The organism is Loktanella sp. DSM 29012 (assembly GCF_900110705.1).
Lineage (GTDB): Bacteria > Pseudomonadota > Alphaproteobacteria > Rhodobacterales > Rhodobacteraceae > Loktanella > Loktanella gaetbuli.
Map to the genome: position 1 here is coordinate 57672 of NZ_FOEJ01000005.1, position 113177 is coordinate 170848.

Annotated in this window: 109 protein-coding genes, 2 tRNA genes and 1 pseudogene (2 of these 112 cut by a window edge); 49 read left to right on the plus strand and 63 right to left on the minus strand. The window is 62.2% G+C overall.

The window, feature by feature from the left end; translation table 11 throughout:
* The 4 genes in view from phnD to phnE (BMX27_RS12005) are tightly spaced (at most 59 nt apart) and all read left to right on the plus strand, a layout consistent with a single transcriptional unit that may run on beyond the window.
* Positions 1 to 513: the 3' portion of a phosphate/phosphite/phosphonate ABC transporter substrate-binding protein gene (phnD, locus tag BMX27_RS11990; RefSeq protein ID WP_090160072.1), read on the plus strand. Its footprint begins 471 nt before the window's first position; only the last 513 of its 984 coding nucleotides appear in the window; its start codon lies beyond the left edge, outside the window; it ends in the stop codon at positions 511 to 513.
* Positions 514 to 572: 59 nt separating this feature from the next.
* Entirely contained in the window at positions 573 to 1346 is a 774-nt protein-coding gene (gene phnC / locus BMX27_RS11995; protein WP_090160073.1) for a phosphonate ABC transporter ATP-binding protein, read from the plus strand.
* A complete protein-coding gene (gene phnE / locus BMX27_RS12000; protein WP_090160074.1) occupies positions 1343 to 2134 on the plus strand; it encodes a phosphonate ABC transporter, permease protein PhnE in 792 nt (263 codons plus the stop codon). Before phnC ends, phnE (BMX27_RS12000) begins: the two co-directional genes overlap by 4 nt.
* Complete coding sequence (gene phnE / locus BMX27_RS12005) at positions 2131 to 2928, plus strand: phosphonate ABC transporter, permease protein PhnE (RefSeq protein WP_090160075.1); 798 nt, start codon at positions 2131 to 2133, stop codon at positions 2926 to 2928. Before phnE (BMX27_RS12000) ends, phnE (BMX27_RS12005) begins: the two co-directional genes overlap by 4 nt.
* 40 nt (positions 2929 to 2968) lie before the next feature.
* Here the strand turns inward: phnE (BMX27_RS12005) and BMX27_RS12010 are convergent, their stop codons facing one another.
* The 17 genes from BMX27_RS12010 to BMX27_RS12090 form a co-directional block, all read right to left on the minus strand.
* On the minus strand, positions 2969 to 3514 hold the full coding sequence (locus tag BMX27_RS12010) for a YaeQ family protein (RefSeq protein WP_090160428.1): 546 nt from the start codon (positions 3512 to 3514) through the stop codon (positions 2969 to 2971).
* A gap of 62 nt (positions 3515 to 3576) precedes the next feature.
* Positions 3577 to 5040 carry a PhnE/PtxC family ABC transporter permease gene (locus BMX27_RS12015; RefSeq protein ID WP_090160076.1) on the minus strand — a complete coding sequence of 488 codons (1464 nt, stop codon included), beginning with the start codon at positions 5038 to 5040 and terminating at the stop codon, positions 3577 to 3579.
* Positions 5037 to 5696, minus strand: coding sequence for an ATP-binding cassette domain-containing protein (locus tag BMX27_RS12020; protein WP_090160077.1), 660 nt, complete (start codon positions 5694 to 5696; stop codon positions 5037 to 5039). Before BMX27_RS12020 ends, BMX27_RS12015 begins: the two co-directional genes overlap by 4 nt.
* Positions 5696 to 6544, minus strand: a complete 849-nt coding sequence (locus BMX27_RS12025) for a putative selenate ABC transporter substrate-binding protein (protein ID WP_090160078.1) — start codon at positions 6542 to 6544, stop codon at positions 5696 to 5698. Before BMX27_RS12025 ends, BMX27_RS12020 begins: the two co-directional genes overlap by 1 nt.
* Positions 6545 to 6634: 90 nt before the next feature.
* Positions 6635 to 8368: a SulP family inorganic anion transporter gene (locus BMX27_RS12030; protein WP_090160079.1), complete on the minus strand. Its 1734-nt coding sequence runs from the start codon at positions 8366 to 8368 to the stop codon at positions 6635 to 6637.
* Positions 8369 to 8489: 121 nt separating this feature from the next.
* On the minus strand, positions 8490 to 10169 hold the full coding sequence (locus tag BMX27_RS12035) for a bifunctional protein tyrosine phosphatase family protein/NAD(P)/FAD-dependent oxidoreductase (protein WP_090160080.1): 1680 nt from the start codon (positions 10167 to 10169) through the stop codon (positions 8490 to 8492).
* An 18-nt stretch (positions 10170 to 10187) separates the two neighbouring features.
* Positions 10188 to 11093 carry an MBL fold metallo-hydrolase gene (locus tag BMX27_RS12040; protein WP_090160081.1) on the minus strand — a complete coding sequence of 302 codons (906 nt, stop codon included), beginning with the start codon at positions 11091 to 11093 and terminating at the stop codon, positions 10188 to 10190.
* Positions 11094 to 11121: 28 nt separating this feature from the next.
* Positions 11122 to 12006 (minus strand): MBL fold metallo-hydrolase, encoded by an 885-nt coding sequence (locus BMX27_RS12045; RefSeq protein ID WP_090160430.1) that lies wholly within the window; start codon positions 12004 to 12006, stop codon positions 11122 to 11124.
* Between the two features lie 68 nt (positions 12007 to 12074).
* Positions 12075 to 12506 (minus strand): DUF6691 family protein, encoded by a 432-nt coding sequence (locus BMX27_RS12050; RefSeq protein ID WP_090160082.1) that lies wholly within the window; start codon positions 12504 to 12506, stop codon positions 12075 to 12077.
* A 3-nt stretch (positions 12507 to 12509) separates the two neighbouring features.
* Positions 12510 to 12941: a YeeE/YedE family protein gene (locus tag BMX27_RS12055; protein WP_090160083.1), complete on the minus strand. Its 432-nt coding sequence runs from the start codon at positions 12939 to 12941 to the stop codon at positions 12510 to 12512.
* Position 12942: 1 nt separating this feature from the next.
* Complete coding sequence (locus tag BMX27_RS12060; protein WP_090160084.1) at positions 12943 to 13158, minus strand: YgaP family membrane protein; 216 nt, start codon at positions 13156 to 13158, stop codon at positions 12943 to 12945.
* Between the two features lie 105 nt (positions 13159 to 13263).
* Positions 13264 to 13926, minus strand: coding sequence for a Crp/Fnr family transcriptional regulator (locus BMX27_RS12065; RefSeq protein WP_090160085.1), 663 nt, complete (start codon positions 13924 to 13926; stop codon positions 13264 to 13266).
* A 134-nt stretch (positions 13927 to 14060) separates the two neighbouring features.
* The gene (locus BMX27_RS16885; RefSeq protein WP_090160432.1) at positions 14061 to 14234 is read right to left on the minus strand and encodes a hypothetical protein; all 174 of its coding nucleotides are present in this window, start codon (positions 14232 to 14234) and stop codon (positions 14061 to 14063) included.
* A gap of 2 nt (positions 14235 to 14236) precedes the next feature.
* Positions 14237 to 15355, minus strand: coding sequence for a YeeE/YedE thiosulfate transporter family protein (locus BMX27_RS12075; RefSeq protein WP_090160086.1), 1119 nt, complete (start codon positions 15353 to 15355; stop codon positions 14237 to 14239).
* Between the two features lie 4 nt (positions 15356 to 15359).
* Positions 15360 to 16313: a sulfurtransferase gene (locus tag BMX27_RS12080; RefSeq protein ID WP_090160087.1), complete on the minus strand. Its 954-nt coding sequence runs from the start codon at positions 16311 to 16313 to the stop codon at positions 15360 to 15362.
* Positions 16314 to 16529: 216 nt separating this feature from the next.
* Positions 16530 to 17168 (minus strand): NrsF family protein, encoded by a 639-nt coding sequence (locus BMX27_RS12085; RefSeq protein WP_090160088.1) that lies wholly within the window; start codon positions 17166 to 17168, stop codon positions 16530 to 16532.
* Positions 17165 to 17755 carry a sigma-70 family RNA polymerase sigma factor gene (locus BMX27_RS12090; protein ID WP_256212491.1) on the minus strand — a complete coding sequence of 197 codons (591 nt, stop codon included), beginning with the start codon at positions 17753 to 17755 and terminating at the stop codon, positions 17165 to 17167. The genes BMX27_RS12085 and BMX27_RS12090 overlap by 4 nt, the downstream gene beginning before the upstream one ends.
* Before the next feature lie 181 nt (positions 17756 to 17936).
* On the opposite strand from BMX27_RS12090, the gene BMX27_RS12095 reads away from it, so the two are divergent.
* The 7 genes from BMX27_RS12095 (at position 17937) to BMX27_RS12125 (ending at position 23044) form a co-directional block, all read left to right on the plus strand.
* Positions 17937 to 18230: a BufA1 family periplasmic bufferin-type metallophore gene (locus BMX27_RS12095; RefSeq protein WP_056033902.1), complete on the plus strand. Its 294-nt coding sequence runs from the start codon at positions 17937 to 17939 to the stop codon at positions 18228 to 18230.
* Positions 18231 to 18305: 75 nt separating this feature from the next.
* Positions 18306 to 19151, plus strand: a complete 846-nt coding sequence (locus BMX27_RS12100) for an MNIO family bufferin maturase (protein ID WP_090160089.1) — start codon at positions 18306 to 18308, stop codon at positions 19149 to 19151.
* A complete protein-coding gene (locus BMX27_RS12105) occupies positions 19135 to 19875 on the plus strand; it encodes an HvfC/BufC N-terminal domain-containing protein (RefSeq protein ID WP_177172715.1) in 741 nt (246 codons plus the stop codon). Before BMX27_RS12100 ends, BMX27_RS12105 begins: the two co-directional genes overlap by 17 nt.
* Positions 19876 to 19887: 12 nt before the next feature.
* Complete coding sequence (locus tag BMX27_RS12110) at positions 19888 to 20364, plus strand: DoxX family protein (RefSeq protein ID WP_090160091.1); 477 nt, start codon at positions 19888 to 19890, stop codon at positions 20362 to 20364.
* 67 nt (positions 20365 to 20431) lie between these two features.
* Positions 20432 to 21808, plus strand: coding sequence for an NAD-dependent succinate-semialdehyde dehydrogenase (locus tag BMX27_RS12115; RefSeq protein WP_090160092.1), 1377 nt, complete (start codon positions 20432 to 20434; stop codon positions 21806 to 21808).
* The gene (locus BMX27_RS12120) at positions 21805 to 22419 is read left to right on the plus strand and encodes a glutathione S-transferase family protein (protein ID WP_090160093.1); all 615 of its coding nucleotides are present in this window, start codon (positions 21805 to 21807) and stop codon (positions 22417 to 22419) included. The genes BMX27_RS12115 and BMX27_RS12120 overlap by 4 nt, the downstream gene beginning before the upstream one ends.
* Before the next feature lie 22 nt (positions 22420 to 22441).
* Positions 22442 to 23044, plus strand: a complete 603-nt coding sequence (locus BMX27_RS12125; RefSeq protein WP_218144659.1) for an SDR family oxidoreductase — start codon at positions 22442 to 22444, stop codon at positions 23042 to 23044.
* Positions 23045 to 23122: 78 nt separating this feature from the next.
* Here the strand turns inward: BMX27_RS12125 and BMX27_RS12130 are convergent, their stop codons facing one another.
* From BMX27_RS12130 to BMX27_RS12150, 5 genes are read right to left on the minus strand one after another with little or no spacing between them, the layout of a single operon-like run.
* Complete coding sequence (locus BMX27_RS12130; RefSeq protein WP_090160094.1) at positions 23123 to 23587, minus strand: nuclear transport factor 2 family protein; 465 nt, start codon at positions 23585 to 23587, stop codon at positions 23123 to 23125.
* Between the two features lie 7 nt (positions 23588 to 23594).
* Entirely contained in the window at positions 23595 to 24062 is a 468-nt protein-coding gene (gene cynS / locus BMX27_RS12135) for a cyanase (protein ID WP_253279580.1), read from the minus strand.
* An 18-nt stretch (positions 24063 to 24080) separates the two neighbouring features.
* Positions 24081 to 24986, minus strand: coding sequence for an ABC transporter ATP-binding protein (locus tag BMX27_RS12140; protein WP_090160095.1), 906 nt, complete (start codon positions 24984 to 24986; stop codon positions 24081 to 24083).
* A gap of 11 nt (positions 24987 to 24997) precedes the next feature.
* Positions 24998 to 25831, minus strand: a complete 834-nt coding sequence (ntrB, locus tag BMX27_RS12145; RefSeq protein WP_090160096.1) for a nitrate ABC transporter permease — start codon at positions 25829 to 25831, stop codon at positions 24998 to 25000.
* 3 nt (positions 25832 to 25834) lie between these two features.
* A complete protein-coding gene (locus tag BMX27_RS12150) occupies positions 25835 to 27217 on the minus strand; it encodes a CmpA/NrtA family ABC transporter substrate-binding protein (protein WP_090160097.1) in 1383 nt (460 codons plus the stop codon).
* A 199-nt stretch (positions 27218 to 27416) separates the two neighbouring features.
* Here BMX27_RS12150 and BMX27_RS12155 point away from each other — a divergent pair, with 199 nt between their 5' ends.
* Both BMX27_RS12155 and BMX27_RS12160 read left to right on the plus strand, forming a co-directional pair.
* Positions 27417 to 29273, plus strand: a complete 1857-nt coding sequence (locus tag BMX27_RS12155; RefSeq protein WP_090160098.1) for a sigma-54 interaction domain-containing protein — start codon at positions 27417 to 27419, stop codon at positions 29271 to 29273.
* Positions 29274 to 29425: 152 nt separating this feature from the next.
* The gene (locus tag BMX27_RS12160; RefSeq protein ID WP_143056819.1) at positions 29426 to 30919 is read left to right on the plus strand and encodes a fused MFS/spermidine synthase; all 1494 of its coding nucleotides are present in this window, start codon (positions 29426 to 29428) and stop codon (positions 30917 to 30919) included.
* A 96-nt stretch (positions 30920 to 31015) separates the two neighbouring features.
* Here the strand turns inward: BMX27_RS12160 and proB are convergent, their stop codons facing one another.
* Positions 31016 to 32176, minus strand: a complete 1161-nt coding sequence (gene proB, locus BMX27_RS12165; RefSeq protein WP_090160099.1) for a glutamate 5-kinase — start codon at positions 32174 to 32176, stop codon at positions 31016 to 31018.
* A 273-nt stretch (positions 32177 to 32449) separates the two neighbouring features.
* Between proB and proC the strand changes: the two genes are divergently transcribed.
* Both proC and BMX27_RS12175 read left to right on the plus strand, forming a co-directional pair.
* On the plus strand, positions 32450 to 33229 hold the full coding sequence (proC, locus tag BMX27_RS12170; protein ID WP_090160100.1) for a pyrroline-5-carboxylate reductase: 780 nt from the start codon (positions 32450 to 32452) through the stop codon (positions 33227 to 33229).
* A 36-nt stretch (positions 33230 to 33265) separates the two neighbouring features.
* Positions 33266 to 34546: a glutamate-5-semialdehyde dehydrogenase gene (locus BMX27_RS12175; RefSeq protein ID WP_090160101.1), complete on the plus strand. Its 1281-nt coding sequence runs from the start codon at positions 33266 to 33268 to the stop codon at positions 34544 to 34546.
* Positions 34547 to 34712: 166 nt separating this feature from the next.
* Here BMX27_RS12175 and BMX27_RS12180 read toward each other — a convergent pair whose 3' ends face one another.
* From BMX27_RS12180 to BMX27_RS12220, 9 genes are all read right to left on the minus strand, one after another.
* Complete coding sequence (locus tag BMX27_RS12180) at positions 34713 to 35765, minus strand: sugar phosphate isomerase/epimerase family protein (RefSeq protein WP_090160102.1); 1053 nt, start codon at positions 35763 to 35765, stop codon at positions 34713 to 34715.
* Positions 35762 to 37372 carry a glycoside hydrolase family 43 protein gene (locus BMX27_RS12185; protein WP_090160103.1) on the minus strand — a complete coding sequence of 537 codons (1611 nt, stop codon included), beginning with the start codon at positions 37370 to 37372 and terminating at the stop codon, positions 35762 to 35764. Before BMX27_RS12185 ends, BMX27_RS12180 begins: the two co-directional genes overlap by 4 nt.
* On the minus strand, positions 37369 to 38508 hold the full coding sequence (locus BMX27_RS12190) for a Gfo/Idh/MocA family protein (RefSeq protein ID WP_090160104.1): 1140 nt from the start codon (positions 38506 to 38508) through the stop codon (positions 37369 to 37371). Before BMX27_RS12190 ends, BMX27_RS12185 begins: the two co-directional genes overlap by 4 nt.
* Positions 38509 to 38519: 11 nt before the next feature.
* Positions 38520 to 39263 (minus strand): sugar phosphate isomerase/epimerase family protein, encoded by a 744-nt coding sequence (locus BMX27_RS12195; RefSeq protein ID WP_090160105.1) that lies wholly within the window; start codon positions 39261 to 39263, stop codon positions 38520 to 38522.
* Between the two features lie 11 nt (positions 39264 to 39274).
* Positions 39275 to 41656, minus strand: coding sequence for a glycoside hydrolase family 2 protein (locus BMX27_RS12200; protein ID WP_090160106.1), 2382 nt, complete (start codon positions 41654 to 41656; stop codon positions 39275 to 39277).
* Positions 41656 to 42744 (minus strand): ABC transporter ATP-binding protein, encoded by a 1089-nt coding sequence (locus BMX27_RS12205; RefSeq protein WP_090160107.1) that lies wholly within the window; start codon positions 42742 to 42744, stop codon positions 41656 to 41658. The genes BMX27_RS12200 and BMX27_RS12205 overlap by 1 nt, the downstream gene beginning before the upstream one ends.
* 4 nt (positions 42745 to 42748) lie before the next feature.
* Positions 42749 to 43693, minus strand: coding sequence for a carbohydrate ABC transporter permease (locus BMX27_RS12210; protein ID WP_090160108.1), 945 nt, complete (start codon positions 43691 to 43693; stop codon positions 42749 to 42751).
* A complete protein-coding gene (locus BMX27_RS12215) occupies positions 43686 to 44615 on the minus strand; it encodes a carbohydrate ABC transporter permease (protein ID WP_090160109.1) in 930 nt (309 codons plus the stop codon). Before BMX27_RS12215 ends, BMX27_RS12210 begins: the two co-directional genes overlap by 8 nt.
* A 91-nt stretch (positions 44616 to 44706) precedes the next feature.
* A complete protein-coding gene (locus tag BMX27_RS12220) occupies positions 44707 to 45936 on the minus strand; it encodes an ABC transporter substrate-binding protein (protein WP_090160110.1) in 1230 nt (409 codons plus the stop codon).
* Between the two features lie 171 nt (positions 45937 to 46107).
* On the opposite strand from BMX27_RS12220, the gene BMX27_RS12225 reads away from it, so the two are divergent.
* Together BMX27_RS12225 and BMX27_RS12230 are read left to right on the plus strand one after the other, a co-directional pair.
* The gene (locus tag BMX27_RS12225; protein ID WP_090160111.1) at positions 46108 to 47136 is read left to right on the plus strand and encodes a LacI family transcriptional regulator; all 1029 of its coding nucleotides are present in this window, start codon (positions 46108 to 46110) and stop codon (positions 47134 to 47136) included.
* Between the two features lie 308 nt (positions 47137 to 47444).
* Positions 47445 to 48110 carry a L,D-transpeptidase gene (locus BMX27_RS12230; RefSeq protein WP_090160440.1) on the plus strand — a complete coding sequence of 222 codons (666 nt, stop codon included), beginning with the start codon at positions 47445 to 47447 and terminating at the stop codon, positions 48108 to 48110.
* Here the strand turns inward: BMX27_RS12230 and BMX27_RS12235 are convergent.
* Positions 48107 to 48430, minus strand: a complete 324-nt coding sequence (locus BMX27_RS12235; RefSeq protein ID WP_090160112.1) for a hypothetical protein — start codon at positions 48428 to 48430, stop codon at positions 48107 to 48109. The two genes, BMX27_RS12230 and BMX27_RS12235, sit on opposite strands and share 4 nt — an antisense overlap.
* 698 nt (positions 48431 to 49128) lie before the next feature.
* On the opposite strand from BMX27_RS12235, the gene BMX27_RS12240 reads away from it, so the two are divergent.
* The 5 genes from BMX27_RS12240 to BMX27_RS12260 all read left to right on the plus strand — a co-directional run bounded on the left by BMX27_RS12240 (position 49129) and on the right by BMX27_RS12260 (position 55461).
* Positions 49129 to 49545, plus strand: coding sequence for a CopG family transcriptional regulator (locus BMX27_RS12240; protein WP_090160442.1), 417 nt, complete (start codon positions 49129 to 49131; stop codon positions 49543 to 49545).
* 20 nt (positions 49546 to 49565) lie between these two features.
* On the plus strand, positions 49566 to 50669 hold the full coding sequence (locus BMX27_RS12245; protein WP_090160113.1) for an extracellular catalytic domain type 1 short-chain-length polyhydroxyalkanoate depolymerase: 1104 nt from the start codon (positions 49566 to 49568) through the stop codon (positions 50667 to 50669).
* Positions 50670 to 50679: 10 nt separating this feature from the next.
* Entirely contained in the window at positions 50680 to 51789 is a 1110-nt protein-coding gene (locus BMX27_RS12250; protein WP_256212492.1) for a C45 family autoproteolytic acyltransferase/hydolase, read from the plus strand.
* Positions 51790 to 52128: 339 nt separating this feature from the next.
* The gene (locus BMX27_RS12255) at positions 52129 to 54237 is read left to right on the plus strand and encodes a S9 family peptidase (protein WP_090160115.1); all 2109 of its coding nucleotides are present in this window, start codon (positions 52129 to 52131) and stop codon (positions 54235 to 54237) included.
* 96 nt (positions 54238 to 54333) lie between these two features.
* Positions 54334 to 55461 (plus strand): iron-containing alcohol dehydrogenase, encoded by a 1128-nt coding sequence (locus tag BMX27_RS12260; RefSeq protein WP_090160116.1) that lies wholly within the window; start codon positions 54334 to 54336, stop codon positions 55459 to 55461.
* Positions 55462 to 55608: 147 nt separating this feature from the next.
* Here the strand turns inward: BMX27_RS12260 and BMX27_RS12265 are convergent, their stop codons facing one another.
* The 3 genes from BMX27_RS12265 to BMX27_RS12275 form a co-directional block, all read right to left on the minus strand.
* A complete protein-coding gene (locus tag BMX27_RS12265) occupies positions 55609 to 58092 on the minus strand; it encodes an excinuclease ABC subunit UvrA (protein ID WP_090160117.1) in 2484 nt (827 codons plus the stop codon).
* A 458-nt stretch (positions 58093 to 58550) separates the two neighbouring features.
* Positions 58551 to 59360, minus strand: coding sequence for an SDR family oxidoreductase (locus tag BMX27_RS12270; protein ID WP_090160118.1), 810 nt, complete (start codon positions 59358 to 59360; stop codon positions 58551 to 58553).
* 12 nt (positions 59361 to 59372) lie between these two features.
* On the minus strand, positions 59373 to 59918 hold the full coding sequence (locus BMX27_RS12275) for a Rossmann-fold NAD(P)-binding domain-containing protein (RefSeq protein ID WP_090160119.1): 546 nt from the start codon (positions 59916 to 59918) through the stop codon (positions 59373 to 59375).
* A gap of 160 nt (positions 59919 to 60078) precedes the next feature.
* On the opposite strand from BMX27_RS12275, the gene BMX27_RS12280 reads away from it, so the two are divergent.
* From BMX27_RS12280 to BMX27_RS17130, 7 genes are all read left to right on the plus strand, one after another.
* Positions 60079 to 60963, plus strand: coding sequence for an AraC family transcriptional regulator (locus BMX27_RS12280; protein WP_090160120.1), 885 nt, complete (start codon positions 60079 to 60081; stop codon positions 60961 to 60963).
* Positions 60964 to 61340: 377 nt separating this feature from the next.
* Complete coding sequence (locus BMX27_RS12285; RefSeq protein WP_090160121.1) at positions 61341 to 61832, plus strand: Lrp/AsnC family transcriptional regulator; 492 nt, start codon at positions 61341 to 61343, stop codon at positions 61830 to 61832.
* A gap of 161 nt (positions 61833 to 61993) precedes the next feature.
* Positions 61994 to 63133 (plus strand): glycine cleavage T C-terminal barrel domain-containing protein, encoded by a 1140-nt coding sequence (locus tag BMX27_RS12290; protein WP_090160122.1) that lies wholly within the window; start codon positions 61994 to 61996, stop codon positions 63131 to 63133.
* A gap of 29 nt (positions 63134 to 63162) precedes the next feature.
* Positions 63163 to 63633: an OsmC family protein gene (locus BMX27_RS12295; protein ID WP_090160123.1), complete on the plus strand. Its 471-nt coding sequence runs from the start codon at positions 63163 to 63165 to the stop codon at positions 63631 to 63633.
* Positions 63634 to 63637: 4 nt separating this feature from the next.
* Complete coding sequence (locus BMX27_RS12300; protein WP_090160124.1) at positions 63638 to 64438, plus strand: enoyl-CoA hydratase; 801 nt, start codon at positions 63638 to 63640, stop codon at positions 64436 to 64438.
* 1 nt (position 64439) lies between these two features.
* Positions 64440 to 66131: an acyl-CoA synthetase gene (locus tag BMX27_RS12305; protein ID WP_090160125.1), complete on the plus strand. Its 1692-nt coding sequence runs from the start codon at positions 64440 to 64442 to the stop codon at positions 66129 to 66131.
* Between the two features lie 67 nt (positions 66132 to 66198).
* Positions 66199 to 66417 (plus strand): selenium-binding protein SBP56-related protein, encoded by a 219-nt coding sequence (locus BMX27_RS17130; RefSeq protein ID WP_371260133.1) that lies wholly within the window; start codon positions 66199 to 66201, stop codon positions 66415 to 66417.
* A gap of 653 nt (positions 66418 to 67070) precedes the next feature.
* Here BMX27_RS17130 and BMX27_RS12315 read toward each other — a convergent pair.
* Positions 67071 to 67160 (minus strand) — tRNA-Ser (locus BMX27_RS12315).
* Between the two features lie 223 nt (positions 67161 to 67383).
* On the opposite strand from BMX27_RS12315, the gene BMX27_RS12320 reads away from it, so the two are divergent.
* From BMX27_RS12320 to BMX27_RS12350, 7 genes are all read left to right on the plus strand, one after another.
* Positions 67384 to 68217, plus strand: coding sequence for an SPOR domain-containing protein (locus BMX27_RS12320; RefSeq protein ID WP_256212493.1), 834 nt, complete (start codon positions 67384 to 67386; stop codon positions 68215 to 68217).
* A gap of 18 nt (positions 68218 to 68235) precedes the next feature.
* On the plus strand, positions 68236 to 69435 hold the full coding sequence (locus tag BMX27_RS12325) for a D-alanyl-D-alanine carboxypeptidase family protein (RefSeq protein ID WP_090160126.1): 1200 nt from the start codon (positions 68236 to 68238) through the stop codon (positions 69433 to 69435).
* The gene (gene tmk, locus BMX27_RS12330) at positions 69432 to 70055 is read left to right on the plus strand and encodes a dTMP kinase (RefSeq protein ID WP_090160127.1); all 624 of its coding nucleotides are present in this window, start codon (positions 69432 to 69434) and stop codon (positions 70053 to 70055) included. The genes BMX27_RS12325 and tmk overlap by 4 nt, the downstream gene beginning before the upstream one ends.
* On the plus strand, positions 70052 to 71173 hold the full coding sequence (locus tag BMX27_RS12335; protein WP_090160128.1) for a DNA polymerase III subunit delta': 1122 nt from the start codon (positions 70052 to 70054) through the stop codon (positions 71171 to 71173). The genes tmk and BMX27_RS12335 overlap by 4 nt, the downstream gene beginning before the upstream one ends.
* Before the next feature lie 12 nt (positions 71174 to 71185).
* Positions 71186 to 71965 carry a TatD family hydrolase gene (locus BMX27_RS12340; protein WP_090160129.1) on the plus strand — a complete coding sequence of 260 codons (780 nt, stop codon included), beginning with the start codon at positions 71186 to 71188 and terminating at the stop codon, positions 71963 to 71965.
* The gene (locus tag BMX27_RS12345; RefSeq protein ID WP_090160130.1) at positions 71962 to 72753 is read left to right on the plus strand and encodes an MBL fold metallo-hydrolase; all 792 of its coding nucleotides are present in this window, start codon (positions 71962 to 71964) and stop codon (positions 72751 to 72753) included. The genes BMX27_RS12340 and BMX27_RS12345 overlap by 4 nt, the downstream gene beginning before the upstream one ends.
* A 74-nt stretch (positions 72754 to 72827) precedes the next feature.
* Positions 72828 to 73757 carry an AEC family transporter gene (locus tag BMX27_RS12350; RefSeq protein ID WP_090160131.1) on the plus strand — a complete coding sequence of 310 codons (930 nt, stop codon included), beginning with the start codon at positions 72828 to 72830 and terminating at the stop codon, positions 73755 to 73757.
* 71 nt (positions 73758 to 73828) lie between these two features.
* Here the strand turns inward: BMX27_RS12350 and BMX27_RS12355 are convergent, their stop codons facing one another.
* The 7 genes from BMX27_RS12355 to BMX27_RS12385 form a co-directional block, all read right to left on the minus strand.
* The gene (locus BMX27_RS12355; protein ID WP_218144660.1) at positions 73829 to 75055 is read right to left on the minus strand and encodes an ABC transporter permease; all 1227 of its coding nucleotides are present in this window, start codon (positions 75053 to 75055) and stop codon (positions 73829 to 73831) included.
* A 2-nt stretch (positions 75056 to 75057) separates the two neighbouring features.
* Positions 75058 to 76749 carry an ABC transporter permease gene (locus tag BMX27_RS12360; RefSeq protein WP_090160132.1) on the minus strand — a complete coding sequence of 564 codons (1692 nt, stop codon included), beginning with the start codon at positions 76747 to 76749 and terminating at the stop codon, positions 75058 to 75060.
* A 2-nt stretch (positions 76750 to 76751) separates the two neighbouring features.
* Positions 76752 to 77039: a DUF1330 domain-containing protein gene (locus BMX27_RS12365; protein WP_090160133.1), complete on the minus strand. Its 288-nt coding sequence runs from the start codon at positions 77037 to 77039 to the stop codon at positions 76752 to 76754.
* 102 nt (positions 77040 to 77141) lie between these two features.
* Entirely contained in the window at positions 77142 to 78260 is a 1119-nt protein-coding gene (locus tag BMX27_RS12370; RefSeq protein WP_090160134.1) for an extracellular solute-binding protein, read from the minus strand.
* Positions 78261 to 78334: 74 nt separating this feature from the next.
* Positions 78335 to 79435 (minus strand): ABC transporter ATP-binding protein, encoded by a 1101-nt coding sequence (locus BMX27_RS12375; protein ID WP_090160448.1) that lies wholly within the window; start codon positions 79433 to 79435, stop codon positions 78335 to 78337.
* 195 nt (positions 79436 to 79630) lie between these two features.
* Positions 79631 to 79717 (minus strand) — tRNA-Leu (locus BMX27_RS12380).
* 56 nt (positions 79718 to 79773) lie between these two features.
* Entirely contained in the window at positions 79774 to 80262 is a 489-nt protein-coding gene (locus BMX27_RS12385; RefSeq protein WP_090160135.1) for a DUF2306 domain-containing protein, read from the minus strand.
* A 96-nt stretch (positions 80263 to 80358) separates the two neighbouring features.
* Here BMX27_RS12385 and BMX27_RS12390 point away from each other — a divergent pair, with 96 nt between their 5' ends.
* A complete protein-coding gene (locus BMX27_RS12390; protein WP_090160136.1) occupies positions 80359 to 81132 on the plus strand; it encodes a LytTR family DNA-binding domain-containing protein in 774 nt (257 codons plus the stop codon).
* Positions 81133 to 81828: a lipoyl(octanoyl) transferase LipB gene (lipB, locus tag BMX27_RS12395; RefSeq protein WP_090160137.1), complete on the plus strand. Its 696-nt coding sequence runs from the start codon at positions 81133 to 81135 to the stop codon at positions 81826 to 81828.
* A 31-nt stretch (positions 81829 to 81859) separates the two neighbouring features.
* Here the strand turns inward: lipB and BMX27_RS12400 are convergent, their stop codons facing one another.
* Both BMX27_RS12400 and BMX27_RS12405 read right to left on the minus strand, forming a co-directional pair.
* Positions 81860 to 82168, minus strand: coding sequence for a P-II family nitrogen regulator (locus tag BMX27_RS12400; RefSeq protein ID WP_056034000.1), 309 nt, complete (start codon positions 82166 to 82168; stop codon positions 81860 to 81862).
* 1 nt (position 82169) lies between these two features.
* Positions 82170 to 83147 (minus strand): sodium-dependent bicarbonate transport family permease, encoded by a 978-nt coding sequence (locus BMX27_RS12405; RefSeq protein ID WP_090160138.1) that lies wholly within the window; start codon positions 83145 to 83147, stop codon positions 82170 to 82172.
* A gap of 230 nt (positions 83148 to 83377) precedes the next feature.
* Between BMX27_RS12405 and ctaD the strand changes: the two genes are divergently transcribed.
* On the plus strand, positions 83378 to 85051 hold the full coding sequence (gene ctaD, locus BMX27_RS12410) for a cytochrome c oxidase subunit I (RefSeq protein WP_090160139.1): 1674 nt from the start codon (positions 83378 to 83380) through the stop codon (positions 85049 to 85051).
* Between the two features lie 537 nt (positions 85052 to 85588).
* Positions 85589 to 86077 carry a DUF2244 domain-containing protein gene (locus BMX27_RS12420; protein ID WP_090160140.1) on the plus strand — a complete coding sequence of 163 codons (489 nt, stop codon included), beginning with the start codon at positions 85589 to 85591 and terminating at the stop codon, positions 86075 to 86077.
* Between the two features lie 75 nt (positions 86078 to 86152).
* Here the strand turns inward: BMX27_RS12420 and BMX27_RS12425 are convergent, their stop codons facing one another.
* Entirely contained in the window at positions 86153 to 86617 is a 465-nt protein-coding gene (locus BMX27_RS12425) for a GatB/YqeY domain-containing protein (protein WP_090160141.1), read from the minus strand.
* A 147-nt stretch (positions 86618 to 86764) separates the two neighbouring features.
* Between BMX27_RS12425 and carA the strand changes: the two genes are divergently transcribed.
* From carA to BMX27_RS17035, 3 genes are read left to right on the plus strand one after another with little or no spacing between them, the layout of a single operon-like run.
* Entirely contained in the window at positions 86765 to 87919 is a 1155-nt protein-coding gene (gene carA, locus BMX27_RS12430; RefSeq protein ID WP_090160142.1) for a glutamine-hydrolyzing carbamoyl-phosphate synthase small subunit, read from the plus strand.
* A gap of 60 nt (positions 87920 to 87979) precedes the next feature.
* Positions 87980 to 89371, plus strand: a complete 1392-nt coding sequence (locus tag BMX27_RS12435; RefSeq protein ID WP_256212497.1) for a glycosyltransferase — start codon at positions 87980 to 87982, stop codon at positions 89369 to 89371.
* A 54-nt stretch (positions 89372 to 89425) separates the two neighbouring features.
* The gene (locus BMX27_RS17035; protein ID WP_256212499.1) at positions 89426 to 89875 is read left to right on the plus strand and encodes a hypothetical protein; all 450 of its coding nucleotides are present in this window, start codon (positions 89426 to 89428) and stop codon (positions 89873 to 89875) included.
* Here BMX27_RS17035 and BMX27_RS12440 read toward each other — a convergent pair.
* Positions 89829 to 90482 carry a GntR family transcriptional regulator gene (locus tag BMX27_RS12440; RefSeq protein ID WP_090160143.1) on the minus strand — a complete coding sequence of 218 codons (654 nt, stop codon included), beginning with the start codon at positions 90480 to 90482 and terminating at the stop codon, positions 89829 to 89831. The genes BMX27_RS17035 and BMX27_RS12440 overlap by 47 nt on opposite strands.
* Before the next feature lie 112 nt (positions 90483 to 90594).
* Here BMX27_RS12440 and BMX27_RS12445 point away from each other — a divergent pair, with 112 nt between their 5' ends.
* Positions 90595 to 91788, plus strand: a complete 1194-nt coding sequence (locus BMX27_RS12445) for a UbiH/UbiF family hydroxylase (protein ID WP_090160144.1) — start codon at positions 90595 to 90597, stop codon at positions 91786 to 91788.
* On the opposite strand, the gene BMX27_RS12450 is transcribed toward BMX27_RS12445, so the two are convergent.
* The 3 genes from BMX27_RS12450 to BMX27_RS12460 are packed head-to-tail and all read right to left on the minus strand — an operon-like array spanning position 91785 to position 93875.
* Complete coding sequence (locus tag BMX27_RS12450; protein WP_090160145.1) at positions 91785 to 92921, minus strand: aminotransferase class V-fold PLP-dependent enzyme; 1137 nt, start codon at positions 92919 to 92921, stop codon at positions 91785 to 91787. The genes BMX27_RS12445 and BMX27_RS12450 overlap by 4 nt on opposite strands.
* A 49-nt stretch (positions 92922 to 92970) precedes the next feature.
* A complete protein-coding gene (locus tag BMX27_RS12455) occupies positions 92971 to 93423 on the minus strand; it encodes an Lrp/AsnC family transcriptional regulator (RefSeq protein WP_256212503.1) in 453 nt (150 codons plus the stop codon).
* Positions 93420 to 93875 (minus strand): Lrp/AsnC family transcriptional regulator, encoded by a 456-nt coding sequence (locus BMX27_RS12460; protein ID WP_090160449.1) that lies wholly within the window; start codon positions 93873 to 93875, stop codon positions 93420 to 93422. Before BMX27_RS12460 ends, BMX27_RS12455 begins: the two co-directional genes overlap by 4 nt.
* 132 nt (positions 93876 to 94007) lie before the next feature.
* Between BMX27_RS12460 and ilvC the strand changes: the two genes are divergently transcribed.
* Positions 94008 to 95030, plus strand: a complete 1023-nt coding sequence (gene ilvC, locus BMX27_RS12465) for a ketol-acid reductoisomerase (protein WP_090160146.1) — start codon at positions 94008 to 94010, stop codon at positions 95028 to 95030.
* 112 nt (positions 95031 to 95142) lie between these two features.
* Here ilvC and BMX27_RS12470 read toward each other — a convergent pair whose 3' ends face one another.
* On the minus strand, positions 95143 to 95337 hold the full coding sequence (locus tag BMX27_RS12470) for a hypothetical protein (RefSeq protein ID WP_090160147.1): 195 nt from the start codon (positions 95335 to 95337) through the stop codon (positions 95143 to 95145).
* 48 nt (positions 95338 to 95385) lie between these two features.
* Between BMX27_RS12470 and BMX27_RS12475 the strand changes: the two genes are divergently transcribed.
* A complete protein-coding gene (locus BMX27_RS12475) occupies positions 95386 to 96315 on the plus strand; it encodes a DMT family transporter (RefSeq protein ID WP_090160148.1) in 930 nt (309 codons plus the stop codon).
* Here the strand turns inward: BMX27_RS12475 and glmM are convergent.
* The 8 genes from glmM to BMX27_RS12515 form a co-directional block, all read right to left on the minus strand.
* Positions 96312 to 97658: a phosphoglucosamine mutase gene (glmM, locus tag BMX27_RS12480; RefSeq protein WP_090160149.1), complete on the minus strand. Its 1347-nt coding sequence runs from the start codon at positions 97656 to 97658 to the stop codon at positions 96312 to 96314. The genes BMX27_RS12475 and glmM overlap by 4 nt on opposite strands.
* Positions 97648 to 98655, minus strand: coding sequence for a dihydropteroate synthase (gene folP / locus BMX27_RS12485; protein ID WP_090160150.1), 1008 nt, complete (start codon positions 98653 to 98655; stop codon positions 97648 to 97650). The genes glmM and folP overlap by 11 nt, the downstream gene beginning before the upstream one ends.
* A complete protein-coding gene (locus BMX27_RS12490; RefSeq protein WP_090160451.1) occupies positions 98652 to 99554 on the minus strand; it encodes a dihydroneopterin aldolase in 903 nt (300 codons plus the stop codon). Before BMX27_RS12490 ends, folP begins: the two co-directional genes overlap by 4 nt.
* A gap of 64 nt (positions 99555 to 99618) precedes the next feature.
* Positions 99619 to 100290 carry a cell wall hydrolase gene (locus tag BMX27_RS12495; RefSeq protein ID WP_177172717.1) on the minus strand — a complete coding sequence of 224 codons (672 nt, stop codon included), beginning with the start codon at positions 100288 to 100290 and terminating at the stop codon, positions 99619 to 99621.
* Positions 100291 to 100438: 148 nt separating this feature from the next.
* Positions 100439 to 103009 carry a pyruvate, phosphate dikinase gene (locus BMX27_RS12500; protein ID WP_256212505.1) on the minus strand — a complete coding sequence of 857 codons (2571 nt, stop codon included), beginning with the start codon at positions 103007 to 103009 and terminating at the stop codon, positions 100439 to 100441.
* 88 nt (positions 103010 to 103097) lie between these two features.
* A complete protein-coding gene (gene glyS, locus BMX27_RS12505; RefSeq protein ID WP_090160151.1) occupies positions 103098 to 105146 on the minus strand; it encodes a glycine--tRNA ligase subunit beta in 2049 nt (682 codons plus the stop codon).
* Entirely contained in the window at positions 105146 to 105643 is a 498-nt protein-coding gene (locus BMX27_RS12510; protein WP_371260134.1) for a DUF6446 family protein, read from the minus strand. Before BMX27_RS12510 ends, glyS begins: the two co-directional genes overlap by 1 nt.
* 26 nt (positions 105644 to 105669) lie before the next feature.
* Positions 105670 to 106590 carry a glycine--tRNA ligase subunit alpha gene (locus BMX27_RS12515; RefSeq protein ID WP_090160152.1) on the minus strand — a complete coding sequence of 307 codons (921 nt, stop codon included), beginning with the start codon at positions 106588 to 106590 and terminating at the stop codon, positions 105670 to 105672.
* Positions 106591 to 106801: 211 nt separating this feature from the next.
* Here BMX27_RS12515 and BMX27_RS12520 point away from each other — a divergent pair, with 211 nt between their 5' ends.
* Entirely contained in the window at positions 106802 to 108505 is a 1704-nt protein-coding gene (locus BMX27_RS12520) for a trypsin-like peptidase domain-containing protein (protein WP_256212506.1), read from the plus strand.
* Here BMX27_RS12520 and BMX27_RS12525 read toward each other — a convergent pair whose 3' ends face one another.
* A complete protein-coding gene (locus BMX27_RS12525; RefSeq protein WP_090160154.1) occupies positions 108506 to 109954 on the minus strand; it encodes a TrkH family potassium uptake protein in 1449 nt (482 codons plus the stop codon).
* Positions 109955 to 110328: 374 nt separating this feature from the next.
* Here BMX27_RS12525 and BMX27_RS17040 point away from each other — a divergent pair.
* Both BMX27_RS17040 and BMX27_RS17045 read left to right on the plus strand, forming a co-directional pair.
* A pseudogene (locus BMX27_RS17040) lies at positions 110329 to 110412 on the plus strand (glyoxalase superfamily protein); the annotation flags it as partial.
* Positions 110413 to 110510: 98 nt separating this feature from the next.
* Entirely contained in the window at positions 110511 to 110840 is a 330-nt protein-coding gene (locus BMX27_RS17045; protein WP_371260144.1) for a glyoxalase superfamily protein, read from the plus strand.
* A 294-nt stretch (positions 110841 to 111134) separates the two neighbouring features.
* Here the strand turns inward: BMX27_RS17045 and folE2 are convergent, their stop codons facing one another.
* Both folE2 and metZ read right to left on the minus strand, forming a co-directional pair.
* Positions 111135 to 112259, minus strand: coding sequence for a GTP cyclohydrolase FolE2 (folE2, locus tag BMX27_RS12535; protein WP_090160156.1), 1125 nt, complete (start codon positions 112257 to 112259; stop codon positions 111135 to 111137).
* Between the two features lie 54 nt (positions 112260 to 112313).
* Positions 112314 to 113177: the 3' portion of an O-succinylhomoserine sulfhydrylase gene (metZ, locus tag BMX27_RS12540; RefSeq protein ID WP_090160157.1), read on the minus strand. The gene runs 318 nt beyond the window's last position; the window shows 864 of its 1182 coding nt (coding positions 319-1182); its start codon lies off the right edge, out of view; its stop codon occupies positions 112314 to 112316.

Genomic DNA, 113177 nt, shown 5'->3' on the forward strand with positions numbered 1-113177 from the left:
TCCGACATCCAGACCGTGGCTGACCTGGCCGGCAAGCGCGTGGCGCATACCTCGCCCACGTCCAACTCTGGCAACCAGGCACCGCGCGCACTGTTCCCCGGTCTGGGTGTCGTGCCCGATCAGGATTACGAGGTGATCTACTCCGGCTCGCACGACCAATCCATGCTGGGCGTGGTTGCAGGCGACTATGACGCGGCCCCCGTCGCATCCGAAGTCGTCGACCGCATGGCCGAACGCGGTCTGTACGATCCCGCCGAGGTCCGCATGATCTGGGAAAGCGACCCCTTCCCCACGACGTCGTTCACGCTGGCGCATGATCTGGACCCGGCACTGGCCGAAACGATCAAGCAGGCGTTTTTCAGCTTTGAATTCGAAGGCACCGCCCTGGGCGACGAATTCGACGGGGTGAGCAAGTTCATCCCGATCACCTATCAGGACCAATGGGCCGTGATCCGTGAAATTCAGGCGTCCAACGGTGTGGAATACACGCCGCAGGGTCTGGCTGCCGAATAACCCCCCTGCCCGACTGCCCCGGCCAGCCGGCCGGGGCAGCACCGCGACTGAGAGGCCATATGCTGGAAATCAACAACCTTGTGAAAAGGTACGGGAAAGGTGCGCCTGTCCTGAAAGACCTGAACCTGTCGGTGCAGGGCGAACAATTGATGTCGATCATCGGATCGTCAGGTGCGGGCAAGAGCACGCTGCTGCGCTGTATCAACAGGCTGGTGGAACCCACCTCGGGGACGATCACGCTGAACGGCACCGAGATGACGACATTGGGGGCCAAGGACCTGCGCCGCGCCCGCCGCCGCGTCGGCATGGTGTTCCAGAGCTTCAATCTGGTTGACCGGCTGACTGTCATGGAAAACGTCCAGTCCGGGCGGCTGGGCTATATTTCGACCTGGGCTGCCATCACCCGCCGCTATCCGGCCGCCGATATCGAACGCGCGTTCGAGCTGATGGAACGCGTGGGCATTGCGCAATACGCAAACAAGCGGGCAGACGAATTGTCGGGCGGCGAACGCCAGCGCGTCGGCGTGGTGCGGGCGCTGATGCAACGCCCCGAAATCCTGCTGGCCGATGAACCGACGGCCTCTCTCGACCCAAAGACATCGGAACAGATCATGTCGCTGTTGCGCGATCTGGCTAATGAATTGAACCTGCCTGTCATCATCAACATCCACAACGTGACCGAGGCCAAGGAATTCAGCGACCGTATCGTCGGCATGCGCTACGGGCGGATCATCTTTGACGACAAACCTGCAGCACTGGACGCCGCACAGATGGACGAAATCTATGCTGGCACACCGTCACAGGATCGTCAGGACATGGGTGCGGTCGCATGACCACGCCCACCACATGGCGCAAACCGCCCTTCATCGCTTCACCTGTCCTGCGCTGGGCGTTCTACATCGCCGTGGCGATCTATCTGGTGGGAACCATCGGCACATTGCCGATCGACTGGGAACGCGCATCCGAAGGTCTGACCAGGGCGGGCCGGATCTTTAGCGGGGCCTTTCCGCCCAGTTTCGCCCGGTCCGACTTGATGATCACCGGGTTCATGGAAAGCCTCAAGATCGCCATTCTGGCCACTGTGCTTGGCCTACTCTTGTCGGTGCCGCTGGCGTTCATGGCGGCACGCAACATCGCGCCCAAACCTGTCTATTTCGTGGGGCGCGGCTTGTTCATCCTCGCGCGCAGCTTTCACCCGGTCATCGTGGCCATCATCTTTGTCAAGGCGGTGGGCTTTGGCCCGCTGGCGGGTGCGCTGACTCTGACCATCTATTCCATCGGCTTTGTCGCAAAACTGCTGGCCGAACGGATCGAGGAAATCGATTTCGGACAGGTCGAGGCGTTGCGGTCCGTGGGCGCCCCCTATCTGGTCACCATGGTCTATGCCATCGTTCCGCAGATCATGCCGCGGCTCGTGGGGCTGGGCATCTATCAGCTGGACAGCAACCTGCGTGCCTCTGCCGTGGTTGGGATCGTGGGGGCTGGTGGCATCGGATCGACGCTGGCCAATGCATTCGGACGCTACGACTACGATTTCGCCCTTGCGATCACGATGGTCATCGTCGGTGCGATCCTGATTTCCGAGGCCGTCAGCGGCAAGATCAGAAAGAACATGACATGACGCAGGACATGACAATGGACTGGGCGCGCTATACGCCCGCACAGCGCATGAAACGCTATGGTGCCTTTTTCGGCGTGGCACTGCTGGTCACATGGGCGCTGGGCAGCATTGATGTGATCTGGGAATGGGTCTGGGATGCGCCGGTCCAGCTGGCGGACCTGTTCACCCGCATGGTGCCGCCTGACCCCACCAATCTGGAAACCATCCTCTGGGCCACATGGGAGACGATCAACATCGCCACCATCGCCACGATGATCGCGGTCGTGCTGTCTTTGCCTGTCGCATTGATTTCAGCGCAGAACACCACGCCCAATGTCGTGTGCCTGTGGATCGGACGGTTCATTCTGGTGTCGTCCCGGTCGGTCAACACGATCATCTGGGCGCTGTTGTTCGTCGCCATCTTTGGCCCCGGCATCATCGCCGGCATCATCGCGATCATGTTCCGGTCCATCGGGTTTCTGGGCAAGCTGCTGGGCGAGGCGATCGAAGAAATCGACCATGCCCCGGTCGAAGCGCTTCAGGCCTGCGGCGCATCGCGGTTCCGCGTGGTTCTCTACGGGATCGTGCCGCAGGTCATGCCCGCGTTCTTTGCGATCAGCATCCTGCGCTGGGACATCAACCTTCGCGAATCCACCGTTCTGGGACTGGTGGGTGCCGGCGGCATCGGGATCATCCTGCAAGGCGCAATCGACACCTTTCAGTGGCAAGAGGTCTCGATGGTGCTGCTGACGATCCTCGCACTGGTCATCGTAGGCGAGGTCATCGCCTCTGCTCTGCGCAAGAAGCTGCTCTGATCCTCCCAGGGGCCGGCCTCCTCCGCCGGCCCCAAAAGGATCATGCCGCTGACTTCCAGTCTTGCGGTGTGACGTAGACGACAGCGTCGTCGATGCTGACCATCACGTCCCCGTCCTGCACATTCACCTGCAACCGCATGGCACGACTGGCCAGCGCGGCCAGTGCTGTGGTGTCGGCCTCTGCCAGGTTTACGACCGTCAGGTTGTCGAACCGCGTGGTGCTGTTCTGGATCTTGTCCCACCACACCTCTGCCGGGCGACCACCATAGGTATAGATCACGACCTTGCCCGCCTTGGCGCAAGACTGGCGCACGACCTTGTCGCTGGGCAGGCCGAGGGCCACCCACAGATCCAACACACCGCTCAGGCTTTTTTGCCAGATGTCGGGTTCATCGTCAGCCGACAGACCCTTGGTCATTTCCAGCTGTTCATGGGCGTTCAGCGCAAAGGCCAGAAGCCGGACCATCATCCTCTCGTCCGTCTCGGACGGGTGTTTGGCAATCGTCAGCTTGTGGGTTTCGTAATAGTGCCGGTCCATGTCGGAGACCGACAGCTCGACTTTGTAGATGGTTGCGTTCTGCGCCATGATGGACCCCATAGGTTCATGTTGCGGCACGCCTATAGCGTCTGCGGCACGGGCGAAAGCGATTAGACGCGCCGCCCCTCGATCCGCAGGGCCGGACCGTCGCGCATTGCACGGCGCAGGCGGCGCGACAGCGTGTCGATCAGCAAGGTCAGCAGGACCGACACCGCCAGCAGCGCCAGCACCCGGTCCATGCGCAGGGTCTGCACGTTGGTCTGGATATAGAACCCCAGCGTGCAGATCCCCAGCAGCCCCATGATCGCACTGTCCCGCAGGATGATTTCCCATCGGTACAGACACAGCGCCCAGAATGACGCCGACAGACGCGGCAGCAGGTCCCAGGCCCACAGGACAAGCCCGCGCGGCGCGTCGGCCCGTTGCGGCAGGCCCTGCGCCTCGCGGCCCAGCAGATGTGCGATGATGGCCCCGTTGTGCAGCCCCAGCGCCAAGGCGGCAGGCAGCATCGACGGCCCCAGGATCTGCAGCAGGACAAAGGCCAGCATGTAATCCGGGATCGACCGCAGCACGACCAGCACCGCGTGCCCCGCATAGGACCCCGCCCGCCCCACGACCCCCGGCACGATCACCGGAAAGGCCGCAGCCGCCAGCAGGGCAGCCCCTGCGAGGGCGATCTGCGACAACACCAGCGTGGCGATAGCCCCCGGCCACGCCTGCGCGACGAACACCGTATCCAGCCAAGGCCCCCAGTCGGCACCCGTGCGCAGCGGTGCAGGCACGATGCCGGTCAGGAACCGCACCAATGCCCCGCTGCCCATGGGCGGCGCGTCCACCGTCATCAACGCGGCAACCGAGGCGATCAGAAACAGCGGCACCAGCCGCCAGACCATCCAGATGCGTAGCGGCAGGATCAAGGCCAGAAACAGCGCCAGAACGGCGACCGCCTCGCCGTACTGGGCCTGTTTGAATGCCGTTTCCAGCCGGAACCCCAGCGTCGGCAACCCGATGAACCCCAGCACCGCCGAGGACCGCAGCCCGCATTCCATCCGGTAGAGCGTATAGGTCCGCATCTGAGGCAGGACCTGCGGCAGGCGCACCCACAGCAGGCGCGTCAAAACGGGCAAGACCTGCGGCACGGGCACCTTGCCCGGCGCATCGTCGAGGTATTCCGAAAACACCTTGGCAAAGATGCCCGCGTAAGGAATGCCGATGGCCAGCACACCAGTCAGCGGCGATAGCCCCGTGACGCTGAACAGCAGCAGCGCCCAGAACAACTCGTGCACGGCGCGCAGGCTGATGCACAGGCCTCTGACAGGACGCAGCCGGTAGAATGGTGCAAGCAACAGACCCGACACCGCCCCCAATGCGACACCGCAGAATGCGAATGCCACGGTCAACACCGTGGCCCAGGCCAGTCCCGCGGGGTCACTGAAATCGGGTGACAGCAGACCACGCCCGATGGCGGCCAGCGTCAGCCAGGGATCGGTGCGCACAGACCCCAGATCAGCCAGCAGCAACGCAAGGACCGTTGCGGCAGCAAACCCCGCAAGGACATGCCGCCGCCGGATCATCGGTAAAGCGCCAGAAGTTCGGTTTCCGACAGATCAGCCGCCGCGGCGTCGATCACGACGGCCCCCTGTCGCAGGCCGATGATCCGCGTGGCCACCCGCAGCGCCTGATCGACGTCATGCAAGGTCAGGATCATCGTGGCAAACTCTGTCGTCAGCCGTTCCAGCAGTGCGGCCCCCTGTGCGGGGTCCAGCGCCGTGACAGGTTCATCACCCAGCACCACGTCACCGCCACGCAGCAACGCCCGCCCCAGCGCCACGCGCTGCCGCTGTCCGCCCGACAACTGCGACACCGGGCGTCGGCCCAGACCCGACAGGCCCACGATATCCAGCACATGTTCGACCCGCGCCCGTTCCGCGCGCGCAGGCCAGATCAGGGTGCGCAAATTCCGGGGCGTGCCGAAGTCATCCAGCACACCCATCCAGATATTGTGAAAAACACTTAGACTGCCCACGAGGCCGTGGTCCTGCGGCACCAGCGCCGCACGTCCGGCGATCCGGTCGTGCAAGGCGGCCAGCAAGGTGCTCTTGCCCACACCGCTGCGGCCCAGCAGGGCTATCCGTTCGCCCGCTGCGACCTGCAACGTGACGCCGGTCAGCACCGGCCGCCCACCCCAGCTCAGGCTCTGGTCCGTGAGGGCGACCAGCGGTGCGGTCATCAGTCGATCAGGTCCAGCGCGCGCGCGGTATCCGCGATAGGCTGGTACAACGCATCGTCCGCCCCGATGAACCGGGTGCGCGGGAATGACGCCAGCAGTTCGGGATCATCCATGCCGATCAATGCCGCTTGCACCCGGTCCGCAAATCCATCCCCAAAGCGGGCGTCCACATCGCCGCGGATCGTCCAGTTGTAATCGGGATAGGGCGGTGTTTCCCAGATGATCGTGGTCTGGGCAGCCTCGGGCGCAGCTTCAGCCACGGCCGTGTCGTAGACCGAATAGTTCAACGCGCCGACCTCATAGGCACCCGACGCAACCAGCCGCAGCGTCTGACCGTGGTCACCGGAATAGCCCACGCTGTCGAACAGATCGGCGGGGGCCTGACCGGTTTCCTCGCGGATCCAGTATTCCGGCATCAACCGCCCCGAGGTCGAGGTTTCCGCCCCAAAGGTGAAACTGCGACCCGCGATGTCCGGGAAATCATCAGTCTGGGTCAGGCCGGTGTCCGTATTGGCAATGAAATAGCTGACGAATGTCTCGTCCTCGTCGCCCTGAGCGATCGCGCGCGAATTCGGCACGACAATGCGGGCCTGCACGCCTGAAAGGCCACCGAACCAGCCCAGCTGGATCTGGTCGTTGGCAAAGGCCGTCACGGCGGCGGCATAGCTCTTGACCGGGACGTATTGCACATCGACGTCCAGCGTGTCCGACAGATAGTCGGCCACGACGCTGAACCGTTCCACCAGCCGCGATTCGTCATCGTCGGGAATGGCGGAAAAAAACAGTGTCTCGGCGGTGGCTGCGGGGGCCAGCATCATCGCCAGCAAAACGGTTGTGATCTGACGCATCGGGGACACTCCTGTTGGATTCACCTTGCGTCTAGCCAAACTGGGCAGCCGTGAAAACGGCAAACGCAGAATAATCCCCGGGCTGTGGGTTCAGCTGGTCGGTGCCGTCTGCCCGCTGGTGTCGGTGACGGATCGCCAGGCGTCATATTGCGACAGGAATACCTGGCCATTGAGCACGTCCAGCAGGTGCGACTGCCGCAGCCGGTCCAGAACCGGACCCTTGACCTCTGACAGATGCAGCCCGACCCCCATGTCCGACAGCCGCAGGTTGATCGCCTCCAGACTTTCGAGTGCTGAAAAATCAACCTCGTTCACCGCCGAGAACATCAAGATCACATGTTCGATCTCGCATCCCTCGGTCACGCGGGACTGCACCAGTTCCTCGAGGAACCGCGCGTTGATGAAATACAGGCTTTCGTCGACGCGCAGGGTGACGACCTTTGGATTTGTCTCGACCGTATGGCGATGGATGTTGCGGAAATGCTGGGTGCCCGGCACCAGGCCGACCTCTGCCACATGCGGACGCGAGGTCTTGTACAGATGCAACAACACCGAGATCACGACGCCAGAGGCCACACCGATCTCGACCCCCATCAACAAGGTCAGCAGGATCGTCACCGTCACGGCCACGAAATCGGACGCGGAATAATCCCAGGTCTTTTTCAGAATCGAGAAATCCACAAGGCTGAGGACCGCCACGATGATGGTCGCGGCCAGCGTGGCGTTCGGCAGAAAATAGACCAGCGGCGTCAAGGCCATGGCGGCAATCGCCAGACCAACGGCCGTATAGGCCCCGGCCGCAGGCGTCGCTGCCCCGGCGTCATAATTCACCACGGACCGCGAAAAACCACCTGTCACGGGATAACCGCCGGTAAAGGCCGCACCGATGTTGGCAGCACCCAGTCCGATCAATTCCTGATCGGGGTCGATGCGCTGCCGCTTTTTCGCCGCCAGTGTCTGTGCCACCGAAACGGATTCCACAAAACCGATGACCGAAATCAGGATCGCGGGGATCAGCAGCGCCTGTATCAGATCCGGCGACAGCCCCGGCATCGTCAGCGGTGGCAGGCTTTGCGGGACACTGCCCACGATCTTGACGCCGCGTTCATCCAGACCGAACAGCCAGACCGACAGGGTCGTGACCACGACCGCGGCCACCGGCCCTGCCTTGGTCGCGAAATCCGCGACGGTCGGTGTGGCACCCAGCCTGCGCAACAGAGGTTTCAGCCCCTTGCGCACCCAGAACAGGAAACCCGTCGCCAGCACGCCGAGGACCACCGTGATCCAATTGGTCTGGCCCAGATTTTCCCACAGCTGCATCAGGATTTCCGGCAGGGTATGGCCCTGCGCGCTGATCCCGAGGATATGCTTGAACTGGCTGGCGGCGATCAGGATGCCAGAGGCGGTGATGAACCCCGCGATCACCGGGTGGCTGAGGAAATTGGCCAGAAAGCCCAGGCGCAGCACACCCAGCAACATCAGGAACCCGCCCGACAGGAACGCCAGTGTCAGCGCGGCAACCGCATAGCCTGCGGTCCCCTGCTCTGCCACCTGACCGATGGCACTGGCGGTCAGCAGCGACACCACCGCGACCGGACCGACGGCAAGCGCGCGGCTGGTGCCAAAGATGGCATAAAGGATGATCGGCGCAATGGACGCGTAGATGCCCGCCTCCGGCGGGAGTCCGGCCAGCAGGGCATAGGCCAGTGATTGCGGGATCAGCATGATCGTCACGATGACCGCGGCCACCATATCGTTGGAAAATGCCCCGCGATCATAGGTGCGACCCCAGTCGAGGATGGGCAGGTATCGGCGCAAGTTCATCGGTCAATCAATCAGCTTAGGGTATCGAAAACCGGCCCTGCCCGCCACCTTGGCCAGCAGGACCAGAAAAATGCGCGGTGCGCGCGCGCGTGTGTTGCGCCCCGCACAGCGCATGGATGCGCTATTTTGCGGCAGCTTTCAGTGGTTCGGGCTTTGCCATCCATTCCTTGCCGCGCAGCATCGCCTGCCAGTAGATCGGCGGCAGCATCCGTTCCTTGAGGAACCAGGCCGCGCGTGTGGGTTTGGTCCCGTCCAGCAGGACAGACGGAAAGCTGGGTTTGAGAACGCCCCCATAGCCAAATTCGGCCAGCACGATCTTGCCGCGTTCGACCGTCAATGGGCAGGATCCGTAGCCGTCGTATTGCGCGACAGCAGACCGCCCATCCAGATCGGCCACGATATTTTCGGCAACCGTCGGGGCCTGTTTGCGCGCTGCTGCCGCCGTCTTGGCATTGGGGGCATTCATCACATCGCCCAGCGCCCAGATGTTGTCGTGGTGCTTGTGTCGCAGCGTGGCCTGATCCACGTCCACCCAGCCTGCTGCATCCGCCAAAGGTGAGACGCGGATGAAATCCGGGGCCACCTGCGGCGGACAGACATGGATCATGTCGAAATCGACAGTCACCTCTGTGGCGTCCGTGTCAGGCTTTGCCACGCGGAACGTCGCGGTTTTGGCCGGTCCATCGATCGCGATCAGATTGTGAAAGAAATTCAGCGTCGCATCGTATTTGTCGACGTATTTCATCAGCGCCGGCACGTAATCCTTGACCCCGAACAGCACGCCGCCCGCGTTCATGAACTGGATGTCGATATTGCCCAGCACGCCGTTGCGGAACCACGCGTCGCCCGACAGATACATCGCCTTTTGCGGGGCGCCTGCACATTTGATCGGCATCGGCGGTTGGGTAAAGATGGCGCGCCCCTGTTTCAGCTCCTGCACCAACTGCCAGGTGTAGGGGGCCAGATCGTAGCGATAGTTTGACGTGACACCGTTGCGCCCCAGCGTATCCTTCAGACCCGCGACCTGATCCCAATCCAGTTTCAGCCCCGGGCACACCACCAGGCGGTCGTATTTCACGACACGGCAACCCTCCAGGATGACGGCGTTTTTGTCCGGCTCAAAGGCTGCGACAGCGGATTTGATCCAGGTGACACCTCGCGGGATCAGCGATCCCATGGTCTTGGCCGTCTGCTGTGCGTCGAAGACGCCGGCACCGACCATGGTCCAGCCGGGCTGGTAGTAATGCACATCCGCCGGGTCGATCACGGCGATCTGCAAATCGGGTTTGCGCGACTTGAGGCTTGCCGCCACAGAAATACCGCCCGCACCCGCCCCCACGATCACCACGTCATAGCTGGCATCGCCCGTATCGGTCGGCGTCCTGCCACCGTTCGCGATCCGGCGGGCCACACCGTTCATGTCATAGCCCGCCGCCTTGGTCGCTGCCAGAATGTCGGTCATGGGTCGCATGCCCGCCGCGTAAAAGGACCACAGGGTCGCGGACCGGGTGCCGGACCGGCAATAGGCCAGCACGGGCCGCGGCAGATCCGCCAACGCCGCATTGAATTTCGCCACATCCGCATCGCTGATCTGGCCCGCCGTGACCGGCACATAGCGGGCAACGATGCCTGCGTCGCGCGCGGCCTGTTCGATTTCGGCAAACCCCGGTTGATCGGATCCTTCGCCATCGGGGCGGTTGCAGATGATCGACCTGAATCCCGCAGCCCTGATCTGGGCGATATCGGCGGGGACGATTTGCGGACTGGCCGATACCGTGCTATCTAGCATGTTGATTTCCATGATGGTTTCTCCTCCCACTCAGAACTTGTTGACAGGCATTTTCAGATAGCTGTGTCCGTCCGGTTCCGGGTCGGGCATGCGCCCGTCGCGCAGATTGACCTGAAGTGCGGCGAGCATCCGGTTGGGCAGCGCCAGCGTGGCATCGCGCCCCTCGCGCAGCGCCACGAAATCCGCCTTGGACACGCCCCCGCCAAGGTGGATGTTCTGCGTCTTTTGTTCGCCGACCGTGCTTTCCCAGCTGGGTAGGTCACGGGTCTTGGTGCCGTAGTCGTGGCCGACAAAGATGCGGTGGTCATCCGGGCGGTCGAGGATGCGCATGATGCTGTCATAGAGTTCGGATGCCGAACCGCCGGGGAAATCGGCCCGCGATGATCCCGCATCCGGTTGCATCAGCGTGTCATGGGCAAAGACCGCATCGCCCACGACATAGGTGATCGACCCCAGCGTATGACCCGGTGACAGCATCACACTGACCTCCAGATCACCGATCCGGAATGTGTCGCCCTCGGCAAACAGGTGATCGAAATGCGGATCGATCGGAAATGCGTCAGGCAGGTTGTAGTAGTCCCGCCACAGAACCGCGATGTCGCGGACCTTTTCACCGATGGCCGTCTGCACACCCGTCTTGTCCTTGAGCCAGGCCGCCGCGATGAAATGGTCGGCATGCGGATGCGTGTCCAGGATCCATTCCAGCGTCAGCCCGTGGTCCGCGATATAGTCCAGCGCCCACTGGGCATGATCGAACCGCGTACCAAAGGATTTCGGATCGAACTGCTGCACCACATCGATCAGCGCGCATTTGCCCGTCGCGTCATCGATGCAGATATACTGACAACTGCCGGTGTCCGGCTCGTGGAAACCGACCACAGTCGGGCTGCCGGGTCCACGCGATGCAGAGGTCTTGCTGTAGATGTCGGTCGGCATTGGTCGGACTCCTTGTAGATCGAATGGTTCAAAGGCCGTTGATCGGCACCTTGAGCATGGGGTTGCCGTCGCTGTCGGTCGGGACCGCACCTGCGCGCATGTTCACCTGCAACGACGGGATGATCAGACGTGGCATGTCGAGCTGTGCATCGCGTTCCGTGCGGAACGTGATGAAATCCGCCTTGGTCCGGCCACGCCCGACGTGAATGTTGTGTTCCTTTTCCTCGCCCACGGTCGTTTCCCACTGGATGTCGCGCCCGTTGGGACCGTAGTCGTGGCACATGAACAGGCGCATGGCGTCAGGCAGGGCCAGCACCTTCATGATGCTGTCATACAGGTCCTCTGCACTGCCGCCGGGAAAATCACAGCGGGCAGATCCGCCGTCGGGCATGAACAACGTATCCCCGACAAAGGCCGCATTACCGATAACATGGACCATACAGGCGGGCGTATGGCCGGGCGTGTAGATGGAAAAGCCCTGCATGTTGCCGATCTGGTAGGTATCGCCATCGTCGAACAGGGCGTCGAACTGGCTACCATCGCGCTGGAATTCGGTGCCTTCGTTGAACACCTTGCCAAAGGTATCCTGCACGACCATGATTTTTGATCCGATGCCGATCTTGCCACCCAGGCGTTCCTGAATGTAGGGCGCGGCCGACAGGTGGTCGGCATGAACATGGGTTTCGATGATCCATTCCAGACGGCATCCCATCTGCTGCACCCGCGCGATCATCGCGTCGGCATGATCATAGGTGATGCGGCCGGCGGCATAGTCGATGTCCATCACGCTATCGATGATCGCACAGGCATCCGAGGTCGGATCCTTGACGATATAGCTGATGGTGTTGGTCGCGGGATCAAAGAAAGCCTCGACGACCGGGGTGATGTCCATGTTGACGGGATATTGTGTCATCTTCTTCTCCAATATGGTCCTGCCTTGCTCGGGTTGCGGCAGGGCGGTTCCGGGGCGCGGCCTGGGTGTCAGGACGCGGCCCGTGCAGTTTGCATCGGGGCCAACAGGCGGCGCAGATAGAAACCGGCCGTCACGGCCAGCAGGAACAACGCGACTTCCCATCGGCCTGTGCCCAGCGCGGGGATCGCAGCACCGGGGCAGAACCCGGCGATGCCCCAGCCAATGCCGAACAAGGCCGAACCGCCGACCAGATTCCTGTCGATCGCAGTGCCCGTCGGGATCCGGAAACGGGCCTCGAACAACGGGGCGTCCCGCCGCCAGACCAGCCGGTACCCCACGAATGTCACGATCAGCGCGCCGCCCATGACAAAGGCAAGACTGGGGTCCCAGGTGCCAGCCAGATCAAAGAAATTCAGAACCTTGGCCGGGTCCATCATCCCGGAGAGGGAAATGCCGATGCCAAAGACCAGGCCGGTGATCAACGCATAGAATAGTTTCATGGCTCAGGCTCCAAAAACATGACGGATGATGAAAACGGTGATCGCGGCGGTCACCATGAAGGTCGGCACCGCCACCAGCGACCGGACCGACAGGCGGGACAGGCCGCAGACCCCGTGACCGGATGTGCACCCCGACCCCAGACTTGCGCCCAGACCAACGATCACACCACCGATCACGATCATCGTGGGGCTGACGGGCACGTTCAAGACAGGCATCTGACCTGTCACGAAAAACAGGGTTACAGGGGCCAGGACCATGCCTGCGATCAACGCCAGCCGCCACGACAGTTCCGCCCGGCTGGTGATGAAAACCGCACCGGACATGATGCCAGTCGCGCCAAAGATGCGCCCCAGGCCCAGCATCAGCAGCACAGCGCCGAGACCGATGGCGAGGCCGCCGCCAAAGGATGTAAATGGTGTGAATGCCGTTTCCATCTCAGCAGTCCTTGCAGGTCTTGAGGCCCAGCAGCGTGTAGACCGGGCACATTTTCAGGGTGGCGGTCGCCAGCATGATCAGGCCGATCAGCGCCGCGCCGTATTTGAACAAAGCCGCGTCAAACAACGCCATGCCGCTGAAAAACGCGAGGAACAGCAAAACCACGCCCAGCGCCGCGCGCAGGGTCCGGTCCAGTTTGCCAACATTGGTCGTCATGTGATGTCTCCACAGAATCAGGTCTGTGACTTCACTACGCCTGCGGCGGCAATCCTTCAGTGATATTGTCACCCAACCCGAAAAACAGCATTCGGCGCGGGTGCGTCAGCCCTGCGCGATGGCGCGCAGGCCTGCGCGGTCCTTCAGCGTGACGTGGCCACGGGTCTGACTGATCAATCCCCGCTTGGCGAAATCCTGCAACACGCGCGATATGACTTCGCGCGCGGTGCCCAACTCGCTGGCCAACTGCTGATGCGTGGTGGCGATGTCCTGATCGTCGCGGGCCAGACCCAACAGACGTTCCGCCAACCGCACGTCGATCCGGCCAAAGGCCACGTCGTCCACGACGCGCAGCAGATCGATCAGGCGACGCGAATATGCCGCAAAGACGAAGGACCGGAACGCGGGTTCCTCGGACACCAGTTGATCGAACGACGCGCGTGGCAGAATGATCGCCGTCACGTCCGTCTCGGCGATGCCTTCGGCGTTATAGGCCTCTTCCGCCAGCATGCAGGCGGTGGTCAGAACGCAGCTTTCGCCGGCTTCGACCCGGTACAGCACAATATCGCGGCCATTTTCAGAGGTTTGCGATACGCGGATCGTCCCATCCACCAGAAACATCAGGCTGTCGGGAATGTTGCTGGGACCGAACACGGATTTACCGGCGGCATAGCGTACGGTCTGGGCGCTGCGCTGCAGCCTGTCACGCACATCACGCGGCAGTGCTGCGGTGCCCTGAAACCGTGCTGTCCAATCCTCGACCTTCATCGCGCGCTCGCGATGGCTGGCGCGGATGTGGCATCGAATGCGGGTGTGAACGGCATGACAGGGTGTTCCTCGGGTGGTGGATACCTGCCATGACGCCGCCCGCCGGGCAAGTCACCTTGCCGGGATCTGTCCCGCTAGTCCGCGGTCGGCAGTGCGGCGCAATGCGCACCCGCCCCTGCGAGGCCGGACCCCAAGGCCAGCGCAGGTGGTGCCTGAAACGGATCAAGGGGCGCGCTGTTGGCGAGGTCCACGCCCAGCAGCCCGAGCAAAAGCGCGAAGACGGTCACGACCGTCAGTCTGCGTGTCATCATCATCCGTCCAATCCCAATGCCTTGCGGATGCGGATCCCCTGGAATGCCCCGGCAAAGGCTGCCACGAACCAGACCCAGCCGTGCAGGCTGCCCGTCGAAATCCCCGAAAAGAACGCGCCGACGTTGCAACCAAAGGCAAGGCGCGACGAATAGCCCAGCAGGAACCCGGCAATGATCGTGCCGATCCAGGCCCGCAGCGGCAGTTGCGGCAGACGGGCGGACAGTCCTGACCGCCATGCGGCGATGATGAACGCGCCACCGATGATGCCGATATTCGTCAGTGACGTGACATCGGTCAGCAGGCTTTCCGCGATGCGGGCCTGGTTCGTGGGCAGCGTCCAGAACGCAGACCCCGAAATATCCATGCCCAGCGCCGTGGCACCCTTGGCCGCCCACAGCCCCAGACCGTAGACGACGCCCCAGGGCTGGCCGGCAACCACGAGGTTCGCCAATGCCAGTGCCGCCAGCAGACCCGCCGCGATCCACAATCTGCGCGGCAGGCTGCGGGCACCCGGTGCTGCCAAGTACAGCGCCAGTCCTGCGACCGCCGCCAGCCCTGCCAGCGTCAGCACCAGACCGGACGTGCCGGACAACACGACGACCGGAGCAGTGCCCAGATTGGTCCACCACAGCAGATGATAGGCCCCGGCAAAGGACCCTATGGCAAAGAACGGCAGCGCCAGCGCGCTGACCGGGTTGCCGCTGCCCGCGTTGACCAATGTGCCGGACCCGCAGCCCAGCACGATCTGCATGCAGGCCCCGAACACAAAGGCGCCGCCGATCATGGCATAACCCACCGGCGCATGTGCGCCGATCAGTTCGGTGCCGTTATTGGTGATCAGCGGGATTGCCACCAATGCGACCAGCGCAATCGACAACAATTGCGCAATCAGACCCGCAGGTTCGCGACGCAGGATCATGGCGCGCCACGGTCCTGCGAAACCGAACCTGAACCCCTCGAGGATCAGGCCGAACCCCAGACCCACCGCCAGCAACAGTCCGTAACGGACCCCCGCTGTGGCAGACAGGGCAAGGATCGCGACCAGCGCGCCGAGGATGAGGCCCGTGCGCGTCAGGGTCGACGACTGGGCGGGCGCGATTGCGGCAGCACTGGTCATCGGATCAGAACACGCTCTTGATCTGGTTCCACATCCGGCGGACCGGACCCGGCACATTTGCCATCTCGTAGCCGGCGTTCGACCAGCCGACCATCGATTCAGGGTAAAGCTTTACGTTTTCCAGACCGGCCAGCTCGCTCATCGCGAACCAGTTCGTTGCCGCCCAATGGCCCGTGTTGCAGAAACTGATGATCGGCGCGCCGTCGTCCAGGTTCCCCTCGCTTGCCAATGCGCGGGCCGCATCGGCATCGACGATCACGGGGCCGTTGCTGAACCAGTTGGAATGGGTGAAATATTCGGATTGCGGCAGCGTGCCGGGCTTGGCCGCAGCCGGGTGGGCCTGCTCGCCCGCCCAGAAGGATTCGGGGCGTGCGTCAACCAAGGTCGCCTCTGCCTCGCCATTGACGATGGACAGCACCTCTTCGCGGGTCGCAAGCCACTCGTCGGAATAGGATACCTCGATCATGCTTGGCTCTGGCGTGACCTCGCCTTCATCCAGCGACAGCCCGGCTTCGGTCCAGGCGTTCATGCCGCCGTTCAGGATCGCCAACTGGCTGACGCCGCTGGATTTCAGCGTCCAATACACACGCGCCGCCGCGCCAAAGTCGGTCACATCGCTGCCCTGATGCACGATCAGCGTGGGGCGGTCGCGGGTAACGCCCAGGTCGCGCAGCACTTCTTGCAGGCGCTCCTCGGGCACAACCTCACCGGGGCTTTCTGCGCTGCCACGGAACAACGCGTAGGGCGCGCTGACCGCACCGGGGATATGCCCCGCTGCGTGAACGCTGTTGCCGTCGGCATCGGGCGACCGGATGTCGATCACCAGCGGACTGACCTCAGGCTGCACTTCGGCAAATTCGGCCGGTGTCAGCAACGGGCCGAAATCATTGGCCTGGGCGAATGCGGGCAGCGGCAAGGCCAGCGCCCCCGCAAGTGTGATAGCTGTAAAGCGTGTCATGGCATGTCCTCTGACAACAAAGTTCAGCCCACGAGATACACTGCAAAACAAGGGTTTCAAGGCCGCGGGACTGCCCGACATGTGTCCGCCGAAAACAGAACACAGACGCGATCGCGGTTGCACGGTCCGTGCGTTTGGGCCTGTGACAGCAGCAGAAACCTTGTTCCAACGACGCGCCACATTCGGAACAGGCGTTCTTTTGTGGATTGTCTCAGGTCACCACCGCAGGAAAAAATACCCCAGAATGCCGCCGCAGCCTGCCACGGCCAAGACCGCAAGACTGTACCAACTGGCGTAGAACAGTGGTGAATTCTCGATGCAATAGACCGAATAGACCGTCGCCGCCGCGGCACCCGCACCCAGCCCCGCAACGGCACCGCACAGTGCAGGGTGTTCCGGCGCACCGCGCCGCAGCGCTGCCAACAGGCCGATGAGGATGGGCACAGACAAGACCGGGATCGATATCAGGCAGGTCACGATGGATTTGCCACGCAGCGCCATGGGCCAGGCATCGCCCGGTGTCGTGACCAGCGTCATGGCCACCAGCAGGATAAGCGCCAGAGGAATACCCCAGATCAGCCGCGTAGCACCGCTGCGCCCCGCCGGGCGCGCCGTGGCATGCAGCCAGAACAACGCCAGACAGGCCAGCACCAACGGCAGGACCGTTTTCGCAAATAGCGCAAGGTCGCTGACGATCCCAATCAGGTCCGACCGCACGCCCCAGAACGCGACAAACAGTGCAGATGTGCCTACCAGCCCCGCCAGAAGGCCCGTCGCGATCTGCCTTGTCAGATAACCGCGCGGCAACGGTGTCAGTTCTGACCCCAGCGATTTGATCAGGTCATCGGTATTCATTCACGCGCCTTTCCGGATTGTTCCGTCTGGTCGGCAACCGCGAGGGCTGACAGTTTCGCCATGGCCCGGTGCAATGCAACCCGTACCGCGCCGGGCGTCATGCCCAACGTGCGGCCCACCTCTTCGGCGGTGCGACCCTCCAGCCTGATCTGCCGCACGATCAAGGCCGACGTAGCGTCAAGCTTACCCAGCAGACGATCCAGATCAGCCGCAGCCGTGGGGTCATGGCTGGCCTCATCGACGATATCAAGCTCGGTGCCGTCATAGGATACGGTCGGACGACGCATCGACAGCCGCATCGCGTCCACCGTCTTGTAGCGTGCGATTGCATAGGCCCAGGGGCCGACCGGTTCGCCGTCGCGCCAGGTGTGACGTTTTTCGTGAATGGCGATCAGCACGTTTTGCAAAATGTCCTCGCAATCCTCTTTTGGGCGGCCGCAGCGTGCGGCGATGATGCCCCGCAGAACCGGGGCGATGTCGTTCAGAAACTGGACATAGGACGCACGACCGCCTGCATTGGCGTCGCGCAACAAGCTGGCCCAGCGGTCTTCTCTTGTGCGTCCCATATCATCCAGTTCGTCGGTCATGGGGCAGACGTTACACCCATGTCCGCGAAAAAGTCCGCAGTGTTCGATCACTGGCCGCGCCGTCGCCAAGTGTTTCATCCGGTCACGACGACGCGAGGGCTGTAACGCATCCGGGCCCGGCCGCGAATTGCCCTGCATCGGACGCCACAACGGTGCCGACAGATTGATGGGAGAACACCAGATGACGACCAAGACAACGACCCTCGCCCTTGCCCTCATCGGCGCTTGCGTTTCCGTGACCGGCGCATCCGCACAGGATATGGAAAAATGCTTTGGCATTTCGCTGGCCGGTGAAAACGGCTGCGCCGCTGGTCCCGGCACGACCTGCGCCGGCACCTCGACCATCGACTACCAGGGCAATGCCTGGGCGCTGGTGCCTGCCGGCACCTGCGAGGACATGGTCATCGACGCTGCCGCTGACGGCGAAAAGCGTATGGGTTCGCTCGAGGCATTGGAGCGCGACCTGCCCGCATGACCCTATGGGGCAGCGCGCGGCGGTCCCTGCCGCACGCTGCCCTGCCACCTGCACCCAACCCCGAAGGATTTCGTCGTGACACAACTGCCAGAAACAACAGGCATCGGTTTCAAACGCACCCATTTCGACGCCCTGCGCCAGACGCCGAACCGGTTGGGTTTCATCGAGGTGCATGCCGAAAACTACATGGGTGATGGCGGCCCGCCCCACGCGCAGCTGACCGCGCTGCGTGAAGAATACGCGCTGTCCGTGCACGGTGTCGGCCTTTCCATCGGCGGGGCAGAGCCGCTGGACCGCGAACACCTGAACCGCCTGAAACAGCTGTGCAACCGCTACGCGCCCGACAGTTTTTCCGAACATCTGGCATGGTCCAGTCATGGTGGCGCGTTTTTGAATGACCTCTTGCCCCTGCCCTATGACGCAACAACGCTGACTGTCGTTTGCGACCACATCGATCAGGTTCAGGACACGCTGGGCCGCCGAATGCTGCTGGAAAATCCGTCGACCTATGTGACCTTCGAGACCTCGACCCTGGCCGAGACCGATTTCCTGACGCAGATCACGGCCCGCACCGGATGCGGGTTGTTGCTGGACATCAACAATGTCTTTGTCAGTTGCACCAATCACCGCACCGATCCGCGTGCCTATCTGGCCGACTTCCCACTGCATGCGGTGGGCGAAATCCACTTGGGCGGACACGACGCCGAGGACCTGCCCTCTGGCCCCTTGCTGATCGACGCGCATGGATCACCCGTCGCGGACCCTGTCTGGACCCTCTATGCCGAGACAATCATGCGGATCGGGCCACGGGCCACGCTGATCGAATGGGACACGGATGTGCCTGCCCTGTCGGTGCTGCTGGACGAGGCGGACCGGGCGGACGCAATTCTGGAGGGCGCTCGCCATGCACGCGCATCGTGACACGCAGGCGGCATTTCGCAACGGGTTGAAAACGGGGGCGGTGCCGCCGGGCGTGACCGCTGTGGGCGATGTCGCGCGCCGGTTTTCGGTCTATCGCAACACGGTCGCGCATTCGCTGACGGACGCGCTGTGCCAGCGGTTTCCGACCGTGCTCCGCCTCGTGGGGGATGCGTTTTTCAAGGCGACCGCCGGTGTCTTTGTCGCCGACAACCCGCCCCGGTCTGCCATCCTGCATGACTATGGCGCGGCGTTTCCCGAATTTCTGTCCGGTTTTCCGCCAGCGGCGACACTGCCCTACCTGCCCGACATTGCCCGGATCGAGGTGCTGCGCGGACAGGCCTATCACGCAGCCGACGCCCTGCCGATGACCGCGCAATCTGTTAGCGACGCCTTTGCCGCGGGACCAGAGGAACGCGGCCTGACGCTGCACCCTTCGGTGCGTGTCATCACGTCGGACCACCCGGTCGTGGCGATCTGGGCGATGAACCAGCCCGGTGCGCGCCCCCGGCCCGTCACGCCCGAACCGCAGGCGGCCCTGATTTTCCGGCTGGGGGAAAACATCCCTGTGGTCAGCATCACGGCAGATACCGCACGCATCGTCACGCGGCTTTTGGCGGGTGAACGGCTGGGGACAGCCTGCTCCGACGTCCCGCCACAGATCGCAAGCGTGGCGATCGAACTTCTGATCCAACACGAGCTGATTATCCAAGTGACCCAAACCTGACGGGAGAATCCCATGACAGACCTGACAGCCACAAGCACCACCGCCCCCGCGACCGGCCCCATGCGAAAGGCTATTCAGGCCGGCAACGCCTTGGTCGGACGCCTGCCGTGGGCCGTGCCTGCGCTGCTAGCCCGGTTGATCCCCGCATGGGTTTTCTGGGCCTCGGCCCGGACCAAGGTCGATGGCTTTGTCATTGCCGACAGCACATGGTGGCTGTTCGAGAACGAATACGCCTTGCCGCTGATCCCCGCTGCACTGGCCGCCGTTCTAGCCACGGTGGCCGAACACGTCTTTGCCGTGCTGCTGGCACTGGGATTGGCGACGCGCCTGTCGGCAGCGGCGCTGCTGATCATGACGGTGGTCATTCAGGTTTTCGTCTATCCCGGTGCATGGGTCACGCATGGCCTGTGGGCCGTCTGCTTTGTGGTCCTGATCGCGCGCGGACCGGGGGCCCTGTCGCTGGACCGGGCGTTAAAGCTGGATTGCTGACGCGGCGGCGTACGGAACTGATCCGGCTTGCGGGCGGTTGGTCGCATGAACACCGCAAGGAGACATCATGTCCACGATCACCACCACCAACCCCGCAACCGGCGAGACGATCAAGACCTACCCGCTGATGTCCGAACAAGAGGCCACCGCCAAGATTGAGGCGGCCCATGCTGCGTTTCTGGATTGGCGCAGCCTCTCCCACGCAGAACGCGCACCCTATCTGACCGCCATCGCGCAGGAACTGCGCGACAACGCGGACGAGCTGGCCGCCCTGATGACCCGCGAAACCGGCAAACTGCTCAAGGACGGGCACCGCGAAGTAGAAATCTGCGCCGCGATCTTTGACTACACAGCCGAACATGGCCCGGATCTGTTGGCCGACGAGGAACGCACCCACGGCACCAACGGCGCGCGCGGCGTCGTTACCTATCAGCCCGTCGGCGTGATCTATTCGATCCAGCCCTGGAACTTCCCGCTGTACCAGCCCGTGCGCGTGCTGGCGGCCAACCTGATGACAGGCAATGCCTGCGTCCTGAAACATGCCGAAATCTGCACCGGGTCAGGTTTGCGCCTGCGCGAATTGTGCATCGCCGCCGGCCTGCCCGAGGATCTGTTTCAGGTCATCGTAATCGATCACGACACCAGCGATACGCTGATTGAGAACTCGCTTGTGCGCGGTGTCACGCTGACAGGCAGTGACGGTGCAGGTCGCCACGTCGGTGCCGTTGCGGCCAAGGCGCTGAAGAAAACGGTGCTGGAGCTGGGATCGAACGACGCCTACCTCGTGCTCGAGGATGCGGATATCGAGACGGCGGTCAAATACTCTGTCATGGGACGTCTGTATAACAACGGCGAAACCTGTGTCGCGGCCAAGCGGTTTGTCGTGACCGATGCGGTCTATGACGCATTCGTGCAGGCCTATGTCGCCCAGATGGAGGGGATCACGATGGGTGATCCGACCGATGACGACAGCCAACTGGGACCGCTGTCCAGTCAGGAACAGTTCGACACGGTCAAGACCCAGGTCGACGAGAGTGTCGCCAAAGGGGCCAAGGTCCTCTGCGGCGGCAACCCGCCCGACAGCAAGGGGGCCTATTATCCCGCGACGGTGCTGGCCGATGTATCGCCCGGCATGCCCGCCTATGACGACGAAATCTTTGGCCCGGTCGCCGCGATCATCCGTGCCAAGGATGACGCGGATGCGATGCGGATCGCCAACGACAGCCGTTACGGGCTGGGCGGCGGTATCTTTAGCCGCGACGAAGACCGCGCGCTGAAACTGGCACGCGACCATTTTGATACGGGCATGGTCCGGATCAATTCCTTCGGTGCCGCTGATCCCAACATGCCCTTTGGCGGGGTCAAGGATTCCGGCTACGGGCGCGAACATGGCGGATTCGGGATGAAAGAGTTCGTCAACGTCAAGGCGATCTTCTTGCCATGATCACGCTGCACGCCCTGCAATATTCGCGTGCGCTGCGCGTATTATGGTTGCTGGCCGATCTGGGCCAGCCGTGCAACCGGGTCGACTATGACCGGACGGCGGATTTTCATGCGCCAGACAGTCTGTCCAGGGTTCACCCCCTGGGCAAGTCACCGGTGATCGAGGACGGTGGCGAGGTCATCGCGGAATCTGCGACGATCCTGCGCTATCTCGCCGCCAAATTCGACGACACCACACACAGCCCGCCGCCCGGCAGCGCTGCCTATTGGCGCCAGGAGGCACTGCTCGACTATGTGGAATCCTCTTTTGCAGAGGTTGCAGCGGGCGGGATCATGCCTGCATTCCGTGGCGACCCCGTGCCGCAGGACGCCAGCGACGCCATCGACCGTCATCTTGCCTATCTCGCGCAGGCATTGGGTGACGGGCCATTGCTGTTCGGTGACCGTGCGATGCTGGCCGATATCCAGTTTTCCTACATCATCGCCATGCTGGACCGGGTCGGCCTGCTGAAAAACCATCCCCGGATCGCGGCCTATTGGGACGTATTGCAACAACAACCAGGCTACATCGCAGCCGTCGACGCGGCAGGGCCCATGGCCCCGCCCGCATAACCCAGACCTAAGGATCACATCCATGCCATTGAACATTCTCATCGCCGGCGCGACCGGCAAAACCGGCCTGATACTGACGCAAGACCTGTTGGATCAGGGCCACAACGTGACCGCGCTGGTGCGCGAAAGTTCCGACACTTCGTCCCTGCCGCAGGGCGCATCGTTGCGCCACGGCGACCTGACCGACCTGCAACCCGGTGTGTGCGACGGTGCGGATGTCGTCGTCTTTGCAGCCGGATCGGGTGGTGCCACGGGACCGGACATGACCGACAAGGTCGACCGCGACGGCGCAATGCGCCTGATTGATCTCGCCAAGGCGGCGAATGTCGACCGCTTTGTCATGCTCAGTTCCATCGGTGCGGACCAATCCGACCCGTCAGGCGATCTGGCGCATTACCTCAAGGCCAAGCACGACGCTGATGAACATCTCAAGGCATCGGGGCTGACATACGCCATTCTGCGGCCGGTCGCGCTGACCGATGACGGACGCAGCGATGACGTGATCCTGGGCGATGACGTCGATCCGCGCGCGCAGGCCAGCCGCGCCGATGTGGCGGCAGTCCTCGCGCAGGCCGCAACCACCGCGACCCACGACGGTCAGACCCTGAACATGCAATCCGCCTGACGGGGCCAGCCCCAGCCCCCGCCGCGTTGGTCGCGGTGGGGGTGCCGGGACACCCTGCCCCGGCCCATCGTGACCTGCCTATAGCCCCAGTTCGGACAGGCCGCCGTGATCCGGCGGTCTTGGTCCCTGAGGCCAATGAAATAGCCGATCCGCCTGCGTGATCGCCACTTCATTGATGGATGCGTGGCGGGCCGACATGTAGCCGCCCAAGTCAAACTCCCAGTTTTCATTGCCATGCGCCCGGAACCATTGCCCGTCCGCATCGTGATATTCGTAGCAAAAACGCACGGCGATCCTGTTGTCGCCGTGCGCCCAGATTTCCTTGATCAGCCGGTATTCTGTTTCGACCGACCATTTCCGCACCAGAAAGTCGCGCACCGCGTCACGGCCCTGCAGAAATTCGGACCGGTTGCGCCATGTCGTATCCGGCGTATAGGCCAGTGCCACTCTTTCCGGATCGCGGGTATTCCACGCGTCCTCGGCCATGCGCACCTTTTGGATCGCGTCAGCCCGGGAAAAGGGTGGCACCGGCATGCGGGTCATCGTCGCATTACCAGGCGTTATAGCCGAGGTATTTGCCCGACATCTCGACCTTGACCCGGTCCCCCTTCGGGTTTTCGACGCGCGTCACGGTCATGTCGAAATCGATTGCCGACATGATCCCGTCGCCGAATTTTTCCTGGATCAACGCCTTGAGCGTGGGGCCGTAGACGCCCACGATTTCATAGAAACGATAGATGCAGGGATCGGTCGGCACGGCCTGTTCCCAGATTTTCGTGGGGCTTTCGGCCAGAACGCTTTCTGCCTCTTGCGGCAGGCCCATGACGCTGACCATCAGCTTGGCCTTTTCCGGCGGAAAGGCGTTCATCCCCATCGCGGCCGAATGGGTCCAGACTGGTGACATGCCGATTTTTTCGGCGATCCCTTCCCAGGTCATGCCGGCCTGTTTCTTGGCCGACAGGATCATGGCTGTGACGTCTTCCTTGGTCATCATCTCGGTCATTTGGAGGTCTTTCATGCTTTTGCTCCTGTGGTGTTAGCTGTTGACCGCCTTGAGGGCGGGCCGCGTGTCGGCGGGATCGTCGTTGGTCTGGGTAGTGTCGATCCGGACGGTTTCGGGCGCGTTGGGCTGTCCGGGTGTGGCAGGCTGGCCCGCCAGTTCCTTGGACCGTTTGCCCAGAAACTGCACCAGATGGTTGCGGATCGCGTAATAGTTCGGATGTTCGACGATTTCGGTCCGACTGCGCGGGCGCGGGATCGTGATTTCGACGCTTTCCGCAACGCGGGCATGGGGTCCGTTCGTCATCAACAGAATACGGTCGGCCAACAGGATCGCCTCGTCGATATCATGGGTGATCATGAAAACGGTCTGCTCCATCTGGCCCCAGATCTTGAGCAGCTCGTCCTGGATCGTCCCGCGTGTCAGCGCATCCAGCGCGCCAAAAGGTTCGTCCAGCAACAACAGCTTGGGGTGATTGGCAAAGGCCCGTGCGATGGACACCCGTTGACGCATCCCGCCCGACAGCTGACTGGGTTTGCGGTGGATCACATCGCCTTCCAGACCGACCATCGCCAGAAACTTTGTCGCGTGTTCGTCGATCTGCGCCTTGGTCCATTCCGGATGGCGCGCCCTGACGCCAAAGGTGACGTTTTTCAGCGTCGTCAACCACGGCAGCAGCGAATAGTTCTGAAAGACGACACCCCGGTCCAGACTGGGTCCCTTGACCTCTTGGCCGTCCATGATGACGCTGCCGCTGGTCGGGTCTGCCAGTCCCGCCAGAATGTTCATGATCGTGGATTTGCCACAGCCCGAATGGCCGAGGATCACCACGAACTCGCCTTTTTCGACACCAAAGGTGGCGTTTTCGAAAACAGTCAGCTGCCCTCCCGATCCGTCGGGAAATCGTTGGGTCAGCTGTTCGATGCTCAGATACGGCTTCATTGGGATTTCCTTTATTCGGCGTAGGTGACACGGCGTTGCAGCAGGCCGAACATGGCATCCAGCAACATGCCCACGACACCGATCATGAGGATGGAAAACACGACCGAGGTCAGGTCGAGGTTGTTCCATTCGTTCCAGACGTAGTAGCCAATCCCGGTGCCACCCACGAGCATCTCGGCTGCGACGATGACCAGCCAGGCGATACCGATCGAGATCCGCATACCGGTGACGATGGTGGGTGCGGCCGCAGGCAGGATGACGCTGAACGCCGTCCTGATCGGACCCAGTTCATGCGTGCGGGCCACGTTGATCCAGTCTTCGCGCACCGCCGCCACGCCAAAGGCGGTGTTGATCAACATGGGCCAGATCGAGCAGATAAAGATCACAAAAATGGCCGATGCTTCGCTGTCACCGATGATGAACAGCGCAAGCGGCATCCATGCCAGTGGCGAAATCGGCCGCAACACCTGAATGAACGGATTGAATGCCTTGTAGGCGACCTGGCTCATCCCGATCAGGAATCCAAAGGGAATGGCGATGAGTGCGGCAAGGAAATATCCCGTCAGAACGCGGTAGATCGAGTAGCCGATCTGGATGCCGATCCCCTTGTCGTTGGGGCCTGCGTCATAGAACGGATCGCTCAGTTGTTCCCAGGCCTTGGCGATCACCTGGCTGGGCGGCGGCACACCGGCCTTGGGCGCGCCGCCTCCGGTCAGCAATTCGTATTCGGTCAGTTCGCCCGCCGCCTGCTGGGCCGGGATGGCGGCCTCCCAGATCAGGAGGCCGACGACAAGCATGATGACCGACAGCAGGGCAGCGCGTAGGTTGAGGGACAGTTGATACATCCCTTAGCCCTTCTTGATGGCGAAGCTGTCGACATAGGCCTCGGGTGTGGCCGGATCAAAGGTCTTGCCCATGATCATGTGCGATTTGTAGGTGACGTCAGGGGCGTCGTACCCGAGGTCTTCCATCACCTTCTTGCAATCGGCAGCGAGGTACACCTGCTCAGCAACGCCGCGGTAATCTACATCGCCTTCGATATAGCCCCAGCGTTTCATCTGGGTCAGGATCCAGACCCCCATCGAATGCCAGGGGAACGGGTCGAAATCGATGCGGTCCGGCACGCGCTGCACATTGCCCAGGCCGTCGGCGTAGGTTCCGGTCAGCACCTGCTCGATCACCGTGACCGGTTGATTGAGATAGTTGGTCGGCGCGATGGCGGCAGAGATTTCCTTGCGGTTTTCGGGGTTTGACGCGTATTGCGTCGCATCGATGATCGACTTGAGCAGGGCACCGTAGGTGTTGGGCAGTTCCGTTGCAAAGGACAGCGGTGCTGCAAAGGCGCAGCAGGGATGACCTTCCCAGATCTCCTTGGTCAGCAGGTGGATGAAACCGATGCCTTCGTAGACGGCCCGCTGATTGAACGGATCGGGCGACAGATAGCCGTCCAGATTGCCCGCACGCAGGTTGGCGACCATTTCGGGCGGCGGCACGACGCGGATCTGGATGTCCACATCCGGGTCCAGACCGAATTCCGCCACGTAGTAGCGCAGCAGGAAATTGTGCATGGAATATTCAAACGGCACGCCAAAGGTGAAACCTTTCCACTGGGTCGGATCACGCTTGTCCAGGTGTTCGTTCGACAACACGATCGCCTGTCCGTTGATGTTTTCCACCGCAGGCATGATGTAGGGTTCTGCAACAGATCCCGCGCCCAGCGTCATCGCCAGCGGCATCGGCGTCAGCATGTGCGATGCGTCGTATTCGCCGTTCAGTGACTTGTCCCGCGCCACGGCCCAGCCTGCGGTCTTGATGACCTGCGCATTCAAGCCATAGCGTTCATAAAATCCCAGTGGCTGCGCCATGATGATCGGGGTTGCGCAGGTGATCGGCACGAAACCGATGTTCAGATCGGTTTTTTCAGGCGGCCCGAGGTTGTCGAGGATCGCAGCCTTTGCTTCGTTCAGGGGAAAGACAGACGCCAGTGCCGCCGCCATTGTCGAGCCGCCCATCATCCCCATGAACGACCTGCGCCCGATGTCGCTTTGCCCGAAAACAGACCGGACGATCGCGCTTTCGACCGCGCGTTCCAGCATCCCCTCCGAGGTGGACAGGTCGATGCTGTCCGCGACCTCTGGTGCTGCGGCCTTGCAGGTGTGGCACCCGCATTCCGCAGCATGGCGAAGATCGGTTTTCGACGAAAATGGATTTCCCAGAGACTTGATAGACATTATGCGCTCCTGCTGGTGATTTCCCTCATGGTGACAGCGGAAACAGACCAGTTGAAGCGACGCACAAAATTTAGGATCACTGATTTTTACGTTTACTCGCAATATGTTAACGAAATTCATCTGCGGGAATACTTACGAGATTTCGTAAATTACGAAATTTCGTATTGCGTTTGATCGCGTTTGTCCCTCGCATGACCGGATGCAGACCACAGACAGCCTACACGATTCCCTGCTGGCCGGTGCCTTTGGCCCGACGCTTGTGATCGACCTCGCGCAGGACCGTATCCTAGCGGCAACCCCCGAAGCGGTCGCGCTGCTAGGTGACCCCGCGCTGGTGGGGACGCATTTTGCGCGTTTCATCGCGTCCGGTCTGGATACATTTGTCGTCTTTATCGCCGAGGTTCAGCACCGCCAGACGGCATGGACGCGCCGTGTGTCCTTGCAAAACGCGGGTGGTGATCCACTGCTGTGCGAGGTGACCGGGCGGGCCCTGCGCCACGACGGCAGGGACATGCTGTTGTTGCATGCACTGGATCTGGGCGCGCTTGACCGACACGCAGCCGAGGTCGCCGCAGGAAATTTCTACCAGGGCGGCCTGATGGAATGGCAGCGCGCCCAAAGTTTCTTTGCGGATCTGGAACGTGAAAATCAGTTGATCCTGAATGCCGCAGGCGAAGGCATCTATGGCGTCAATGCCGATGGCAAGACGACATTCGTGAACCGCGCGGCGCAGGAAATGCTGGGGTGGACCACCGATGACCTGCTGGGACACGATATCCATGCGAAAATCCACCATCACCACCTGAACGGTGACCGCTATCCCTCTCATGAATGTCCGATCTACCAGTCGTTCCGGTTCGAAGAGGTCAACCGGATCGAGGACGAGGTGTTCTGGCGCAAGGACGGCAAGCCGATCCGCGTCGAATATGTCTCGACCCCGATCTATGACGGCCCGCAGCTGGTCGGGGCGGTCGTGATATTTCGCGACATCACGGAACGCTGGGAAAACGAACGCAAACTGCGTGAAGCAATGGAACAGGTCGCGGCCCTGCGCGACCAGCTGGAAGAGGAAAACGCCTACCTGCAAGAGGCGATCAGCATCGAACGCGCACACCACGACATCATCGGGCGTTCGGATGCTATTCGGCGGATCATCACGCAAATCGAACTTGTGGCACCGACCGACACGACAGTGTTCATCCGTGGCGAAAGCGGCGTGGGCAAATCGCTGGTGGCCTCGGCCATTCACAAGGCCAGCCCGCGCAAACGGCGGCCCATGATCCATTTCAAGGCCGGGGCAATCACCCCCGAAAAAGTGGAAAGCGAATTGTTCGGCCAGATGCGCGGGGCATTTGAAGGCGCGCTCAAGGATCGCCCCGGCAAACTGGAACTGGCCCATGGCGGCACATTGTTCATCGAGGAAATCGCCGACATTCCCGTCGAACTGCAGGGGCATCTGCTGGATGCCTTGCAAAACCGGCAGGTTGTCCGTCTGGGCGATGATCGCACCCGCAGTCTGGACCTGCGCGTCATCGCATCGACCAACCGCGACGTGGACCGCGAGGTGCAGGCAGGCCGCCTGCGGCAGGACCTGCTTCTGCACCTTGGGGTTTTTCCCATCCTGTGCCCGCCGCTGCGGGATCGGCCAGAGGACATACCGATCCTGACGGCGCACCTGCTGCGGCTGGTCTGCAAAAGACTGGGCCGCAAGGTGCCGGTCGTCACCGAAGGCGCCATGCGCAAGCTCCAACACTATCACTGGCCCGGAAATGTCCGTGAACTGGCCAATGTGATCGAACGCGGTGCCATCGTGTCGCAGGCGGACAAGCTGCAAATCGAAATCCAGAGTCAGATCGCCCCCGGCGCCTTGCCGAAATCCACCCTGCTGACCGAGGCAGAAGTCGAACACCTGCGCCGGGCCAACATCATCGCCTGCATGAAAGAGGCCGGCGGCCGGGTGTCGGGCGCACAGGGTGCGGCGGCCTTGCTGGGGATCAAGCCAACGACACTGTATTCACGGCTGAAAAAACTGGGCCTGAAAGAGGATGACTGGTAGCGGTTGGCAAAATGTCGGGGCGGTCTGTCCGCCGGTCCGGAAATGCCCCCGCATGACGATGCCACGCCTGACCGACGACATACGGGACGAAATCGTGGCAGCAGATACGCAAGCCCGTGAATTCCGGGCAAAGCCTGCTATCTGAGCACTTGATGCGGGGCGATCGTGCCGGTCCCCACGCCAAGATCGCCAAGGAGACCGCCATCCGCTTTTCAGTCACCATCGCCCTCATCCTGGTCCTGTCCGCGCTGGGACTGACCTACGAGATCGCGGCAGGCCGCGTTCTGGCCCCATATTTCGGTACATCCCTGCTAACCTGGACAACCGTGATCGCGACGGTTCTGGGCGGGTTTTCGTTGGGCAGCGCCCTTGGCGGGATCGTGGCGGAACGGCCGCGCGACGTGGCGTTGCGCAATGTGCGCGGCGCACTGGTCGCGACCGCCGTACTGATGGCGGCATCGCCGACGCTGCTCTCGATGGTCTATTCCTGGGGCGCGCGCGGCACGGGGGGCATGTTTTTCAGCGTGCTGATCGTGTTCTTTCCGGCCTCGGTTCTGGTGACACTGCCGTCCCCGCTGCTTGCAAAGCTCGCGATGGAGGCGCGGCCGGGCCGCGAAGGATCGTCATTGGGTTTCGTGCTGGCTGCGGGGTCCGTCGGGGCCATTTTCGGCGCCATCCTCGCCGGTTTCGTGACCTTGCCCCTTATTGGCTCGACGGCGACCTTTGCAGCCTGCGGGGTGATCGCCCTGCTCTGCCTGCCGTGGGTGCGCGGCGGCGCTGCCGGTGACACCGGGGTCACACTCGCTGCTGCGGGTTTCGTGGGCTTTGCCGGTCTCGCTGGTTCCTCGGTCTGCCAGTACGAATCCGGCCTGTCCTGCCTGACCGTCGTCCAGCGCGGGGGCGAGGTTCAGCTGGTGTCCGATGGCACCATGCAAGCCGCAGAACAACGCGCGTCGGCCCAAGGGTCGGATGGCACCGTCGGCCTTGCGCTGGATTATGCCCAATGGATCTGGGATCGGATGGACCGCGATCTGGGACCCGATCCGTCCGTGCTGTTTGTCGGTGGCGGTGGCTATACGCTGCCGACCAAACTGCTTGCCACGCGACCGCAATCGCATGCGACGGCCGTCGAGATTGATCCATTGGTCACCGATGTCGTGCGCCGGCACATGCCACGCGCCTCCGAAATGATCGCGCAGACCGGATATGACGCGTCACAAGGCGGTGCCGACGGTCGGCTGGGCATCGTTCATGCAGACGGACGCATCTATCTGAACGAAACGGATCAGCGTTTCGATGCCGTCGTGATGGATGCGTTTTCGTCCGGTTCGGTCCCCGCGCATCTGGTCACGCGCGAGGCGTTTGCCCGCCTGCGCACAATCGTCGACGGCCCGGTTTACGTCAATTTGCTGGACCGGCCCGATGGCCCGCTCGCGCGCGGCGTCTACGCGATCCTCAAAGAACTCTACCCTCAGGTCGAAGCCGTGCAGGGCGAGGTTTATGACTCGGGCCGCGCCAACATCCTGTTCGCAGCATCGCTGCGACCGATGGCACCGCTGGACAGCCTGCCGGACGGCTATGGCGCGACACGCATTTCTGACGCACGCGCCTTTACCGATGATCGCGGCTGGGTCGGGCACCGGTGATACGCAACTGTAGGTAACGGTCTCAAAATACGCCCGCGCCCACATCATTGGGGGCAGCCCGGACTGCCGGGTCTGCCCCCCATAACGGCACCAGCCCTAGGCTGGAACGACAATCTTGGGGTCTTCTGCCGGTGCGTCCAGCGGCAGGTGATTTTCGGCAAGAACCAACAGGTTCTCGATCCCGATCACGTCACTTTGCGTCTTGTAGCCAATCAGATCCTCGACGGCCATGTCGCTGTGTCGGGCCATGAGCATCGTCTCTTCCGAGGAAAAGTTGGTCAGCCCGCGCGCGACCTCTGCCCCGCGTTCGTCATAGACGTGCAGCACATCGCCCTTGGTGAAATCACCCTGAATGGACAGGATGTCATGGCGCGATACCCCGCAATCGCCCGCAGCCACGGCTGCCGCGACATTATCCGGCACCACCAGCGTTCCCGACACCTGCAACCGGTTGCTGAGCCAGACCATCAGCGGCGATGCCGCCTTGCCGGTGACGCGGCAGCGGGTGAAACGCCTCTCGTTCGCCAGAACAGAGGAAATCGGGCGTTCGATGATCCCCTCGGCGATGATCGTCTCAACCCCTGCGTTCTGAGCCATGTTCGCGGCCTGCATCTTGGTCAGCATACCACCACTGCCCAGCGCGCTGATCGCGGTCGTTGACTCCAGATGTTCGCTGACATCGTCGATTTCGGCGATGAACTGCGCGCCGGGTTCCGCCGGATTACGGTCATACAGGCCGTCCACGCTGGTCAGGATCACCAGCAGATCGGCGTCGACCATCTGGGCCACCTTGGCCGACAACCGGTCGTTGTCGCCCACGCGCAGGTCGCGGGTAGCCACGGAATCGTTTTCATTGATGATCGGCAGGATGTCGTTTTCGAACAAGCGCAGCATCGTGTTCTTGATGTTCAGGAACCGGCGGCGTTCTTCCATGTCGCCGACGGAAACAAGCATCTGCGCGACGTCCATGTTATGTTCTGACGCGATCTGCCGGTAGGCGTTCATCAGCAGCGGCTGGCCACATGCAGCGGCCGCCTGCTTGTCCAGAATACCCGCATCCTCGGGCCGTTTGCCAACCATATTGAGGCCCAGCGCCACCGAACCCGACGATGTCAGAATGACGTCATGGCCCTCTTTCTTGAGCCGCGCCAGATCGCTGAGCAGGCCGTTGATAAACGCGTAGCGCAGCGTCAGATTTTCGTCATTGGCCAGCAGGCTTGATCCGATCTTGACGACGATTTTCTTGTTCTTCGGCATGGGTGCCTCCGGTAATTTCCTGTTTTGACTGGCAAAATAGCGATCGGTTTGCGTCGCGTGACGCAGCCCTGTAGCACTGCCAACTCAATGATTCGCCGACGTGTAACACAGACTGGCCCCCCTAGCGCAAACAGGTTGCCGGGCGGGCCGGCAGGTTGGCAGGCCAGCGCCACAAGCGCGGCAAGCGTCGATTTACCGGCGCAGCAAGGGCCGCGATGCTGCATTGCAGCGCCAGCGGACCTCGGCCTGGAGGCAAGCTTGAAGGAGACGAAGATGAACATACTTTTGATCGGCTGCGGCAAGATGGGCGGCGCCATGCTGCGCCAATGGGTGCGCCACGGTGAACATAGCTTTACGGTCGCCGATCCGGCTGCAGACGACCTGCCGTCCGGCGTGCGCCATGTGTCAAAAGCGACAGATCTGCCGTCACAAGCCTTTGATGTCGTCATGATCGCGATCAAGCCGCAGGCCATCGCTGACGTCCTGCCGGATTACGCGCATGCGCTGAAGGAGGATGGTACTTTCGTGTCCATCGCGGCGGGCACCAGCGTCGCATCGCTGGAAAACGTCGTGGGCGACGCGGCCATCGTGCGCGTCATGCCGAATATGGCGGCACTGGTCGGGATGGGCGTGTCGGGGCTGTATGCCAACGCCCGGTGCACAGCCGACCAGACCCGCCAGATCGTGGCGCTGATTGACCAGACCGGGACCTGTATTCCCGTCGACAGCGAAGACAGGATCGACCGGCTGACCGCCGTCAGCGGCAGCGGGCCGGGCTATGTGTTCGAATTGTTGCGCAGCTATGTCGCCGCCGCCGAAGAGCTTGGCTTTGACCACGATACCGCGCGCACGCTGGTCTTTGACACACTCTCGGGCACGGTCGAGGCCGCGCGTCAGTCGGACCAGACGCTCGAGGCACTGCGCAATTCTGTCACTAGCAAGAACGGCACCACGCAAGCCGGCCTGTCCGCACTCATGCGCGAAGGCCAACTGGACGCCCTTTTCCAGGACACCCTGCAATCAGCCTACGCACGCGCCGTTGAACTGAAGTAAATTGAAGCGGTCAGATGACCGCAGAAAGGATGCAAGATGAACACCATGCACCCCGATCCGAAAACCACCGACATCACCGCCGTCATCGATGACCTTGGCCGCCGGGCCAAGGCAGCTGCCCGTGACCTGTCGATGGCCAGCACACAAGACCGCAACCGCGCCCTGACCGAGGCAGCCGCAGCCCTGCGCGCCGCAACGGACGATATTCTGGCCGCGAATGTCAAGGACCTCGACAGCATCAAGGGCAGCGACAAGGACGCGGCATTCGTCGACCGGCTGACCCTGACCGACGACCGCGTCGCGGCAATGGCCGACGCGCTGGACGCAATTGCAGCGCAGGACGATCCCCTTGGCCGGACGCTGGCCACCTTTGACCGCCCGAATGGGCTGAAAATCGACCGCGTCAGCGTACCCATCGGCGTCATCGCGATGATCTATGAATCGCGCCCCAACGTCGGGTCCGACGCCGGTGCGCTTTGCATCAAGTCAGGTAATGCCGTCATTCTGCGCGGCGGATCCGAAAGCCTGCATTCCTCGCGCGTGATCGTTGATTGTCTGGCACGCGGACTAGCGGCGGCAGGTCTGCCGCAGGACGCCGTGCAGCTGGTCGACACACGCGACCGCGCCGCGGTCAAGGCGCTGCTGCACAGCATCGACACAGTCGATCTTGCGATTCCGCGTGGCGGCAGGGGCCTCGTGTCGCTGGTCCAGCGCGAGGCGCGGGTGCCGACCCTGCTGCATCTGGACGGCAACAACCACACCTATGTCCATGCAAGTGCCGACCTCGAAAAGGCAATTGGCCTTGTCCGGAACGCCAAGATGCGCCGCACCGGCATTTGCGGTGCCACGGAATGCGTGGTCGTCGATGCAGCGATCGCGGAGACCTTTTTGCCCAAGCTGGCCGCCGCGATGCAGGACTGTGAACTGCGCGGCGATGATGCCGCACGGCGCATCCTGCCTGACATCACCCCCGCAAGTGATGACGACTGGCACACCGAATACCTCAGCAACATCATGTCCGTCAGGGTTGTCGATGACGCGGCAGTGGGGATCGCTTTTGTACAGGGACATTCATCTGGGCATACGGATGCCATCGTGGCCGAGGACAAGGCGACAGCGCGACGTTTCATGGCGGCAGTCGATTCCGCCGTGGTGATGCACAATGCCTCGACCCAGTTTTCCGATGGCGGTGAATTCGGCATGGGTGCAGAAATCGGGATCGCAACGGGCAAGATGCACGCCCGCGGCCCCGTTGGCGCAGAACAGCTGACCAGCTTCAAATACTTTGTCTATGGCGACGGTCAGCAGAGGGACTAGGATCCTCTGCCGCTGGTAGCGGTGGCTGCCTTTGGTTGCCACCGCCGGTGATGCGCGCCTGTCGCGTCTTGCGTCGGGCGATGCCGCAGGAACACCGGTCGCAGATCGATCCGGACTTGCGACCGGTGACAACGCAGGCTTGGTCGGGGCGAGGACAGGACCGGTGTTATAAGCCCAGCATCTTTCGGTTCATCGCATCGTCCGTGCCGCCAACGGCAAAATCGTCAAAGGCATGCGGCGTGACCCGAATGATATGATCGCGCACGAATTGCGCCCCTTCGCGTGCACCATCCTCTGGATGTTTCAGCGCACATTCCCATTCTACCACGGCCCAGCCGTCGAAATCATTGGCCGCCATCTTGGAAAACACGGCCCCGAAATCGACCTGACCGTCGCCCAGTGACCGGAACCGACCAGCGCGGTCCACCCACGACTGATAACCGCCATAGACACCCTGCCGCCCGGTCGGATTGAATTCTGCGTCCTTGACGTGAAACATGCCGATCACGTCGCGATAGATGTCGATGTTGTCCAGATAATCGAGGCACTGGAGAACATAATGCGATGGATCGTAAAGCATCTTGGCCCGTGTGTGGTTGTTCACCCGTTCCAGAAACATCTCGAACGTCACGCCGTCATGCAGATCCTCGCCCGGATGGATTTCATAGCACAGATCGACGCCGCAGCTGTCGGCATGATCCAGAATGGGCCGCCATCGCGCGGCGAGTTCATCGAACGCCGCTTCGACCAGCCCAGCCGGGCGCTGTGGCCACGGATAGACATAGGGCCAGGCCAGCGCGCCGGAAAAGGTCGCCTGCGCCGTCAGACCCAGTTTGGCAGAGGCATCCAAAGCCTTTTTTACCTGATCCACCGCCCAGGCCTGCCGTGCCTTGGGGTCGCCATGAACGGACGGTGCTGCAAAACCGTCAAACGCCAGATCGTAGGCGGGGTGAACGGCGACCAATTGCCCCTGAAGGTGGGTGGACAGTTCCGTGACCGTGATACCGTTGTCGGCGGCCTGACCTTTCCATTCGTCGCAGTAGGTCTGGCTTGTCGCGGCCTTGTCCAGATCAATCAGGCGGGTGTCCCAACTGGGGACCTGCACACCGTCATAGCCGACCTCCTTGGCCCACTTGGTGATGCTGTCCCAGCTGTTGAAGGGGGCTTCGTCACCCGCGAATTGCGCCAGAAACAGCGCCGGTCCCTTGATCGTTTTCAACGGTCTTCTCCCTTGGTGCGGTCAAATTCTTGGGGCGTGTAGGCGAACCGGGTGTACCGCGCCTCGGCCCCCATGCCGGTGATGTCATAGGCCATCATGCCGACGAAGGCCCCGGTGAACGACGCATGTTCCCCTTGCGCGCCCTCATCCGAGATATGCGAGGCATCGCGCGGTGGGCCCAGCGGCTGCGCACCGTTGCCGGTATCAAAGTAAAACTGCTGATGCGCGCCTGTGACCTGTACCGACAGCGTAACCGGGCCGTCTGGGATCGGGATGGGGGTGATCGGATGGTCTAGCGCGCCCGTAGGCCAGTCGCCGTTGCAAGAAATCAGGGTCAGACACCGCTGGCCGTCCTCATAGGTGATGAACGCACCGTGGAATTTGTGCCGGTTGTAGTAGGTGATCAGGCCCGCGCCCTGCTGATAGGACTGCGGCGCGAAATCAAGTGTGGTTTCGACGGTGTAGGCCGGGTCCTCTTGCCTGCGCGCGACGAGGGATTGTTCAAACCAGCTTCCGATACTTTCGCGGCCCGTCAGGACCAGTGCACCGTCGTCGACGCGGAACAGGCGGTCCGGTTCTGGCGTGCGCAGCCATTGGAATTCGGAGGGCAGGTTATCGAAGCGGTCGTGGATGACCGCGTCCCGAGGTTTTTGCGTGACGTCAATGTCGACGGTTTCCGGCGGCAGCAGACCACCGTGTTCCAGATACAGCCAGTCGTCGCGCCAGACGCAGCGGGCAATGCCCGTTTCGCGGCCCGTGGCGCAGAACGGCTTGCCATCGTGCATGACGGGGCGGCCCATCAGATAGGTGTGCCACCCCGTGCCGTCGGGTGCCTCGACATACTGGCCGTGGCCTGCCCGCTGGATCGGATGATCCGGCACGCCCTTGGTCGAGATCACGTGTTTGTCCGGGTGATCCTCATACGGGCCGTCGATCTGGCGGGACCGGGACAGGGTGACAGCATGGTCATATCCCGTGCCGCCCTCTGCCGTGGTCAGGTAATACCAGCCGTTGCGTTTGAACAGATGCGGGGCCTCTGTCAGGCCGCGGTCAGTGCCGTGGTAGATATTCGTCACGGGGCCGAACAGCCCGCGTGCAGGCGACCATTCCTGCAGCAGGATACCATCGAAACGGTCGTTTGCCGGGTTCACGCCGGACCCCGCCTGCCGGTGGTTCCACTGCATGTTCACGAACCATTTGCGGCCGTCGTCATCGTGGAACAGCGATGGATCGAACCCGCTGGAATTCACATACCACGGGTCGGACCAGTCGCCGTCGATAGTCCCACAAGTGGTGATGTAATTGTGGGCGTCCTTCCAGTCGCCCTCCAGCCGTTTGACATCGGTGTAGACCAGCCAGAACCGCTTGTCCGCGTAGGACAGACAAGGGGCCCAGATGCCGCAACTATCGGGATTGCCGCGCATGTCCAGCAGGGCCGCGCGGTTCAGCGGGCGCGACACCAGCGTCCAGTTCACCAGATCGCGGCTGTGGTGGATCTGCACGCCGGGATACCATTCGAATGTCGAGGTCGCGATGTAGTAGTCATCGCCGACGCGGCAGATCGAAGGGTCAGCGTTAAAGCCGGGCAGGATCGGGTTGCGGATCATGGCGCGTCCGCCAGCAATGCGCGGGCATCATCGGGGGACAGGGCCGCAGGACGCTCACAGGTGGTGGTCATGTCGATGAATTTGCCGGTTTCACCGGATTTCAGGATGCTGGTCATCACGTCGGTCACATGCACTGCCAGATCGAGTGCGCAGCGATGCGGGCGATCCGCCTCAATCGCCGCTGCCATATCAGCCAGACCCGCCGTGCGGTAATTGGCGCGGGGATTTTTGCCGTCCAGTTCCCAGTTCACGCGGCCAAAGGGATGATCCCAGACCGGCACTTCGGTGATCGTGCCGGCGGCATCGGATTGTTCCAGCGCGCCACCAAAGTGGTTGGGGTCCGGCACGAACAGCGTGCCATCGCTGCCATACAGTTCCATGTTCGCGTGGCGGTGCGCCTTGACGTCCCAGCTGACGTTCAGTGTGATCGCGGCCCCGTTTTCAAATTCCAGCAACGCGTGAATCGTCGTAGGCGTCTGCACCGGGATGGTTTCCCCGGCACGTGGCTGCGACGTGATCGTCCGTTCAGTCTGGGCTGCGGTCGCTAGCGCACCGACCCTTTTCACCGGGCCGATCAGCTGCACAAGGTTCGTGATGTAGTACGGCCCCATGTCCAGCACCGGACCGCCGCCGGGTTTGAAGAAGAAATCAGGGTTAGGATGCCACATCTCCATCCCCGGCCCCATAAAATGGGCGGTGCCTGATGTGACGCGCCCGATGCCGCCGTCATCGATGATCTGCCGCGCCTGTTGGTGCGCGCCGCCCAGGAATGTATCGGGTGCGGACCCGATGCGCAGGCCCTTTGCCGCCGCCAGATCGGTCAGCGACTTGCCCTGTTTCAGCGTCAGCACTAGCGGTTTTTCGGTATAGGCATGTTTGCCCGCGTCCAGAATGCGTTTGGTGACGTCGTAATGCGCATCAGGGATCGTCAGGTTGACGATGATGTCGATGTCGTCTGACGCCAGCAGGTCGGTCACGGTCCGCGCCTTGACCCCGAATTCAGCGGCCCGCGCAAGGGCCACCTCCTCGTTCATGTCTGACACCGCGACAAAGCGGATGTCCTTGAAGGTCGGCGCAAGGCCCAGGTAGGCGGCAGAGATGTTGCCGCAGCCGATCAGACCGATGTTCATGGTCATGGGATGTGTCCTTACAATGAATTCATGTAGGTCAGCGCGCGTTCGGCGAACCGTTGGTCAGAGGATGGCTTGTCGTGTTCCATGATGAACAGATCGCAGCCAGCGGCCTTGAGTCCGGCGAAATGCGCAGGCCAGTCCAGCGTTCCGTGACCGGCATCGGCCCAGCCGTCCTCGTCCGCGTTGTCGCCGTCGGGCGCGCGATCCTTGACGTGGGCAGAGATCAGTCGGTCGCCATATTGATCGATGACACTGCCCGGATCGGTGCCTGCAACGGCGGCCCAGGCGACATCGAATTCGAAACCGACAGCAGGGTCGGCCAGGATCAGATCAATGGGGCGTTCACCCGTGGGCAGCGCCTTGAATTCGAAATCGTGGTTGTGCCAGCCGAATTCAAACCCGTCGTCCTGCAACGGTTTGCCCGCTGCGGCCAAGCGCTTGCCGAAATCGGTCCAGCCTGCCGCATCGGTGGGGCGGTCGTCGGGCATCAGGAACGGCACGACGATCTTGTTGATGCCCAGACCGCGGGCGATGCGTGTGACCTCTTCGCGGTTGTTCTCGACCAGATCGAACGCAAAGTGGCCCGACGGCATGGTCAACCCGGTGTCGGCCATCGCCTTGCGCGTCGCGTCGAGGTCCTCATACACGGGGCCATAGCCTTCGATGTGGGCGTAGCCCAGATCGGCCAGCATTTTCAGCGTATCGGCCAACGGACCAAAATTGCGGGAACTGTAGAGTTGGTAGGAAAATCCGGTCATGTCGGGGCCTTTCATGGATGATAGGTCGCGCTGTGCAGGTCGCGCAGCGTGAATGTTGGGGTGATGTCAGTATCGGCCGGGGTGAACCGCAGGGTTGCGGTGTGGCCGGGGCCAAGGTGAATTGCGTTACAGTCGAACCGACCGGGGGTGTCGGCCTCTGCCGTGACGAAAAACGCCATCGCCTGCGCCGTGATCGACAGGACCCAATTGTCACCGTCGCGTTCGGTCTGGCAGTTCAATGCGGCGGGCAGCAGATCATAGGCCTTGTAGGGTTTCGGGGCAAAGACATCGCCACCCTTGCTGCCGTCGCTGGCCGTCCAGCCGAACGACAGCATCTCTTGCGGTTTCAGATCAGCGGCTTTGACGCGCAGCAATTCTGTTGCATGGTCATCGACCTGACCGGCCCCCTGCCCCAGTGCGCGCGCTGTCCCGTCCATCGCGCAGGCATAGGCCGTGATCGACAGGTCCAATGGACTGCCGGTATCGTTGATCCCGCGCAGCACGAGGTCGTCACTGTCCGGCATCACGACAACGGTAACGGGGGCGTAGAAATCGCGGCTCAGATGGTGAAGGACCTTCCATCCGCCGCCATAATCAAGCGAGGCCCATGAACACACCGGCCACGTATCATTGAGCTGCCAGATCAGCGTGCCCATGCAATGCGGTTTCAGCCCGCGCCAGTGCGTCACGGCGGTCTTGATCGCCAGCGCCTGCTGCACCTGAGAGACATAAACGAAATTCTCGAAATCCACGGGAAAGCGGAAATAGCGGAACATGGTTTCCGCGATGCGGGCGTTGCCGCCATCGTTTTTTTGATGCGCCTCCATCACCGGGGCGGCGATGTTGAAATCGGCCGGATCGGCGAATTGGCGGATCACATCCATCGAGGGATAGCTTTGGAACCCGAATTCGGAGCAAAACCGGGGCGACACGTCGCGATAGTGGTCGAAATCGCGGCCTTCGTGCCAGACCGACCAGAAATGCATGTCGCCGCTGCTGTCATCGTGCCACGCATCGCCAAATGACAGCGGTCCGGTCGAGGGGCTGGACGGCCACCAGTTCGCATGGGGATCAGTGTCGCGCAGCGCGTCCTCGATACAGCGGTTCAGCCGGTCGTAGTTCACTAGGTAACGGTCGCGGTCATTGATGCTGACGTCATACCACGTCAGCGCGCCGACCAGTTCATTGTCGCCGCACCACAGCGCCAGGCAGGCGTGATGATGCATCCGCGCGACGTTGTCATGCACCTCGGCCCGGACTTCGGTCAGATAGGCGGGATCGGACGGGTAAAGGTTGCAGGCGAACATGAAATCCTGCCAGACAAGCAGGCCCATCTCGTCGCAGGCATCGTAGAAACTGTCAGGCTCGTACCGGCCGCCGCCCCAGATGCGGATCATGTTCATGTTCGCATCGACGGCGGATTGCAGCAGGTCGCGCGTCTTGGCGTCGGTGATCCGCCCCGGCAGCGCATCGGCGGGGATCCAGTTTGCCCCCTTGCAGAAAACGTCGCGCCCGTTGACCCGGATCTTGAACCCCAGCCCGGCGGCGTCGGGCGCGGCGACCAGTTCCATCCGGCGCAAGCCGATGCGCCGGTGTGCCGTGGCCGTTCCCACCGTCACGACCAGATCATAAAGCGGCTGGCCACCCTGCCCGGCGGGCCACCAAAGCTGCGGGTCGTCGATCCGAACCGTTACCTCGGCAAAGCCGTCGTCGGCCTGTGCGGTTACGGTTTGCCCGTCCAGTTCAACCGTGACCGAGCCCGCGTGATTGCTGGTGTGGACGCCGACCGTGACAGTCACGCCGTCGCTATGATCCTGCGCGATGGCCAGACGGTCGATGCGCGGTGCCGCGCCGGGTTCCAGACGCAGCGCGCCATAGACGCCAGAGGTCGCCAGCGCGATGTTCCAATCCCAGCCGAAATCGCAGGCCGGTTTGCGCAGAAAGTTTCCGTAGGGGATCGGGCAGTTCTTGGACCACGGCACGGGAAACGGATGCGCGTCGGACAGCGCTTTGCCCGCCGCGACTGGCGAATGGAAGGTGATCGCGATCTCGTTGGTCCCGACCCGGGCCACATGACCCAGCGCAGCGCGGTAGGTGCGAAATGCATTCGCGGCCTCCAGCACCACCGTTCCATTCACGCGTATCGTCGCAACGGTGTCGAGTTCCGATATCACCAGATCGACATCGGTATCGTCCAGCTCGAACGATCTGTGGGCCGTCCAATCCTGTTCGCAGATCCAGCGCAGATCGTTTTCGTTCTGACCTGCATAGGGATCAGGGATCGCGCCCGCAGTGTGCAGCGCCGTCACGATGTCACCCGGCAGGGTCATCGGGACGGCATGCCTGCCATCCACGGATTGCAGGGTCCAGCTGCCAGACAGGTCGCGTGGCATTACAGACGCGCCTCTGTTTCCTTGTCAAAGAGTGATGCAGCACCGGGATCGATCCCGATCATCAACCTGTCACCGGGTTTGACCTGTGCCTGGCCGTCCATGCGCACCCGCATCGTCTGCCCGCCAAAGGCGCAGTGCACCAGCGTGTCGGACCCCATCGGTTCCACTAGATCGGCCGTGACCTCTGCCGTATAGGGCGCGGAACGCAGGTTATCGCCCGTCATGACGTGTTCCGGACGGATGCCGATGATTGCAGGCCGCCCGGTCGCGGGCCGCTGGGAAAATTCATAGGTGCCAAGCGGTAAATCGTGATCGGGAATGCGGATCACGTCACCCTCGACCGTGCCGTCAAAGAATGTCATCGACGGCGATCCGATGAAATCGGCCACATACAGGTTCTGCGGTTTGCCATAGATTTCGGCGGGCGTTCCCAGCTGCATGATCTTGCCGCCTTTCATGATCGCGATGCGATCAGCCAGCGTCATCGCCTCGACCTGATCGTGCGTGACGTAGATCATCGTGTTTTTCAGGTTGTTGTGCAGACGTTTCAGTTCGACGCGCAGATCGGCGCGCAGTTTCGCATCCAGATTGGACAGCGGTTCGTCGAACAGGAAAACCTCGACATCGCGCACCAGCGCCCGCCCGATGGCAACCCGCTGGCGCTGACCGCCGGACAGCGCCCCCGGCTTGCGTTTCAACAGTGGTTCGATTTGCAGAATTTCGGCCGCACGGGCGACGCGTTTGGCGATCTCGGCCTTGGGCACCTTGGCATTGCGCAGGCCGAACGTCAGGTTCCCCTCGACCGTCATCTGCGGATAAAGGGCGTAGCTTTGAAACACCATGCCGATCCCGCGTTCGCTGGGTTCGGCCCAGGTCACGTTGCGGCCCTTGATCCAGACCTGTCCGTCGGTCGGCTCCAGCAGCCCCGCAATGACATTCAGCAGCGTGGATTTCCCACAGCCGGACGATCCCAGCAGCACCAGAAATTCACCATCACCGATATCGAGGTTCAGGTTTTGCAGGACCTTGACCGCGCCAAACGACAGGTCGAGGTTCTTGATCGAGACAGACGGATTGAGAAGGGTCACCAGATTATCCTTTGACAGCACCCGCAGCGATGCCGCGCACGAAAAGTTTGCCGGACGCGAAATAGATCACGAGCGGGACGAGACCGGTCAGCAAGGTCGCTGCCATGTTGACGTTGTATTCCTTGACCCCTTGAACGGAGTTGACGATGTTGTTCAGCTGCACCGTCATCGGGTAGCGCTCTGGGGACGAGGTGAACGTCACCCCGAACAGGAAATCGTTCCAGATACCCGTCACCTGAATGATCAGTGCGACCACAAAGATCGGCAGCGACATCGGCAACATGATCCGAAAGAAGATCGCCCAGAACCCGGCCCCGTCGACGCGGGCTGCCTTGAACAATTCCTCTGGGATGGACGCGAAATAATTGCGGAACAGCAAGGTGTTGATCGGCATGCCGAACGCCACGTGCACCAGAACCAGACCCGTCAGCGACCCATAAAGACCCGCCTCGCGCAGCATGATGACGATGGGGTACAGCATCACCTGATACGGGATGAACGCGCCGATCATCAGCAGCGTGAAAAACACCTCGGACCCGCGGAATTTCCACATCGACAGCGCGTAGCCGTTCACTGACGCGATGGCGACCGACAGGATCACGGACGGGATCAGAATCTGAAACGAATTCCAGAACCCGCGCGACAGGCCGTCACAGTTGATGCCGGTGCAGGCTTCTTGCCAGGCCTTGACCCAAGGCTGAAACGTCACTTCGAGCGGTGGGGCAAAGATATTGCCGACACGGATTTCGGGCATCCCCTTCAGAGATGTGACGATCATCACATAAAGCGGCAGCGCATAATAAAGGGCGACCACGAACAGCGTGCCGTAGATGATGATGTTGCTGCGGCTGAACCGCCGGACAGGTTTGGGGCCGCGCGGGCCATCCAGCAGTGCGGCGACTGGTTGCTCCGCCGCCTTGGTCGTTGCAAGGATACCGACATCAGCCATGCTTTTTGCCCCCGAATTCCAGATAGGCCCACGGGATCAGAATGATCACGACCATCACCAACATCATGGTCGAAGCGGCAAAGCCCTGACCCAAATTCTGACCGCCGAACATGGCGGTCATCACATATTTCGCCGGAACCTCTGAACTGATGCCCGGACCGCCAGATGTCTGCGCGACCACCAGATCATAGAGTTTCACGATCCCCGCACCGATCAGAACCAAAGAGGTGACGAACACCGGCCGCATCATCGGGATGATCACGCGGATGTAGGTTTTCACGGTGCCGATGCCGTCGACGCGGGCGGCCTTCCAGATGTCCTCGTCAATGCCGCGCAACCCGGCCAGCATGATGCACATGATCAGTCCGGTCCCCTGCCACAGACCTGCGATCAGCAGACCGAACATCACGATGTCGGGGTTGTTCAGGGGGTCGAAACTGAAACCCGTCCATCCCATCTCCCGCACGACGTTCTGCAGGCCCAGTTCAGGGTTCAGGATCCATTGCCACACCAGCCCCGTGACGATGAATGACAGCGCAAAAGGATAGAGGAAAATGGACCGGAACACCGCCTCGCCCCGGATCTTGCGATCCAGCAGCGCCGCGAGCGTAAAGCCGATGACAAGCGTCCCGATCAGGCTGAAAAACCCGTAAATCGCAAGGTTTTCGATCGACACGATCCATTTGCGGCTGGACCACAGGCGTTCGTATTGATCGAGGCCAGCCCACGACAGGCGCGGCAGCAGTCCGGATTTCGTGAACGAATAGACAACCGTCCATATCGTTCCGCCCAAAAAGACGACGACGGCGGTGAAAATCAGCGGCAGCATCGCAATCTTTGACGGCAGATTGCGGAAAAGGCGCGACGGACGGCGCGCTGCAGCGCGATCCCCGGCATCGGGGCGGGTGTCGGAAATGGTCATGATGTGCCCTCAGGGGTCGTTGGCATCGCGAATTGGCCACATGGCCGCAAATGCGAACGGACGGCGCAAGGGCCGTCCGTTCAAAGACGCTTTATTCAGCGGATGCGATGATGTCGGAGTATTGCTCCTGAACCTCTGCCGCGGTCATGGCAGGGGTATTCCAGAATTCCGTCATCAGGTCGTTCAGCTGGCTGATCGTGTCGGGCGCAAGAAAGGATTCCCCGTTAGGCACGATGTTGCCATTGGCCAGCAGGTCCAGACCCTTTTGCGTGCACTCGTTCACGGATGTCAGATCGACGTCACCACGGACCGGCAGCGATCCCTTGGCCGAGTTGAACGACACCTGAACTTCGGGGCTCAACAGCATGGCGGCAAGTTCCTTTTGGCCAGCCTCGATTTCGGGGTCATCCTGCTTGGGGAAATAGAACGCGTCGCCGCCCGTATCCAGGATCGCCACCTCGCCCAGACCCGGCAGGCAGGAATAATCCTCGCCTGCGACTTCGCCTGCCATGGCGAATTCACCCTGCGCCCAGTCGCCCATGATCTGCGCACCAGCCGTGTCGTTGATCACTGCTGCCGTGGCCTGGTTCCAGTCCTGCACGTTCAGACCGTCGGAAAATTCGCGGGCCGCGCCAAATGCCTCGAACACGCGGGTATATTCCGGTCCCATGACAGTTTCCGCATTCTTGTCGCGGTTGACCGACAGCCAGGCCTCTTCACCAGCCAGTGCCAGCGCCATGACGCCAAAGGCGCCGTTCTGCTGCCAGGACTGTCCGCCCATCGCCAGCGGCGTCAGACCCGCCTCTTGCAGCGCGGGCGCGCTCTCGGCGAATTCGGTCCAGGTGGTTGGCACGGCTAGACCGGCGTTTTCATAAGCGGCATTCGAAAGCCACATCCACTGCCAGGAATGAATGTTCACCGGCGCGCAATAAATGCGACCATCGACGGTGCAGGCGTCCAGCAGCGACGACGGGTTCACGATGTCGGCCCAACCTTCGGCCTCGGCCACATCGGTGAGGTCCAGCAAGAGGCCAGCCTCGATCAGTTCTTCTGCCTGACGCCCGTGATTGAACTGGAACGCAGCGGGTGGATCGCCACCGATGATCCGGCTGACCATGACGGGACGCGCGGTGTCGCCACCACCGGCGATTGCACCGTCAACCCATGTGTTGCCAGTGGCCGTCCAGGCCTCTGCAAACTTGGCGACAGCATTGGCTTCACCACCGGATGTCCACCAGTGCATCACCTCGAGGTCGACTGCGCCAGCGGTGGTCGCCGCGCAAATCGCAGTGGCCGAAAGTAGTTTTATCCTTAGCTTCACGATCTTCTCCTCCCAGAATCTAAATCGTTATAGAAAGGCTAACCTGAAGTTGTTTGCGCAAACAAGACTATTTTTTTTGGTCAACAAAATTTACGATTTGTCGCACAAACACCTTGCGCCAGATTGCGTTTTTATTGATCGGCACACAGGGGATCGAAGGGGGGGACGGATATGGACGACGCCACGCGACCAAGGCAGCGCGCACCGACGCTCAAGACCATTGCCGGGCTGACCGACCTCGCGGTGCCGACCGTTTCCCGCGCCCTGTCCGGCGCATTGGACATCAGCGAAGATACCCGCGCGCGCGTCCGCGCGGTTGCCGACGAAATCGGTTATGTGCCCAATCGTGCGGGCGTGCGCTTGCGCACCGGACGGACGAATGTGATCTCGCTCGTGATGTCGACAGAACACGACATCATGAACCATACAGCCAAGCTCATCTCTTCGGTATCCGCCGGTCTGCGCAACACACCGTTCCACTTGATCATCACACCCTATTTCCCCGACGAGGACCCGATGAAGCCGATCCGCTACATCGTGGAAAGCCGGTCAGCCGATGCCGTCATCTTCAATCAGATCCAGCCGCAGGATCCGCGCGTGCGTTACCTGCTCGATCGCAAGTTTCCGTTTGCCACACATGGACGCTCGAACTGGGCCAAGGACCATGCCTGGTTCGATTTCGACAATTTCGCCTATGGTCGCATCGCCGTCGAAACCCTGGCCGCGCGCGGCAGGCGTCATTTGCTGTTGGTGCCGCCCCCTGACAAGCAATCCTATGGTCAGGAAATGATCGCGGGCTGCAGCGACACCGCGCGCAGGCTGGGGATTGATTTGCAGATCGTGGTCGGGTTCGACAGCGACTCCGCGATCGAAGATGTCCAGCGCGGCGTTTCAGATTTGCTTGATCGGCAACCCGCACCCGATGGCATCATCACCGGATCCACCAATTCCGCCTTGGGTGCTGGTGCCGCACTGCGCACCGGCGGTATCGCCATTGGCCGTGACATCGACGTTTTCACCAAGGAAGCGATGGTGTTCTTGCGCCGGGTCTGGCCGGAAATCCTTACCGTGTCGGAAAATGTCGTGGCCGCCGGTGACTTTCTGGCCCGTGCGGCCATCGCTCAGGTCACCCACCCAAAGGAGGACCTGATGCAGAAACTCGACGCGCCGACCTGGCAGCTTGACGACGAGGCAAGCTAGTCTCCGTCCTGCGCCTGCCTCCGCCAATCGTGCAAATCATGTCACACAAATGCGAATCCGCAGGTTCGGCCACAACTGCATCTGTCGGGCGCTTTTGAACCGATTACCCAGTGCAGCAGTTTTGCGGTCTGCGCGAGGCATTCGGGCAGCATCACGCCGGGCTGCTCCACCAAATGCGGGACTGAACACCTAACTGTTCCGGCGGATTGCACAAAGAAACCTTTGCCTGATCCGGTCTGATGATGGTAACGCCTTTTGCGTCCTGTGCTTTAAGGATGTCCCTGCAGTTCAAGTTCTGGACGACCGATATGCTGACCCGACGACATTTCATCCAAACGACGGCCGCGCTGTTCTCCGTCCCGATTGCCGGTCCCGCTTTTGGGGCGCCGACGTCGAATAGGTCGCGCTGGGCTGAATGGGACGCTCGCGTCACACCCCCCAACTACGACCCGGCGACGACAAATCCTTGGGGATTCCACGACCGGTTCCTGCCACAGCTGGTTCAGGCCAATGACGGTCTGGTGCCGGGTGATATCCATGTCGATGCGGTGGCCAGATACCTTTATCACATCCGCGCAGACGGCATGGCCATGCGCTACGGCGTGGCGATTGCGAAAGGCAACCTATACGAACCCGGCCGCTACAACATCCGCCGAAAGGCAAAGTGGCCGGTCTGGACACCGACATCCGCGATGATCGAACGCGATCCTGGTTCCTACGCCCAATACAAAGACGGTATGGATGGCGGCCCGACGAATCCTTTGGGTTCACGCGCGCTGTATCTCTACGTAGGCGACCGCGACACCTATCTGAGGATACACGGCACCCCATCGCCTCGGTCAATCGGAAGTCGGGCCAGTTCGGGATGCGTCCGCATGGTGATGGCACATATCATCGGGCTCTACGATCAGGTGGCAACCGGATCGAACGCCATTCTCTATCCCGCCGAGGACGGCGTCACGGCGCGCAGTTAACCGCCGGCGGCGACCGCGGCTGTCTCTGCCACCGTCGGTTCCGGACCGCAGAGGTGCCTACCGTCTTTCGTCAGCAATGGCAGTTCTGTCGTCTCGACCGGACCAACGTAGCTATACCAGAAACAGTTGTCGTCCGCCCGCAGTCGCGCAGACGCGATGTCCTGATTCGGTGCGGAGCGCGCGACGATCTGATCCTTGATCTGTTGTTCCACGCTGGGAACCTTGACCGCGGAGGGCGGCACAACTGCCTCGGGACCGATCCCGGCGCATGACGCCATCGTCGAAATCCCCGCGATTGCGCAAAACATTCTGATCGTCATTGGGGCACTCTTTTTATTGGCAAGGCGTGGCTGGAGAGGACATCGACGGCTTTAACGTCCTTCACCCGCTGCGCCGTGGCTTTCTTCGTTATCGCGTTCGTTTTCGGGTCAGGAAACGATATTCTTTCGCGTTCCGGCGGGCAAGCGGGTCGGCTGATTATCTAGTCCCTTCAGGCACATCCGGGGCACGTTCCGAAGCGTTTGGTTCTAGAGCGATTGTTGTCGGCCCACAAACCACCGACAGGTGGTAGTCATAAGGCGTCTTCCGTGCGATCCGAAAGGCCACGTTCGGTTTAAGACGTCCCCGTCGCCCGGCTGCCATCGCCGCTGGTCTTCGGCCCGTCTCGGACCTCTAAGACGATGAAGCTTTCCGTGGCGCGGGATTCCCAACCCTGTCATTTTTTTCCGTGTATAATCGACTGCCCTCTGACGTCGGCTGTCCGGCGGAAGCCGCCTTTGCCGCGACAACTGGCTCCACCAATGAGGTGTATAGAAACGCGCTGCGCACGGGGCATGATAGAGGAAGTCCGGGAAGTAAACCTGAACAGTTCGAGGTCCTGATCCTCTTCAAGCCGACAGATGGAGGGACCGCGCATAATTGTGCGCACCGTTAGCGCTTTCGACTGAGACTTTCCCCCTGCACCTTGCATCCCCGCTTAGAGCAGCCATATACCATCCATACAGATGGAGATTGGATGATGAGCAACGTCAGGAATATTCGGGACAAGACGCCAGAAAGCGAAAAAATCACAATCAACCTTGGCTACGTTGATCTGGGCAGGATCGACCTGCTTGTGCAGGAAGGGTTCTATTCCAATCGTAGCGATTTCATTCGCACCGCGATCCGCAATCAGTTGGATACCCAAGGCGATACGGTCTCAAGGTCTATCGACCGGCATACGATGGAGCTGGGACTGCGCGACTACGCGGTCGCGGATCTGGAGGCGATCAAAGACGCCGGAGAAATGCTTCACGTCAAGGTTGTCGGCCTTGCCCGGATCCATCCCGATGTCACACCCGAACTGGCGCTGGCGACCATCGGCTCCATCACCGTCCTTGGCGCGCTTCAGGCGAGCGCCGAGGTGAAGACGGCCCTCGCCGATCGAATTAAGTAACCTCCTTTAGGATTGAAATCATGATACGTCTGAACGCTGGCGCACCGCGCCCGGCGACCGGTGACGCACGTCTCACCGCCGCCAACGCTCTTGTCCGCCGCACGCTGGCACAGCACGGGCTGATACCTGGGGCGGACACTGACCCCGGCCCGATGGCACATTTCCGCAGCCAGATGCAGAAGTTGGACTTTGCCAATCCCCTCGCTCGTTTATCCGGTACAGCTCAGTCCGGTGTAATGGCCGGGTTCGGCGCATCCGCCGAGCCGACAATCCCCCCAGGAGCGGTCTTTGAGACGGGCACGTTCTCAAATGGGTCGGGCAGCCGTGAATATCGTCTTTATGTGCCGTCAAAGACCGACGAGATCGCGGGCGTTGTCATGATGCTGCACGGCTGCACACAAAATCCCGAGGATTTTGCCGTCGGCACGGGCATGAACGCGCTGGCCGAAGACCGTGGTTTCGTCGTGGTCTATCCGCGCCAGTCGCGGGGCGACAATGCACAGTCCTGCTGGAACTGGTTTTCACGAAATGACCAAAACCGGGATCGTGGAGAGCCTGCGATTCTTGCGGGCATGGCGCAAAAGGTTGCCGCCCGCTTTGATGTAGGCGCGGACCGTATGTTTGTCGCTGGCCTATCGGCCGGTGCCGCAATGGCGGTGATCCTGGGCGAGACTCACGGCGATACCTTCGCCGCAGTCGGCGCGCATTCGGGCCTGCCTTACGGGGCAGCACGTGACGTCCCATCCGCTTTCGCAGTAATGAGAGGGAGCGGCGACCAGCGCCTGGTATTGCCTGCCAAAGGTCGCGCCCGGACCATCGTTTTCCACGGCACCGGCGATACCACCGTGCATCCGTCCAACGGTCAGACCATCGGGTCTGACCTGCTGACCAACATGGGCGGCCAGACCATCCAGACCGAAACCACGGGCACCTGCAATGGCCGCAGCTGGACCTGCGAAACCACGACCGACACGACCGGCACCCCGCTGCTGGAACACTGGACCATCGAGGGGCTGGGCCACGCGTGGTCCGGCGGACAGCCGGCAGGCACCTATACCGATGCGAAAGGCCCCGACGCCAGCGGCGAAATGGTGCGGTTCTTCTTTAACACTGAAAGCAACTGATATGACTGACATGACACTCACCTTCGATGCGGTTTCCGAACCGACACCCGGCCCCAAGTGGCGCGCCCGCTGGGAACGGTCATGGCCCGCTTACGAGGCGTGGTTCGTGGCCCGTGGCGGCGACAACGGCCCCACGGCCTCCGAAAGTCGCGCAGCGCTGAAGCAGCACATGCCAGAGCTTGTGCCGACCTACGACCGTCTGGCTGAACTGGCAGGCGGCACCGATCGGGCCAAGCAGTTTTTATCGACCTGGTGCCCACCGACATACTTGGGTGGCTGCTCTCTCGCGGCGGTCGCGGACGCCGAAGATGTACGGCTGGTGCGGAACTATGATTTGTCGCCCACGCTGAACGAAGGATTGCTTTTGCGGACCGAATGGACCGGCCGCGCGGTGATGGGCATGGTCGAATTCCTCTGGGGCCTGTCTGACGGGATCAACCAAGCGGGGCTATCGATCGCGCTGGCATACGGCGGGCGTTCTGAAAGCGCTGAAGGCTTCGGCATCACCACAATCTTGCGCTATGTGCTGGAAACCTGTGACACCGTGGATCAGGCGCTGACCGTACTGCATCGGGTCCCATCCCACATGGCCTACAACGTTGTGCTGGCCGATGCCTGCGGGGCCACGGCAAGTGTGGAGCTGTCTCCCGGTGGCGGTGCCAAGGTGATGGACAAGGCCATTGCCACCAATCACCAAAGCGGGGCAACCCGCGCCGACCGGCCCGATTTTACCAAGACCGAGGAGCGTCATGCGCATCTGTCGGGGCTGCAGACGCCCGCGCGGGATCTGGCAAAGTCGTTCCTCGCGGCCCCGCTGATCCAGACCCGCTATGGCGAGGGTTTCGGGACATTGTTCACGGCGGACTATGATCCCAAGGCAAGGACGCTGGCACTGACCATCGCGGGCGACCGCTGGGAGCAATCGCTCGGCGGCTTTGCCGAAGGCCAGCGGACGGCGAACTACGCAAGCGGTGCGCTGACAGCCGCCACGGATGCGACCGGCGTGCGCGCTGGCATCGACTGGGCTGCTGCCGTACGGGTTGACTGGTCGCGCGTCGGTCGCGACTACGCCGAAGGGAATGGCCGATCGGTCGAGGACTATATCGCAGAATATGCGTGACATATCGCTGGCCCTGTTGAACGGGGCCAGCACGCAAGGCGAACAGCGGTATGCTGTTACCGTCTGACCATGAAAACACGCAGAGGAAATGTGTGCGCCGGGCGTTCAGGAAACGACGGGCACCTCAAGGCAATCGGCACCATTCGACGTAAAGGCGCAGTCGCTTTTGCCAACTATGGACTACACGTCCTCCGTTCCAAGTCGTCTACGAACAGCCCTCAATAGTCATTGAACGCACACCCGCCCGCTGCTGCCCGGAAGCTGGCCGACCCGCTGTGTGCCATTGTCATTCGGGCTGCTGATGCCCAGTCTGGATGAAACGCCATTCGAAGGATTCCCATGCCACGTCCGTTCCCTGCCCTGCCCAATGCACCTGCCGCCGCACGCAAGTCGACCGTGACGACCGTTCACGGCGTTGATCTGCATGACGATTACGGCTGGCTGCGCGCCGACAACTGGCAAGAGGCGATGCGCGCCCCCGACCGGCTACCCGCAGAGATTGCCGCCTACCTGACGGCCGAGAACGCCTACTACGACGCCGCGATGGCCGACACCGCCGACCTGCAGACGCGTCTGGTGGCCGAGATGCGCGGCCGCATCAAGGAAGACGACAGCAGCGTGCCGCGCGAGAACGGACCCTACGCCTACAGCGTGCGCTACGACGACGGCGCGGAATATCCGGTTTTCATTCGCACGCCCCGCCACGGTGGCGCCGCTGAAACCATGCTGGACGTCAATGTCATGGCCGCGACGCAGGATTACTTTCAGCTTGGCACGACGCAGGTCAGCCCCGATCACGCGACACTGGCCTGGGCTGCGGATGTGAACGGGTCGGAATTTCATCGCCTGACCTTTCGCGATCTGACGACGGGTAAGGACTTCAACTATCACATTCCCGATGTGGCCTCTGTCGCCTGGGCGGACGGGCAGACCCTGTTCTATGTGCGCGTCGATGCGCGACACCATCCGAACCGCGTCTATCGCCATACCCTTGGCACGGACCCTGCCACCGACACGCTGGCCTATACGGAAGACGACATGCGCTACCACGTCAATGTGTCCCGTCTACGGTCAGGTGCCTATGTCGCCTTGTCCACCGGCATGAACGACGAAAACGAGATCAGCATCATCCCGACGGCCAACCCGACGGCGACTCCGCAGGTGATCGAGCCGCGCACGACGGGACTGGAATACGATATCGAACATCAGAGCGATGCATTTCTGATCCTGACGAATGCCGACGGGGCACATGATTTCAAGGTGATGAAGACGCCTGTGGCGACACCGTCACGGGACAACTGGCGCGACCTGATCCCGCACGAGGATGGCCGCATGATCATAGGCCTTGCCGCCCACAAGGGTTGGACGATCTGGACAGAGCGGCGCGACGCCCTGCCCCACATCTGCTATGTCCGCGCGGGCGCGCCGATCGAGACCGCGCGGAGCATCAGCTTTGACGAGCAGGCCTACAGCCTCGGCAGCGATCCCAGCCCGGAATATGAAACCGACAGTTTTCGCTTCACATACGCGTCGCCAACCACGTCGCCACAGGTGTTCGACTACGACCTGTCCACCGGCACCCGGACCCTGCGCAAGACGGTGGAAATCCCGTCGGGGCACGATCCGGCGGATTACGTCACGATCCGCACGACGGCCCCGTCGCATGAGGGCGCACAGGTGCCGGTGACGATCCTGTATCACAAGGACACGCCGCTGGACGGCACGGCACCCTGTCTGCTGTATGGTTACGGATCATACGGCGCGACCATGCCCGCATCCTTTTCGGCCAATCGGTTGTCACTGGTGAACCGCGGCTTCGTCTATGCCATCGCCCACGTCCGGGGCGGAGAGGAGCTGGGTCGCAACTGGTATGAGGCTGCGAAATTCGCAGGCAAGCCGAACACGTTCCATGACTTCATCGCCGCAGCGCACAAGTTGATCGCCGATGGCTATACCGACCGGTGCCGCATCGTGATTCAGGGCGGATCGGCGGGTGGCCTGCTGGTCGGGGCCGTTCTGAACATGGCACCGGACCTGTGGGCGGGGGCCATCGCCGATGTGCCATTTGTCGACGTGCTGACGACGATCCTTGACGACACACTGCCCCTGACGCCGGGCGAATGGTCGCAGTGGGGCAACCCGATCGCAAGCCGTCAGGCCTTTGACGATATCCGCAGCTATTCGCCCTATGACAACGTCACCGCGCAGGCCTATCCGCCGATTTTGGTGACTGCTGGCGTGTCGGACCCACGCGTGACCTATTGGGAACCCGCCAAATGGGTCGCCCGACTGCGCGCGACCAAGACTGACGACAATATCCTGCTGTTGCGCACGAATATGACGTCGGGCCATTTCGGCAAATCCGGGCGGTTCGCGGCATTGGAGGATGCCGCGCGGTCCTATGCCTTTGCGCTGAAGGTAACGGGTGCCGATCTATCGGCAGGCTGATCGAACAGGAACATTTTGGTCTGGACGACTGACTGGGAACGCCCCAATCATCCGGAGTTTCCAACCATAAAACTTCAATCAAGAGGGCGCCAAGCCATGCAGACCGCAAACGTGACAGGGACGATATCCTACCTGACCCGCATCGAGTTCGGTGAAGGTCGCATCGCGGAACTGCCGGCCATGCTGGAACAGATTGGCGTCACCAAACCCCTGATCGCGTCCGACAAAGGGCTGATGGCCACCGGCATGATCGACAAGGTCACAGCCGGGTTGGGCAGTTTTGCCACCTTCGACGGCACCCCGGCCAACCCGACCGAGGCCGCCGTGATGGACGCCTTCGCCGTTTATCAGGCAGAAGGTTGCGACGGGATCGTCGGGATCGGCGGCGGATCCTCGCTTGATCTGGCCAAGGCGGTGCGCATCCTGTCCGGTCATCCGGCCCCGCTGGACCAGTATGCCGCTGTCAACGGCGGCGTCGCGCGCATCCACGGCAACATCTGCCCGCTGATCGCCGTTCCCACGACATCCGGCACCGGGTCAGAAGTGGGCCGCGCCGCGGTCATCATCACGGCTGCGGGCCGCAAGCTGGGCATCCTGTCGCCGCACAACCTGCCCACCATCGCGCTCTGCGATCCGACCCTGACCTATGGTCTGCCACCGATGCTGACGGCGGCGACGGGGATGGACGCGATCTCGCACTGCCTGGAAACCTACATGGCACCGTCCTTCAACCCGCCGGGCGAGGCGATGGACCTGCACGGTCTGGACTGCGGCCTGCGCAGCATCGAGGTGGCAACGATGGACGGTCAGAACGCCGGCGCACGGCGCGACATGATGACCTGCGCGCTGGAAGGTGCAATGGCGTTCCAGAAGGGACTTGGCGCCGTCCATGCCCTGACACACCCCCTGGGCGCGATCCGGTCGCTGAACCTGCATCACGGCACGCTGAATGCCGTGCTGATGCCCGCGGTGCTGCGGTTCAACCGCGACGCCATCGGGGCGAAATGGGATGTGCTGGCCGACCGCATGGGCGGCGATCCGGCAGACGCGTGTGCCGCCCTGAACGACCGCCTTGGGATGCCAAGTGGACTGGCCGCGATGGGCGTGACCGAAGAGATGATGATCGACGTGTCCCACGCCGCGATGAAGGACCACTGCCACGGCACCAATCCACGCATCGCCACGCAAGGGGAATATCTGGATATCTTGAAGCAGTCGGCCTAGTCAGCGGCCTGCAGCACTGACGCATGTCATGATCCGCGACCGGTGCGGTCTGCGGTCGCGCGGCGAATGGGCTTGCTAATCTCTTCAGCCCTGTCGATCCGCTTCAAGATCAGCAGACTGCCGGACAGCGTGACACGATTGCGCCCATCATGACGCATCCGTCTTTGGAAAAAGGAACGGCGCTGTCTTGCTGTTCGCAGACTTTGCCACGACCGCAGGCGGGCCTTGGGCGACAACCTGGCCGCCATCGTCGCCCGCACCGGGACCGATATCGACGATCCAGTCACTTTGCCGCGCCACAAGCATGTTGTGTTCGACCATGATCACCGAATTTCCGGCATCGACAAGACGGTCAAGCTGCGCCAGCAGCAGGGTCACATCCGCCGGGTGCAGACCCGTCGTCGGTTCGTCCAGAATATAAAGCGTGTCTTTGCGCTGTGCGCGTTGCAACTCCGTCGCAAGCTTGATCCGCTGTGCCTCTCCCCCCGACAGTTCCGTCGCGGGCTGCCCGAGGCGCAGATAGCCCAGACCGACCTGCCGCAAGGCTTCGATGGCGCGCAGGATCGCAGGATCGTCGGCAAAGAATTCCTGCGCCCGGTCCACTGTCAGATCAAGAACCTCTGCGATGGTCTTGCCGCGGTAGCGAATGTCGAGTGTTTCGTCGTTGTAGCGTTGCCCGCGACAGACAGGACAAGGGGCAAATACGCTGGGCAGGAACAGCAGTTCGACGCTCACGAACCCCGCACCTTCGCAGTGCGGGCAGCGCCCCTTGGCCACGTTGAACGAAAAGCGCCCGGCGTCATAGCGCCTTGCCCGCGCGTCGTCCGTCGCAGCGAAAAGTTTTCGCACATGGTCGAACAGTCCGGTGTAGGTCGCCAGATTGGACCGCGGTGTGCGACCGATGGGTTTCTGATCCACCACGCCCAGACGCCGGACATGCTGCATGCCATCCACGATCTGCCCGTCGGTCGGGGTGTCGACCTCCTGCTCCAGCAGCTCGGGTTCGTTTTCAGCCGTTTCAACAGGTGGCTTCTGCCCCAGCGCATCGCCTACAAGCGCAACCAACGCCTGACTGACAAGGCTGGATTTACCGGACCCCGACACGCCGGTCACGGTCGCCAGAACGCCCAGCGGCAGGTCAACGTTCACCCCCTGCAGGTTGTTGCGCGTCACATCGGCCAACCGCAGCCAGCCGGATGGCTCTCTGGGTGTGCGGGTGCCCGCACGCGCGTCGGCGAACAGATGCCGCGCGGTATGCGAGGTTTCGACCTGTTGCAGCCCATCGACCGGGCCGCTGTAGACGACCCTGCCGCCTTTGGTGCCCGCGTCGGGGCCAATGTCCACGATCCAGTCCGCGTGCCGGATGACATTGACGTCATGTTCCACCACGAACAGCGAATTGCCCGCCCCTTTCAGATCATCCAGCGCGCCGAGCAATGCCTGCGTGTCGGAGGGATGAAGCCCTGCCGATGGCTCATCCAGCACGTAGACCACGCCGAACAGCTGCGACCTGATCTGTGTGGCCAGACGCAAGCGCTGCATTTCCCCCGGCGACAGGGTGGCGGTATTGCGGTCCAGCGACAGGTAGCCAAGGCCGAGCCGCGTCAGCGCCGCTACACGGGCCATGATGTCACGCGTGATGCGCTGCGTGACGATGGTCTTTTCAGGGCTCTGGTCATCCGCCACCGGGTCGTGTTCCGCCCGCTCGTGGAGCAAACTGGCCAGATCGCCCAGCGTCAGCCGCGAGATCGCGCCGATATCCAGCCCTGCGAAAGTGACCGAAAGCGACTCGCGCTTCAGTTTCTTGCCGTCGCACAGCGGGCAGACTGAAATATCCATGAATTGAGAGACGCGCTTTTTGGTGCGCGCACTTTGCGTCGTGGCAAATGACTGCAGCACATAGTTCCGCGCAGAGGTGAAAGTACCCATGTAGGTGGGCGAACGGTTCTCCTCGCGGGCGTTTCGCGTCTCCTGCGGAGTCATGCGGGCATAAACGGGCACTTCCGGTGTATCGTCGGTGAAAAGTATCCAGTCGCGGGTGTCGCGTGGCAGATCCTGCCAGGCCACATCGATGTCATATCCCAGAGAGATCAGGATATCGCGTAGGTTCTGCCCACCCCATGCAGGCGGCCACCCGGCGATGGCACCGTCGCGGATCGTCTTTGCCGGGTCGGGAACCAGCAGATCCTCGGTCACATCGAACACGCGTCCGATGCCGTGGCAGCGCGGGCAGGCACCATCCGGCGTGTTGGGCGAAAACGCATCCGCGTAAAGGATCCCCTGCCCTTCTGGATAATCACCCGCACGCGAATACAACATCCGCAATCCGTTCGAGATCGTCGTGACACTGCCGACCGAAGATCTGGCGGACGGCGCGCCCCGTTGCTGTTGCAAGGCAACCGCAGGTGGCAGGCCTTCGATGCTGTCGACATCGGGTTCGCCCACCTGATCGATCAACCGCCGCGCATAGGGTGAAACGGAATCCAGAAACCGTCGCTGCGATTCAGCGAACAGCGTCCCAAAGGCCAGCGACGATTTGCCGGACCCCGAAATGCCGGTAAAGACGACCAACGCGTCGCGCGGCACATTAATGTCGATATCCTTGAGGTTATGGACACGCGCGCCACGCACCCGAACGCTGTTCTCGACCTTGGCAGGGCCGGACTCAAATTTACTCTTTGGGATAAATTCACCTCTTCAGCCGCATGGGCTGTTTTTAGACAATCGGCTCTACAATCAGACGGCTATCACACTTTGCCCAGAGCGAAAGGCCGGGTCTCTTCGACGCGCAAATTCTGACAGGAGGGCCAGACATCTGCGACAATCGGCTTGCTCCGCGCCAGGGCGGCCAAGAAATTTATAAAACAACGACAAAAGCGTTGGCGGTCGCACCGTGATTTTTTTTCCCGTCGGCACTGGCCGCCATGCGCGCAAGTCGCAGCGAAGGTCAGGTTCGGGCCCACTTTGCAGGCCTTTTGTCCCGCAATGAAAGTCCGCCTCCGGCTCCAAACTGCCGTTCGTCACAAGCGTCGTACGCCGTAGCGCAGAGCGCCGAAGCGGAGGTCACGCCGCTTCGGCTGATCAGGCCATCACTCGTTCATCAACGCCTTGATTCCGCCAATGAAGGTTGCGTCGTCCTGTGTTTTGCGCCGGTCCAGCAGGTCTGTGGCGTCCGATCCGGCGCGGAAGCGCAGCTGGTCGCCGGGGACCGTCACCGCCTGCCAGATGACATCCGCGACCAGTTCGGGGGCTGAAGGGTTCGATGCCAGCCTGCCGAACAGCCGTCCCATGGCGGCTGCCGTGGGGGCGTAGTCGGTTAAATCCTCGCCCATGGCAAAGTCGAAGGAGCGCCCGCCGAAATCGGTCCTGATCATGCCCGGTTCGACGATGCGAACACGGATGCCCAGCGGTTCCAGTTCGTAGTGCAGCGCCTCGGATAGGCCTTCGACGGCGAACTTGGTGCCGTGATACAGCGTGCCCAGCGGTAAGGTGATCTGCCCGCCGATGGAGGAAATGTTGACGATGGTGCCCGCGCGGCGCGCGCGCATCTGTGGCAGGACCGCCTTTGTCACCTCCAGCAAGCCGATTACATTGGTATCGAACTGGCGGCGGATGCGGTCGGTTGAAAACGCCTCCAAGGGGCCATAGGCGCCGTAGCCCGCATTGTTCAGCAGGACGTCGATGCTGCCGAAACGGTCGGTTCCCGCGCGGATGGCCTCCGTGATCGACGCCGGTTCCGTGACGTCCAGCGATGTGACCAATACGTTGTCGAGCTCGCCGAGGTCCGAAACGGAGGGATCACGCATGGTGGCTATGACATTCCAGCCTTCAGACTGAAAGCGCAGGGCGGTGGCTTTGCCAATGCCGGAGGACGCGCCGGTGATGAGGATGGTGGACATGAGAGGACTCCTTTAGGCGTTGAGGTGCAGCATGCCGGCGATGCCGAAGCGGGTCAGGACGGTGCGCGTTACGTCCTGCAGCACGGTGTTGTAGCGCTCGATCTTGGGCGCGACGCCGGTGTGATCGACCACGGTGCGGAAGGGTTTCTGGCTAAAGGGCAGAGCGAGCAGGGCGACGACAGCCTCGGCGATGCGCTCGGCGCGTTGGTTCGTCGTGGCGTCCAGTATCTGCGCCTGACCTCGCGCCGACAGTGCAGGAACGGCTGCTAAATCGCCGTATTGGGCCTCAACCGTCGGGTGGTTCGGCGTCACCATCCCGTCCAAGAAGGCCGTGGGCATGTTGCCCGGCGCGATGATGCAGGCCTCGGTGCTGGCGGTGTCGGTCACGTCCATCTCGACGATCCATGAACCTTCGGCCTCCAGCGCGGCAACAGAGTCTGCGTTGCGGCCGGTGCGGCTCCGCACACTGCCCGCCACCATGTGCCCCCGCGCCATCAGCGCCCGCGCCGTGGACTGACTAAAACCGCCTGCGATCCCGGTGATGAATACCTTTGCCATGTATCGTTGTCCTCGCTTGCTGATAAGAGGACGATACTCCGCGTAGGACACCGTATCTTTCTCGATTGTCCGAAAAATTTGCCCGATCCTCCGGAACTTGGAAATTTTCGTCATTGGTCGGGGAACCGTCATGCTATCAGATCTGCAAAGGGAGGACGGCATGACAGGTTTGCTGGAACGCGCGGTGGCGCTGTTGGATGAAGCGCGGGTGCCGCAGGGCGCATTGGCCCATGCACCCAGCGGATTGCACCTTTTGCGGCACGCCGCCGCGACACCCCAGAGCGCCACAGTCTATCGCCCGCTGTTGTGTCTTGTGCTGCAGGGGGCCAAGCAGGTCAGCACCGGCACCCGCAGCCTGACGGTGACCCGGGGACAGTCGTTGATCGTCAGTCACGCGCTGCCAGTCGTCTCGCGCATAACAGAGGCCACGGCTGCGACGCCCTATCTTGCGCTGGTCCAGCCGCTGGATCTTGACCTGTTGCGTGGGCTGGCCCCGGCGGTTCCGCCCGCGCGGGCATCTCATGTGAAAGACCCGTTCTCGATCACGCTTTGCCCGACGGACCCCGGCATGGAAAACGCGCTGGTCCGCCTGATCGACCAATGCGCGCGGGATGACACCCGTCACCTGCTCTCGCCGATCACCCGGCAGGAGATACATGCACGGCTGCTGCTGGGGCCGCATGCGGGCGCCCTCCAAAGGCTGATGTGGCACGAGACTACCGCCAGCCGCATCTTCCGCGCCACGCGCGAGATCCAGTCCGACTTGTCGCGTGCCCTGGTCGTCGGCGCGCTTGCCGAAAGCATCGGCATGAGCCCCTCGGCCTTCTTCGAGCATTTCAAGGCCATCACCGGCACCTCGCCCCTTCAATACCAAAAGGACCTGCGCCTGTTGCAGGCCCGAAGCGCGCTGCACGCCTCGGGAGCCAAGGTCTCGGACATCGCCTTCCGCGTCGGCTACGAAAGTTCGGCCCAATTCTCGCGCGAGTATGCAAGAAAATTTGGCCTGTCTCCCCGTCAGGACCGGGCTGCACTGGCCGCCGAGTGACCGCCGGGATGATCAAGCCCGGCCCTTAGCTGCCGTTCATCGCCGCACCTGACGCTGCAATGCAGCTTCCCAGACCAGCCAATCATGCATTGCGCAGTATTTTCGGGTGCCCAAGGTCAGCTATGATCCCAAGGCGACCACGCGGGCTCAGACTGTCGACGAATGCTGCCCGTCCGAAAATGAAACTCTTGTCGAGCGCCGAAACGCCTGTTGCAGGGCATTCCGAACCGTTGGGACGCCGACAGATCCGTCCCTTGCCGCTGGCGAATGCAAATCGGTCGCAAAGCTGTCTACCTAGCCGGGTCTTGCGTGTTATCGTAGTCGGAACCAGCGGTGTGCCACCGCAAGAACCTTAATGCATTGCGGATAGCCGAAGAATGAAAAGGATTGGCCTCGACGCGACCGATATTCGAATCCTTTGCGCGGTGCAGCAATATGGGCAGCTGAGCAAGGCAAAGCTTGCCGAGATTGCCAACATATCGGCGACGCCGTGCTGGGTCCGTCTGGATCGGCTGAAGGCGGCGGGTCTGATCCGGGGTTATCAAGGTGACATCGCGATCGACCGTGTCTGCGATGTGACCCAGGTTATTGTCACCGTATCCCTGACCCACCATCGCAAGGCCGACTTTGACAGATTCGAGGCCTTCGTCACGGCCCGGGACGAGATCACGGAATGCATCGCCACAGGAGGCGGCATGGATTACGTGCTGAAGGCCGTCAGCTCCAGTCTCACGTCGTTTCAAGCGTTGATGCAGGCGATGCTGGATGCTGAACTCGGCGTGGACCGATACATGACCTACATCGCGACTCGCATCGTCAAGGCAGGTCGGCCCAACCTTGCCAAGCTGGCGGCAAAAGACGTCGGCTGACCCGCTCAGACCAAACGGTACAATTTCTGCCCAAAAATCAGCCTGTCCGGTCTGAAACCGCCGATTTTTCAGACCGAACATAGCCATCTCTCGAGCCTAAATTCGCTGCAGGTTCAATCGTCCCGGCCCATCCAGCCGGTGACGCACAAGGGGGGAAGAATATGAACGCAGACGACTTCGGCTTTGGTACACAGATCCGGAAATCACCCTATTTCGACGCCACTGTGCGGTGGGGTGCAAAGGGTTTTTCCGTCTACAACCACATGTATATCCCGCGCGATTTCGGCGATCCGGAACAGAACTTCTGGACCCTCGTCAACGATGCGATCTTGTGCGACGTGGCCGTGGAACGTCAAGTCGAAATCACCGGCCCCGATGCGGCCCGTTTCGTGCAGATGCTGACACCGCGCGATCTGTCAAAGATGGCGGTAGGCCAGTGCAAGTATGTCCTGATCACCAACGCCGAGGGTTGCATCCTCAACGATCCGATCCTGCTGCGCCTCGCCGAAAACCACTTTTGGATTTCGCTGGCCGACAGCGACATCCTGCTGTGGGCACAGGGCGTCGCCGTCCATTCCGGCCTTGACGTCACGATCGGTGAACCGGACGTGTCGCCGTTGCAGCTTCAGGGGCCGAGGTCCGGCGAAATCATGCAGGCCTTGTTCGGTGACAGCATCCTTGATCTGAAATACTACTGGCACCGCGAACTTAAACTGGACGGCATCCCGCTGCTTGTGTCGCGAACCGGATGGTCCAGCGAGTTGGGCTACGAGATCTATCTGCGCGACAGTACGCATGGGGATGCGTTGTGGGAGCGCATCATGGCAGTGGGCATGGCCTTCGGCCTGAAGCCGGGCCACACCTCCTCGATCCGCCGGATCGAGGGCGGGATGCTGTCCTACCATGCGGATGCGGACATCACGACGAACCCCTTCGAGCTCGGGCTCGACCGCCTTGTGGACCTCGACATCGAGGCCGATTTCATCGGCAAGGCCGCGCTGCGCCGCATCCGCGATGAGGGTGTGACCCGCTTGCAGGTCGGAGTAATCATCGAGGGTGCACCACTGAAAGGACCGAACACGATGTTCTGGCCGATCAAAAGTGACGGCGCGCAGATCGGCAAGGTCACATCGGCGGTCTATTCGCCCCGGCTGGAACGGAACATCGCCTTGGCAATGGTAGAGGTCGGCCATGCGCAGATCGGAACCGAAGTCGAGGTCATGACCCCGTCCGGCCCGGCGCGCGCCACCGTGGTCGAGCGTCCGTTCTACGACCCCAAGAAGAAACTCGCCGCCGCGTAAGCGTTCCGGCCCAGCAAGAGACCTGACCCATGTCCGACCTTTCGATCCAGTTGCACTGGCAACGTGGGGAACCCGCGCTGCTGACCGGCAAGTATTCCAATACGCATACCGTCCAATTCAACAGCGATTGCGACATTCAGGTTGATGCCGCCCCGGATTGGGGCGGCGATCCGGCCCATACCAACCCCGAACAGGCGCTCGCCTCGGCACTGTCCAGCTGTCACATGATGACCTTTCTGGCGCTGGCGGCCAAGGCGGCTTGGCCGGTCGCAAGCTACAGCGATTATGCGGTCGCACATCTGGGCAAGAATGCGCCGGGGCAGATGTCGGTGACGCGCATTGATCTGCACCCGGTCGTGCGGTTCGACACCGGATTTTCGCCGTCAGATGCCGAGCTGGACAAGATGCAGCACCGCGCGCACCGCTACTGCTTTATCGCCAACACCTTGGCCGACAGCGTGGAGATCAATATCATGCAGCCCGCACGCGAGGGGGCCTGATGCCATGCTGAAGGCCGAGATCCTGACACGCGAACTGGACGCCGACGGCATCCTGCGTCTGACCCTGAACGACCCCGCGCGACGCAACGCGCTGTCAGAGGAGATGCTGGCGCAACTGGCGGCCGCCTTCGCACAGGCCGCTGCCGACCCTGCGGTCCGGGTTATTGTCCTTGCCGCGAAGGGCCCCGCGTTCTGTGCAGGTCACGACCTGAAGGAAATGACCGCCGGCCGCAGCGGTCCGGACGAAGGGCGCGCCTATTTCGCGCGGGTCCTCACGCAGTGCTCCGGGGTCATGCAGGGTATCGTCACCTGCCCGAAACCCGTCATCGCCGAGGTGACGGGCGTGGCCACCGCCGCAGGCTGCCAGCTTGTAGCCAGCTGCGACCTTGCCATCGCCGCCGACACGGCGACGTTCAGCACCCCGGGCGTTCACATCGGGCTGTTCTGCTCGACCCCCATGGTCGCCCTGTCGCGCAACGTGGCCGCCAAACATGCGATGGAAATGTTGCTGACCGGCGACATGATCCCGGCGGACCGCGCGGCAGACATGGGGCTGATCAACAGGACCGTCGCCGTCGACGATCTGCGAGACGCCACGATGGATCTGGCGCGCACGATCGCGTCAAAGTCCAGCATGACGCTGGCGACAGGCAAACGCGCCTTCTACGCGCAGCGCGACATGATGTTATCAGACGCCTACGACTACGCCACGCAGGTCATGGTCGAGAACATGCTGGCCCGCGACGCAGCGGAAGGCATTGATGCCTTCCTTGCCAAACGCGCCCCCGCTTGGCAGGATGCATAACATGACGGACGTGGACCCTTACAACACCGGGCTCGACCGCAATCCCGCGAACCATCAGCCGCTTTCTCCGCTGACTTTTCTGGAACGCGCGGCCAGCGTGTTTCCAGAGCATACGGCCATCGTGCACGGTGCGCTGCGGCGCAGCTACGCTGAGTTCTACCGAAGGTCGCGGCAGTTGGCCTCGGCGCTGACGCAGGCGGGGATCGGGCGCGGGGATACGGTCTCGGCCCTGCTGGCCAACACGCCCGCGATGTTGGAATGCCATTACGGTGTGCCAATGTGTGGCGCGGTGCTGCATTCGATCAATACGCGACTGGATGCAGCGATCATCGCGTTCCAGCTGGATCACGCCGGCGCAAAGCTGGTGATCGTGGACCGCGAATTCATGCCTTTGATGCAGGATGCGCTGGCGCTGGCGACAGTGAAATCGGTTCTGATCCAATACGACGACCCGGAATTCACTGAACCGATCCCCGCTGTAGATGCCCTCGACTACGAAGCTTTCGTGGCGGGAGGCACCCCGGATTTTGCCTGGCTGATGCCACTGGATGAATGGGACGCGATCGCGATCAACTACACCTCTGGCACGACGGGCGATCCAAAGGGCGTGGTGTCGCACCATCGCGGGGCCTACCTGCTGGCACAGGGGAACGCGCTGACTGCGTCGATGCCGAAACATGCGGTCTATCTCTGGACCCTGCCGATGTTTCACTGCAACGGCTGGTGTTTTCCCTGGACGCTGTCCGCCATCATCGGCACCCATGTCTGCCTGCGACAGGTCAGGGCCGAACCGATCTGGACAGCCCTCGCAGATGAGGGCGTGACCCACTTGTGCGGCGCTCCGATCGTCATGTCGCTGATGATCCAGGCCCCCGCGGCGGCGAAACGCAACCTGCATCGTACTGTCCAGTTTTTCACCGCCGCCGCCCCGCCCCCCGAAAAGGTGTTGGCGGACATGAAGACGGCGGGTTTCGATGTCGTCCATCTTTACGGGCTGACCGAAACCTATGGTCCCGCCGTCGTGAATGACTGGCACGACAGCTGGTCCGATCTGCCGCTTGCCGAACAGGCGCGTCTGAAATCCCGGCAAGGCGTGCGCTATCTTCCGCTGGAACAGCTCGACGTGCTGGACCCTGATACGATGATGCCCGTTCCACGCGACGGCCGGACGATGGGCGAGGTCATGTTTCGCGGCAACGTCGTGATGAAAGGCTATTTCCGCAATCCGCAGGCAACGCAGGAGGCCTTCGCCGGGGGCTGGTTCCATTCAGGCGACCTCGGCGTGATGCACCCTGACGGATATATCCAGCTCAAGGATCGGTCCAAGGACGTCATCATCTCTGGCGGAGAAAACATCTCCTCGATCGAGGTCGAGGAGGTGTTGTATCGTCACCCCGACGTAGCCGTCGTGGCCGTCGTGGCCATGCCGCACGACCGCTGGGGCGAAACGCCCTGCGCCTTCGTCGAACTGTCAGCGGGTGCTAACGTGGACCCGGACCAGCTTCGGGATTGGTGCCGCAGCAATCTGGCGGGATACAAGGTGCCGGGACGGATCGTCTTCATGCCGATCCCGCGCACCACGACGGGAAAGATCCAGAAATTCGTGCTGCGCGAACAGGCGCGTGCGCTGGCGGCAGAGGTCGCGTCGGCACCATCCGGACCGACAAACAAGAACAGGCATCCTGCACTTTAAATCCGTGATAGGATCGGACCGAGGAGATCGAGAAAGACCATAGACGTTTTCAAGGGAGAAAGGACCAATGGACCTGAGACCGGACCCAACGTTTCACGCGCCTTCGAAACTCGCAATGGACGCCCCGCCAGAAACGCTGGCTTTCACACTGATGCTCAGCCCGGACGGGTCGCAACCTGTCGGGCTGGCAGTCGTCGACGTGGACCCCGCGTCCGACACCTACGGCCGGATCGTCCATCAGGTGATCACGCGCAACACTGGCGACGAGTTGCACCATTTCGGCTGAAATGCCTGTTCCTCGTCCCTGTCGCCGCTGTCTGGCAACGCCTTTCTGGAACGCCGCTACCTGATCATTCCCAGCATCCGTTCGTCGCGCATCGACATCATCGACGTGAAGGACCCGCTGAAGGCGAAAATCCACTAGATCATCGAGCCCGAGGAGGTCTTTTCCAAGACCCGCTGTTCGCGCCCCCACACGATCCACTGCGGACCCAAGGTCATCTATGTCTCGACCCTTGGCGGCGGCCCCGCAGTCAGAAAAGCATAAGCCTTTCGCGCGGCCAGATCGCGCGCTGCCCGAAACCGGGCCTCCGCGTTTCCGTCACACCCAGCAAGCCGCGCTTCCATCCATCGATGGTATCCCGCCCAAACACATTCCACCTTCGAATGTGCAATCGCGCGAGAATCTGTTTTCAAGCTGTGCCAGATAACAGGCCGCGGCTCCACATCAGCAAACCGCGCTGGCACGCGTCGCTTCGGGTAAACCGTCCTGCCGCGTGGGGTAAGGTTGTCTGAGATCGCACATCTCCGAAACCCTCGGGTCGCAAAATGTGGTTCGAAATGGGTAGCAAATCAAGATGACCATCCCGACACGTCCCAATTCAATCGCCTTAATCAATTGAAACGAACGGGCAACTGACTTGTTGAATGGAACTCGTCTGGCGGAGGCTCAGGGATTCGAACCCTGGGAGGACTTTCACCCTCGTCGGTTTTCAAGACCGGTGCATTCGACCACTCTGCCAAGCCTCCGCGCAGGCACCTCATAATCCGGCCAAGACGTCAGGACAAGCCACTTCACACTCTGGGGAATTCCGCCGAGACCGCACCTGCTTTGGCTTTCTTTCACGGCGCAGTGACGCTAGACTCCGCTCAGGATTTCGGGGGGTTGCTTCGGTCACGCCCCATACAATGACGCATCAGCGCAAGTGCCGTGCAAAACGGCCACGGTGCGACCTGCAAGAGAGGGCGAGCAATGGCATTTGAATTCCGGCGTGTTTCCAGACCTGCAATCTGGCTGGCAATGACAGTCAGTGCGGTCGCACTGGCGGCATGCGAAAACCTGCCCAGTTTCGGTGCCGCGGCCGATGACGGGGCTGCCGCGCCCATCGTGACGCCGGCGGACGCCGCCAATGCCCGCGACATCGAAGCGCCCGAGGTTTTCAACCTGACCGAGGCCGGATTGTGGGACGGACGGCCTTCGCTGGGTGGCGTCTGGGTCGCGCATCCCTCCGTGACCGACCCCGAACGCGTGATCATCCGCAACACTTCCAACGGGCGTTTCGTGATCGGTGCCCTGTTCCGGCGTGAACGTGAAAATCCCGGGCCAGCGCTGCAGGTGTCGTCAGATGCGGCCGAAGAGCTGGGCATGCTGGCTGGCAGCCCGGCGCAGTTGAACGTCATCGCCCTGCGCCGCGAAGAGGCACCTGCCCCCACCGAAACAGCGATCACCGATTTTGACGCGCCAGAGGTGATCGCCGCCGAACCACTGGATGACGCCCCCGCCGCGGTCGCAGCGGCGACACCGGACGCCGTGGCCCCTGCCCCCGTGGTACAACCCGCCGCGACCTCTACGCTGGACAAACCGTTCATCCAGATAGGCATTTTCAGCATCGAGGAAAACGCCAACAATACCGCGACCGCACTGCGCGGCGACGGGCTTTCGGCAAACGTCATCGCACAGGAAAGCCAGACCAAGACGTTCTACCGTGTCACCGTCGGGCCCGCGCCCACGGCCGCCGACCGCAGCGCCGTTCTGGACAAGGTCAAGGCGCTGGGTTTCAACGATGCCTATGCCGTGACGAACTGATACCAAAAGGATTTCACCATGACTCAAGCCCTGCGTATCGCAGCACTCGCACTCTCACTGCTGGGCAGCACTGCCATGGCACAGCAGTTCGAGACAAGCGCGGGTTCGGGGTTTGTGATGGACATGACCACCGGCACCGTGCTGCTTGAAAAAAATGCGGATGCGCCGCTGCCGCCTGCGTCGATGTCGAAACTGATGACGATCTACATGGCATTCGAGGCCGTGGCAGACGGTCGGTTGCGCATTGACGAAGAACTGCCCGTGTCCGCCCATGCGGCCAGCTACGGCGGATCGTCGATGTTCCTTGATACGACGGATCGCGTCACCGTCGAGGATCTGTTGCGCGGCGTGATCGTCCTGTCCGGCAACGACGCAAGCACCGTGCTGGCCGAGGCACTGTCGCCCGATGGAACCGAAGCCGGATTTGCCCGGATGATGACGGCGCGCGCGCGCGAAATGGGCATGAACAATTCGACCTTTGCCAATTCCAGTGGCTGGCCCGATCCCAGTCACCGCATGTCGATGCGCGATCTGGGCATTCTGGCAGAGCGTCTGATTGTCGATTTCCCGACGTTCTATCCGATCTTTGCCGAACAGGAATTTCTGTTCGACGGGCGCGTGCCATCCAACAGCCGCAACCGCAATCCGATCCTGGGGCTGGGGATCGGTGCCGATGGTCTGAAAACGGGTCACACGTCCGAGGCCGGCTATGGTCTGGTGGGGTCCGCCAAACAGGATGGGCGGCGGATCATCTTTGTGCTGTCCGGCATGGACACCCCACAGGAACGCGCCGAGGAATCCGAGAAAATTGTGAACTGGGCCTTTCGCCAATTCGCACAACGCGAGGTCGCGGCCTCTGGCGTGCGGATCGCGACAGCCGATGTCTGGATGGGCGAAACGCAGCAGATCGGCCTGACCGTGGCCGAAGATTTACAGATGCTGGTTCCGACGACCAATGGCGACACGCTGAACGCCAGCGTTTCATTCAGCGGCCCCGTGCAGGCACCGATTACCGCCGGGCAGACGCTGGGCGAGCTGGTCATCGAATTCGACGGCCTGCCCGACCGCCGCGTCCCACTGGTCGCCGATTCCGATGTGGCGCGTGGCGGTTTCATGCCACGGATGCGCACCGCCGCGCAGGTGCTACTGGGCAAGGTCACATCCCGCACCGCCGATCCCGCAGCCGCAGCACCCGCCGACGCCGAAGAGGCGGCATGACCTCAGTCGACCCGCACTCCGTTCGGTTCATCACCTTCGAAGGTATCGACGGGTCCGGCAAGTCGACCCAAGCCAGGCGTCTTGCAGACGATCTGCGGGCGCGTGGTCAACAGGTGGTGCTGACCCGCGAACCGGGCGGCAGCGCAGGTGCAGAGGAAATCCGCACCCTCGTACTGACAGGCGACCCGGGCAGATGGTCTGCCATGACGGAACTACTGCTGTTCAACGCCGCCCGTCGGGATCACCTCGAAAAGACGATTCAACCGGCACTGGCCGCAGGACATACCGTGATCTGCGACCGTTTCGCCGACAGCACGCGCGCCTATCAGGGGGCCACGCGCGGTGACCTGCGCGGCACCGTCGATCAGTTGCACGCGCTGATGATCGGGCTGGAACCCGACCTGACATTCATCATCGACATGGACCCTGCCACGGCGCTGGCCCGTGGTCTGGCCCGCGCGGGTGCGGAACAGCGGTTCGAGGACATGGGCCTGCCGTTGCAGCAAAAGGTGCGGTCGGTCTTTTGCGATCTGGCCCGCGATCATCCTGAACGCTGCGTCTTGATCGACGGCGACCGTGACCCCGACAGTGTGGCTGCCGATATCGCATCGCGCCTATGACCGATCTGCCCGAACCAGATCGCATCGCAGGCGCGCCCCATCCGCGTGACACGCCCGTCCTGTTCGGTCAGGACGCGGCGATCGCTGATTTTCTGGATGCCTACAACACGAGACGCCTGCATTCCGGCTGGCTGATTACAGGCCCGCGGGGCGTGGGCAAGGCGACGCTGGCGTGGAAAATCGCGACCTTTCTGCTGGCCCAGCCCGCCAGCCCGGACGCAGGTCTGTTCGGTGATCCGCCGCCCGTCACCTCGCTTGCGATCGCGCCGGACCACCCCGATGCGCGGCTGATCGCAGCCGGTGCGCATCCACGCCTCTTTGTCGTGCGCCGTCCCGTCGACGACAAGACAGGCACCCTCAAGGCCGATATCACCGTCGATACAATCCGCGGCATGAAAGGTTTCTTTCAGATGTCATCCGCCGATGGCGGCCGCCGGGTCGTGATCGTGGATGCCGCCGACGAGATGAACCGCGCCGCCGCCAATGCCATCCTCAAGGAACTGGAAGAGCCGCCTGCCCGCACGACACTGCTTCTCATTGCGCATCAGCCGTCGCGTCTGCTGCCCACGATCCGGTCACGCTGCCGGGTGCTGCGCTGCGCGCCGCTTGCGGCGGATGACCTTGCTGCTGTCCTGGACCAGGCCGGATTGTCGGCCGATCAATCCCAGGCCTTGCAGGCGCTCTCTGGCGGGTCCGCCGGCGACGCGGTCCGCCTGCTGACCCAGGACGGCCTGGCACTTTACGCGCAACTGGTTCAGCTGCTGGATGGCCTGCCCCAGATCGACCGCACCGCAGCGCTGAAACTGGCCGAAAGCTGTGCAGGCAAGCAGAATGCCAACCGCTTTGCCCTGATGCTTGACCTATTCGACCTGCTGCTGTCACGCGCCGCCCATGCGGGTATCGCCGGCGAGCCGCGCACCCAAGGAGCCCCCGGCGAGGCCCGCCTTTTGACACGGATCAGCCCGCACGACCGCGCGGCCCGCGCCTGGGCGGATCTGACGCAGACCGCAGGCGCGCGCGCGCGCCACGGACGGGCGGTGAACCTTGACCCTGCCGCGCTGGTGCTGGATATGATCTTCAGCATAGAGCGTGTGGCACAGACCGACGCCAGCCCCTAAAAGGCCCCCATCATGTCCCACCTCGTCGACAGTCACTGCCATCTGGATTTTCCCGATTTCGACGACAGCCGCGCCGATGTGGTCCAGCGCGCCGTGGACGCAGGTGTCACGCGCATGGTCACCATCTGCACGAAACTGGCGAACGCGCCCCGTGTCGCCGCCATTGCTGACGCCCACGCCCCCGTCTATTGGGCCGCCGGCACCCACCCGATGAGCGTGGCGGACCAACCCATGGCAACGGTCGACGATCTCGTGGCGCTCGCCCGGCATCCCAAATTCGTCGGCATCGGTGAAACGGGTCTGGATTATCACTACACCGCCGACAGCAAATTCGTGCAGCAACAATCGCTGCGTCTGCATATCGAGGCCGCACGCCAGACCCGGCTACCGCTGATCATCCACGCCCGCGACGCCGACGACGACATGGCGCGCATCCTGACCGAAGAACACGCCGCAGGTGCATTTACCTGCGTCATGCACTGCTTTTCATCCTCGCGCGCGCTGGCCGAGGCGGCGCTGGCCCTCGATTTCTATCTGTCGATGTCCGGTATTGCAGCCTTTCCCAAATCCCGCGACCTGCGAGCCATATTTGCCGATGCGCCACTGGACCGGATCCTGGTGGAAACCGACAGCCCCTACCTCGCCCCGCCGCCGCACCGCGGCAAGACGAACGAGCCGGCCTATACCGCACATACGGCACGCGTCGGGTCCGAGGTGTTCGGCCTCACACCTGCGGAATTCGCAACCCGGACAACCGCCAACTTCGACCGCCTGTTCTGGAAGGCCGTATGACCCTGCGTTTCACCATTCTGGGCTGCGGATCATCCGGTGGCGTGCCACGCTTGGGCGGTATCTGGGGCGACTGCGATCCGACCAATCCCAGGAACCGTCGCAGGCGCTGTTCGCTGCTGGTGCAGCGCGACGGGCCGGACGGCACCACCAGCGTGCTGATCGACACCACACCCGACATGCGCGAACAACTGCTGGAGGCCGGTATCGGCCAGCTGGACGGTGTGGTCTACACCCATCCCCATGCGGATCATGTGCACGGTATCGACGATCTGCGCATGATCGTGTTCAACACCCGCAAACGCCTGGATGTCTGGGCCGATGGTCCCACGGCACAAGCGCTGACCGAACGCTTTGGCTATGCCTTCGAGACACCGCCTGGATCAAGCTATCCACCGATCCTGGATCTGCGCCATATCCGTGGCGATGTGCATGTGGGTGGCGCAGGCGGCAAGATCATCCTGACACCCTTCACGGTAGAACACGGCAATATTCCCGCCCTGGGATTCCGGATCGCCGATGTTGCCTACCTGCCGGATGTATCCGGCATACCCGAGGCGGTCTGGCCAACCCTCGACGGGTTGCACACCTGGATCGTGGATGCCTTGCGCCGCACGCCGCATCCCAGTCACAGCCATCTCGCCCGGACATGCGACTGGATTGCGCGGGCAAATCCGCAACAGGCGATCCTCACAAACATGCATGTGGACCTTGATTACGCCCACTTGCAGGACGAACTGCCCGACCACATCATCCCGGCCCACGACGGGCTGCGTATCGTCCGACCCTAGCATCATCTTGCCGCAAATACTCGCATACTCGCCCGCCGCAGGCGTCCGCCATTCGAACCAGAGGGACCTCACCCATGACAGCGCTGATCGAGGTCATCCTCCCCGTCTTTCTGGTCATCGGTTTCGGCTATGTCGCGGTCTGGCGCGGCCTGTTCAGCGATGCAGGCGTGGACGGGCTGATGCGCTTCACCCAGACCTTTGCCCTGCCCTGCCTGTTGTTCAAGGCAATGTCCGACCTGGACCTGAGCCAGAATTTCAGCTTGGCATTGCTGGGCAGCTTCTACACCGGCGCATTGGCCTGTTTCATCTGCGGCACGCTCGGTGGCCGCTACCTGTTCAAACGCGACTGGGAGGACGCGATTGCCATCGGATTTTGCGCACTGTTCTCCAACACATTGCTGCTGGGCATTCCCATCACCGAACGCGCCTACGGCACCGATGCACTGGCGGGAAATTTCGCGATCATCGCGATGCACGCGCCCTTTGGCTATTTCCTCGGGATTACGGCCATGGAAATCGTGCGCAACCAGGGCGGGGCGCGCAGACAGCTCCCCTGGAAGGTGCTGAACGCCATGTTCCACAACAGCCTGATCATCGGGATCGTTCTGGGCCTAACCGTGAACCTGTCGGGAATGGCCCTGCCGGTCACTGTCGCGGATGCCATCGACCTGATGGTCCGTGCGGCTCTGCCGGCGGCGTTGTTCGGTCTGGGGGGGGTGCTGTACCGCTACCGCCCTGAAGGTGACATGCGCACGATCCTGTTCGTTTGCGCAATCAGCCTTGGTCTGCATCCCCTGATCGTCTGGACGATGGGGCGCGCGACAGGACTCGATATCGCCGATTTCAGGTCCGCGATCCTGACCGCCGCCATGGCCCCGGGGGTGAACGCTTATGTCTTTGCAAATATGTATGGCCGGGCCCGCCGGGTTGCCGCATCCTCCGTGCTGATCGCCACGGGCGGCAGCGTCCTGACGATCTGGGGCTGGCTCTACATTCTGCCCTGATCCCGATTTTTCGCGAAAAATCGGCCCCCCGCCAGCAACGGGAGGCCGTATTTTCGCGAAAATACGGGGGATCAGCCCGGCGACATGCCCCGCAGGCGTTCCGACCGGCGCCGCAACAATTCCACCACCGTCAGCAGGCAGATTGACACGCAGACCAGCACCGTGGCCACCGCGAGGATCGTCGGTGAAATCTGCTCGCGCAGGCCGGTGAACATCTGCCACGGCAGCGTTTTTTGCGCGGCGGCGCCCACGAACAGTACGACGACCACCTCGTCGAACGACGTGATAAAGGCGAATAGGCCGCCTGAGATCACGCCGGGCAGAATCAGCGGCATCTGGATCTTGAAGAACGTCTTGGCAGGTCCCGCACCCATGTTTGCCGCAGCCCGTGTCAGCGATTGGTCGAAACCGACCAGGGTGGCCGTCACCGTGATAATGACGAAGGGAATGCCCAATGCGGCATGGGCCAAAACCACCTTGATATAGCCGGTCAGATCCTTGGACAGGCCCAGATATTCCTCCATCCACAAGCCCATCTGGCTGTAGAAAAAGAACATGCCCGTGGCCGAGATGATCAACGGCACGATCATCGGCGAAATCAGGATCGCCATGATCGCGCGCCGGGCGGGCACATGCGATTGCGACAAACCGATCGCCGCCAGCGTGCCCAGCGTCACCGAAATGATGGTCGCCAGCGGCGCGATGATCAGCGAATTCTTCAACGGCTGAAGCCATGCATCATTGGTGAAAAAGTCGCGGTAATGGCGCAGGCTGTAGGCCTCTGGATCCAGCGCCAGCATGCCCGGTGTAAAGGTAAAGAAGTTTTCGGCGTTGAACGACAACGGGATCACCGTGACGATCGGTGCGATCAGGAAAAAGAAGATGGCACCGCAGATGAACTTGAACGCATTGTGCCACAGCGTCTGGCCAGAGGTTGCGTAAACCGGCACGCCACGGCGGTAGTTGCCCTTGGTCAGCCAATAGACCGCCCAGCCCAGCAGCGCGCCCAGGATCACGCCGCCGATGAAACCGGCCAGACCACCCGCCAGCAGCCCCAGCACACCGCAGATCCCCGTGGCCGTCCAGCGGCCTGAACGCTGCGGCAGATAGCGCGGCAGCACAAAGGCCAGCACAGCCGCCACGATTATCCCGACCAGCGTGCCGGCAGCAGGTCCCAGACCTGCCGCCTGCCCACCGATGAAACCAAGAATCGCGCCAAAGGCCAGCAGCAGCGGCAAGGCAAATGTCATGAAGGGGCGCAGTGGTTTGCCTGCGGTCGGATTGAATGCAGCAGCCATGATCAGCCCCCCAGTTTCACGTTGTCGATGCCCACGATCCGATCATAGGCCCAGTACAGCGCCAGAACGATCACCAGAAGGATGGCCCCCAGTGCCGCCGCCAAACCCCAGTTCAATGAGCTGGAGATGTGATAGGCGATCCGGTTCGAAATAAAGACGCCCTTGGTCCCGCCCACGATTTCCGGCGTGATGTAGTAACCGATGGCCAGGATGAACACGAGGATCGACCCCGCCCCGATGCCGGGCACGCTTTGCGGGAAATAGACGCGCCAGAACGCGGTCCAGTTCGTCGCACCCAGCGATTTGGCGGCGCGGGTATAGCTGACAGGGATGGTTTTCATCACCGAATACAGCGGCAGGATCATGAACGGCAGCAGGATGTGCGTCATCGCGATGATCGTGCCCGTTGCATTGTTGATCAGGGCAAGCCGGTTGTCATCGGCGACGATGCCGATCCAGACGAATAGGTCGTTGATGACACCCTCGCGTTGCAACATGACCTTCCATGCGGATGTGCGCACCAGCAGCGACGTCCAGAACGGCAGCAACACCAGGATCATCAGCAGGTTTGCCTGCCGTGCGGGCAGGTTCGCCATGAGCCATGCGACAGGATAGCCCAGCATAATGCAGGCCAGCGTGATTGCCGTCGACATGATCATCGTGCGGATGAACAGCGTGATATAGATCTGCTGGTTTTCCGGGCGCCAAGCGACGCCGTCGGGTGTCTGTTGCAGGTCCACGGCGTTCAGGAAATAGCCGGCCGTATAGGGTGCGGAATAGCCCTGGATGATGCGCCAGACCTCGCGGTCGGCCCAGTCTTCGTCGATCTCGACGAACTGCGCGCGCAGATCCTCGGTGTCAAATGTGGCAACAGCGGCCTGTGCCTGGTTCAGCAGTGCGGCCTGCGGAAAATCCGCAGGGATCACGGCACCCGCTGACAGTTCCTCGTAAAGTGCGAGGTAAACCGCGTTCCAGGGCTCTTCTTCTGCCGGATTGTCGTCATCCTCGACCTGAACGACGCGGGCAAAGTCTGCGTACATGCGGGCGGTTTCGGGCAGGACATCGTCCACGCCGGGCGCCAATCGGAATCTCGGGCGCGGCCCCTCGCCATCATAGGCGGCGTTCGCCGTCAGCCAGCGTTCACCGGCAAAGATGTCGATGAATGTTGCGGGGTCTTCCCATGCGGGATCCAGCGCCACGAACTGATCGGTGTAGACCTCACCGAAATCGTCAACGCCACGGCCGGATTTGCGAAACAGGGACGACACGCCCGACAGTTCATAGTTCAGACGCGATCCCAGCCGGGTGTGGTTCTTTTCCTCGACCGCGACCATCAGGTCCTTGGTCAACGCGGAAAACACCGGCGCACCCGGAACATCGGTCACATCGGCATCCCAATCGGCCAGTTCCACGACCGTGCGCGGCAGTGTTTCACCGACGATCTGGTTTTCGACCGACCGGAACAACATTTCGCCGATCGGGTAAATGAATGTGACGAGGATAAAGAACAGCAGCGGCGCGATCAGCAGCAGCGCCCGCATCTTTTGCTTGCGCAGGGCGCGGTTCAGCGATGATTTCAGCGAAGTGCCGTCAGCGGCAAGAACCGGTCCGGTTTCATCGGATTGCCCGACCTTCAGCCCGGTATCAGGGGTTACGCCTGTCAGATTGTCAGGGCCTGTTGTGGCGTTGCTCATGTTCAGGTGCCTTCCACCAGGATGATCGTGCTCTCGGCGCAGCGGCGCCGGATGTCTGCGACCTCTTGGTAATCGGGGTCATTGTAGGCGGCCTTGGCGGCCTCATAACTGTCGAATTCGATGACGACATGCCGTCCCATATCCACACCCTCGGGCGTTTCGGACTGGCCGCCGCGCACGATGAACCGCGCGCCATGCGCTTGCAGGATCGGCGTGTCGCGCTGGACATATTCAGGGTAGCCTTCGGGGTCCGTCACCTTGATATGACCGATGATGTAACCTTTGGGCATGTCTGTCTTCCTCGCAGATTTGGGGATGTGGCGGCCCGACACATGCGGGCCGCCACGGATCATATGACGCCCCGGACCGGGTCCGGGGCGCGCCTTGATGATTTACTGGGCCAGCCAAGCCTGGAATTTCGCATCCAGATCGTCGCGGTAGTCAGCCCACCACTCGTAGTTGTACAGGAACGTGTTGGTCGCGTTCGCGGGATCGGTCGGCATGTGCTGTGCCATTTCAATCCCCAACTCTGCGTGCTGACCGACCAGCGGTGCGGACGATGCACGAGCCGGACCGTAAGAGATGTACTTGGACTGGTCAGCCAGGCGCTGCGTGTCGGTTGCGAAACGGACAAAGTCCAGTGCGCGCGCCAGACGCTCTTCGCTCAGGCCTGTCGGGATAATCCAACCGTCGAGGTCAAACACCTGTGCGTCCCACAGCATACCGATGGGCTGGTCCTGCTCTTCGATCGCGCTGAACAGACGACCGTTATAGGTCGAACCCATGATGACTTCGCCGTCGGCCAGCAGCTGCGGCGTATCGGCACCAGCGGTCCACCAAACGACGTTGTCCTTGATGGTGTCCAGCTTGGCGAATGCCTGGTCCTGACCTTCCTCGGTCTCAAGCACGTCATAGACGTCTTCTTTGGCAACGCCATCACACAGCAGTGCCCATTCCATGTTGTTGATCGGACGACGCTCGAGCGAGCGCATACCGGGGTATGTGTCCAGATCGAACAGCGCGCAGATGTCGGTCGGTGCGGTGTCGCCGACCATGTCGGTGCGGTAACCCACCGTGGTCGAGTAGACGATTTGCGGGATAAAGCAGTCGCTGACCAGCAGGTCGCCGAAGTCTTCTTCGGCGGTGGAACCGTCATCGCCGTCTGCCAGCATCTCGTTAAAGTCGATTTCCATCGCCAGACCTTCGTCGCACAGGCGGATGGCGTCGGATGCGACCACGTCGACCACGTCCCAGGTCACGTTGCCGGCTTCGTTCATGGCGCGCAGCTTGGCGACGGCCTCGGCAGAGGATTCGTCCCAGACAGCGGTGACGCCTTCGTTCATTTCCAGATAGGGCTCGACATAGGCCTTCTGCTGGCTGTTCTGGTAGGCGCCGCCCCAGGACACGATTGTCATGTCGTTTGCCATCTCTTGCGCGTTTGCAGCGGAAAAGACAGTCGTACCTGCCAGAACCAATGCGGTGGTCGCGCCAAGTTTTGTCTTCAAAGTCATAATCAACTCCCGTTATGTTACCCGGTCATTATTCATGGATGCACCCGCCGGGACCGGCCGCATCCTGTTCGATATCAGGCGTCCAGCGCGCGGCAGTCGCGCGGCATCCAGCCGATATTGATGGTCGTCCCCGGCGTCAGTTTGGTCTGATCGGGGGAATTGCGTGTCTTGATGACGAAATTGTCGGTGCCAGCGACGCGCAGGCGGGTGCGGAAAATATCGCCCATGTAAACGAATTCCAGAACCTCGGCCTTGAGCGTATGCGCATTCGGTCCCAGCTTCGCGGTGTCCACCTCGACACGTTCGGGGCGGATCGAAACCTTGGTCCGTTCGCCAACCTGATTGACGTTCACCGGCACCGCGTCGATGACCTCTCCGCTGTCCAGTTTCACAACACAGGTATCGCCCTTGATTTCGGACACAACACCTTCGAGCGTGTTGTTTTCGCCGATAAACTGCGCGACAAAACTGTTCTGCGGTTCCTCGTACAACTCGTCCGGCGGGGCCAATTGCTGGATGCGACCGTTTTCGAAAACAGCGACACGGTCGGACATGGTCAGCGCCTCGGTCTGATCGTGCGTGACGTAAACCACCGTGATCCCCAACTCGTGGGCCAGGTTCGTGATCTCGAATTGCAGCGTCTCGCGCAACTGCTTGTCCAGCGCGCCCAGCGGTTCATCCATCAGCACCAGTTCGGGTTCGAACACCAGCGCGCGTGCCAGCGCGATCCGCTGTTGCTGGCCGCCCGACAGTTGCGACGGGCGGCGCCCAGCAAAGTCCTGCATCTGCACCATGCCCAGCGCGCGCATGACTTTTTCTTCCTGCGTGGACTTGTTCATCTTGCGCACCTGCAACGGAAACGCGAGGTTTTCGGCCACCGTCATGTGCGGAAACAGGGCGTAGTTCTGGAACACCATACCGATCCCGCGCTTGTGGGGCGGAATGTTGTTGATGGGGGTGCCATCAAGGCGGATGTCGCCGTGGGTCGCGGTCTCGAACCCGGCCAGCATCATCAGGCAGGTGGTCTTGCCCGACCCCGACGGCCCCAGCATGGTCAGAAACTCGCCTTTCGGCATCGAAAGGTTCAGATCTTTTACGACCAGCTGTTCGCCGTCATAGCTTTTCTGAACGCGGTCAAATTCCACGAACGCATCTGCGTTGTTGGCCACGGCAATCTCCCTGTCACGTCCGGCGGGTTGTCCCGCACTGTTGGTCACAGACTAAAGCGAGGCCGCCAGCGTTATGCAAGCCGATTCCCCGAAACGTTTTGGAAGCATGCGAAAACGGGCAAATCACCCGTAAAATGGGCGAAAAACGATAATAATGCCTGCAAGATTTGCAAATAGAGTGAAATTTCCTGAAACATGCCTTGGTGCGGTCGGGGGGACTCGAACCCCCACTCTTGTTACAGAACAGCGACCTCAACGCTGCGCGTCTACCAATTCCGCCACGACCGCAAGTCTAGGCATGGCGCTGATTAGCCAAACGGCCCCACACCATCAAGGCCAAATCGTCAAGTTGTCGCCGAAACGCCGCCGCGCACCTGACGCCACAGCCAGACGAGTGCGACCAGGCCCAAACCGATCACCAGCCATCCGGCGCGATCGTCACCGTTCAACACCACGTGGTTCATCGTGCGGCCCGGCAGGAAATTGGCCAACGTCGCGACGCCCATCGTGCCGAACCAGACATTGCGCATGATCAGGCGGTGCGCGCGGATGTTTCCGCGCCGGACATGCCGGATTGCAGACCAGACACCATGCAGGGCTGCAACCGCCAGCAGGTGCAGCGGGCCAAAGTGGCCGACCACCGCCAGCCCAAAGCTGGGAATCCAGAACGATGAGAGTGATAGCCCGACAATCCCCGCCACCCAGGTATAGCCAAGCCCCATGTGCCAGCCGCGCGGCAATCGCGTGAACGGCCCGACGGTCAGTGCGACCAATGCGCAGGCGATATGGATCTGCAGAACAGGAGATGCAGTCAGGATCGGGCTCAGGGTCATGGCAAGTCCTCTTGGCTTGGGTATTGCGATTGCCTATCCCTGACCCATGACCTGCGACCGTGCTAATCCTGATGCCCGAACGACGGGGCCTGCTGCGTGAGCGGCGGACCACTGCAACTTGCGCTGCGTGAATGGCGGGACCGGTTTCGGCACCCGACCACACTGATCTGTCTGGCGGGTACCAGCGTGATCCTAGCGATCATCGCCCCGTTCGACGGCGACGTGCTGTTGCGCCCCCTGCCCCGCCTTGCCTATTGGATGATGGTCGTCACGACGACCTATGCGGCCGGGTTGTGGGTGAACATCTACATCTTGCATCACTGGGCAGACCGATTGTCGCGGCAGTGGCGGCTGGCCGTCATCGGCCTTGCGACGGCGACTTGCGTGTCAGTGCTGGTCTGGGTGCTGAACGGCATGTGGCTGGGGTTCTGGCCTGCCGGAACAGCCCTGGCGGTCTACCTTGCACAGGTGTTTGTCATCGCGCTGATCGTTGCAATCCTGATCGAGGCTGTCTTGCAGCGCATCACCACTGCGCCCGCGCCAAGGGTCGGGCCATCAATCTTGGACCGCCTCCCGCTGGACAAACGCGGCACGCTTCTGGCCATGTCGGTCGAGGATCACTATGTTCGCGTGACGACCACCAAGGGACAAGAGATGATCCTGATGCGCCTCTCCGATGCGATCCGCGAAACCGCCGCTACGCCCGGGTTGCAGGTGCACCGGTCCCATTGGGTCGCGACAGCTGCCGTCGCGGCAGCCGACCGCAAGGGGGATGGCGCGGTCCTGACATTGGCGGACGGCACGCAGATCCCCGTCAGCCGGCGTTATATCCCCGCGATCAAGGAGGCCGGGCTGCTGCCCGCGCGCTGAATGATCGAGTGGATCACCTCACCGGGGCTGACCCCCTATCCCGACGCCCTCGCCTGGATGGAGGCGCGCGCCGACGCCATCGCCGCCGGCACCGCGAACGAGGCGATCTGGCTGGTTGAACATCCGCCCCTCTATACCGCTGGCACCAGCGCCGATCCCGCCGATCTGGTCGATCCCGACCGTTTCGATGTCTTCGAGGCGCGACGTGGCGGACAATATACCTATCACGGGCCGGGGCAGCGTGTGGCCTATGTGATGCTGGACGTGTCCCGCAGGGGCCGCGACGTGCGGCTGTTCGTGGCCGATCTGGAGGCGTGGATCATCGCGACCCTGGACAGGTTCAACGTCAAGGGCGAACGCCGCGCGGGCCGCGTCGGCGTCTGGGTCCAACGCCCGGACAAACCCCTGACCGCCACCGGCGCGATCGCAGAGGACAAGATCGCAGCCCTGGGTATCCGCCTGCGCAAATGGGTGTCGTTTCACGGCCTGTCCATCAATGTCGAACCCGATCTGAGCCATTTCGACGGGATCGTGCCCTGTGGCATCAGCGATCACGGGGTCACGTCGCTGGTTGATCTGGGCCTGCCTGTCACCATGGATGACGTCGACGTGGCCCTGCGGGCAAGCTTTGACCAGGTGTTCGGCATGCCGCAGGACCCCCGCCCGGTTGATGACGCGTATGCCTGCGGCGCTTGAGTATTTTTGGCAAGATGATGCGCAAATCGCGCTAGAAACGTTCAGCCCGCAGGACCATGGCATCCGTGACCGATACCACGCCGATGTGCCGTTCGACGACGGCAAAGGCCGCTTCGAGCAGGGCATCCAGCCGGTCCGGGCGGATCAGACAGATGAACATGACCATACCGGAACGCCCGATCTCGCCTTCGCGGGTCCAGGGGCCCGAACGGCCCGAGCCACCGCGCACGGGCACCACACTATAGCCTGTCACCCCGGCAGAGCTCAGCGCCTTTGCCAGCCGCCCTTCCATCGGTTTCTCGATCACGATCTCGATGCGTTTTGCCTGATGCATGTCCATGTCAGCCCCCAGTCATCATCGTGGCCATCGCCACGTACAGTGGAATGCCCAGCGTCAGGTTGAACGGAAACGTCACCCCCAACGACAAGGTCAGATAGATGGCCGGATTGGCCTCTGGCAGGGCGACCCGCATCGCGGCCGGCACGGCGATGTAGGAAGCCGATGCCGCCAGAACCATGAGCAGCACGGTTCCGCCTGCCGACAGCCCGATGGCCATGCCCATGCCCAACCCGATGACCGATCCCACCAGCGGCATCGCGATACCGAATGCCACCGCACCCAGACCCAGCACACCGCGCGACTGGCGCAGCCCCCGCCCCGCGACCAGCCCCATGTCCAGCAGGAACAGGCACAGCACGCCCTTGAACGGCGACACGATGAATGGCGCGATTTCGGCAAGACCAGCCTCGCCCGTGACCATTCCGATGACGAAACTGCCGACCAGCAGGACGATGGACCCATTGAGCAGGATTTCCCGCATCAATCCCGGCTCCATCCGGCCGGCCGTGCCGCTACGCGCCACCAGCCAGAGTGCGGACAGGATCGCGGGGGCTTCCATCGCGGCGGCGACGGCCACCATGTAGCCCTCGGCATCGATGGCCCGCCCCTCGAGCACGGAGGTCGCAGCCACGAATGTCACGATGCTGATCGATCCATAATGCGCGGCGACCGCAGCTGCATCCAGTCCCGACAGGCCCGTGAGCACCCGCAACAGCGCGAATGCGATGAATGGCAGGCCAAACGACAGCACGATGCCCGCGCCCACCGCCAGCAACAGGGTGGCGTCGATCCCGTGTGCTGCAACCGATGCGCCGCCCTTGAACCCGATGGCGAACAGCAGATAGATCGACATGCCCTTGGCCACGGCCTCGGGGATGGACAGATCCGACCGCGCCATTGCCGCAGCAAGGCCCAGCGCAAACGACAGGATGATCGGTGAAATCAGGTTCGCGCCGGCGAGCGACAGGATTTCGGACATGGCTGGCCTCTTGCTGCGAACTTGTCCTGCTTTGATACCACAGCGTTCCGGACCTGCAATCCCGGCAGCCCAGGCAACCTTGGCCTCCGCGCCTGCGCCAATTTTACCCATCCGGGCATGTACATCCAACATTGCCCCCAGCGCGCCGGTTCTTTAGAACGCGGGCAAAGGACGATGCGTTTTTGTCGACTCGTGCCGTCCGATCTGTAGCCAACGCGAGGGAGAGCCACATGGCAGACGCCGCCATCCACGGCCATGACCACGAAGACAACCGGGGGTTCTTTACCCGGTGGTTCATGTCCACCAACCACAAAGACATCGGGATCCTGTACCTGTTTACAGCCGGTCTCGTCGGCTTCATCTCGGTGGCTTTCACCGTATTCATGCGGATCGAGCTCATGGAGCCCGGTGTCCAGCATATGTGCATGGAAGGCGCGCGCCTGTTCACGGACGCCTCATCCGAATGTACGCCCAACGGCCACCTGTGGAACGTGCTGATCACGTATCACGGCATCCTGATGATGTTCTTTGTTGTGATCCCGGCCCTGTTCGGCGGTTTCGGCAACTATTTCATGCCGTTGCAGATCGGTGCGCCAGACATGGCGTTCCCGCGGATGAACAACCTGTCTTACTGGATGTTTGTAGCCGGTTCTGCCCTGGGCGTCGCATCCATGATCGCACCCGGCGGCAACGGCCAGCTGGGTTCGGGCGTGGGCTGGGTCATGTATCCGCCGCTGTCCACGTCAGAGGGCGGTCTGTCCATGGACCTCGCAATCTTTGCCGTCCACCTGTCGGGTGTGTCGTCGATCCTGGGCGCCATCAACATCATCACGACCTTCCTGAACATGCGTGCCCCCGGCATGACCATGCACAAGGTACCGCTGTTCGCCTGGTCGATCTTTGTCACCGCATGGTTGATCCTGCTGGCGCTGCCGGTTCTGGCCGGTGCCATCACGATGCTGCTGATGGACCGCAACTTTGGCACCACGTTCTTTCAGCCGTCCGGCGGTGGTGACCCGGTTCTGTACCAGCACATCCTGTGGTTCTTTGGTCACCCCGAGGTCTACATCATCATCATCCCCGCGTTCGGCATCATCAGCCACATCATCGCGACCTTCTCGAAAAAGCCGATCTTTGGCTACCTGCCGATGGTTTACGCAATGGTGGCGATCGGTGTTCTGGGCTTTGTCGTCTGGGCACACCACATGTACACCGTGGGCATGTCGCTGACGCAGCAGTCCTATTTCATGATGGCGACGATGGTCATCGCGGTGCCCACCGGGGTCAAGATCTTCTCGTGGATCGCGACCATGTGGGGCGGTTCGGTCGAGTTCAAGACACCGATGCTCTGGGCCATGGGCTTCTTGTTCCTGTTCACCGTGGGTGGTGTGACCGGTATCGTGCTCAGCCAGGCTGGCATCGACCGCGTCTATCACGACACCTACTACGTCGTGGCGCACTTCCACTACGTGATGTCGCTGGGCGCCGTGTTCGGCATCTTTGCGGGGATCTACTTCTACTTCCCCAAGATGTCCGGCAAGATGTATCCCGAATGGGCTGGCAAGCTGCACTTCTGGGCGATGTTCATCGGTGCGAACATCACCTTCTTCCCGCAGCATTTCCTGGGCCGTCAGGGCATGCCCCGTCGCTACATCGACTACCCAGAGGCCTTTGCGACATGGAACTACGTGTCGTCCTGGGGTGCGTTCCTGTCTTTCGCTTCGTTCCTGTTCTTCATCGGCGTGATCTTCTACTCGCTGATCTGGGGCCGCAAATGCACCGAAGCGAACCCGTGGAACGAATATGCTGATACGCTGGAATGGACACTGCCGTCCCCGCCGCCCGAGCATACGTTCGAAACTCTGCCCAAGCAGAGCGAGTGGGACAAATCCCCGGCGCACTAAACGCCACGGCTTACAAGCAAAAGGCCCCGGTTTTCCGGGGCCTTTTTCGTTCATGCGGTCATGAACACGGCGGGCTCGCGCGTTATCCTTGACGGTGATCCAGCACAGCACAAAATGGCCTTGTGCGCGGGCCGGATCCCCCGGATGCACGGTCAGGGCATCCGCGACGCCCTGCCCGCGCGCGGCAGGGTCGACGAACAGATCATCCTGGAACAGCCCCGTTCTGGCCGACAGCGGTCGGGCAAACGAACGCACATGCGCAAGACCGCAGATCTCTCCTTCCGATACACCGCAACATGGCCTGCGACCACGTGCCCGGGATCCGTCAACCAGGTCCAGAGCCTGTCGCGCCTATCGGGTGTCTGATCGATCGCATAGGGGACGCAGCATACCCGCGGTACATGGCGCCCCAGGCCCTCCGGTCCTGCGCCGCCACCCGTCTGATTTCGATGTGCATGTCACACGCTCGCAGCGCCAATATCCAGCGCGACCAAACCGCGCATTGGTCATGCGCGCAAGCCGCTCTAGAACTCACACATGCCCTATGAATGGTCCTCACCCCCGCCGCATGATCAGCCCCAATGGTCACTGTCGCTTTGGCCGTATCGGTCGCTCTTGCGGCGTGATTTCGTTCTGTTCATGGGGGGAACGGCGACGCTGATCGCCCTGCCCTTGCTGGTCGTGCTGGGCTCTGCCGTCCTGTGGGGACTGCTGCCATTCTTCATCGTGGCCTTCAGCGGGCTGTGGTTTGCGTTGAACGCCAGCTATCGCCGTGGTGAGGTGCTCGAGGAACTGACCGTCGACGACCAGACAGCACATCTAACACGTCACAACCCGCGCGGTCCGCGTCAGGACTGGGAGGCCAACCGCTATTGGGTCAGCGTCCATCTGCACCCCAAGGGTGGTCCGGTCGAAAACTACATCACTCTGCGGGGCGGCGACCGCGAGGTCGAGATCGGATCATTCCTTGATGCAAGCGAACGGCTCGCCCTTTACGACGATCTCAAACGCGCACTGCGCAGCTGACTTCTTCTGGTTGAAAATATCCGGGGTCCGGGGCGAAGCCCCGAAAATGGGTGGGCGGGCGGGCCCGCCCACCCTTCAACCCAGCTTGGACTTGACCATCGGGCCGACGCGGCCGAAATCCATCTGGCCCATGTACTTGCCCTTGAGGACCGCCATGACACGGCCCATGTCGCGGATGCTGTCGGCATCGGCCTCGACAATCGCCGCGTCCACCGCCGCTTCGGTTTCGGCATCGTCCAGCTGGCGCGGCAGGAAATCCTCGATGACCCTGACTTCTGCCAGCTCCTTCTCGGCCAGTTCCAGTCGCCCGCCCTCCTCATAGGCGCGCGCACTTTCCTGTCGCTGCTTGACCATGCGCCCCAGGATCGCCAGCACCTCGTCGGTACCGACGGTGGCCCCTTCCTCGGCACCTGTGCCACGCAGCGCGATATCGCGATCCTTGATTGCGGCGTTGATCAGACGCAGCGTCGAGAGCCGGTCGGCTTCCTTTGATTTCATCGCGTCCTTCAAGGCCGCCGTCAGCCGCTGTCGCACATCCATGAACTTGTCCTTGTGGTCCTGAAAACATGGGCGCAATCTATGCGGCCCGCCCGACCGGCACAAGCGGCCCCGCGGCCCTTGACCCGCACCACCGCCCCCATTAGGACACGTTGAATTTGTCGCAATGCCTGCACAAGGACGTACCCCATGACCGATAGACCCACCGCCTGCCTCGCCCTCGCTGACGGGACCGTGTTTTACGGACGTGGGTTCGGTGCGACCGGCCAGACCACTGCGGAATTGTGCTTCAACACCGCCATGACCGGCTATCAGGAAATCATGACGGACCCCTCCTATGCCGGTCAGGTCGTGACATTCACCTTTCCGCATATCGGCAACACGGGGGTGAACGACGAGGACGACGAGACCTCGGACCCGGTGGCCTCTGGCATGGTTGTCAAATGGGACCCGACAGAGCCGTCGAACTGGCGCACCACGGACACGCTGGGGGCCTGGCTGACAAAGCGGGGCCGCATCGGCATGGGTGGTGTCGACACACGGCGGTTGACCCGCGCAATCCGCCAGCAAGGTGCACCGCACGTGGCCCTCGCTCACGATCCCGACGGCAATTTCGATGTTGCAGCCCTCGTTGCCGCCGCACGCGGTTTTGCCGGCCTTGTGGGTCTCGATCTGGCAAAGGATGTCACCTGCGCACAGTCCTACACCTGGGACGAGATGCGATGGGCCTGGCCTGACGGCTACAGCCGCCAGACCGCCGCCCGGCACAAGGTCGTGGCCGTCGATTACGGTGCGAAACGCAACATCCTGCGGTGCCTTGCTTCGGCGGGCTGTGATGTGACCGTGTTGCCTGCCACCGCCACCGCCGAGGATATTCTGGCCCTCAACCCCGATGGCGTCTTTCTGTCCAACGGCCCGGGCGACCCGGCCGCGACTGGCGCATATGCCGTCCCCGCGATCAAGGGCGTGCTGGAACATCAGGATATTCCGGTGTTCGGCATCTGCCTCGGACACCAGATGCTGGCGCTGGCACTGGGGGCACAGACGATCAAGATGAACCACGGCCATCACGGTGCCAACCACCCGGTCAAGGATACCGAGACCGGAAAGGTGGAAATCACTTCGATGAACCACGGTTTCACCGTCGACAGCCAGACCCTGCCCGAGGGCGTTCACGAGACGCATATCAGCCTGTTTGACGGGTCGAACTGCGGCATCCGACTGGCCGACCGGCCCGTGTTCAGCGTGCAATACCACCCGGAGGCCAGCCCCGGCCCGATGGACAGTTATTATCTGTTCGAACGCTTTGCCGCCGCGATGGACGACCGCAAGGCTGCAAACTGAGATCAGTTAAGGATTCGTTTACGTCTGTTAACGAAAGTGATCCCGCGCGATGGCGGGATCATGACAACACTGACGGACCATACGACTGAGGAACTGACACCGGCACTGGTCCTCGCACCCTTGTCGGCGCATCTGTTGCGTGACGGCGTGGTCAGCCGGGACCAGGTGATCGCCGCGCAACGCTTTGCCCACGACACGGGCCTGTCCTTGGGTGACGTATATTTTCAGCGCTTTGCGGTGTCGCAACGGTCCTTGATCCACGCCGGACGCGACATCCTGAACACCCGGCTGATCGACCCTGCCAGCGACCCGCCTGACGACCGGCTCATACGCGCCTTTGGACCGACCGAATGCATCACCGCGGGCGTTTTACCCTGGCGACAGACTGGAGAGGTGACCGTGGTCCTCGCCCCTGATCTGCTGACCTATCAGCGGGCGGAACCCGATCTGGCCGCACGACTGGGACCAGTACGGCTGGCACTTGCGACGCCGGACCAGATCACGACCGCGGTCATCGCATCGTGCAGTCACGACCTTGCGATACGGGCCGAAACCCGGCTGGACGCCGCCGACAGCAGCCGGGACTGGCACAGGGGCCGCGCAACCCTGTGGGGGGCGTCGGTGATGGCTGGTCTGGCCACGCTTGCCTGGCTTGCGCCCGGATGGCTTGTGACCACGCTTTGCCTGATATCCATTGGCCTGATGCTGATGGCGACCGCGCTGAAATCCGCGGCCGCCATCGCAGGACTTTTCCCGGCATCCTTTCCGCCGCGTCCTGGACCGCAGGCTGTGCTGCCCGTCATCACGCTGCTCATTCCGCTGTATGACGAACGCGACATTGCCGATCACCTGATTGCCCGTCTCGAGGCGCTTCGGTATCCGCGCGCGTTGCTCGATGTCTGCCTCGTGCTCGAAGACAACGATGATACGACGCGGCAGGCCTTGGGACGCATCAGCCTGCTGACCTGGATGCGCGCCATGACCGTGCCCGAAGGCACGCTGCGCACCAAGCCGCGCGCGCTGAACTATGCACTGCCCCATGCGCGCGGCAGCATCATAGGTGTCTACGATGCCGAGGATGCCCCCGATACGGACCAATTGTTGGTCGTTGCAGATGCCTTTGCACGCGCTGATCCGCGGGTGGCGTGCCTGCAAGGCGTGCTGGACTATTACAACAGCACGACCAACTGGCTGACCCGCTGTTTCACCATCGAATACGCCAGCTGGTTTCGCGTGGTCCTGCCGGGCTATGCGCGGCTTGGCCTTGTGGTGCCGCTGGGTGGGACGACGTTGTTCTTTCGGCGCGACATTCTCGAACGGCTTGGCGGTTGGGACGCCCACAACGTGACCGAGGACGCCGATCTGGGCCTGCGACTGGCACGGCACGGCTACCGGACCGCCTTTATCCCGTCGGTCACCCAAGAAGAGGCCAATGGCCGCGCATGGCCTTAGGTCAAACAGCGGTCACGCTGGCTCAAGGGTTACGCGATCACCTACGCGGTGCACATGCGGCGACCTTGGCGATTGCTGCATGACTTGGGCCTGTGGCGGTTCTGCGGGGTGCAGGTGCTGTTCCTCGGAACCCTCTCGCAGTTCGTTCTGGCGCCGTTCCTATGGTCGTTCTGGCTGATCCTGCTGGGCCTGCTGCATCCGATGACCACCGCACTGACGACGGGCCAATGGCAAACATTGGTCGTGCTGTTCGTCGGGGCCGAGGTCATCAATCTGGTCGTTGCCGCCATCGCCCTGCGCCGCGCGGAAAAACTGCGCCTGCTGGGTTGGGCCCTGACTCTGCAATTCTATTTCCCGCTTGGATCGCTCGCCGTCTACAAGGGGTTGCTGGAACTGGCCTGGAAACCGTTTTGGTGGGACAAGACGGCCCACGGCATCCTGCTGCCGCCAGACCAGCTCAGGACCCTGCCTCGACCCGTGCCGCGTCCAGCTTCAGACGGGTGACATAAGCGCGGCTTAGGTGATCCCGCAGCGCCGCATTGGCCGCATCGCCATCACCCGCCGTGATTGCCGCAACGATGCTTTCGTGTTCGTCCAGCGTATCGGGCCCGCGCCCTTCGGCTGCGATGGATGTCGTGGCAAGCAGCGCCATCGACCGGTAGACCAGATCCAACTGCTGCACCAGGAACCGATTGTGCGACGCAAGGTGGATCTGCTTGTGAAACCGGCGATTGGCCCGCGCCAGTGCCTCGGGGTCGTTGACCAGCGCGCGATCGGCGGCCAGCATTTCCTGAAGGACCTGTACTTCTTCCGGCGTGGCATGGCTGGCCGCAAGCCGCGCCGCCAGCCCTTCCAGTTCGGCGCGCACGGTATAAAGCTCTGAGATCTGGTTATGATCCAGCGAGGCCACGATCAGCGACCGCCCGTCGCGGGTCAGCAGACTTTGGGTTTCCAGCCGTTGCAATGCCTCGCGCACGGGGGTCCGGCTGACACCGAAACGGTCGGCCAACTCGCTTTCGACCAATCGGTCGCCGGGACGGTAGATATGGCTGTCGATGGCCTCGAGGATCAGCTCGTAGGCGTCTTTGTTCGGCGTGGCGCGGTCTGGCATTGTGTCTCCTTTGGCGCAGACATTAGCCTGCGCCGCACGTCCCGCCAAGCCGGCAAGGATGTCGCAGCGATCCGGGCTTTTCGCGCAGGCCCCGCCGTCCTATGTCTGCTGTATGAGCGACACACAGACAGACATCCTGATATCGGGCGGCGGCGTTGCGGGCCTGACCGCGGCTGCGGCCTTTGGCACCGCCGGTTTTACCGTCACGCTGGTCGATCCCGCACCGCCCGTGACCGACGCAGGCGCGGACGGCGCAGACCTGCGCACAACCGCGTTTCTACAACCGGCCCGCGATCTGCTGGATGGGGCGGGGCTTTGGGATGCGCTCGCCCCGCATGCGACACCGCTTGCGATCATGCGGATCGTCGATGCGGCAGGCGACACCGCGGTCAGCCGGGATTTCGCCGCATCCGACATTTCCGACGAACCCTTTGGCTGGAACCTGCCCAACTGGCTTCTGCGCAGAGAAATGGTCGCGCGACTGGCCGACATGGACAATGTGACGTTCCTGTCCGGCACGGGATTTGCGTCGATGGTCGCACGGCTGGACCGCGCGCTGGTGCGTCTGACGGATGGCAGCCAGATCGCAGCGCGCCTCGTCGTCGGCGCGGATGGACGCAATTCTGCTGTCCGCGAGGCTGCGGGCATCCCCGTCAAGACAACCCGTTACGGTCAAAAGGCGATCACTTTTGCCGTTACGCATCCTGCGCCGCACAACAACATCTCGACCGAGGTGCACCGCAGTGGTGGCCCCTTTACACTTGTGCCCCTGCCCGATCACGATGGCATGCCCTGTTCGTCGATCGTCTGGATGGCCGATGGTCCGCAGATCAAAGCGCTGGCCGCCATGGACGACGCCCGTTTTGCAGCCGCCGTCAACGACCGCTCCGCAGGCGTCAACGGCACCCTCACGCCAGTCGGCCCGCGCAGCGTCTGGCCGATCATCACCCAAACGGCCCAATCCCTGACCGCACGCCGCACGGCCCTGATCGCAGAGGCCGCACACGTTATGCCACCCATCGGCGCACAGGGGCTGAACACATCTCTCAAGGATCTCGCCGCCCTGCTCGACCTCGCAGAAAAACACCGCGCCACGCTGGGTGCGGATGAAATGCTGACCGCCTACGACAAAACCCGCCAGACGGACCTGCACATCCGGACCACGGGAATCGACGCATTGAACCGCGCCTCGCAGTTCGCCAACCCGCTCTTGCAGGATTTGCGCGGGTTGGGCCTGCGCGCCCTTCACGATGTGGCCCCGGTGCGCAGGCGCTTGATGCGCCTTGGCTCCGGGATCAGCGACTAACCCAGCACCCGGTCCAGTACCGGCGTGAGCCGTGCCAGCGTCGCATCCACGTCATAGAGCTTGTCCAGACCGAACAGCCCCAACCGGAAAGTCATGAAATCGTCGGGCTCGCCGACTTGCAGCGGCACGCCCGCTGCGATCTGCATACCCTCGGCGGCAAAGGCCGCACCGGATTTGACCGCAGGATCATCCGTATAGCTGACGACAACACCGGGGGCCTGAAACCCTGGTGCCGCAACCGACGCAACACCCAAGCCCGCCAGATGCGCGCGCACACGGTTGCCAAGGTCCCATTGCGCGACCTTGACCGCGTCCAGACCAAAATCCCGCGTCTCGATCATGGCCGCATGGAAATCCACCAGACCATCCGTCGGCATCGTCGCGTGATAGGCGTGACCGCCATTCTCGTAGGCCTTCATGATGTCGCGCCACTTGCGCAGATCATTGGAAAAACTGTTCGACGTGGTGCTGTCCAACCGGTCCAGCGCGCGCTGCGACATCATCACGAGACCGGCGCAAGGCGTGGACGACCAGCCCTTTTGCGGGGCCGAAATCACGACATCCACACCCGTCGCCGCCATGTCGACCCAGATACAGCCGCTTGCGATGCAATCCAGCACAAAGATCGCACCCACATCATGGGCGGCCTCGGCCACCGCCATCAGGTAGTCGTCAGGCAGGATCATCCCCGCGCTGGTTTCCACATGCGGGGCAAAGACCACATCGGGTTTCGCGTCCCGGATCGCCTGGGTGACTTCGGCAATGGGCACGGGCGCGAATGGCGCGCGACTGTCGTTGCCCGTCTGGCTCGCCATCTTCACCGTGGTTTCAGCGGCAAAACAACCGGCGTCGAAAATCTGGCTCCAACGGTAGGAAAACCACCCGTTGCGCAGGATAAAACAATGCGCGTCACGACCAAACTGCCGCGCGACCGCTTCCATTCCGTAGGAACCGCCACCGGGTACGATCGCCACACCTTCAGCGGCGTAGGTATCGCACAGCATGGACGACAGGTCGCGCATGACGCCCTGAAACCGCTTGCTCATCGAATTGAGGGACCGGTCGGTGAACACGACCGAAAACTCCATCATGCCGTCCGGATCGACCGGGGTGCGTGTCATATTGCCGTCCATGGGATCCTCCTGTGCCATCTGCGCTAGCCTAGCGCAGCTTGCGCGGTCTTCATAGCGGTCCCGGACGGCGTTCCTCGCTGAGCAGGACATTCGCCTCGACATCACCCACACCCGGCAGCGTCATGATCCGCCGCCGCAGCACCCGTTCGAAATCCGCCAGATCACGCGCCACCACCCGCAACCGATAATCATACAGGCCCAGCACATGGGTCACGGTCTGCACCTCGGGAATGGCGGTGATCGCGCGTTCGAAATCCTCCAGGCTGACGCGGCCCTTGGTCGCCAGCTTGATCCCCAGGAACACCGTCACGCCGAACCCCAGCGCCTGCGCATCCAGATCCAGATGCCGCCCGGTCAGAACGCCCGCCGCGCGCAGACGTTTGATCCGCCGCCATGTCGCAGGCTGGCTCAGGCCCAGCGCCCGCCCCAGGGCCGCAGCCGGCAGCGTCGCGTCGTCCACCATCAGCCGCAACAGCGCGCGATCCAGATCGTCCAGCGTCACAGCGGCAACCCCGTCTCGGATTTGACGGCCGCAACATCCATCAGTGCCTCGATATCCGCGATATGCGGCAGGGCCAGAATACGGTCACGGTAAACCGCTTGATAATGCGCCAGATCCCGCGCCACCAAGCTCAGCCGCACGTCAACCCGCCCCAGAAAGGTCTGGATTTCGAGGACCTCGGCCACGTCCCGTGCCGCGACCACAAACGCGTCAAAGGCACCCGGCACCGTCTTGTCGAGGCTCACGCGTAGCGATACGCGCAACGGATACCCCATGGCGGCCCAGTCAATCACCGCCGATTGACCGCGGATCATCCCGTCACGCTGCATCCTGTCCAGCCGCCGCGTAACCTGTGCAGCAGACAGGCCCGTCAGTTCTGCCACCTCGCCAGCTGTCAGCGCCGGATCGGCCTGCATCCGGCGCAAGATCGCCCTGTCCTGACTATCAAGCATGATTTTTCCCCACATTCCGCATATCGCGCATGATTAGCATCATCTTGCGAAAAATACTCGGATAAATCCCCTCGCATCTCGCGCAAACCTCCCTATTGTGCCCGCCATCACATACCCAAGGGGAGAATTAACATGCGCGTTTACTATGACCGCGATTGCGACGTGAACCTGATCAAGGACAAAAAGGTCGCCATTCTGGGCTACGGCTCTCAGGGCCACGCCCATGCGCTGAACCTGCGCGACAGCGGTGCGAAAAATCTGGTTGTTGCCCTGCGCGAAGGCTCGCCCTCTGCGGCCAAGGCCGAAGGCGAAGGCCTCAAGGTCATGGGCATTTCCGAGGCCGCAGCATGGTGCGATGTCATCATGTTCACCATGCCCGACGAACTGCAGGCCGAGACCTACAACAAGTACGTCAAGGATCACATCAAGGCGGGGTCCGCGATTGCATTCGCCCACGGCCTGAACGTCCACTTTGGCCTGATCGAACCCAAGGACGGCGTCGACGTCATCATGATGGCCCCCAAGGGCCCCGGCCACACCGTCCGCGGCGAATACACCAAAGGCGGCGGCGTGCCCTGCCTGGTGGCCGTGCACACAGACGCAACCGGCAAGGCGATGGAAATCGGCCTGTCCTACTGCTCCGCCATCGGCGGTGGCCGCTCGGGCATCATCGAAACGAACTTCCGTCAGGAATGCGAAACCGACCTGTTCGGCGAACAGGCCGTTCTGTGCGGCGGCATCGTCGAGCTGATCCGTTGCGGTTTCGAGACCCTGGTCGAGGCAGGCTACGAGCCCGAAATGGCCTATTTCGAATGCCTGCACGAAACCAAGCTGATCGTGGACCTGATTTACGAAGGCGGCATCGCCAACATGGACTACTCGATCTCGAACACGGCCGAGTATGGCCAGTACGTCAGCGGCCCGCGCATCCTGCCCTACGCCGAAACCAAGGCCCGCATGAAGGCCGTTCTGGAAGACATCCAGTCCGGCAAATTCGTCCGCGACTTCATGCTGGAAAATGCCGTGGCACAGCCCACGATCAAGGCGTCGCGTCGTGCCAACGACGAGCACCAGATCGAAATCGTCGGCAAGAAACTCCGCGATATGATGCCGTGGATTTCCGCAGGCAAGATGGTCGACAAGGCCAAGAACTGAGCCCGTCAGTTCAGCATCAAACACGAAAGGTGAGCCATTTGGCTCACCTTTTTTTATGCGTGGTCCCCGGTTTGTGCCGGGTCAGCGCGTGACCTATGTGCGCCACGATGCCTTAGCCGTGGTGGGTCTGCGCGCCATGTCGCGGCCTCCGCGCGAACAGATCCGGCCCCGGCCCGTCCTTGGCCAGCGAGGATTTCTGCCCCGGCACGTGTGCCATCTCGCGGCGCGTCAACACGATGCTGAGCAATGCACCTGCCGGCAGCGCGCATAGAAAACCGAAGGTCGCCAAAAAGTAGATGAGTGTCATATCCAGAATTTCCCGTGTAGGAGGTTTGCAAACAGAACAGGTAATTCAATGCACAGCCCGACCCATAGTTCCGCGCCGCCGGCCCCGACCCTGACCAACTGGGCCAGTATCGGATTTCTGGGGCTGATCTGGGGCGGCACCTTCATGGTGGTTTCGGTCGCGTTGCAGGGTTACGGGCCACTGACAGTGGCCGCTGCGCGTGTGGCATTGGGTGCGGTCGCACTCTTTGCGCTGCAATTGATCCTGCGCAGGCCTTGGCCTGCGTTCAATCGCCGCATGAACAAATACCTGGTCCTGATCGGCATTCTGAATACCGCGCTGCCCTTCACGCTGCTCAGCTGGGGTCAGCAATACGTCCCATCGGCATTTGCCGGCATTTCGATGGCGGCCTTACCGCTGTTCGTTCTGCCGCTGGCGCATGTGTTTTCGGACGAACCTCTGTCGCTGCGCCGCCTGATCGGCGTGGTCACGGGTTTTTTCGGCGCGCTGGTGCTGATCGGTCCCGGCGTACTGCGCATCGGTGATGGGCTGGAACCTTTGGGCCAACTCGCCTGCATTGCTGCGGCCCTCTCCTATGCGACGGCCAGTATCATGACCCGCCGCGCACCACCGATCGATTCGATCACCTTTTCCGCGCTGACGCTGGGGGTCGGCACGGTCGTGCTGCTGCCCGCCATGCTGCTGGTTGAGGGCGTGCCACGCTATGACAGCAACCTGACCGTCGCCGCGATCCTGTTTCTGGGACTCGTGCCGACGGCGCTGGCCGCACTTCTGCGCGTCATCGTGATCCGCAGCGCAGGGTCTGTGTTCATGACGCTGGTTAACTATCAGGTGCCGCTCTGGTCGGTCCTGTTCGGTGCGTTGATCTTGAACGAAGTCCTGCCGCTCCGCTTTTTCGCGGCGCTCGCGCTGATCCTGTGCGGTCTGGCCATCAGCCAGTGGGGCAGCTTGCAAAAACTACTGCGCCACAAGGGTTAGGACGCGCTTTCGACCTCGGCCACGATACCGTCGACGACAGCGACCAACAGGTCGGGGTCTTCGGATTCGGCCATGACCCGCACCAGCGGTTCCGTACCCGATTTGCGGATCAGCAAACGACCATTGCCCGCCAGCTTTTCCTCGGCGTCGGCAATCGCAGCCTTGACCGCATCCGTATCCAGCGGGGCGGTGCCTGCACCATAGCGAACATTTTTCAGCAGTTGCGGCACAGTGTCGAAACTGTGGATCAAACCACTGGCAGGCTGGCCTGTCTCGATCATGGCGGCCAGAAATTGCAGGCCCGCCAGCAGGCCGTCGCCCGTGGTGGCATAATCGGTCATCACGATATGGCCCGATTGTTCGCCGCCCAGATTGTGACCGCCCTTGCGCATGGCCTCGACCACATAGCGGTCGCCAACGCCCGTGCGTTCCAGCCGCAAGCCTTTTGCATCCAGAAACCGTTCCAGTCCCAGATTGCTCATGACCGTGGCGACCAGTGTGTTGTTGGCCAACCGGTCCGCAGCCGCCCAACGCGCGGCGAACAGCGCCATGATCTGATCGCCGTCCGCGACGTTGCCGTTTTCATCCAGGATCATGACCCGATCGGCGTCGCCGTCCAGACAGATCCCCACATCCGCGCCGAAACTGACAATCGTCTCGGCCGCGCGTTTGGGGTTGGTCGAACCGCACCCGTCGTTGATGTTGTAACCGTTGGGCGCGGTGCCGACCTCGATCACGGTGGCACCCAGTTCCCACAACACCTCGGGGGCGACGCGGTGAGCGGCCCCGTTGGCGCAGTCGATCACGACCTTCATGCCGTTCAGGCGCAGACCCGACGGAAAGGTGGACTTCAAACGTTCGGCATAACGGAACCTGCCGTCGTCGATCCGCTTGGCCCGACCGATGTTCACCGCTTGCGCAGGTTCGATATCGCTCATCACGATGGCGGTGATCTCGGCCTCGGCTGCGTCCGACAGCTTGAATCCGTCGGGGCCAAAAAACTTGATCCCGTTGTCGTGATGCGGATTGTGCGACGCGCTGATCATGATCCCCAGATCCGCCCGCATCGAGGTGGTCAGCAAACCGACCGCCGGTGTTGGCACAGGACCCAGCAGCAGCACGTTCATTCCCGTGCTGGTCAGACCAGCGGTCAGCGCGCTTTCGAACATGTAGCCTGACAGGCGCGTATCTTTGCCGATCACGACGCGGTGGCCGTTGGACCCATCGTTGCGGAAATAGCGCCCGGCGGCGGCCCCGATCTTGAGCGCCATATCCGCGGTCATCGGCCATTTGTTCGCGGTGCCACGCACGCCATCGGTGCCGAAAATGGATTTAGCGCTCATGGGAAACTCCGTTCAAGGCGAGGGCCATGTCGATTGCCTCGCGCGTCTGACGTGCATCATGCACCCGCAACACCTGAACGCCAAGAGCCACGCCATGCAACGCGACCGCCAGCGACCCCGGCAGGCGCTGATCCGCCTGATCGACACCGGTGATGGTGCCGATGAACCGCTTGCGCGACGCGCCCAGCAGGATCGGCAGGCCGAGGTCATGGAACACGGCCAGATCCCGCAGCAGTGTCAGATTGTGGTCCAGCGTCTTGCCGAAACCGATACCCGGATCGGTGATGATCATGTGCCGCGCAATCCCGGCATCCATGGCCCGCGCGATACTGCCTGCCAGATGGTCGAACACCTCGGCGGTGACATCCTCATAGGTCGGCCCGTTCTGCATGGTTTCTGGATCGCCCTTGGAATGCATCAGAAACACGGGACATTGAGCCTGCGCCACCACCTGCGCCATGTCGGGATCGAACCGCAGCGCGGTCACGTCGTTGACCATGTCCGCCCCCGCATCCAGCGCAGCAGCGGCGACCGCCGCCTTGCGCGTGTCAATCGAGATCGGTGTCGTGATGCCCGCCGCGCGGATCGCGCGGATCACGGGAACGGTGCGGGCGATTTCGTCCTCTGGTGTGACATAGGCGGCACCGGGCCGCGTGCTTTCACCGCCGATATCCAGAATGTCGGCGTCACGCGCCATGTCGGCGGCCCGCGCCACCGCAGCGGCCACATCGCCCAACGTCCCACCATCCGAAAAACTGTCGGGCGTCACGTTCAGGATGCCCATGATCCGAGGACGGTCCAGTGTAAGACCGCAGATCGTGGCACGCGGGGCGGACAACCGGTGCAACTGCGCGGGGTCTAGTGCCGTCAGCGGATGCGACACGCCCTGCGCGTCCGATACCTGCCGGAACCGGAACGCGGCACTGCCCGCAAGCGGCACCGCATCATCGGGATGCCGGGCGGCCGGCAGCGGCAGTGGTCGCAGCAACCCATTCACGCTGCGACGGTCCTGACCGGCACGCTGGCCTGTGGCGCATCCGCGCCGACGACGACAAGTTCAGCTGCGTTCATCTGCCCGGCAAACCAGGCTGCCAATGCCACGGCGTCCGCAGGCTCGGCCGAAGGACCGTCGGGGCTGTCCAACACGATCTTGGACGGTGCCCAGATGCAGATCTGGCCATTCCGCATGGCCCAGTCCAGTTCGGTCCGACTGCCCACCACCTTGCATCTGGGATCACGGGCCGCCAGCGCCCATGCATTCTGTTCGATGGCCAGCAGGTCGATGCGGCGCTGCGCCAGCGGATGACCCGCACGCGGTGCCGGGATGTCCGGTGCACCGACGCAGACGATGACGGGTGTGCCATCTGCACCGGCCTCGTCGATCTTCGCGGTGGTCGCCGGCCCCTCGATCACGCTGTTGGACAAGAACAGGATGCGCGGATGCGGCACATTGCTGTGTGACTGCGCCTCGGTCCTGTCGCCGCCTGTCGCGCGGACGATCTCGACCCCCAGCGAATAAGGACCACGGTCCAGTTTCTCGATCCGGACAAAGACCCGTTCGGCCTGCGGTTCGATCAGGATCCGGTCCGCGACACGGGCCGCCAGCGTTTCCAGAAGATTGATGCGTTCCGCGCCCAGTTCCGCCTGAATGGCCTCGGTCACGCGGTCATAGGACAAGATGCGGTCGACATCGTCGTCGATCGGTCCGGTAAGCGGCAAAACCTCGACCACCACGTTGAACCGCACCCGCTGCAGATGCCCGCGTTCCTGTTGGAACGCACCGATTTCGACCTCGACAATATAGTCGCGCAGAGAAATCCGGTCATAGGGAATGTCGGTGCTGGCAGCGGCCCGTTCCGATGGATGGGCGAATGCCAGTCTGATGTCATTTGTCATGCGCGCCCCCCGCGGTTGCCCCAGCGGCATAACCGCCAGCGCCCGCGATGCCAAGCATGGCCGATCAGTTAGATGCGCTGCGTGTCGGCTGACGATAGAAATGGTGCGCGCCGAATGTGGCCACGCGCGGGAACCGCTGCGCCCAGGACGGGTTCACGGCCTTGGTATGATAATGCGTCGCACCCTGCGTCAGGCGGCGCGGCAGCCCGTCGATCAGCAATTTGGCGACCTTGCCCACGCGATTGTAGGCGGCAGCATTGCTGATGGCGTCCGATTTGCCGTCACAGGTCCAGGTAAACTGGCAGGCATATTTGCGGCCTGTGCCCTGATGGACGACACCGCAGACGGTGTTGGGATATGCACCGGAATCGACCCGGTTCAGGATGACCTCGGCTACGGCGAACACGCCCTGAATGCTCTCGCCACGTGCCTCGTGATACAGGGCGTCGGCCAGACAGCTCCATTCCGACCCGCCCGAGGGGGCCGACATGGTCGAGATATAGGCCTCGGTCACGACGGCGTCACCATCCGGGGTCGGCGTGGAATTGCGTCGTGCGCTTTCAGGCAGGGCAGTAAGGGCAGAGAGGCGCGTATCGGGAACAATCGACAGCGCCTGGCGTTCCTGTCCCAGAAGCGCACCCAATCGGGCGGCCATCACATCATCGGCCATTGCGGCAGATGAAAGGGTCAGTGCAGCCACGGCAGCGGCCAATGTCGTCCGGATGATACGCGTCATGTCATACCTCGCAAGGAAACGCGGTCAGCCCCGCGCCAGCGGCGTCGACCTAGCCGACACTTCCCCAAAGGTAAAGTCTGGCATCCCCCGGCGAAATTGCTCGGCAGATTCACGCTCTACTTTGACTTTTCGACGAAAGCCCAGTCAGTTACGCTCGGCCAGAACCCGCCGATGATGCCACGCGGGCATCCAGCAGCGTCAATTGTGCGGCAGACAGTCGCGCCGCAGGCACCCGAAACGGCGAACAGGACACGTAATCGAATCCCTGCGCACGGCAGAATGCAATCGCGGGTCGGGTGCCACCATGTTCACCGCAGATCGACAAAACCACGTCTGACCGGGTCTGGCGGCCCCGCATCGCACCGATGGCCAACAGCTCTCCCACGCCGTCCAGATCGAGGCTGTGGAAAGGATCCTCGGGATAGACCCCCTGTTTGACATAGGCCGACATGAACCGTCCGGCGTCATCGCGCGACAGACCATAGGTCATCTGCGTCAGGTCGTTGGTGCCGAACGACAGAAAGTCGGTGAATTGCGCAATATCCCCCGCCCGCAGCGCCGCGCGCGGTGTTTCCACCATGACACCCAGCTTGAATTTGAAATCCACGCCCGTGGCACCGCGGACTTCGGCGGCAATCTTGTCCAGGCGCAGCTTGATCAGCTCGACCTCGCGCACGGCACTGATCAGCGGGATCATGATTTCAGGTTGCACCGGCATGCCCCTGCCCCATGCACGCGCCGTCGCCTCGAAAATCGCACGGGCCTGCATTTCATAGATTTCGGGGATCGCGATTCCCTGACGCACGCCACGCATACCCAGCATGGGGTTGTATTCGCTCAGCCCCTGCATCCGTTCCACGACCGTGGACAAAGGCAGATCCAGCTGTTCGGCCAGATCACGCTGGCCGGATTTGTCATAGGGCAGGAATTCGTGCAGCGGCATGTCGAACAGGCGGATACAGACCGGACGGCCTTCCATGATGCTGAACAAAGCCTCGAAATCGTCGCGTTGCATGGGCAGCAGGCGATCCAGCACCGCGCGTCTGTCATCGGCGGTCCCGGCAAAGATCATCTCGCGCATGACGCCGATGCGGTCCCCGTCAAAGAACATATGCTCGGTTCGGCACAGCCCGATCCCTTCAGCCATGAAATTCTTGGCCGTCTGCGCATCCTTTGGCGTGTCGGCATTGGCACGCACGCCGATGTCGCGCACGGCATCCGCCCAGGACAGCAGGGTCTGGAATGCATCGTCCAGCGCCGCTTCCAGCATTTCGGGCGCACCGGCCAGTACGGCCCCCGTGGTGCCATCGACGGTTATCGTGTCACCGACATTGAACCTGCGCCCGCCGGGGGCCTCGATCCAGCCGCCCTTGCGATCGATCATCAGATCAGACGCACCCACAACGCAAGGAACGCCCAGACCGCGCCCGATCACCGCCGCATGACTTGTCATGCCACCCCTGATCGTCAGAACCGCCTGTGCTGCATGCATGCCGCGAATATCCTCGGGCGTGGTTTCGCGCCGCACCAACACGCAGGATTCGCCGCGCGCCGCACTGGCCTGCGCCTCGTTCGCGCTTAGCACGATGCGGCCCGTCGCAGCACCGGGGCTGGCCGCGATGCCCCGCACGATCACGTCGCGCGCCGCAGTGGGATCAACCTGACGGTGCAGCAGTTCGGACAGGGACGAGGGCGGCACGCGCATCACTGCTTCTTCGCGCGGGATGACGCCGTCTTGGGCCAGGGCCACGGCAACCTGCACCAGCGCCCGGCTGGACCGCTGCACCCGCACCGCATCCAGAATGTGCAGGGTGTTGTTTTCGATCGTGAATTCGATCTGCATTTCCTCGCGCAGCCGGGTCCGCGCGAGATCCCCGAACCGGATCAGCTGGGCAAAGATATCGGGCGCGATATCCTCGAGGGCTGGCCCACGCGGGTCCTTGGTCAGATACAGCGCACCTTCGCTTGCGCGTGCGTCGCGCTGCTGGCTTTGACTGCGATAGCGTCCGCGCACCTGTGGGACACCCGTGTCCTCGTTGATGAAGTGTATGAGGCCGGTGCCGCTTTCGCCCTTGCCGACGCTCAGCGCCAGTTCCTGCACGACCAACCCCAGACCCGCGTCGCCGGGCGCGCCCTTGGCCTCGCGCAGCAGGCGCGCGGTGGTGCCGTCCCAGGCCCGCGCCATCGACCGCAAGACCTCGGTCAACTGGGTGCTGACGTCCTGGGGGAACGGCTCGTCCGCCTCGGCCTCGTAGGACTCGCAGGCTGCACGCAGCGCATCGGCCGGGCCCAGATGCGGAAAATCAAACGCCTCGGGGTCCAGACGGGCGACGGACACCGCGTAGGTCTGCACGAACCGCAGGTACAGCGTTTCCGCCTCGGTCTGGCCGATCCTGTCCGCCAACAGCGGCAGGCAGGCGTCGTTCATCCCGATATTCAGGATCGCACCCGGCCCGCCCCAATCAGGGTCCTGGCTGGACGGACGCACCGACAGCAGCGGTTGCGGACCAAAGGGGGCCAGAATGGCCTTCACGTCTGGCAGCTGGCCCTTTGCGCAGCGCAGGACCGCATCGAACGACAACGCCACGGTTGTCGGTACCGGCATGTCCAGCCGGATCAGACGTTGCAGACACTTCGCGCGGCCACCGTGAACGTCCGGCGACATCCGCGCGGTCGGTGTAATCAATGTCACATCGTCAAAGGGAGCATGTTGCTGCACTGCGGCATCCTTTCGTCAGTTCAGCATATGGGGCAGCGCGCCAACCTGTAAAGTCCGCGCAGACCCCTACTGTCAACTTGACGCTACATCAGCCCTCGATTCGCGTCAGATCGGCGACAGACAGGCAAATTTGACGAATACGGGACAGCAGATTCAGACGGTTGCGCCGCACGACGGTCGATTCGGCATTCACCTGCACATCGGTGAAAAACATATCAATCGGGCCGCGCAGGGCCGCCATGGCGGTCATGGCCGAGCCGAAATCCTCGGCCGCCATTGCCGGCGCGATCTTTGCATCCGCAGCATCGAGGGCGTCGAACAGCGCCGTTTCCGCGCCCTCTTCGGCGAACTTGCGGTCGGCACCGTAGGAATATTCGACGCCGTCCTTGTCCTCGGCCTGGGTCAGGATGTTGTTGGCCCGCTTGAACCCCTGGATCAGGTTTTCACCATCGTCCGTGGCCAATGTCGCCTGCAAGGCCCGCGCCCGCTTCACCAACAGACTCAGATCGTCATTGCCCGGCATCGCGATGCAGGCGTCGATGACATCGTGGCGAATGCCCTGATCCTTGAGGTAGACCTTCAGACGGTCGTGGAAGAAGGACAGGAGGTGCGCCGACCATTCCGCATCGCCAAATGTGTCCGTCAACGGCATCCGCAGATCATTTTCCAGCACTAACCGGATCACCCCCAGCGCCGCACGGCGCAGCGCGAATGGGTCCTTGGACCCGGTCGGTTTTTCGTCAATCGCCCAGAACCCGGTCAGCGTATCCAGCTTGTCCGCCAGCGCCACGGTCACGGACACGGGCGCTGTCGGCACATCATCCGACGGACCCAGCGGCTGGTAATGTTCCTGGGCCGCGGCGGCGACAGCGTCCGATTTGCCCGCAAGACCCGCGTAATAGCGGCCCATCAACCCCTGCAATTCAGGGAATTCGAAGACCATTTCCGATGACAGGTCAGCCTTGGCCAGCTTGGCCGCCTCTTCGGCCTCGTCTGCGTCAGCCCCCGTCAGCGGGGCCAATGCGCGCGCCAGTGCGGCGATCCGGTCGATCCGGTCGCGCTGGCTGCCCAGCTTGTTGTGGAACGTCACGTCCGACAGGCTGTCAAGCCACGGCTGCATGCCAGCCTTTGCCACGCGCAAGTCATTATCCCAAAAGAATTTTGCGTCCGCCAGCCGCGCGGACAGCACCTTTTGATTCCCGGCAAGGATCGTGGCCCCGTCATCCGCCGCCTCGATATTGGCGACCGTCACGAACCGTTCGATCCGGCCCGTTTTCGGGTTGCGCACGGAAAAGAACTTTTGGTGTTCCTTCATCGAGGTCTGCAACACCTCTGGCGGCAGGTCCAGAAACTGATCGTCGATCTTGCCCAGCAGGACGACGGGCCATTCGACCAGCCCGGCCACCTCTGACAGCAGGCCGCGATCCTCGACCAGATCGAGGCCCAGCGCAAAGGCCTGCGACGATGCATCGTTCCAGATGGCATCGGCGCGTTCGTCGGCACGCAGCATCACACGCGCACGTTTCAACTTGGCTTCGTAATCGTCGAACGAGGTGACGGAAAACGCATCTGGCCCCATGAAACGATGACCGCGGGTGGTGTTGCCAGCAGCGATGCCGTCAACCTCCAACGGGACGACCTGCGCGCCTTCTTCGTCCGTCAGGATGCACAGGATCGTATGCAGCGGGCGCACCCAGCGCAGGCTGCCCGACCCCCAGCGCATGGATTTGGGCCAGGGAAAGTTGCGGATGGTCGCGTCCAGCACCTCTGCGATGATTTCAGGGGCGGTGCGGCCCGGCTTTTCGATGACGGCGACGTAGAACTGACCCTTCTTGTCATCGCGCACCTCCAGCTGGTCCAGTGTCAGGCCGGTGGACCGCAGAAACCCTGCAATAGCCTGTTCAGGGGCACCGACCTTGGGGCCCTTGCGTTCCTCGCGCACGGCGCGGCTTTCGGTGGTCAGGTCTTCGACGGACAGCGTCAGGCGGCGCGGCGTGGAAAACGCAGCCGCCGAGGCATAGGTCAGCCCCGCCTCGACCAGCCCGTCGGTCACGCGCTTTTTCAGATCGGCGGCGGCCTGCGTCTGCATCCGCGCGGGGATTTCCTCGGAAAAGAGCTCGATCAATAGGTCAGACATCAGCGGGTGCTTTCAGGGGGCGGGGGGCAATTTTCGGGGGCGGGGTTGCCGTCGAACACGACCTCGCCGCAGTCATTGATCTGGTGCCAGGCATAGGCGCGACCGTCATCATAGACCGCAACGATCCGGTCGATGCCATAGGTCACGTCCTTTTGCCCCAAGAAACCGATGGCGATCCCGGATTCCAGATCGGCCCCGATCTGGCGGGCGTCGAAACAGTCGAACCAATCGGGGGCGACACGCGGTGCTGCCTCATCGGCGATCTGGTAGGTTTCGGTCATCATCGCCAGCGAGGTCGGCATCTCGTAGCAGGCACGATAGCGCAGCGGACTGGAGAGGCTGTCGATCCCCTTGTAGTTTTCGAACGTCAGCGGCTCTGCCTCGCCGGAAATCAGCGAGACAAATTGCACATTTGCGTCCTCGACCGCCACTTCTTCGTAGTAGGCGTAGACTTGCAGATAATAGAGGGCCACGCCCGCGATCAAAGCTATCAGCACCGTTGCTCCTATGAATATCCGGGCGATCATGCCGCTGCACCACCGGCGGCCGTCTGCACGAATGCATCAGCGCAGGCCTTGGTCAGGGCGCGCACGCGTCCGATATAGGCCTGCCGCTCTGTCACGGAGATCACGCCGCGCGCATCCAGCAGGTTGAACAGATGGCTGGCCTTGATCGCCTGATCATAGGCCGGATGCGCCATGATGATCTGCTTGCCCGTCTTGGGGTCCGTGGCCGGTTCGGCCAGGATGCGGGCGCATTCCGCCTCTGCATCCTTGAAATGTTGCAGCAGCGTATCGGTGTCGGCCACATCAAAATTCCAGCGCGCGTATTCCTGTTCGGTCTGCAAGAACACATCGCCATAGGTCAGCGCGATGGGCGACTGCGGGTCGTTGTAGGGCATGTCCATCACATGATCGACGCCCAGCACATACATCGCCAGTCGTTCCAGACCGTAGGTCAGCTCTCCCGAGACAGGTTTGCAGTCGTGCCCGCCGACCTGCTGGAAATAGGTGAACTGGCTGACCTCCATGCCATCGCACCAGACCTCCCAGCCCAGCCCCCAGGCCCCCAGTGTCGGGCTCTCCCAGTCGTCCTCGACGAACCGGATGTCATGCATCTGCGCGTCGATCCCGATTGCCGCAAGCGACCCCAGATACAGTTCCTGCAGATCGGGCGGGCTGGGTTTGATCAGCACCTGATACTGGTAATAATGCTGCAACCGGTTCGGGTTTTCGCCATAGCGCCCGTCGGTCGGACGGCGCGAGGGCTGCACGTAGGCCGCAGCCCAGGGTTTCGACCCCAGCGACCGCAGGGTGGTGGCCGGGTGGAACGTGCCGGCACCGACCTCCATGTCGTAGGGCTGCATCACGGCGCAGCCGCGGCCGGCCCAATAGGTCTGAAGCCGCAGGATAATTTCCTGAAAACTGCGCGGTGTGTCGGCCATGTCACCCTCATGAATTGTTGCGACGGTGAATAGGCGGCTGGGCCGACAGGGTCAATCAGGTCACATTTCGGGCCCAGTCATTGTCACACGTCGAATTGTGCTGCGTCGGTGGTGCCGTCTGGTAAAACCCGGTCGAATGACCGACAGCGTACAAGGGCCCGGAATGTTAAAGTTGAATGCGTGTCTTTTGATCGGAGCAGGTCTGTTGACGATGACGGGGCCGGCGCTGGCCCAGGACGGCACCTTCATCCAGCTCGAAGCACAGCCCACGACGGCTGCGGCCATCACCCGCGCACAGGTCTATGACGCGACGCAGGACAATGTGCTGGGCTTTAATCTGGGCGGGCGCTGGAACGCCGTGGTCATCGGACCGTTCGCAACCCGGGATCAGGCGACAGCGGCCCTGCGTGTTTTGCGGCAGTCGGGCATCGCACCGGACGACGCGTTTCTGACGGACGGTGAACGGTTCGCGGAACAATTCTATCCTGCCGCAGGTGCGACCCAGACAGAGGCGACGCCGCCTGCGGCACCGGACGCACCGGCGACTGACGTCGTGGAATCGGTGGTCGACCTGCCCGCAGCGCCAGCGGATGAAACCGTGCAAGAGGCGCGTGTGGCCGAACAGGCCCTGACGCGCAGCGAAAAGCAGGATCTGCAAATCGCCCTGCAATGGGCGGGCTATTACGATTCGGCCATCGACGGGGCCTTTGGACGTGGCACCCGCAGCGCGATGGAAGCCTGGCAATTGGCAAACGGCTATGACCCGACCGGGGTGTTGACGACCTTGCAGCGTGACGTGCTGACCACCGCCTACAATGCGGTGCTGGACGGCATGAACCTGCAACTGATCCGCGATGATGCCGCCGGGATCGCCGTGCAGATTCCCACCGGCGTCGTCAGTTTCACCGAATATGAACCGCCCTTTGCCCGCTTTGGTCCGAAATCCGACGCGCTGGACGCGCAGGTGCTGCTGATTTCCCAGCAGGGCGACCAGAACCGCCTGTTCGGTCTGTATGAAATCCTGCAAACCCTCGCCATCGTGCCGACCGACGGCGACCGGCAGCGCGGTGATGACCGTTTCGAAATCAACGCCGTCGGGCCACAGGTGGAAACCTACGTCATGGCCCGACTGTCGGACGGGCAGATCAAGGGGTTCGCGCTTGTCTGGCCTGCCGGGGACACCGCGCGGTTCAGCCGCATCCGCGACGAAATGATCGCCAGCTTTGCCACGACCGAAGGCGTGCTGGACCCGGCATTGGCCCGCCCGGACGAGGACCAGGCCATCGATCTGGTCGCCGGTCTGGAGGTGCGCAAACCGCGCCTGTCGCAGGCAGGTTTCTACATCTCTGACACCGGCACCGTGCTGACTGCGGCAACCACACTGGACAGCTGCACCGAGATCACCCTGAACGGCAGCGATGCCGCCACACTGATTGCCAGCGATGCAGCCCTCGGGCTGGCCGTGCTTGAACCCGCACAACCCCTTGCGCCGCAGGCGGTCGCCGCATTCCAGACGCAGGTACCGCGCCTGCAATCCGAAATCGCCGTTGCCGGTTATCCCTTCGGGGGCGTGCTGCCTGCGCCGACGCTGACCTTTGGCCGGCTGTCCGACATCCGTGGCCTGAACGGTGAAGAAGATATCAAACGGCTCGCGCTTGCGGCGGAACCTGGCGATGCGGGTGGCCCCGTGTTCGACAATGGCGGCGCTGTGCTGGGGATGTTGCTGCCCCGCGCGACCGGGGCCGGGCAGGTTCTGCCGGCGGATGTCAGTTTTCTGGTCGATTCCGAAACCATCATCGGGTTTCTGGATACGGCCGGGATCGCCGCGCAGATCACCGACAGTCTGGCGTTCATGCCGCCCGAAACACTGACCCTGCTGGCGGCGGACAATACCGTGCTGGTGGATTGCTGGTAATCAGCTCCGCCAGAACCGCGGGCTGATCAGCACCAGCACCACCATGATTTCCAGCCGCCCGATGAACATGGCCGCGGCCAGCAGCCACTTGGCCGTCGGGTTCAACCCGGCAAAGCTGCCTGCGGGCCCGATTTGAGTCCCCAGTCCGGGGCCGACATTGGCCAGCGCCGTGGCGGCACCCGACACGGCCGTCACGAAATCCAGCCCCGTCAGTCCCAGCAGCACCGAAAACAGGCCCAGCAACAGCAGGAACGCGACAAAAAACGCCATGACCGAATTCATGACATCCGCATTTACCGGCTTGCCCTCGTAGCGTGGTACGAACACCGCATGGGGGCTGTGGATCTGGCGGATCTGCGTCTTGATCGAGGCGAACAGCAACTGATAGCGGAACACCTTGACCGAACAGGCGGTGGACCCGGCGCAGCCCCCGATCAAACCGATGAAAAAGAACATGACGATGGGAAAGGTGCCCCACTGCATGTAATCCGCGCTGGCGTATCCGGTGCCCGTCACGATCGAGGTCACGTTGAACAGCGCCTCGCGAAAGGCCAGTTCCGTCACCGCGTTCTCGCGGGCCCAGACCCAGAATGAAATCATCACCACGCAGGCGATGATGATGCAGATAAATGTGCGGATCTGGCTGTCCGTCAGGATCGGCCGCCCTGCCCCGCCCATCATCTGCACATACCGCACAAACGGCAGCGCCGCGAGGAACATGAACGCCGTCGCGACATAATGCACGCCCGCGCCGTAGGCCCCGAATGAGGCATCGCTGTTGGCCATTCCGCCTGTCGACACGGTCGTCATCGCATGGGTCAGCGCATCCAGCGCGGGCATGTCGAGGGCATAATAGATGATCCCGCAGGACACGGTCAGCGAGACATAGATGACCGAAATGCTGGCCGCGATCTGACCGGCACGCGGCAGGATCTTTCCCATCGTGTCAAAAGCTTCGGACCGGAAAATCTGCATCCCCCCGACCTTGAGTTCGGGCAGGAACACCATGGCGACCACGATGATACCGATGCCGCCCAGCCATTGCAGGATGCCGCGCCACAGCTTTATCCCGTCGGGCAAGGTCTCGATCCCGCCCAGCACGGTGGCCCCCGTTGTGGTCAGGCCGGACATGGATTCGAACACTGCGTCGGTCAGGTTCGACTGTGTCGCCCCCAGCATGAACGGCAGCGCCCCAAAGGCAGGCAAGGTCACCCAGACCGCCGAGGTCAACAAAAACGTCTGGCGCAGGGTCAGCCCCTGCGACACCCCGTTCGAGCAGGCCAGCGCCATCAACCCGCCGGTCAGGATGCACAGGATCGCGCTTTCCGCAAAAACAGGCCAATGTCCGTTGTCGGCCAGCAGATCCGCCAGCATCGGGAACAGCATGAACATGCCCAAAGCCGTCACCAGCAGGCCGATTACATATCCAACGGGGCGCAGATCAATCATCGGCTATCGGTCGCCCGTCCGCCCTGCCCTGTCAAGCGCGGACGCCGCGCCCGCGCTCTGTCGGGCACCGTCGGTGGCGGTCAGGTGACGTTGACTGCCAAGTCACGCCCTTGAGCCGACCGAATAGATCGCTGCGGCGAAGGTCGGGTTTGAGCCCAAAGCGACCGCCGCAACCAGTATCTCCATTGACTGAACAGCTGAAGTTTGATCCGTTGAGGGCGGCTTATGCTGCCAGCCGCTCGCGCCGAGAAGGCAAGGTGAAAGCATCGCGGACGTATCACACGAGCCCCCGTCCAGTGACTATCGGTAATGCGAGCACCGTGTGCGTTCACTGGCAGGAGAGTGTGATGACAAACGCCGATGAAGCCAAATCCATGGCGCGGCAGCTTCGTGCTGCCCTTTCTTCAGAGGGGATAGAGATCCCGCATTCCAAATCTCTGGAAGTTGTGGCCAAGACCTTGGGTCATGCAGACTGGAATACTGCAAGCGCAAGGCTCGACCAGAAACGCGCATCTCCCAACAAGGTGCATTTTGTGCGCTGCGCCCTATCCTTCGCATATTCGACGAAAAGAAGGCGAGGGAGTTCTATTGTGACTTTCTGGGCTTTGACGCCGTGTTTGAGCATCGTTTCTCGGACGGCATGCCGCTTTACATGGGTCTGGAACGAGCCGGTTTGAGCCTGCATCTTTCCGAGCACCATGGGGACGCAAGCCCCGGAGCGAATGTGTTCGTGGCAACCGAGAACATTCGCGAGTTTCATCGGGAGCTTGCAGAGAAACAGTATGCTTATAATCGTCCCGGTCTGGAGGATCTGCCTTGGGGGCTGCAGCTGCAGGTGAATGATCCGTTCGGTAACCGAATCCGTTTCTGTGAGCAGGTCGAATAGCCTCTTTTTATCCACAAGGCGAAGCGGCCCCAAGATCGGACGGCCGCTTCGTCCGCATTTTGAACCATGCCGTGTCCCGCGCTGATCGACTCGTCTGGGGCCAAGCTTGCGGCATTTCGGCCGTTTATGCGTGACCGGCAGGATGAACCGGGTCAGTCGATCCGGCAGATTGCAACGGCGAACACCCTTGGGCCGTCAACAACAATCTGAATTGTCAGTCCGCCTTGTCGGCCAAATGCAAAGGGGCCGCGTGGACGGATGTCCGTGCGGCCCCCCAAAGTAGATGAACCTGTATCAACCGACGTGGAACAGCGACGCGAACAGGCGCGGGTCCAGCGACGTGGATTCGAACGTCGGGCCGCGCGTCAGGACCGACACGGCGTCGTGGCTGTGCAGGCTTTCCTGATGGCTCGCGACCACCCGGAAATCACCGATACGCTGATCGGCCTCCAGCGCCTGTGTGAACAGACGCGCCGCATCCTCGACGAAAATCGGGTTGGCAGCGTTCAGTTCGGCAAAGGCCTGTTCGTCCTCGCGTTTCACCATGACCTGCGTTTCGGTCGGCACGGCAGAGCGTGCCAGTTCCACCAGATCCTCGAACCACAGGATCGGGGTGTCGGGTGCGATCACGGCAGACAGACGCGCGACGGATCGCTGCGAATGCGGCGTGGCCAGCTGCCCGCGGAACTGGCGGGCGTGTTCTGACAACTCCAGCGAACAGGGACAGGTGCTGGAATAGACATAGTCCAGATGCACGATCTTTTGGCGCACACCATCGCGTTCGACGACTTCCAGCGCGATGTCGTAATACTGATAGCCCGACAGCCCCGACCGCAGGCTTTCGATCTTCATCGGAAAGGAGAACCGCATCTGGATGCGCGCGTCAAAGCTTTCCAAGTCGGTGATGTAAGCATCCAGCGCCTTGATCATCACGTCAAAGCTGAACGTCTCTTCGGCATAGCCATAGAATGTCCGCATGATGCGGGACATGTTGATGCCCTTTTTCTCAGCCTCCAGCGACACGGTCCCGGTCACGCTGGTTTCCAGCGTCAGGTCGCCATTGTCGCGCGTGTGGAACCGGATCGGCAGCCGGAAATTGCTGATGCCGACGTGCTGGATCTGCGCCTTGGCCCCCCGGATCAGGCTGGACGGACCATTCTGCAAATCGGGCATGGACGCGCGATAGCTGTCGTCGACCGCGAAATCCTCGGGGTAGGCCCGTGCGAGTGCCGGATAATTCGACTGGACCGCACCGGGGACCAGGCGCGACAGCAGCGGATCGAGGTCCGCCACTTCCTCTGGTGCGGCATCACCCGCCCAGCTGCGCAACAGGCGCAAGGCGTCCTCGGCCTGTTCGCGGGTTGGGGTCATGGGTTCACGCATGTGCTTGTTCATATCGGGCCCTCCTTGGGACGACATCGGATGCCACTATATGGGGCGTCCTGAGATTATGAAAACAAAGCTAATGCATTTTTATGACCCGGCTATGTCGAGTGCCTGCGTCAGATCGTCCAGCAGATCGCCCGCGTCCTCGAGACCGACAGACAACCGGATCAATCCCGGCGTGATGCCCAGATGCGCCTTTTGGTCGGCGGGCAGGCGCTGGTGCGTCGTGGATGCAGGCGGCGTGGCGATGGATTTGGCATCGCCCAGATTGTTCGAGATCAGCCAGATTTTCAGGGCGTTCAGCAGCTTGAAACTGGCCTCTTGTGACCCGGTATCTATGGCCAGCAACGTGCCGCCACAGCCCATCTGTTCCATGCACAGGTCATGCTGCGGATGGCTGGCAAGGCCCGGATAGATCACGCGCGTCAGGCCGGGATGCCCCTCCAGACCGCGGGCGATGTGTTCGGCGCTGGCTGTCTGTGCGCGCACGCGCAGGTCCATGTGTTCGAGGCTCTTGACCAGTGTCCAGGCGGTAAAGGGCGACATCGAACCGCCGGTGTGTTTCATGTAGGTTTCGATCGGAACTCGGATGAATTCGCGCTGGCCCAGGATCACACCGCCCAGCGACCGGCCCTGCCCGTCGATGTGTTTCGTTGCCGAATAGATCACGACATCCGCGCCCAGTTCGAATGCACGCGAATAGACCGGCGTGGCAAAGACGTTGTCGACCATCACCATCGCCCCCTTGTCACGGGCGATCTGTGACACGGCGGCGATATCGACGGCCTCCAGCGCGGGGTTTGACAGGCTCTCGAAAAACACGATCGTGGTATCGTCGCGCACGGCGGCACGCCACTGATCCAGGTCAGCACCGTCCACGAATGTCACCTCGACACCGAAACGCGGCAAAACAATTTCCAGCACATAGAGGCAGGACCCGAACAACGCGCG

What these genes read in the sequence shown, in the direction of transcription:
- tmk (WP_090160127.1), top strand. Translation starts at nt 69,432, where the DNA reads ATGACCTCAGTCGACCCGCACTCCGTTCGGTTCATCACCTTCGAAGGT.
- BMX27_RS12085 (WP_090160088.1), bottom strand. Translation starts at nt 17,168, where the DNA reads ATGAATACCGATGACCTGATCAAATCGCTGGGGTCAGAACTGACACCG.
- BMX27_RS12060 (WP_090160084.1), bottom strand. Translation starts at nt 13,158, where the DNA reads ATGACGACCAATGTTGGCAAACTGGACCGGACCCTGCGCGCGGCGCTG.
- BMX27_RS12190 (WP_090160104.1), bottom strand. Translation starts at nt 38,508, where the DNA reads ATGACCATGAACATCGGTCTGATCGGCTGCGGCAACATCTCTGCCGCC.
- BMX27_RS12090 (WP_256212491.1), bottom strand. Translation starts at nt 17,755, where the DNA reads ATGACCGACGAACTGGATGATATGGGACGCACAAGAGAAGACCGCTGG.
- BMX27_RS12370 (WP_090160134.1), bottom strand. Translation starts at nt 78,260, where the DNA reads ATGACTTTGAAGACAAAACTTGGCGCGACCACCGCATTGGTTCTGGCA.
- BMX27_RS12075 (WP_090160086.1), bottom strand. Translation starts at nt 15,355, where the DNA reads ATGACCAGTGCTGCCGCAATCGCGCCCGCCCAGTCGTCGACCCTGACG.
- BMX27_RS12340 (WP_090160129.1), top strand. Translation starts at nt 71,186, where the DNA reads ATGTCCCACCTCGTCGACAGTCACTGCCATCTGGATTTTCCCGATTTC.
- BMX27_RS12365 (WP_090160133.1), bottom strand. Translation starts at nt 77,039, where the DNA reads ATGCCCAAAGGTTACATCATCGGTCATATCAAGGTGACGGACCCCGAA.
- BMX27_RS12285 (WP_090160121.1), top strand. Translation starts at nt 61,341, where the DNA reads ATGAAAAGGATTGGCCTCGACGCGACCGATATTCGAATCCTTTGCGCG.
- BMX27_RS16885 (WP_090160432.1), bottom strand. Translation starts at nt 14,234, where the DNA reads ATGACACGCAGACTGACGGTCGTGACCGTCTTCGCGCTTTTGCTCGGG.
- BMX27_RS12475 (WP_090160148.1), top strand. Translation starts at nt 95,386, where the DNA reads ATGCACAGCCCGACCCATAGTTCCGCGCCGCCGGCCCCGACCCTGACC.
- BMX27_RS12020 (WP_090160077.1), bottom strand. Translation starts at nt 5,696, where the DNA reads ATGACCGCACCGCTGGTCGCCCTCACGGACCAGAGCCTGAGCTGGGGT.
- BMX27_RS12450 (WP_090160145.1), bottom strand. Translation starts at nt 92,921, where the DNA reads ATGGACGGCAATATGACACGCACCCCGGTCGATCCGGACGGCATGATG.
- BMX27_RS12215 (WP_090160109.1), bottom strand. Translation starts at nt 44,615, where the DNA reads ATGACCATTTCCGACACCCGCCCCGATGCCGGGGATCGCGCTGCAGCG.
- BMX27_RS12495 (WP_177172717.1), bottom strand. Translation starts at nt 100,290, where the DNA reads ATGACGCGTATCATCCGGACGACATTGGCCGCTGCCGTGGCTGCACTG.
- ctaD (WP_090160139.1), top strand. Translation starts at nt 83,378, where the DNA reads ATGGCAGACGCCGCCATCCACGGCCATGACCACGAAGACAACCGGGGG.
- BMX27_RS12245 (WP_090160113.1), top strand. Translation starts at nt 49,566, where the DNA reads ATGATACGTCTGAACGCTGGCGCACCGCGCCCGGCGACCGGTGACGCA.
- BMX27_RS12300 (WP_090160124.1), top strand. Translation starts at nt 63,638, where the DNA reads ATGCTGAAGGCCGAGATCCTGACACGCGAACTGGACGCCGACGGCATC.
- phnE (WP_090160075.1), top strand. Translation starts at nt 2,131, where the DNA reads ATGACGCAGGACATGACAATGGACTGGGCGCGCTATACGCCCGCACAG.
- ntrB (WP_090160096.1), bottom strand. Translation starts at nt 25,831, where the DNA reads ATGTATCAACTGTCCCTCAACCTACGCGCTGCCCTGCTGTCGGTCATC.
- BMX27_RS12240 (WP_090160442.1), top strand. Translation starts at nt 49,129, where the DNA reads ATGAGCAACGTCAGGAATATTCGGGACAAGACGCCAGAAAGCGAAAAA.
- phnE (WP_090160074.1), top strand. Translation starts at nt 1,343, where the DNA reads ATGACCACGCCCACCACATGGCGCAAACCGCCCTTCATCGCTTCACCT.
- BMX27_RS12155 (WP_090160098.1), top strand. Translation starts at nt 27,417, where the DNA reads ATGCAGACCACAGACAGCCTACACGATTCCCTGCTGGCCGGTGCCTTT.
- BMX27_RS12445 (WP_090160144.1), top strand. Translation starts at nt 90,595, where the DNA reads ATGAGCGACACACAGACAGACATCCTGATATCGGGCGGCGGCGTTGCG.
- BMX27_RS12405 (WP_090160138.1), bottom strand. Translation starts at nt 83,147, where the DNA reads ATGTCCGAAATCCTGTCGCTCGCCGGCGCGAACCTGATTTCACCGATC.
- BMX27_RS12470 (WP_090160147.1), bottom strand. Translation starts at nt 95,337, where the DNA reads ATGACACTCATCTACTTTTTGGCGACCTTCGGTTTTCTATGCGCGCTG.
- proC (WP_090160100.1), top strand. Translation starts at nt 32,450, where the DNA reads ATGAACATACTTTTGATCGGCTGCGGCAAGATGGGCGGCGCCATGCTG.
- BMX27_RS12125 (WP_218144659.1), top strand. Translation starts at nt 22,442, where the DNA reads ATGCCATTGAACATTCTCATCGCCGGCGCGACCGGCAAAACCGGCCTG.
- BMX27_RS12460 (WP_090160449.1), bottom strand. Translation starts at nt 93,875, where the DNA reads ATGCTTGATAGTCAGGACAGGGCGATCTTGCGCCGGATGCAGGCCGAT.
- BMX27_RS12225 (WP_090160111.1), top strand. Translation starts at nt 46,108, where the DNA reads ATGGACGACGCCACGCGACCAAGGCAGCGCGCACCGACGCTCAAGACC.
- BMX27_RS12095 (WP_056033902.1), top strand. Translation starts at nt 17,937, where the DNA reads ATGACGACCAAGACAACGACCCTCGCCCTTGCCCTCATCGGCGCTTGC.
- BMX27_RS12080 (WP_090160087.1), bottom strand. Translation starts at nt 16,313, where the DNA reads ATGACACGCTTTACAGCTATCACACTTGCGGGGGCGCTGGCCTTGCCG.
- BMX27_RS12015 (WP_090160076.1), bottom strand. Translation starts at nt 5,040, where the DNA reads ATGATCCGGCGGCGGCATGTCCTTGCGGGGTTTGCTGCCGCAACGGTC.
- BMX27_RS12270 (WP_090160118.1), bottom strand. Translation starts at nt 59,360, where the DNA reads ATGTCCACCATCCTCATCACCGGCGCGTCCTCCGGCATTGGCAAAGCC.
- BMX27_RS12515 (WP_090160152.1), bottom strand. Translation starts at nt 106,590, where the DNA reads ATGGCCGACACACCGCGCAGTTTTCAGGAAATTATCCTGCGGCTTCAG.
- BMX27_RS12320 (WP_256212493.1), top strand. Translation starts at nt 67,384, where the DNA reads ATGGCATTTGAATTCCGGCGTGTTTCCAGACCTGCAATCTGGCTGGCA.
- BMX27_RS12335 (WP_090160128.1), top strand. Translation starts at nt 70,052, where the DNA reads ATGACCGATCTGCCCGAACCAGATCGCATCGCAGGCGCGCCCCATCCG.
- BMX27_RS12150 (WP_090160097.1), bottom strand. Translation starts at nt 27,217, where the DNA reads ATGTCTATCAAGTCTCTGGGAAATCCATTTTCGTCGAAAACCGATCTT.
- BMX27_RS12040 (WP_090160081.1), bottom strand. Translation starts at nt 11,093, where the DNA reads ATGCCGACCGACATCTACAGCAAGACCTCTGCATCGCGTGGACCCGGC.
- glmM (WP_090160149.1), bottom strand. Translation starts at nt 97,658, where the DNA reads ATGAGCGCTAAATCCATTTTCGGCACCGATGGCGTGCGTGGCACCGCG.
- BMX27_RS12420 (WP_090160140.1), top strand. Translation starts at nt 85,589, where the DNA reads ATGCCCTATGAATGGTCCTCACCCCCGCCGCATGATCAGCCCCAATGG.
- BMX27_RS12210 (WP_090160108.1), bottom strand. Translation starts at nt 43,693, where the DNA reads ATGGCTGATGTCGGTATCCTTGCAACGACCAAGGCGGCGGAGCAACCA.
- BMX27_RS12385 (WP_090160135.1), bottom strand. Translation starts at nt 80,262, where the DNA reads ATGACCCTGAGCCCGATCCTGACTGCATCTCCTGTTCTGCAGATCCAT.
- BMX27_RS12355 (WP_218144660.1), bottom strand. Translation starts at nt 75,055, where the DNA reads ATGGCTGCTGCATTCAATCCGACCGCAGGCAAACCACTGCGCCCCTTC.
- BMX27_RS12425 (WP_090160141.1), bottom strand. Translation starts at nt 86,617, where the DNA reads ATGGATGTGCGACAGCGGCTGACGGCGGCCTTGAAGGACGCGATGAAA.
- BMX27_RS12260 (WP_090160116.1), top strand. Translation starts at nt 54,334, where the DNA reads ATGCAGACCGCAAACGTGACAGGGACGATATCCTACCTGACCCGCATC.
- BMX27_RS12030 (WP_090160079.1), bottom strand. Translation starts at nt 8,368, where the DNA reads ATGAACTTGCGCCGATACCTGCCCATCCTCGACTGGGGTCGCACCTAT.
- BMX27_RS12525 (WP_090160154.1), bottom strand. Translation starts at nt 109,954, where the DNA reads ATGATTGATCTGCGCCCCGTTGGATATGTAATCGGCCTGCTGGTGACG.
- BMX27_RS12235 (WP_090160112.1), bottom strand. Translation starts at nt 48,430, where the DNA reads ATGACGATCAGAATGTTTTGCGCAATCGCGGGGATTTCGACGATGGCG.
- BMX27_RS12050 (WP_090160082.1), bottom strand. Translation starts at nt 12,506, where the DNA reads ATGAAACTATTCTATGCGTTGATCACCGGCCTGGTCTTTGGCATCGGC.
- BMX27_RS12250 (WP_256212492.1), top strand. Translation starts at nt 50,680, where the DNA reads ATGACACTCACCTTCGATGCGGTTTCCGAACCGACACCCGGCCCCAAG.
- BMX27_RS12345 (WP_090160130.1), top strand. Translation starts at nt 71,962, where the DNA reads ATGACCCTGCGTTTCACCATTCTGGGCTGCGGATCATCCGGTGGCGTG.
- BMX27_RS12230 (WP_090160440.1), top strand. Translation starts at nt 47,445, where the DNA reads ATGCTGACCCGACGACATTTCATCCAAACGACGGCCGCGCTGTTCTCC.
- ilvC (WP_090160146.1), top strand. Translation starts at nt 94,008, where the DNA reads ATGCGCGTTTACTATGACCGCGATTGCGACGTGAACCTGATCAAGGAC.
- BMX27_RS12435 (WP_256212497.1), top strand. Translation starts at nt 87,980, where the DNA reads ATGACAACACTGACGGACCATACGACTGAGGAACTGACACCGGCACTG.
- BMX27_RS12360 (WP_090160132.1), bottom strand. Translation starts at nt 76,749, where the DNA reads ATGAGCAACGCCACAACAGGCCCTGACAATCTGACAGGCGTAACCCCT.
- lipB (WP_090160137.1), top strand. Translation starts at nt 81,133, where the DNA reads ATGATCGAGTGGATCACCTCACCGGGGCTGACCCCCTATCCCGACGCC.
- BMX27_RS12110 (WP_090160091.1), top strand. Translation starts at nt 19,888, where the DNA reads ATGACAGACCTGACAGCCACAAGCACCACCGCCCCCGCGACCGGCCCC.
- BMX27_RS12290 (WP_090160122.1), top strand. Translation starts at nt 61,994, where the DNA reads ATGAACGCAGACGACTTCGGCTTTGGTACACAGATCCGGAAATCACCC.
- proB (WP_090160099.1), bottom strand. Translation starts at nt 32,176, where the DNA reads ATGCCGAAGAACAAGAAAATCGTCGTCAAGATCGGATCAAGCCTGCTG.
- BMX27_RS12130 (WP_090160094.1), bottom strand. Translation starts at nt 23,587, where the DNA reads ATGACCCGCATGCCGGTGCCACCCTTTTCCCGGGCTGACGCGATCCAA.
- BMX27_RS12010 (WP_090160428.1), bottom strand. Translation starts at nt 3,514, where the DNA reads ATGGCGCAGAACGCAACCATCTACAAAGTCGAGCTGTCGGTCTCCGAC.
- BMX27_RS12115 (WP_090160092.1), top strand. Translation starts at nt 20,432, where the DNA reads ATGTCCACGATCACCACCACCAACCCCGCAACCGGCGAGACGATCAAG.
- BMX27_RS17130 (WP_371260133.1), top strand. Translation starts at nt 66,199, where the DNA reads ATGGACCTGAGACCGGACCCAACGTTTCACGCGCCTTCGAAACTCGCA.
- BMX27_RS12200 (WP_090160106.1), bottom strand. Translation starts at nt 41,656, where the DNA reads ATGCCACGCGACCTGTCTGGCAGCTGGACCCTGCAATCCGTGGATGGC.
- BMX27_RS12055 (WP_090160083.1), bottom strand. Translation starts at nt 12,941, where the DNA reads ATGGAAACGGCATTCACACCATTTACATCCTTTGGCGGCGGCCTCGCC.
- cynS (WP_253279580.1), bottom strand. Translation starts at nt 24,062, where the DNA reads ATGAAAGACCTCCAAATGACCGAGATGATGACCAAGGAAGACGTCACA.
- BMX27_RS12325 (WP_090160126.1), top strand. Translation starts at nt 68,236, where the DNA reads ATGACTCAAGCCCTGCGTATCGCAGCACTCGCACTCTCACTGCTGGGC.
- BMX27_RS12160 (WP_143056819.1), top strand. Translation starts at nt 29,426, where the DNA reads ATGCGGGGCGATCGTGCCGGTCCCCACGCCAAGATCGCCAAGGAGACC.
- BMX27_RS12350 (WP_090160131.1), top strand. Translation starts at nt 72,828, where the DNA reads ATGACAGCGCTGATCGAGGTCATCCTCCCCGTCTTTCTGGTCATCGGT.
- BMX27_RS12175 (WP_090160101.1), top strand. Translation starts at nt 33,266, where the DNA reads ATGAACACCATGCACCCCGATCCGAAAACCACCGACATCACCGCCGTC.
- BMX27_RS12065 (WP_090160085.1), bottom strand. Translation starts at nt 13,926, where the DNA reads ATGAAGGTCGAGGATTGGACAGCACGGTTTCAGGGCACCGCAGCACTG.
- BMX27_RS12185 (WP_090160103.1), bottom strand. Translation starts at nt 37,372, where the DNA reads ATGATCCGCAACCCGATCCTGCCCGGCTTTAACGCTGACCCTTCGATC.
- BMX27_RS12195 (WP_090160105.1), bottom strand. Translation starts at nt 39,263, where the DNA reads ATGACCGGATTTTCCTACCAACTCTACAGTTCCCGCAATTTTGGTCCG.
- BMX27_RS12440 (WP_090160143.1), bottom strand. Translation starts at nt 90,482, where the DNA reads ATGCCAGACCGCGCCACGCCGAACAAAGACGCCTACGAGCTGATCCTC.
- BMX27_RS12255 (WP_090160115.1), top strand. Translation starts at nt 52,129, where the DNA reads ATGCCACGTCCGTTCCCTGCCCTGCCCAATGCACCTGCCGCCGCACGC.
- glyS (WP_090160151.1), bottom strand. Translation starts at nt 105,146, where the DNA reads ATGTCTGACCTATTGATCGAGCTCTTTTCCGAGGAAATCCCCGCGCGG.
- BMX27_RS12045 (WP_090160430.1), bottom strand. Translation starts at nt 12,006, where the DNA reads ATGACACAATATCCCGTCAACATGGACATCACCCCGGTCGTCGAGGCT.
- BMX27_RS12520 (WP_256212506.1), top strand. Translation starts at nt 106,802, where the DNA reads ATGACGGGGCCGGCGCTGGCCCAGGACGGCACCTTCATCCAGCTCGAA.
- BMX27_RS12295 (WP_090160123.1), top strand. Translation starts at nt 63,163, where the DNA reads ATGTCCGACCTTTCGATCCAGTTGCACTGGCAACGTGGGGAACCCGCG.
- BMX27_RS12105 (WP_177172715.1), top strand. Translation starts at nt 19,135, where the DNA reads ATGCACGCGCATCGTGACACGCAGGCGGCATTTCGCAACGGGTTGAAA.
- BMX27_RS12025 (WP_090160078.1), bottom strand. Translation starts at nt 6,544, where the DNA reads ATGCGTCAGATCACAACCGTTTTGCTGGCGATGATGCTGGCCCCCGCA.
- BMX27_RS12120 (WP_090160093.1), top strand. Translation starts at nt 21,805, where the DNA reads ATGATCACGCTGCACGCCCTGCAATATTCGCGTGCGCTGCGCGTATTA.
- BMX27_RS12490 (WP_090160451.1), bottom strand. Translation starts at nt 99,554, where the DNA reads ATGACAAATGACATCAGACTGGCATTCGCCCATCCATCGGAACGGGCC.
- BMX27_RS12305 (WP_090160125.1), top strand. Translation starts at nt 64,440, where the DNA reads ATGACGGACGTGGACCCTTACAACACCGGGCTCGACCGCAATCCCGCG.
- BMX27_RS12400 (WP_056034000.1), bottom strand. Translation starts at nt 82,168, where the DNA reads ATGGACATGCATCAGGCAAAACGCATCGAGATCGTGATCGAGAAACCG.
- BMX27_RS12275 (WP_090160119.1), bottom strand. Translation starts at nt 59,918, where the DNA reads ATGGCAAAGGTATTCATCACCGGGATCGCAGGCGGTTTTAGTCAGTCC.
- BMX27_RS17035 (WP_256212499.1), top strand. Translation starts at nt 89,426, where the DNA reads ATGCGGCGACCTTGGCGATTGCTGCATGACTTGGGCCTGTGGCGGTTC.
- folE2 (WP_090160156.1), bottom strand. Translation starts at nt 112,259, where the DNA reads ATGTCGTCCCAAGGAGGGCCCGATATGAACAAGCACATGCGTGAACCC.
- phnC (WP_090160073.1), top strand. Translation starts at nt 573, where the DNA reads ATGCTGGAAATCAACAACCTTGTGAAAAGGTACGGGAAAGGTGCGCCT.
- carA (WP_090160142.1), top strand. Translation starts at nt 86,765, where the DNA reads ATGACCGATAGACCCACCGCCTGCCTCGCCCTCGCTGACGGGACCGTG.
- BMX27_RS12280 (WP_090160120.1), top strand. Translation starts at nt 60,079, where the DNA reads ATGACAGGTTTGCTGGAACGCGCGGTGGCGCTGTTGGATGAAGCGCGG.
- BMX27_RS12140 (WP_090160095.1), bottom strand. Translation starts at nt 24,986, where the DNA reads ATGAAGCCGTATCTGAGCATCGAACAGCTGACCCAACGATTTCCCGAC.
- BMX27_RS12035 (WP_090160080.1), bottom strand. Translation starts at nt 10,169, where the DNA reads ATGGAAATCAACATGCTAGATAGCACGGTATCGGCCAGTCCGCAAATC.